At 42.3% G+C, this 83212-nt stretch carries 78 protein-coding genes and 6 pseudogenes; 25 read left to right on the top strand and 59 right to left on the bottom strand.

Annotated features, from left to right (window positions below; translation table 11 throughout):
- Window positions 1–101 precede the first annotated feature (101 nt).
- From J2S25_RS12785 to J2S25_RS12770, 4 genes and pseudogenes are all read right to left on the bottom strand, one after another.
- A pseudogene (locus J2S25_RS12785) lies at window positions 102–1391 on the bottom strand (asparagine synthase-related protein); the annotation flags it as partial.
- A 263-nt stretch (window positions 1392–1654) separates the two neighbouring features.
- Complete coding sequence (locus J2S25_RS12780; RefSeq protein WP_307192098.1) at window positions 1655–4036, bottom strand: immune inhibitor A domain-containing protein; 2382 nt, start codon at window positions 4034–4036, stop codon at window positions 1655–1657.
- Window positions 4037–4255: 219 nt separating this feature from the next.
- Entirely contained in the window at window positions 4256–5923 is a 1668-nt protein-coding gene (locus J2S25_RS12775) for an acyl-CoA dehydrogenase family protein (RefSeq protein WP_307192097.1), read from the bottom strand.
- Complete coding sequence (locus J2S25_RS12770) at window positions 5920–6291, bottom strand: MerR family transcriptional regulator (protein WP_307192096.1); 372 nt, start codon at window positions 6289–6291, stop codon at window positions 5920–5922. The genes J2S25_RS12775 and J2S25_RS12770 overlap by 4 nt, the downstream gene beginning before the upstream one ends.
- A gap of 640 nt (window positions 6292–6931) precedes the next feature.
- On the opposite strand from J2S25_RS12770, the gene J2S25_RS12765 reads away from it, so the two are divergent.
- On the top strand, window positions 6932–7162 hold the full coding sequence (locus J2S25_RS12765; RefSeq protein ID WP_307192095.1) for a hypothetical protein: 231 nt from the start codon (window positions 6932–6934) through the stop codon (window positions 7160–7162).
- A gap of 425 nt (window positions 7163–7587) precedes the next feature.
- Here the strand turns inward: J2S25_RS12765 and sdaAA are convergent, their stop codons facing one another.
- The 4 genes from sdaAA to J2S25_RS12745 all read right to left on the bottom strand — a co-directional run bounded on the left by sdaAA (window position 7588) and on the right by J2S25_RS12745 (window position 10677).
- Window positions 7588–8493, bottom strand: coding sequence for an L-serine ammonia-lyase, iron-sulfur-dependent, subunit alpha (gene sdaAA, locus J2S25_RS12760; protein WP_307192094.1), 906 nt, complete (start codon window positions 8491–8493; stop codon window positions 7588–7590).
- 27 nt (window positions 8494–8520) lie between these two features.
- The gene (gene sdaAB, locus J2S25_RS12755) at window positions 8521–9186 is read right to left on the bottom strand and encodes an L-serine ammonia-lyase, iron-sulfur-dependent subunit beta (protein ID WP_044392857.1); all 666 of its coding nucleotides are present in this window, start codon (window positions 9184–9186) and stop codon (window positions 8521–8523) included.
- Window positions 9187–9319: 133 nt separating this feature from the next.
- Window positions 9320–10354 carry a GGDEF domain-containing protein gene (locus J2S25_RS12750; protein WP_307192093.1) on the bottom strand — a complete coding sequence of 345 codons (1035 nt, stop codon included), beginning with the start codon at window positions 10352–10354 and terminating at the stop codon, window positions 9320–9322.
- Between the two features lie 194 nt (window positions 10355–10548).
- Entirely contained in the window at window positions 10549–10677 is a 129-nt protein-coding gene (locus J2S25_RS12745; RefSeq protein ID WP_084221770.1) for an anti sigma factor C-terminal domain-containing protein, read from the bottom strand.
- Between the two features lie 156 nt (window positions 10678–10833).
- Between J2S25_RS12745 and J2S25_RS12740 the strand changes: the two genes are divergently transcribed.
- Together J2S25_RS12740 and J2S25_RS12735 are read left to right on the top strand one after the other, a co-directional pair.
- Window positions 10834–11178: an ASCH domain-containing protein gene (locus J2S25_RS12740; RefSeq protein WP_044392858.1), complete on the top strand. Its 345-nt coding sequence runs from the start codon at window positions 10834–10836 to the stop codon at window positions 11176–11178.
- Between the two features lie 3 nt (window positions 11179–11181).
- On the top strand, window positions 11182–11622 hold the full coding sequence (locus J2S25_RS12735; RefSeq protein ID WP_307192092.1) for a hypothetical protein: 441 nt from the start codon (window positions 11182–11184) through the stop codon (window positions 11620–11622).
- On the opposite strand, the gene J2S25_RS12730 is transcribed toward J2S25_RS12735, so the two are convergent.
- The 17 genes and pseudogenes from J2S25_RS12730 to J2S25_RS12650 all read right to left on the bottom strand — a co-directional run bounded on the left by J2S25_RS12730 (window position 11562) and on the right by J2S25_RS12650 (window position 25793).
- Window positions 11562–11768, bottom strand: coding sequence for a hypothetical protein (locus J2S25_RS12730; RefSeq protein ID WP_307192091.1), 207 nt, complete (start codon window positions 11766–11768; stop codon window positions 11562–11564). The two genes, J2S25_RS12735 and J2S25_RS12730, sit on opposite strands and share 61 nt — an antisense overlap.
- A gap of 51 nt (window positions 11769–11819) precedes the next feature.
- The gene (gene arsC / locus J2S25_RS12725; protein WP_044392863.1) at window positions 11820–12239 is read right to left on the bottom strand and encodes an arsenate reductase (thioredoxin); all 420 of its coding nucleotides are present in this window, start codon (window positions 12237–12239) and stop codon (window positions 11820–11822) included.
- An 18-nt stretch (window positions 12240–12257) separates the two neighbouring features.
- The gene (locus J2S25_RS12720; protein ID WP_307192090.1) at window positions 12258–13553 is read right to left on the bottom strand and encodes an arsenic transporter; all 1296 of its coding nucleotides are present in this window, start codon (window positions 13551–13553) and stop codon (window positions 12258–12260) included.
- A 15-nt stretch (window positions 13554–13568) separates the two neighbouring features.
- The gene (locus J2S25_RS12715) at window positions 13569–13913 is read right to left on the bottom strand and encodes an ArsR/SmtB family transcription factor (RefSeq protein WP_307192089.1); all 345 of its coding nucleotides are present in this window, start codon (window positions 13911–13913) and stop codon (window positions 13569–13571) included.
- Between the two features lie 170 nt (window positions 13914–14083).
- Window positions 14084–14314 (bottom strand): thioredoxin family protein, encoded by a 231-nt coding sequence (locus J2S25_RS12710; protein WP_307192088.1) that lies wholly within the window; start codon window positions 14312–14314, stop codon window positions 14084–14086.
- 19 nt (window positions 14315–14333) lie between these two features.
- Window positions 14334–15335, bottom strand: a complete 1002-nt coding sequence (locus tag J2S25_RS12705; RefSeq protein ID WP_307192087.1) for a permease — start codon at window positions 15333–15335, stop codon at window positions 14334–14336.
- On the bottom strand, window positions 15328–15699 hold the full coding sequence (locus tag J2S25_RS12700) for an ArsR/SmtB family transcription factor (RefSeq protein ID WP_307192086.1): 372 nt from the start codon (window positions 15697–15699) through the stop codon (window positions 15328–15330). The genes J2S25_RS12705 and J2S25_RS12700 overlap by 8 nt, the downstream gene beginning before the upstream one ends.
- A gap of 381 nt (window positions 15700–16080) precedes the next feature.
- Complete coding sequence (locus J2S25_RS12695) at window positions 16081–16584, bottom strand: methylated-DNA--[protein]-cysteine S-methyltransferase (protein ID WP_307192085.1); 504 nt, start codon at window positions 16582–16584, stop codon at window positions 16081–16083.
- Window positions 16585–16781: 197 nt separating this feature from the next.
- Complete coding sequence (locus J2S25_RS12690) at window positions 16782–17309, bottom strand: chromate transporter (RefSeq protein ID WP_044392870.1); 528 nt, start codon at window positions 17307–17309, stop codon at window positions 16782–16784.
- Window positions 17309–17881: a chromate transporter gene (locus J2S25_RS12685; protein WP_307192084.1), complete on the bottom strand. Its 573-nt coding sequence runs from the start codon at window positions 17879–17881 to the stop codon at window positions 17309–17311. The genes J2S25_RS12690 and J2S25_RS12685 overlap by 1 nt, the downstream gene beginning before the upstream one ends.
- Window positions 17882–17905: 24 nt before the next feature.
- A pseudogene (locus J2S25_RS12680) lies at window positions 17906–19515 on the bottom strand (gamma-glutamyltransferase family protein).
- Between the two features lie 152 nt (window positions 19516–19667).
- Entirely contained in the window at window positions 19668–20657 is a 990-nt protein-coding gene (locus J2S25_RS12675) for an ABC transporter ATP-binding protein (protein ID WP_307192083.1), read from the bottom strand.
- Window positions 20614–21648, bottom strand: coding sequence for an ABC transporter ATP-binding protein (locus J2S25_RS12670; RefSeq protein ID WP_307192082.1), 1035 nt, complete (start codon window positions 21646–21648; stop codon window positions 20614–20616). The genes J2S25_RS12675 and J2S25_RS12670 overlap by 44 nt, the downstream gene beginning before the upstream one ends.
- Complete coding sequence (locus J2S25_RS12665; protein ID WP_307192081.1) at window positions 21645–22301, bottom strand: DUF1028 domain-containing protein; 657 nt, start codon at window positions 22299–22301, stop codon at window positions 21645–21647. The genes J2S25_RS12670 and J2S25_RS12665 overlap by 4 nt, the downstream gene beginning before the upstream one ends.
- A gap of 10 nt (window positions 22302–22311) precedes the next feature.
- The gene (locus tag J2S25_RS12660; protein ID WP_084221772.1) at window positions 22312–23199 is read right to left on the bottom strand and encodes an ABC transporter permease; all 888 of its coding nucleotides are present in this window, start codon (window positions 23197–23199) and stop codon (window positions 22312–22314) included.
- A 2-nt stretch (window positions 23200–23201) separates the two neighbouring features.
- The gene (nikB, locus tag J2S25_RS12655) at window positions 23202–24155 is read right to left on the bottom strand and encodes a nickel ABC transporter permease (RefSeq protein WP_198528180.1); all 954 of its coding nucleotides are present in this window, start codon (window positions 24153–24155) and stop codon (window positions 23202–23204) included.
- Window positions 24156–24233: 78 nt separating this feature from the next.
- Window positions 24234–25793 carry an ABC transporter substrate-binding protein gene (locus J2S25_RS12650; protein WP_052806993.1) on the bottom strand — a complete coding sequence of 520 codons (1560 nt, stop codon included), beginning with the start codon at window positions 25791–25793 and terminating at the stop codon, window positions 24234–24236.
- A 272-nt stretch (window positions 25794–26065) separates the two neighbouring features.
- On the opposite strand from J2S25_RS12650, the gene J2S25_RS12645 reads away from it, so the two are divergent.
- Window positions 26066–26515, top strand: coding sequence for an Lrp/AsnC family transcriptional regulator (locus tag J2S25_RS12645; protein ID WP_044392883.1), 450 nt, complete (start codon window positions 26066–26068; stop codon window positions 26513–26515).
- Window positions 26516–26587: 72 nt separating this feature from the next.
- On the opposite strand, the gene J2S25_RS12640 is transcribed toward J2S25_RS12645, so the two are convergent.
- From J2S25_RS12640 to J2S25_RS12595, 10 genes are all read right to left on the bottom strand, one after another.
- On the bottom strand, window positions 26588–28186 hold the full coding sequence (locus J2S25_RS12640) for an aspartate:alanine exchanger family transporter (protein WP_307192080.1): 1599 nt from the start codon (window positions 28184–28186) through the stop codon (window positions 26588–26590).
- Between the two features lie 264 nt (window positions 28187–28450).
- The gene (locus J2S25_RS12635) at window positions 28451–29143 is read right to left on the bottom strand and encodes a hypothetical protein (RefSeq protein ID WP_307192079.1); all 693 of its coding nucleotides are present in this window, start codon (window positions 29141–29143) and stop codon (window positions 28451–28453) included.
- Window positions 29140–29892: a hypothetical protein gene (locus J2S25_RS12630; protein WP_307192078.1), complete on the bottom strand. Its 753-nt coding sequence runs from the start codon at window positions 29890–29892 to the stop codon at window positions 29140–29142. Before J2S25_RS12630 ends, J2S25_RS12635 begins: the two co-directional genes overlap by 4 nt.
- Window positions 29867–30769 carry an ABC transporter ATP-binding protein gene (locus J2S25_RS12625; protein ID WP_307192077.1) on the bottom strand — a complete coding sequence of 301 codons (903 nt, stop codon included), beginning with the start codon at window positions 30767–30769 and terminating at the stop codon, window positions 29867–29869. Before J2S25_RS12625 ends, J2S25_RS12630 begins: the two co-directional genes overlap by 26 nt.
- Window positions 30769–31149 (bottom strand): GntR family transcriptional regulator, encoded by a 381-nt coding sequence (locus J2S25_RS12620; RefSeq protein WP_044392893.1) that lies wholly within the window; start codon window positions 31147–31149, stop codon window positions 30769–30771. The genes J2S25_RS12625 and J2S25_RS12620 overlap by 1 nt, the downstream gene beginning before the upstream one ends.
- A gap of 141 nt (window positions 31150–31290) precedes the next feature.
- Window positions 31291–31509: a hypothetical protein gene (locus J2S25_RS12615; protein WP_307192076.1), complete on the bottom strand. Its 219-nt coding sequence runs from the start codon at window positions 31507–31509 to the stop codon at window positions 31291–31293.
- A gap of 89 nt (window positions 31510–31598) precedes the next feature.
- The gene (locus tag J2S25_RS12610; RefSeq protein ID WP_307192075.1) at window positions 31599–32900 is read right to left on the bottom strand and encodes a HAMP domain-containing sensor histidine kinase; all 1302 of its coding nucleotides are present in this window, start codon (window positions 32898–32900) and stop codon (window positions 31599–31601) included.
- An 85-nt stretch (window positions 32901–32985) separates the two neighbouring features.
- Window positions 32986–33672, bottom strand: a complete 687-nt coding sequence (locus J2S25_RS12605) for a response regulator transcription factor (RefSeq protein WP_307192074.1) — start codon at window positions 33670–33672, stop codon at window positions 32986–32988.
- 161 nt (window positions 33673–33833) lie between these two features.
- A complete protein-coding gene (locus J2S25_RS12600; RefSeq protein WP_307192073.1) occupies window positions 33834–34877 on the bottom strand; it encodes a hypothetical protein in 1044 nt (347 codons plus the stop codon).
- Between the two features lie 228 nt (window positions 34878–35105).
- A complete protein-coding gene (locus tag J2S25_RS12595; RefSeq protein WP_307192072.1) occupies window positions 35106–35690 on the bottom strand; it encodes a vWA domain-containing protein in 585 nt (194 codons plus the stop codon).
- Window positions 35691–35789: 99 nt separating this feature from the next.
- Here J2S25_RS12595 and J2S25_RS12590 point away from each other — a divergent pair, with 99 nt between their 5' ends.
- On the top strand, window positions 35790–36287 hold the full coding sequence (locus J2S25_RS12590; protein ID WP_307192071.1) for a hypothetical protein: 498 nt from the start codon (window positions 35790–35792) through the stop codon (window positions 36285–36287).
- 33 nt (window positions 36288–36320) lie between these two features.
- Here the strand turns inward: J2S25_RS12590 and J2S25_RS12585 are convergent, their stop codons facing one another.
- The 12 genes and pseudogenes from J2S25_RS12585 to J2S25_RS12530 all read right to left on the bottom strand — a co-directional run bounded on the left by J2S25_RS12585 (window position 36321) and on the right by J2S25_RS12530 (window position 51527).
- Entirely contained in the window at window positions 36321–36503 is a 183-nt protein-coding gene (locus J2S25_RS12585) for a DUF3896 family protein (protein ID WP_307192070.1), read from the bottom strand.
- A 144-nt stretch (window positions 36504–36647) separates the two neighbouring features.
- Window positions 36648–37592, bottom strand: a complete 945-nt coding sequence (locus J2S25_RS12580) for a TRM11 family SAM-dependent methyltransferase (RefSeq protein WP_307192069.1) — start codon at window positions 37590–37592, stop codon at window positions 36648–36650.
- Between the two features lie 21 nt (window positions 37593–37613).
- Window positions 37614–38483 (bottom strand): cation diffusion facilitator family transporter, encoded by an 870-nt coding sequence (locus J2S25_RS12575; RefSeq protein WP_044392906.1) that lies wholly within the window; start codon window positions 38481–38483, stop codon window positions 37614–37616.
- A 281-nt stretch (window positions 38484–38764) separates the two neighbouring features.
- Window positions 38765–40429 (bottom strand): ribonuclease J1, encoded by a 1665-nt coding sequence (gene rnjA, locus J2S25_RS12570; RefSeq protein WP_044392908.1) that lies wholly within the window; start codon window positions 40427–40429, stop codon window positions 38765–38767.
- A gap of 186 nt (window positions 40430–40615) precedes the next feature.
- Window positions 40616–41359 carry a Fic family protein gene (locus J2S25_RS12565; protein ID WP_044392909.1) on the bottom strand — a complete coding sequence of 248 codons (744 nt, stop codon included), beginning with the start codon at window positions 41357–41359 and terminating at the stop codon, window positions 40616–40618.
- 206 nt (window positions 41360–41565) lie between these two features.
- The gene (locus J2S25_RS12560) at window positions 41566–41952 is read right to left on the bottom strand and encodes a hypothetical protein (RefSeq protein ID WP_307192068.1); all 387 of its coding nucleotides are present in this window, start codon (window positions 41950–41952) and stop codon (window positions 41566–41568) included.
- Between the two features lie 12 nt (window positions 41953–41964).
- Complete coding sequence (locus tag J2S25_RS12555) at window positions 41965–42744, bottom strand: hypothetical protein (protein WP_307192067.1); 780 nt, start codon at window positions 42742–42744, stop codon at window positions 41965–41967.
- Between the two features lie 294 nt (window positions 42745–43038).
- A pseudogene (locus J2S25_RS12550) lies at window positions 43039–44271 on the bottom strand (ISL3 family transposase).
- A gap of 219 nt (window positions 44272–44490) precedes the next feature.
- A complete protein-coding gene (locus J2S25_RS12545) occupies window positions 44491–44895 on the bottom strand; it encodes a DUF4279 domain-containing protein (RefSeq protein WP_044390388.1) in 405 nt (134 codons plus the stop codon).
- A 17-nt stretch (window positions 44896–44912) separates the two neighbouring features.
- Entirely contained in the window at window positions 44913–45290 is a 378-nt protein-coding gene (locus tag J2S25_RS12540) for a polymorphic toxin type 33 domain-containing protein (RefSeq protein WP_307192066.1), read from the bottom strand.
- Entirely contained in the window at window positions 45290–49717 is a 4428-nt protein-coding gene (locus J2S25_RS12535) for a DNRLRE domain-containing protein (protein ID WP_307192065.1), read from the bottom strand. Before J2S25_RS12535 ends, J2S25_RS12540 begins: the two co-directional genes overlap by 1 nt.
- A 688-nt stretch (window positions 49718–50405) precedes the next feature.
- Window positions 50406–51527 carry a tyrosine-type recombinase/integrase gene (locus tag J2S25_RS12530; RefSeq protein WP_307192064.1) on the bottom strand — a complete coding sequence of 374 codons (1122 nt, stop codon included), beginning with the start codon at window positions 51525–51527 and terminating at the stop codon, window positions 50406–50408.
- A gap of 424 nt (window positions 51528–51951) precedes the next feature.
- On the opposite strand from J2S25_RS12530, the gene J2S25_RS12525 reads away from it, so the two are divergent.
- The gene (locus J2S25_RS12525) at window positions 51952–53268 is read left to right on the top strand and encodes a transposase (RefSeq protein WP_044390392.1); all 1317 of its coding nucleotides are present in this window, start codon (window positions 51952–51954) and stop codon (window positions 53266–53268) included.
- 267 nt (window positions 53269–53535) lie between these two features.
- Here J2S25_RS12525 and J2S25_RS12520 read toward each other — a convergent pair whose 3' ends face one another.
- Window positions 53536–53772, bottom strand: coding sequence for a hypothetical protein (locus tag J2S25_RS12520; protein WP_023626466.1), 237 nt, complete (start codon window positions 53770–53772; stop codon window positions 53536–53538).
- 164 nt (window positions 53773–53936) lie between these two features.
- Window positions 53937–54572, bottom strand: a complete 636-nt coding sequence (locus tag J2S25_RS12515) for an RHS repeat-associated core domain-containing protein (RefSeq protein WP_052806898.1) — start codon at window positions 54570–54572, stop codon at window positions 53937–53939.
- A 144-nt stretch (window positions 54573–54716) separates the two neighbouring features.
- Here J2S25_RS12515 and istA point away from each other — a divergent pair, with 144 nt between their 5' ends.
- From istA to J2S25_RS12475, 9 genes and pseudogenes are all read left to right on the top strand, one after another.
- Window positions 54717–56264: an IS21 family transposase gene (gene istA / locus J2S25_RS12510; protein WP_044390393.1), complete on the top strand. Its 1548-nt coding sequence runs from the start codon at window positions 54717–54719 to the stop codon at window positions 56262–56264.
- Window positions 56264–57025: an IS21-like element helper ATPase IstB gene (gene istB / locus J2S25_RS12505; protein WP_044390394.1), complete on the top strand. Its 762-nt coding sequence runs from the start codon at window positions 56264–56266 to the stop codon at window positions 57023–57025. Before istA ends, istB begins: the two co-directional genes overlap by 1 nt.
- Window positions 57022–57321, top strand: coding sequence for a hypothetical protein (locus tag J2S25_RS12500; protein ID WP_307192063.1), 300 nt, complete (start codon window positions 57022–57024; stop codon window positions 57319–57321). The genes istB and J2S25_RS12500 overlap by 4 nt, the downstream gene beginning before the upstream one ends.
- Before the next feature lie 331 nt (window positions 57322–57652).
- Window positions 57653–57814, top strand: a complete 162-nt coding sequence (locus J2S25_RS12495; RefSeq protein WP_241768394.1) for a hypothetical protein — start codon at window positions 57653–57655, stop codon at window positions 57812–57814.
- A 156-nt stretch (window positions 57815–57970) separates the two neighbouring features.
- Window positions 57971–58534, top strand: coding sequence for a glycerol-3-phosphate responsive antiterminator (locus J2S25_RS12490; protein ID WP_044390396.1), 564 nt, complete (start codon window positions 57971–57973; stop codon window positions 58532–58534).
- A gap of 66 nt (window positions 58535–58600) precedes the next feature.
- Window positions 58601–58678, top strand: a pseudogene (locus tag J2S25_RS20050) (hypothetical protein); the annotation flags it as partial.
- Entirely contained in the window at window positions 58675–60330 is a 1656-nt protein-coding gene (locus J2S25_RS12485) for a glycerol-3-phosphate dehydrogenase/oxidase (protein WP_307192062.1), read from the top strand. The pseudogene J2S25_RS20050 and the gene J2S25_RS12485, both read left to right, overlap by 4 nt.
- A gap of 318 nt (window positions 60331–60648) precedes the next feature.
- The gene (locus tag J2S25_RS12480) at window positions 60649–61107 is read left to right on the top strand and encodes a hypothetical protein (protein ID WP_307192061.1); all 459 of its coding nucleotides are present in this window, start codon (window positions 60649–60651) and stop codon (window positions 61105–61107) included.
- A gap of 110 nt (window positions 61108–61217) precedes the next feature.
- Window positions 61218–61710: pseudogene (locus J2S25_RS12475) on the top strand (hypothetical protein).
- Between the two features lie 73 nt (window positions 61711–61783).
- Here the strand turns inward: J2S25_RS12475 and J2S25_RS12470 are convergent.
- From J2S25_RS12470 to J2S25_RS12460, 3 genes are all read right to left on the bottom strand, one after another.
- Entirely contained in the window at window positions 61784–63283 is a 1500-nt protein-coding gene (locus J2S25_RS12470; protein ID WP_044395705.1) for an amidase, read from the bottom strand.
- Between the two features lie 788 nt (window positions 63284–64071).
- Window positions 64072–64248, bottom strand: coding sequence for a P-loop NTPase family protein (locus J2S25_RS12465; RefSeq protein WP_157841637.1), 177 nt, complete (start codon window positions 64246–64248; stop codon window positions 64072–64074).
- Window positions 64249–64294: 46 nt separating this feature from the next.
- Complete coding sequence (locus J2S25_RS12460; protein ID WP_307192060.1) at window positions 64295–64786, bottom strand: P-loop NTPase family protein; 492 nt, start codon at window positions 64784–64786, stop codon at window positions 64295–64297.
- 26 nt (window positions 64787–64812) lie between these two features.
- Between J2S25_RS12460 and J2S25_RS12455 the strand changes: the two genes are divergently transcribed.
- A complete protein-coding gene (locus J2S25_RS12455; protein ID WP_307192059.1) occupies window positions 64813–65226 on the top strand; it encodes a glycerol-3-phosphate dehydrogenase C-terminal domain-containing protein in 414 nt (137 codons plus the stop codon).
- 51 nt (window positions 65227–65277) lie between these two features.
- Here the strand turns inward: J2S25_RS12455 and J2S25_RS12450 are convergent, their stop codons facing one another.
- Window positions 65278–65883, bottom strand: a complete 606-nt coding sequence (locus tag J2S25_RS12450) for a carboxymuconolactone decarboxylase family protein (protein ID WP_044395726.1) — start codon at window positions 65881–65883, stop codon at window positions 65278–65280.
- Between the two features lie 255 nt (window positions 65884–66138).
- Here J2S25_RS12450 and J2S25_RS12445 point away from each other — a divergent pair, with 255 nt between their 5' ends.
- Window positions 66139–67632, top strand: a complete 1494-nt coding sequence (locus J2S25_RS12445; RefSeq protein ID WP_044395724.1) for a peptide MFS transporter — start codon at window positions 66139–66141, stop codon at window positions 67630–67632.
- A 55-nt stretch (window positions 67633–67687) separates the two neighbouring features.
- Here the strand turns inward: J2S25_RS12445 and J2S25_RS12440 are convergent, their stop codons facing one another.
- A complete protein-coding gene (locus J2S25_RS12440; protein ID WP_052807081.1) occupies window positions 67688–68665 on the bottom strand; it encodes a bifunctional NUDIX hydrolase family protein/GNAT family N-acetyltransferase in 978 nt (325 codons plus the stop codon).
- 206 nt (window positions 68666–68871) lie between these two features.
- Here J2S25_RS12440 and J2S25_RS12435 point away from each other — a divergent pair, with 206 nt between their 5' ends.
- From J2S25_RS12435 to J2S25_RS12415, 5 genes are all read left to right on the top strand, one after another.
- Window positions 68872–69624 carry a sensor histidine kinase gene (locus J2S25_RS12435; protein WP_307192058.1) on the top strand — a complete coding sequence of 251 codons (753 nt, stop codon included), beginning with the start codon at window positions 68872–68874 and terminating at the stop codon, window positions 69622–69624.
- Window positions 69621–70319 carry a response regulator transcription factor gene (locus J2S25_RS12430; protein WP_044395720.1) on the top strand — a complete coding sequence of 233 codons (699 nt, stop codon included), beginning with the start codon at window positions 69621–69623 and terminating at the stop codon, window positions 70317–70319. The genes J2S25_RS12435 and J2S25_RS12430 overlap by 4 nt, the downstream gene beginning before the upstream one ends.
- Window positions 70319–71644, top strand: a complete 1326-nt coding sequence (locus J2S25_RS12425) for a hypothetical protein (protein WP_044395718.1) — start codon at window positions 70319–70321, stop codon at window positions 71642–71644. The genes J2S25_RS12430 and J2S25_RS12425 overlap by 1 nt, the downstream gene beginning before the upstream one ends.
- Window positions 71645–71748: 104 nt before the next feature.
- Window positions 71749–72666: an acetamidase/formamidase family protein gene (locus J2S25_RS12420; RefSeq protein WP_044395716.1), complete on the top strand. Its 918-nt coding sequence runs from the start codon at window positions 71749–71751 to the stop codon at window positions 72664–72666.
- Between the two features lie 3 nt (window positions 72667–72669).
- Complete coding sequence (locus tag J2S25_RS12415) at window positions 72670–74031, top strand: APC family permease (RefSeq protein ID WP_044395714.1); 1362 nt, start codon at window positions 72670–72672, stop codon at window positions 74029–74031.
- A gap of 88 nt (window positions 74032–74119) precedes the next feature.
- On the opposite strand, the gene J2S25_RS12410 is transcribed toward J2S25_RS12415, so the two are convergent.
- The 5 genes and pseudogenes from J2S25_RS12410 to J2S25_RS12385 form a co-directional block, all read right to left on the bottom strand.
- Window positions 74120–74758 (bottom strand): 2OG-Fe(II) oxygenase, encoded by a 639-nt coding sequence (locus J2S25_RS12410; protein WP_307192099.1) that lies wholly within the window; start codon window positions 74756–74758, stop codon window positions 74120–74122.
- 397 nt (window positions 74759–75155) lie between these two features.
- Window positions 75156–76177: pseudogene (locus J2S25_RS12405) on the bottom strand (ADP-ribosylglycohydrolase family protein).
- Between the two features lie 52 nt (window positions 76178–76229).
- Window positions 76230–76469 carry a hypothetical protein gene (locus J2S25_RS12395; protein WP_044395712.1) on the bottom strand — a complete coding sequence of 80 codons (240 nt, stop codon included), beginning with the start codon at window positions 76467–76469 and terminating at the stop codon, window positions 76230–76232.
- Window positions 76470–76540: 71 nt separating this feature from the next.
- Entirely contained in the window at window positions 76541–76744 is a 204-nt protein-coding gene (gene ymaG / locus J2S25_RS12390; protein ID WP_084221889.1) for an inner spore coat protein YmaG, read from the bottom strand.
- 142 nt (window positions 76745–76886) lie between these two features.
- Complete coding sequence (locus tag J2S25_RS12385) at window positions 76887–78614, bottom strand: methyl-accepting chemotaxis protein (protein WP_307192057.1); 1728 nt, start codon at window positions 78612–78614, stop codon at window positions 76887–76889.
- 280 nt (window positions 78615–78894) lie between these two features.
- Between J2S25_RS12385 and J2S25_RS12380 the strand changes: the two genes are divergently transcribed.
- From J2S25_RS12380 to gntK, 3 genes are all read left to right on the top strand, one after another.
- Window positions 78895–79590, top strand: coding sequence for a nuclease-related domain-containing protein (locus J2S25_RS12380; protein WP_307192056.1), 696 nt, complete (start codon window positions 78895–78897; stop codon window positions 79588–79590).
- 1061 nt (window positions 79591–80651) lie between these two features.
- Complete coding sequence (locus J2S25_RS12375; protein ID WP_307192055.1) at window positions 80652–81380, top strand: GntR family transcriptional regulator; 729 nt, start codon at window positions 80652–80654, stop codon at window positions 81378–81380.
- Window positions 81373–82908 (top strand): gluconokinase, encoded by a 1536-nt coding sequence (gene gntK / locus J2S25_RS12370; protein WP_307192054.1) that lies wholly within the window; start codon window positions 81373–81375, stop codon window positions 82906–82908. The genes J2S25_RS12375 and gntK overlap by 8 nt, the downstream gene beginning before the upstream one ends.
- The last annotated feature ends 304 nt before the right edge of the window (window positions 82909–83212 follow it).

The following is an 83212-nucleotide window of genomic DNA, read 5'->3' as shown; positions in this document are numbered from 1 at the left end:
ATGTCTAAAATTGTCGGCTTAAAAACCACATAGCTTTAACCTTATTTTAGTGCGGCCTTTTTTAGGTGATATTTCAAAAAATGCAAGACTCAAGTATATAAAAATAATTCATACTGTTTAACGCCAACTCTTTTGCTGTACTTTTTTAGCTCTCGTGCGTAACGAATTATTTGCAATCTACTTAATAGCGCTGCATAATGATCTAATGCAGAACCCCATGAAACAGTGAGATTCCCTCTGCCCCCATTCAGGAGAACTCCTACCTCTTCCTCGCGGGCTTTCTCAAATATTCCTTTTAACCAGATAGAGTTTTCAAAAAACTTATACGGCATTTCCATCGTATCCAACACAGCATCGATATCTGTGAACGGGCTTTTTCCTTTAAAATCCAAGTAATGATCCGTTATGTTTCCAACGTAGTTTACCGTAGATTGAATGAATGGCCGCTCATCAGCAATCCTGTTATCGGGCACAAAATCCATTACGAAATCATCGGTTGGGACATAACTAAAGGTGTGTAGCTGTTTCCCTTCTGCCTTTAAATGCTTTACGGCAAAACTAACTACTGATCCTGAGTCTAGTCCACCACTTAAATGGGAACCAACCTTTCGGTGCGTTCGCAGCCTCGAGGATACTGCTGATTGAAAAACATCACGGAAAGCCTCCAAATATTCTTCATTTGTTTTAAAATGGAGCTTTTTCTCAGGCTCTAAGTGGCAATATCTTGTCATGCTGATCTTATTTTTTTTAATGGATATACTGTGCGATGGCGGCAATTGATTTATTGCTTTATAAACAGTAATGGAGGTGTCTATTGCATCGACTGTTCCGTAAATCGCCAAAAACTCAGCCATCCACTGTTCATTCAATTCCTTCTTAACCCGAGGCAATGTAAACAGCGGCATGATCGTTGTACAAAACGCAAATCTCTCTTCGTCCCTGTAAAAATACAAAGTTCTGGACCCAGAGAAATCCCTTGCACCAAACAGTTTCTGGTTTCTCTCATCCCAGATCATATAAGCAAAGTCGCCAACTAGATGCTTAGGAGATTCTTCGCCCCATTTATAGTAAGCTAGCAAAAGGAGCTGGCTGTCGGGCATATGCTTTTGTTTTGATCGCTCGACCTGCAGTTTTGCAAACAGTTCCTCTCGGTTATCGATGATGGCATCGGCTGTGATCACGCATTGTCTCTCGGAATCATAAAATGGTTGCTGCTCTCCGACGGATTCTGGCGTGATCCATTGAGCGTGATTCCCAATGAAGGCATTGTGTTTGTGCCAAACTTGGATATCATCTGCCGGGAATTTTTCAAGGGCTTTCATAATGTTCCTTCCAAGTTCAAAGGGAACCATCTCTTTTCGTAACTGAATGATGCCTGCAATTGCGCTCATCTTTTCCTCCTGCTATCAAACATCTTAATAAAGAATCGTTTCGTTCTTTATACAGAACATATGATTAAAATACCATCTCTTTTTGCAAGTGTCAACATGTTCACAGAAATTTATTTTTAAAAAATTTTTATGGTCACGTCTTTGCACACAAAAGCTGTCCGAACGTTTATACTAGTTCGGACAGCTTTTTCTTTTTTTTCACACGAAAAGTTTTCAACCTGCGAATGGTTCAAACATCGAGCTAGAAGCGACAAAAAAGAGCTTTACTTATAAATAACGATCGCTCCAACTGACTTATCCTTGGCCTGGCCGTTAACCCGAACCTTTAAGCCATAGCTGTCAATAGCACGCCCAGCATCTGGCATGAATGGGTTAAGGAAGTTATTGCTGTCGTCAAACAATGTCACTCTCTCTTGAGTGTCAAGATTTAGTGACATATCTGGATAAATAAGATCTAATCCAGATGTTGGATTTAAGCCAAATGCTGCATCGGCAATATGATAACGAGTCGATGCTGCTGTTCCGGAGCTCCAATTCAACTGAGTTTGCGGATGTGCGTCCACTACACCAAGGAATCCTTCGCCTGGATGCACTCCTGTCCAGTTGTCGGTGTAGGTTGGGTCAACATACCAAACTACTAACCCGCCATCGTAGCTCATTAACGAGCTTCCGCGGCGAATATTGGCGAGGCCGGTGTCGACACCTTTATGGTTACGCCATTCTAGCAGATAATAATGGTCAGAATACTTATTTCCGTCGGACTTTACGAATCCATTTAAAGCAAATGCCGATGTAGTTTCTGCTCCATCTTCGATAATAGTTTGGCCATCGGCGACAACTTTGATATTGTCGGCGAAGAATCCAGTATTGGTAGTTCCCCAGTCTGTAGCATAGCGTAGACGCAGCTTAATAGTTTGACCTGTATATTCAGATAGGTCAAAGGATTGTGGTTGCCAGCCATTAGAATTTCCTGTGAATCCAGGCATCGACGTGAGAATCGTTGGATATCCTTCTGGAACTACGTCTGAACGAGTATTGCCATTCCCTAATGATTTCCAAGTGGATCCGCCATCCGTTGAAACTTGAACGAACGCAAAGTCCCATTGTTCTTCAATGTCGTACCAGGCATCAAATGTTAATGCAGCAGATGATTTTCCGGTTAAGTTAACGTCTGTTTCCATGTTTGTATCAATTTCGTCTTGCTGTCCACCCCAATATTCAAATTCCCCTGCTGCCGGTGTGTTTATCGGCATTGCTTTTTGAGGAAGATTTACTCTGGCAGCAATTGGATTCTTGCCGTTAGGTGAATTCCCCTGATCCAGTAATAATTGCGTTCCTTTTGTAGATACATCTTCCCAATCGATTTCTACCGTATCATTCGCCCAATTCCCACCTAAGTAAGATTGAAAAAATTCTTTGGCAAATGGGGAGAATCCTGTCGGCTCAGTCCCTGGGATCTTTCCCGCCCATGAACCGCTTGCCATAATCGACCAATAGGCAACAGCCTCACCAGTCCCGGAGTATATCGTGTCGTACTCATCTGGAAGTCCTAGATCATGACCATATTCATGCGCGAATACTCCGGTCGCTCCGTCTTCCGGCATCATTGTGTAATCATAGAAACCAGGTTTCCCATTTCCTAGTCCGTCTAGATCGACAAATTTTGCGGACCGGTGAGACCAGATTGCATTATCGCCTAATGAACCGCCGCCTGCTTCCTGCCCAACACCAGAGTGAATAATCATCATGTGATCGACCAATCCATCCGGTTCCTGTAAATTTCCGTCTCCATCTAAATCATGAGGATCTTCCAGATCATAATCCTCTAATGGAATACCTGCAGCAAGTGCAGCCTTGTAGGTGTCCACTACCAATTGCTTAGAGCCGCCTGGGTTAACATTATCATGGCCTCCATTTGCTCGGTCTGCACCATAAAAGGCTGCGGTACCCGGCACCTTCAGCCAGCCATAAGCCTTCCCTTCAATGGAATACGTTCCTCCAGATTGCTGTTCATAGAATTGCTTCATGGAAACTAATTGATCCCCATTCGGACCTTTCACACCATCAACACCAAAAATCATATCTTCGTAGTGTGATAGAGGGTAATCTTCATAGTAATTATCCGATTCGCCCGGTTTGATATTGTTATGCGGAAAATCAGAGTATTCTACAGAGAGAACAAGAACTTTATCTTCTCTTTTTTCTCCATTGTAGGCGATTTCGCTTACAGGATCAGGATTTCCCTTCAAATGCCCTTTCTTTTCGCCTTTGCCATTCAGCAACCCATTGTTGTAATTTTTGAAGTTCTTCTGTTTTTCCGCCTCAGCCGCTTTTACTTTTGCAGCAAGCGGGTCTGATTCTTTGCTATCTGTCACTTTCCCCTTTAAAGCTAGATAGTTTTTTAGGAACGTTTGCTTTTCTGCTTCGGTGGCATCCTTTGGCAAAAGTCCTCTTTTGATAAAGGACTCCATTAGTTTTTCATCATTGATGATTGCCAAATCGAGTGCGGTTTGCGAATTCTCTTGTTCGGCTTTTGCCTTATGTAAAAAATCCGCTTCCATTGGTGCATACGTACCAGGAAAACCCGCAAATAGGGTGCCCGCAAGTACAACTGATGATAGACTTGTCTTTAAAAGCTTTTTCAAATAATTCCCTCCCTTTTCTTTATTACGGCCGTAATTACATACTATTCCGAAAATTCGAGTGGTACAAGCAAATTCGTTTTGCATTTACTGACATGTACTATCAGCTTTTGGTGGATTTTGGAGCATTTGCTTCCCAACTACTCTAAAAAATTACTAAATTCCACATCGTTTTTGATGAATTAAGCGAAACATGTCGAAAAAAACATGGACGGGAATTCATTAAAAGCTTTTTGCCATCTCGGATAAATGGACAATCTCTTTAAAATAGTCGACGGATTTCATGGTTGATCGAAAAACATATTGGCTTTTCCATGCCTCATCTATATACACTTCCATCACTTTTTCCGCTCTTTTATCCTTACTAGCACCATATTCCAGCGCATTCACACTCTCAAAAATCTTTGCCATTAATTCTGCCACCCGTTTCGAGTGAAATGTCTTATGGTCAGGTGATGCGGTTTGTAGAGACCCCAGCAATTTTTCCAATTGCGCTATTCCATCGCGTACTTGTTCGGGATACGCTCCGTTCATTCCAGCAATCCGCTCGTTCATTTCCTGTAAAAACAATTCGCCGGCACCGAACTTCTCGATCAATCTCAGCACTTCAAGTCCGAGGATATTCGCCGTTCCTTCCCAAACGGTCAGGACTTGTGCATCTCTCAATAATCGAGGCGTAACGAAGTCCTCGATATATCCATTTCCGCCATGCATTTCGATGGCTTCGTGTGCGAAGTGGACGGCTTGTTCTGCAGTTTCTTTTTTTAAAAGGGCGATGTAGAGTCTGTTTAGAATCACTTCTTCCTCTGTAACTCCTGGTTCGTTTCGCATCACTTTCTCAAACAGCGGCAAATACTTGAATACTGTTCGGGTTTCAATTTCAAGTTTTACGGCCATTTTAACGAGTGAATCTTTTATCATAGGGAAGTCTGAAAGTTTTTTGCCGAAAGCGTCCCTTTTCGTCGCATACTCTCGAGCTTCGCGATAGGCGCGGCGCATGATCCCGAGTGAGGCAACGGTGTTGCAGACGCGAGAAAGGTTTAGAGCTTCCATCATGTAATAAAAACCTTTTGCTGGATCTCCTACGACATAGGCTTCTGCACCTTCGAACTCGACTTCGGCGGATGGAACTGCCTTGACACCCAGTTTGTCCTTTAGCCTTCGAATCTTGATCCCATTCAGTTTTCCGTCTTCCCGTTTCCACGGCACAGCAAATAATGTAAGCCCTTTCGTTCCGGATGAGGCTCCTTCTTTTCTTGCTAAAACCATTGCGACGCCGCACATTCCTGCGTTTGAGGCAAAGTATTTTTCTCCGTAAATCCTGTACCCATCTGCTGTTTGGATTGCCTGCACTACGTTTGCGCCGACGTCTGATCCTCCCTGCCGTTCTGTCAAGAAGGTAGCACCTTCATATAAAGTTGTTTCCCCAGTTGATAAAACATGAGGCAGGTACTTCGCTTTTATCTCTGCAGATCCATACTGATCCAATAAATAAGCAGTAGCCATTGTCAATGTAACCGGGCAGTAAAAGCCAGGCTCCGTTTGGGACAGGAGATACCCTTGTGCATAAGAATAAAGGTAGTTTCCGCGACGCCCCAATTCAGGAATTTCCTTATGAACATAGCCGACAATTCCTGTTTTATAGGAATCCTCCACCGTTTTTCGGTAGCCGTCATTTACCCATACTTCGGAAATATCATCGCCATAGGCATCGAATTTAATCAGCTTCGGCTGGCCTTCGCGGTCGGTGAACCTGGCGCGCTGATCGATTTCATTGGCACATTTTTCGCCAAAATCCAGCAGTTCTCTATCTGCATACTCGAAAAATTCTTCATCCAAAAGTTCCTTTAGCAATGCTCGAAACTGCGGTTCTTCTTCATAAAAATTCATTCACTTAGCCTCCCTTTGAATTCTGTTAACAGCCTTTCGATTTCTTCCCTGATCTCAACCAGTTCACAAATCCTTTCATTCACTTCTGCGAGTTTTTCTTGTCCATACTGTATCGTTACCTTCAGCTGTTTTTCACCAGTCTGATCCTCGTCGAACAGCAAGATCATTTCCTTTATTTCGTCTAGTGAAAACCCAAACCGCTTCCCGCGAATGATGAGCTTCAAGCGCGTGACGTCTCTCGCATTGTAAATCCTCCGGCCTCCTTCAGTCCGAGATGGCTTCAGCAAACCGAGCTCTTCGTAGTAACGGATTGTCCGAGTTGAAACCCCAAACTGCTCCGCCAAGCCAGAAATCGTATCCATCCGCAAACCCCTCTTTTAACAGAATAATCAGCAAACTTATTATACCATTGACGTTAACGTTAAGAGCAAGGATGATTGCTGGAAGTTGTCAAGAAAACCTTGTTTTTTTGACAACTTGGAGGGTGGAAGGCGCAAAGTTGCAAGAAAAACCGGGCAAACTTCGCCCGGTCTTTTTTTGGTTTGGCTGATCATCGATTTCCACTCCAGACACTCGCTTTCTGCGGGGCGTCAGGTGAGCCTCCTCGTCGCTTTGCTCAAACCTATTCCGATCGCAACCGAGCCTATCACCATCCAAATAAATAATTTCACCCCAAACCCTCACAGGATCGTTTTTTTGGTAAGGACTTAGAACCTGTCAAAATAACAGGGGTTTCTTGACAACTTTTCGCTCTATACCTCCAAACCTGTCAAAATAACGGGGGTTTCTTGACAACTTTTCACTCTACACCTCCAAACCTGTCAAAATAACGAGGCTTTCTTGACAACTTTTCGCTCTACACCCTCAAACCTGTCAAAATAAATTTGTCCAGCATTAGCACATAGCCCAACGCTTAGGCAAGCCGTTTGCCGCTGACTCCATCTCTTTTCCCGTTTCCTGGCTTTTTTGGGCACCAATACGGCTTATTGGGTTCAAAAGAAATTTTCCATGAAGAAAATGCTGGAAATTTATCAGACTGCCAGCAAATTGGCTGGGACTACTTACCTGTACAGCCATCAAAAAGCAGTGGAGGCAACCTCTTTGTCCAAACTTGTATCCTTCTTGTTAACTGTCGAACCAAATAAGACTTTAAAAATAATGGAAGGTATCGATGCAGAACCTAAATTGAAAAATCTTATAAAATTGGTAACAAATGAAGCTTTTGTTTTACACGGGTGAAGTGCAAGCATCTGATCGAGACTACCGAATCTTTTTCAAATATAGTCATAGTATTTAAGCATATTATAATAGAGGTGATGTTTTTTGGTCTAATGATCATTGGGGCAATTGCCGTGCTCGGTTTTTTGTTCAGTTTGTTATGGGGTTAGTGGAAAGGGCTGCCATTGGGATAAATAGGACCTAGGCTAGCCTCTTTTTTTGTCGTTTAGAATGATGGGTTCTAGAGCTAAAAATGGTTTGTGCTGCGGCTTCACAAAAAAGGGGCAACATATAAATTCTGATATTATAAGAAATCCTCTTTTTTTTGACAGGTTTGTGGGTGAAAGGCGGAAGGCCGTCAAGATACACCTGTTTTTTTGACATATCTGAGGGTGAAGTATTATGCCTTCTGTTAAAGAAAAGCCACCTAGGTGGCTTTTCTCGTTCTATTTCTGAATCAAGTAATCTACCAGTTTTTCCTTTGGTTTCCCAAAGATTTCTTGCTCCAACCGGCGGCCTGTTGGTGTTGCTGCGAGTCCGCCTTCTGCTGTTTCCCGGAGTGCGGATGGCATTGTCTGGCCGATGGCGTACATCGCGCCAATGACTTCATCGCATGGGATTCGGCTTGTGATTCCTGCTAACGCCATGTCGGCCGCCGTAATTGCGTTCGAAGCTCCCATCGCATTTCTTTTTACGCATGGAACTTCGACCAGTCCAGCAACAGGGTCACAGACTAATCCAAGCATATTTTTCAGCGTTATCGCAAAAGCCTCAGATGATTGCTGCGGTGTCCCGCCTGCCATTTCAACAATTGCAGCGGCAGCCATGCCAGCAGCGGATCCGACTTCTGCCTGACATCCGCCTGCCGCTCCGGAAATCGAGGCATTGTTGGCTACAACAAAACCAAATGCTGCAGTCGTGAACAAATACTCGATCATTTCCATGCGCGTCGGGTTCAATTTCTCTTTTACGGCAAAAAGTGTCCCCGGCACGACGCCTGCTGATCCTGCGGTCGGTGTCGCGCAGATCATGCCCATTGCTGCATTCACTTCGTTTGTTGCGACCGCTTTGCTGACGGCATCCAATAATAGATTGCCGGCAAGCGTCTTCCCTCTGGCAATATAGCTTTGCAACAATACCGCGTCTCCGCCGGTTAGTCCGGTCTGGGATTTAACGCCAGCCAAACCTCTTTCCACGGCGCGTTCCATGACCTGCAGATTATTGTCCATCTGGGCAATGATCTCCTTGCGGCTGCGGCCAGAAACTTCTATTTCCTGCCGAATCATGATTTCGGCGATCTTCACGTGATTTTTTTCCGCTAATTCAACAAGCTCCGCAACATTACGAAACATGGCTTGCCCTCCTGATGTTTCTCATATTTAATCAACAAGACGAATGACTTGGTCCACTCCATCTAGGGCAGCTAACTCTGCGTACACTTCGTCTTTAAGTTTGTGGTCCATTTCGATCACCATGACCGCGATATCTCCCTTATCCTTTCGGGAAACCTCCATATGGCCGATGTTCATCTGATGCTTTGACAAAACGGAAGTTACCGCTGATATCAGCCCGAATCGATCATGATGGACAACGAGGATCGTCGGGTTGGCACCGGACAGCTTGAGCTTGAACGAATTGATTTCTGTGATCTCAATTGTTCCGCCACCAATGGAAATGCCAACAATTTCAAGCTCCTTGCCCTGTCCATCGAATAAATTTATTTTTACCGTATTCGGATGCTCCGTTACGGCATCTTCCTTAATGAATTCCACTTCGAGTCCGGACTGCTCTGCAATTTTTAAAGCGTCAGGAATCCGTTCATCAAATGTATCAAAGTCCATGATTCCGGCAACGAGTGCGAGGTCCGTTCCATGCCCTTTATAAGTTTTAGCAAAAGAGCCGTACAAAGAGATGATGGCCTTTGTCGGCTGCTTTTCGAACAGTGTGCGCGCGACGCGGCCAATCCTTGCAGCACCGGCTGTATGCGAACTTGATGGCCCGATCATCACCGGACCAATAATATCAAATGCAGAACGATATTTCATGGTTCACTGCTCCTTTTATCGAAAGCGATTTCATAACTTATATTTTTTAAGATTCCTAGCCATTTTTATCTTACCACATTCTCTATATCGTTTACTCATTTTTTGAGAAAAATGTAAAAACCACCCCAGTCAATCAGGATGGTATCTTCACGCTGACTTTATTTCTGCCGCTATTTTTCGACGCATACAGTGCTTCATCGGCTCGGTTCAGCAAGGAGTCACTATTATCGCCAGACTGATAATAGGTGATGCCGAAGCTAGCGGTCAGGCTGCCTGCCTCTTTGAAGCAATGGTTTGCAACGATCTTGCGGATATGCTCCGCTTTTTCAAATGCTTGGCCACTATTGCCATTTAAGATCACGATGAATTCCTCTCCGCCCCAGCGCCCGAAAAGGTCCCCGTCTGTTAGATTTGCTGTAACAATCTCCGCCAGTTCCTTCAAAACGCAATCACCAATTTTATGTCCATATTTATCGTTTACTTTTTTAAAGTAGTCGATATCAAAAAAGATAATCGAAAATGGTTTCCGATTTTCTTCGGCTGTTTTGAGCTTTTCTTCAAACCAGAAATCGACCTGATGCCGGTTAGCAACGTGAGTCAGGGAATCGATAAAGGCGTGCTTTTTATAGAAGTCCCTCTCGCTAAAGGCCCGAAACATATTTTGTGCATAAAAGAGAACCAGGATATAGACAGCATTCGCTGCAAGAAACTGCGTTAGGGAATCGATTGACTCACCCGGAAGCTTCAGACTATAAATCAATCCAATCGCAAGCGTAATGAGGAAAATCAAAACAGAATAGTAAAAGCCCTTTTTGGTACCAAGAATTAAGAAGAAATACATGATAATCAACGGCATCCAAACGATAAAGTCTCCTAACGACCCGCCCCCTTTAGCAAGATCATTATGGACAACCTCGACTAAGGTGAGCACATGATAAAAACTAACCAGTATAACGGTTATATACTCTCCAAGGTGAACTCCCCGGTTCGTATAGGCTAAGAACCAGCTGATGGAAAACCAGATAATCAATGTCGTATTGATGGCAGTATCAAACCAGCTCTCATTATTTAGCAAACGATTGGCGATCAGTGCTACTAGAATGATCGGCAACAGCCACATATACATGCTTCGCTTCAGCTCATCGATCGTTTCAAAGTTCGCAAACATCTTCCTCATCTCCCCAGCTGTCATCCTTCTGCAGACGCTCGAACCATATTTCCTTCTTAGGACAAGACCGGACGAAACACATCCCTAAACAGCGTTGCCTTTCTGATTCTATTGTACTAGAAAATTCCTTTTTCGTATATTTCCGACTGCAAAAAAAGACGCAAAAGTCCTAGAAAGACTTCTGCTTTAGTTTATCATTCTGTCCAATTCCAGTACGTCATATCTCCAAGGTTCGCCCCTTGGATTTGCCTGTTTTCTTTTAGCTTTAGCAGCTCTTTTACAGGTCCGGTCACGACAGCGCCGTATACTTGGAAGCCTTCCATTACGTTACTAAAACGATGAACTATCTAAAATGTTACACTTTATTTCCGGTGTTTTGGAAAAAACTTAAAAAACATCATTTCCACATTGCTTGGCTTAGCTTTCCTTTTTAAAAATATGGTACATTAGAAAGGAACATACGGAAGGGAGATTTATCGATGACAGAAAAAAATAAGGCTTTGCCGCCAAAAACATGCGAAATCGAGCGTCTCGTTACGATCGAAGACGACGTCAATAAAGTTTTACAAGGAAAGAAAACGGCGACTCGCCGCAATGGCCGTTATGCTGATGTAGGCGAAATCATGGAGTTAAAAGGAAAGAAATACATCGTGGACAATGTCTACTCTCAATCACTTGGCGAATTGACAGATGCCGATGCTCAGCGCGAAGGTTTCGAAAATGTCGAGGAGTACAAGCAGTCGATCCTATCTTATCACCCGGGAATGCCATGGCTTCCGCAAATGCGTGTTTGGGTGCATGAATTCAGCCCTGTCGAAGAATAAGCAATGGATTTATTGTACCGAATCATCATTTTTCTTCACGTCACAAGCGTGATAGCCTCAATCGGGCCTTTCTTCATTTTGCTGCCGATAGTAAAAAAACTTCCTAATGCTGTAGAGATAGCATTGGAAGCCCATTTAGCCTTGCTCAAATCAGTCGTGCGGCTGGCAAAGCACGCCGGCCATGTGATGATTGGATCGGGTATCCTGCTCGTCATCCTTGGACCATGGACGTGGAGGACGCCTTGGATTTTCAGTACAGTGGCGCTGCTGTTTGCCTCCCTGTTTTTCTTAGCAAGAACATTCTCCCCAACACTTCGGAAATTTGCCGAAGAAGGCGCGAACAAGCAGGACCTAGCCGCAAAATTGAACCGCACCATCTGGACCTACCTCATTCTTTTGATGTCGACGCTCTGGTTCATGGTCGTGAAGCCGAATTTGTGGTGAATAGGTGGAAGTCCGGGCATCGTACCCGGGCTTTTTTTACTGACCTGGTCGATTCGTTTAAGGCAATTTTCAAGCAGTTCCGGAATCGCATCTGCCCCGCCAATAAAGATCCGGCCAGGGACAAGCGCTTGATAATTTTTGCTCATTCGTATTTCCTCCTTTTAAAAAAAGGCCAGAAGTTTCCCCCTGGCTTCCTGTTATTTTCCTGTTTCAGCAAAGGTTTTGATTCTATCGCTGATTTGATCACGGACGCGCTGGAACACGGCCCATTTTTCTTCTTCTGTTCCCTCTGCCTTAGCTGGGTCGTCGAAGCCCCAGTGTTCGCGTCTTACTTGCGGTGGTGTCACCGGGCAATGCTCATCAGCATGGCCGCAAAGTGTGACGACAAGCTCTGAATTGTGGAGGATTTCGGGATCAATCACATTTGATGTGTGGCCGGAAATGTCGATGCCCACCTCTGCCATTGCCTTGACCGCATTCGGATTAAGCCCGTGCGCCTCAATACCCGCGCTCTTCACTTCCCACTCGTCACCAAGATGTTTTTTTGCCCAGCCTTCTGCCATTTGGCTTCGGCAAGAGTTTCCTGTACATAAGAAATAGATTGTTTTTTTTGCCATAATAGATTCGCTCCCTTTTTAGATAATTAGCAACCAAATATATAAACCTACAAGCGTTAGGAACAAAGTAGGAATGGTTAAGATGATTCCTGTTTTAAAATAAGTGCCCCAAGAAATCCTCACGCCCTTCAATGAAAGGACATGCAGCCACAACAATGTTGCCAGTGAACCAATCGGGGTGATTTTCGGCCCTAAATCGGAGCCGATGACATTGGCATAGATCAACGCTTCACGGATGACGCCAGTTGTGTTAGTATCCGCAACTGCCAGCGCATCTATCATGACAGTTGGCATATTGTTCATAATAGAAGAAAGAATCGCAGCGATGAAGCCCATACCGATCGTAGCAGCGAATAAACCCTGGTCAGCCGCAGCCTGGATAACGTCAGCTAACAGATTGGTCAAGCCGGCATTACGCAAACCGTAAACGACAACGTACATTCCAATTGAAAAGAACACGATGGCCCACGGTGCTCCTTTTACTACGGTAGCCGTATGAACAGCCGGGCTCCTCCTTGCCATCATCAAAAAGAAAATCGCAACAATTCCAGCAATGAACGATACCGGGATATTTAGAAATTCACTTGCAAAATAGCCAATCAGCAGGACTCCCAACACAATCCAGGATAAGCGGAACATTTTCACATCCTTGATCGCTTCGACCGGCTTTTTCAGATTGGACATCTCGTAATGTTTCGGGATGCTCTTTTTGAAAAATAAATACAAAACCAAAATACTAGCACCTAATGAGAAGAAGTTCGGCACGATCATGCGGGATGCATACTCGACGAATCCAATCTCGAAGAAATCAGCAGATACAATATTCACCAGATTGCTGACAACCAGCGGCAATGACGTCGTATCGGCAATAAAACCGCTCGCCATGATAAAAGGAAATACCATTTTTTCCTCGAATTTCAGGTTGCGGACCATCGCCAACACGATGGGAGTTAAGATCAGGGCAGCTCCGTCGTTTGCGAACAATGCAGCCACCCCAGCACCAAGCAGGGTGACATAGACGAACATCTTAATACCGTTCCCCTTTGCTGCCCTCGCCATATGTAAGGCTGCCCATTCAAAAAATCCAATCTCATCTAAAATAAGCGAAATAATAATAATGGCAATAAAAGCAAGTGTAGCATTCCAGACAATCCCGGTAACATCGATTACGTCCTGAAAGTCAACAACACCGAAAAGCAATGCTAAGATTGCACCCCCTACAGCTGACCAGCCAATTCCCAACCCTTTAGGCTGCCAAATAACAAGCGTCAGCGTCACAAGGAAAATCAGTGAAGCTATGATCGGTAATGACAATTCCACACACCTCCATTAATCACAGGAAATTCGTTTTCCCTGCTTTTCAAGTTCTGTAAATTTTTCTTCCTGACTCGGAAGTGCCTCCATGAGCAATTGAACAAATTCGAAATGCTCATATTGCCGGTTCATCGAGTAAAAAACCCACTGCCCTCTCCTGGTCTCTTTTACCAAACCTGCGTCCTTCAGCTTGCGGATATGTTGGCTGATTGCCGGCTGACTCGCATCAAACATGGCGACAAATTCACAAACACAGCAATCGTGATCAGCAAGAATTCTCATCATCGTCAACCGCGTCCTGTCACCAAGTAGCTTAAAAACTGCAGCAGCTTGATCCATTTCCATCCTTTGCTTGATCAATTACTCTCCACCTCCACTCGATCTCAATTACTGCATTAGTATATAATGATTTGCTTATATATTCAAGAGTGATTCTATGTATAGATTATTAAGAATTTGTAAAGCTGTAGGATTTATTTTATCAAAAAGACGCCCGGAGAACTTATCCTTGGCGTCCTTGTTAATTGATATTAAGCCAACATGCCTTTCAGCTCTTTGACAGTTAATAGCTTACCTGTGGAAACCACCTTTTCGTCGATGACAAGTGCGGGGGTACTCATCACTTTGTACTTCATGATTTCCTTGATGTCTTCTACCTTTTCGATCACTGCGTCCACCTGTACTTCTTCGACCGCCATGCGTGTGTTTTTTTCAAACTCTTGGCATTTTTTGCAGCCTGTACCTAAAATTTTAATATTCATTTTCATTTCCTCCTCATCGTTATAGAATTGCGTTGAAACCATAGCCAATCAGGATGATCCCTGAAGTGACAACACCAACAAATACAGCAATCAGCTTTGGTTTGATTACTTTCCTGAGCAAAATCATTTCTGGAAGGGACAGGGCGGTGATTGCCATCATAAACGCAAGCGCTGTACCTGCTCCTACACCTTTGTTTAATAATGCTTCGACAATCGGCAGAGCACCGATGGCGTTTGAGTAAAGTGGTACGCCTATAATCGTCGCAATCGGAACCGCGAAGAAATTTCCTTCTCCTGCATATTTGACAAGCAAATCCTGTGGGGCATATTCATGTATGAACGCCCCAATCCCAATCCCGATCAAGAGATAAAGCCACATCTTCTGAATTGTCTCCACAACATTACGTGCAGCAAAAATTGTTCTTTCCTTAAGCTCTTCTCTACTGAAAACTGCTTTGATTTTTTCCGTTAAGGTTCGGTTGTCTCTTCCTTGCATATTGACTTCTTCATTCCCAGCCGCTATTTCATAAACATAGGACTCCACATGCTTTTCCATTTTCAGCTTGCCAATGATGGAACCCGCGACAATCGCCAGAGTGATTCCCGCCAACACATAAATCAGCGCTACTTTCCAGCCGAAAATAGAAAACAGCATGACCAGCGAGATTTCATTTACGATTGGTGATGAAATCAGGAACGTAAACGTGATACCCAAAGGGATTCCAGCCTCGACAAAGCCGATAAATAAAGGCACCGTCGAACACGAGCAGAATGGAGATAAGACGCCCAGGAAAGCTGCCATCACACTAGCAACCCCCTTCCTTCTGCCTTCGAGCCATTCCTTGACCTTTTCCGGTGGAAAAAAGCTCCTGATGAATGAAATCGCGAAAATCATCACCGCGAGCAAAAACAGGATTTTTGTTGTGTCGTAAATGAAAAAATGGAGTGCTCCGCCTAGTCTTGACGTTAACTCCATATTCAGGACATCAACGACAAGCCAGGTGGCCAGTTGATTAAACATTTAGATCTCCTTCTTTCAGGTACGAAATCAGAGGTGCTAGCTTTTCTTTATCCAGACTGTAGACAGTGAACTTACCTTCTCTCCTGGATTTAATGAGCTTTCCCTTTTCCATGATTTTCAAATGGTGGCTGATAGTTGAAGATGCTCCCGACAGGCCATCGACGATCTCACACATGCAAAGATCCTCGAACCATAACAATGTCATGATTTTTAGGCGTGTTTCATCTCCGAGCGCTTTGAAAAACGCCTCCTTGCTTTCAAGTTTTTCTGCAACATCCATAAGTGGAAACTCTTCCTTGGCTCCAGCAATGATCCTTTGCATGACGTTTGACGATTTAATTTCCCATCCAGTTCGACAACTCATTAATTACACCTCCCTCAAAAAGTATACAACCATTTTTCTAGTTTTATAGTTTTATTTATGTCTATTTGAGGAAAATATTCAAGTAGCCGCCCATGTTGCTGGCTTCTATTACAAAATAAGGAAAACGGCGTGATTATTATCCTTTTCCGAGAGATTGCCATGCTTTATTGAGAGATTATCGCCTTCTTGCGGGTAATTATGGTATAGTTCCGAGAGATTAACGCTTTTGATTAAGAGAATAATTTTTCCTACTAAAAAAAAGGTGGAGCCAGGCACATAAATCGCCTAATTCCACCTTTTTTTTATTCTTCAACCTCATATACTGGCATGATTTCCACTTTTTCGAGAGTTAGCCGGCAATATTTTAACAGCAATCCTCGTTTAACTATTGCAATTCACTTTCTCTAGCTCCAGCAAGTGCTCCTTCAGGGCAATCCCGCCGCGATAACCGGTGATTGCTCCATTTTTGCCGATAACCCGATGGCATGGCACAACGATCGCAACTGGGTTAGCACCGATTGCGGTTCCGACTGCTCTCACGGCCGCAGGCTTGCCAATTTTTTCTGCAATATCTGAATATGCACAAGTTTCGCCATAAGGAATTTCCTTCAAGGCTTCCCATACTGCTTCCTGGAATGCTGTTCCTTTTACATCAGCTGGCATGGAAAATTGTCTTCGCTTCCCTTCAAAATACTCAGCTAACTCATCCATGTAAGGTTTTAAAGCTTCTGGATTCTTTTCCAATACAGCAGTGGGAAAACGTTTAGCCATATCTCGCTCATCTTCTTTTGGTGAACCGATATAGCATACACCTTTGTCGGTCGCCGAAATAAAAATTTCATCTCCATTTAAATGATAGATGTCATAATAGATTTTTTGCTCCACAACTCCCACTCCTTAGCCTTTTCCTCATTATAACTAAAAAATGGAATCCTCCATAGGATCTTTTTTCCGAACTGTTAAGATAGAGAAGTTCAAGTTTATTGTTTTTAATGTAAAAAAACTCCATTATCATTACGATAATGGAGATATTACAAATATTTCCTTTCAACCTAATAAATTACCAATATTGCTCGGCATTTTTAGAGGAAAAAACCACCATACGCTAACGATGCAGTAATGACGTAGGCAGGGTGAACCTTCCATTTTTCAAGCAGCAAGTAGCTTACAACAATTAAAAATATTGTTTGCGTGATACCTGTATCAATATAGGCATTAAAGAAAAAGTTGAAAGTCATGACCCCAAGTAAGATCGCAATGATAGGTCTGATGTAATTCGTCATTCTTTTAACCTTTGGAGAATCTTTATAACGAAGCAATAAACCAAGGAGGAAAATCATTAGGATCAATGAAGGTGCAACTGTGGCGATAATACCTACAACAGCACCTAGAATTCCCCCCTGCTCATACCCAATGTAACCTGCCATTTTTGTCGCGATTGGTCCCGGCAAAGCATTGCCAATCGCCAGCACTTCGCTAAATTCCGGTACTGTCATCCAGCCATAGCGGTCGACCACTTCATTTTCCACCAGAGGAATCGATGCAGGACCTCCCCCGTAGCCAACAATTCCCGGAATGAAAAAGGCGAGGAAAATATGCCAGTAAATCATCAGCCTACACCTCTTTCAATCTTTTTCTCCACCTTAGGAGTGTTATCTTTTTTAGCGATAGCCAGAGTTAACAAAACGAGAATTAAGATGGCCGGATGGACATTCAATACCTCCATCAGGATCAGTCCACCAACCACCATTAAACCTGCGTTAACTTTTCCAAGCGTTTCATTCGATTTCTTGAAGAAGTCCCATGTCAATGTGGCCAACATGACACCAACTACCGGAACTACAGCCTTTGTCATGCCAGCAACCCACGGAAGATCTTTAAATGATGATAAGGATGTCAATAACACGATCATCAATAAAATCGTTGGAATGATTGTTGCTGCAGTAGCATTTACCATCCCTGTAAAACCCGCAACACGATATCCGATATATCCTGCCATCTTTGTGGCAATCGGTCCAGGAAGGGTATTACCCAAAGCTAGAACATCAGCAAACTCCTCGTCATTCATCCACTTATATTTTTCTACTACTTCTTTATGCACGAGCGGTATCGATGATGGTCCTCCACCATACCCCAGCATCCCAACTCGGAAGAATGCAAGGAATAAATCAAGTTGTTTCATTCTCATTCATCACCTTTTTTGAGATTACCAAACTGCAATTGCCCCATCAGTCCTGGACTCCGTTCCTCCGGATAGAACTCCTGTTACAGGATCTCTCCAGATGATCTGGCCTCTACCAAATCCGCCTCCATCTAATGTAAATTGGATATCGTGTCCTTTCCTTGATAGTGCCTGGGCAATATGAGCAGGGAAGGTATTCTCAACAACCACCTTATTGCCCTCCATCCACTGCCAGCGCGGCGAATCAAGTGCGGACTGAGGATTCAGATTGAAGTCGAGTGTGTTCATGATGACCTGAACATGACCTTGCGGCTGCATATATCCGCCCATCACTCCGAACGGACCGACTGCTTCATTATCTTTTGTTAAGAATCCTGGAATAATTGTGTGGTATGTCTTTTTGCCAGGATCAAGGCGATTATCATGGGACGGATCCAATGAAAAATCAGCTCCACGGTTTTGCAGGCCAATACCTGTTCCTGGAATGACAATTCCTGAGCCAAAGCCCATATAATTGCTCTGGATGAATGAGATCATATTTCCTTCTCCATCCGCCGCAGCCAGATAAACGGTTCCACCTTTTGGAGGTGTACCAGGCTCAGGCAGGCGTGCAGAATCACCAATCAAGCTTCTTCTTGCCTCCGCATATTCCTCCGATAAAAGCTGTTCAGATGACACCGTCATTTTCTCAGGATCGGTAACATATTTCTTCGCATCCGCGAACGCAAGCTTCATCGCTTCAATTTGTTTGTGGTATGTATCCACAGATTCTTTTTCTTTCAGTTCATAGCCCTTCAGCATGTTAAGTGCCATTAAAGCAACAATGCCCTGGCCATTCGGGGGAATCTCCCAGACATCATAGCCTCTGTAATTAACCTTGATCGGCTGGACCCACTCTGGCTTGTATGCGGCCAAATCCTCTTTAGAAAGGAAGCCTCCATACTGCTTAGAAAATTCATCAATTTTATCTGCAGTTCCCCGCGGTAAAAGCTTTCTGCATTTGTTTCGGCAATCTGGCGCAATGTACTGGCATGGCCCACAGATTTCCAGACTTCCCCTATTTGAGGTGCCTTTCCGTTTGGAGCGAATGTTTCAAACCAGCCTTTGTATTCCTCTCCGGTAAAAATTTCTTTAAACTTTTCATAGGCTATGTTCCAGTATTTGCCAATAGTTGGTGATAAAGGATATCCATTTTCCGCATAATCAATTGCAGGCTGAAGCGTCTCTTTTAAGGGAAGCTTCCCAAATCGTCTTGATAGCTCAGCCCATGCTGCAGGCACTCCAGGAACAGTTACAGGGATCAAGCCGAAGGTTGGCATTTTTTCATGCCCCTTTTCCTTAACGGCCTCAATCGAGATGCTTTGTGGAGCTGGACCGCTTGCGTTCAGGCCATGAAGTTCCCCTTTTACCCAAACTAACGCGAACGCATCACCACCAATCCCGTTTGAAGTTGGCTCAACAACTGTTAAACATGCAGCAGTTGCGATCGCTGCATCAATCGCATTTCCCCCCTTTTTTAAAATGTCGAGACCTGCTTGTGCTGCCAGCGGCTGAGAGGTGGCAACCATGCCATTCTTGGCAAAATTTACTGTTCTTTGTGATTGGTATGGATAATGTAAGTAATCTAAGTTCATGAATTGATCTCCCCCTTAAGGATAGTAACTTTCATTTGTAAGTCAATTTAACTTATTAGCTTTACAAACGAAATATACTCTTTTTATAAAACAGCATTCCTTTTTCATTTCGAACGAAACGTCCTTACCTTCAAGGTAAGGACCTCCCCAAGTTATGCATAATGGCAAGCGGCAAAGTGGTTCTCGCTTACCTCCCGGAATGCCGGCTCCTCTGCCCTGCATCGATCGGTAGCAAGCGGGCATCTTGTATGGAAACGGCAACCACTAGGAACATTGATCGGGCTTGGCACATCTCCTTTTAAGATGATCCGTTCCCGAATCTTCTCTTCCTTAGTCGAAGGAATAGCAGAAAGCAATGCCTTTGTATAAGGATGCAATGGATTTTCGTAAAGGTCCTTTTTATCAGCGAGTTCGACCATTTTCCCTAAATACATGACGGCAACACGGTCGCTTACATGCTTTACAACGCTAAGATCGTGGGAAATAAACAAATATGTCAGCTGGTGTTCCTTTTTTAATCGCTGCAACAGATTCAGGATCTGTGACTGGACGGATACATCCAAGGCCGAGACAGCTTCATCGCAAACAATCAGCTTAGGGTTCGTGCATAGTGCACGAGCGATACTGACCCTCTGGCGCTGGCCTCCGGAAAACTCATGCGGGAAGCGGTGATAATGCTGTTCTGACAGCCCAACTTCTACTAGCAAATTACAAACATAGTCATATAACTCTTTTCTAGGAACGATTTTATGGGTTTCAACGATTTCAGACAGCATTGCTCCCACAGTTATCCTTGGATTTAGAGAACCATAAGGATCCTGGAAAATAATCTGCATATCCTTGCGGTTATCACGCATCTGCCTTCTAGATATCTTGGTGATATCCTTTCCGTCATAAACAATCGTTCCAGAGCTTGGTTCATGAAGTCTGAGGATAGCACGACCCATTGTAGATTTTCCGCATCCAGACTCTCCTACGATTCCCAGCGTTTCCCCTTTTTTAAGAGTAAAGGTGATGCCATCCAATGCCTTAACCACTTGCTTTTCTCCAAAGAACCCTTGATCCCCGACAGGAAAGTATTTCTTCAAATCCTTTACATCAAGAAGATTTGCTGACGGCAACTTCGCTAATGGCTGGACCATTTGTCTCACCATCCTTCCATAAATCTGTGTATTTCCAGCAGCTGACTGTGTGTTGTGAATCGACTTGCTCGAGATCTGGTGATTTCGTCCTACAAATTTCTTGTGCATACGGGCAGCGATCGGCAAATCTGCAGCCAACTGGCATTGCATCAGGAGATGGTACAGAGCCTTTTATAACAAAAAGTTCCTCCACATCGTCTTCAGCATCTACATCGGGAATACACTTCATCAGCCCCTGTGTGTATGGATGCATTGGATGATTGAAAATGGATTTCCTGTCACCATATTCAACCGCTTTTCCTGCATACATGACAAGTACTTTATCAGCCATTTCAGATACCACCGCCAAGTCATGCGTAATCATGATAATTCCCATTTCCAGCTCTTTTTGCAAATTCTTCATTAGACCAAGGATTTGTGCCTGAATTGTTACATCCAGCGCGGTAGTCGGTTCGTCGGCAATCAACAGTTCCGGATTGCAGCTAAGGGCAATAGCAATCATGACCCGTTGTCTCATTCCGCCGCTCAACTCATGAGGATAGGCATCAATCCGTTTTTCTGGAGAAGGAATGCCGACCAATTGAAGCATCTCAATCGCTTTTTGGCGCGCTTCCTTTTTGGTTACATCCTGGTGGAGAATGATGGTCTCGGCAATCTGCTTTCCAACTGTCTGGACTGGGTTGAGCGAGGTCATAGGCTCCTGAAAAATCATTGAAATCTGATTGCCCCTGATCTTACTCATCTGCTTCATAGTTTTTCCTGTCAGATTTTCACCTTTTAATAAAATTTCGCCATCCACTTCCCCCGTTTTAGGAAGCAATCCCATGACCGAAAGGGAGGTTATACTTTTTCCACAGCCTGATTCCCCAACAATACAAAGGGTTTTTCCTTTTTCTACATTGAAGGATAATCCGGCTACTATATTTGTGGAATTTTTTTTACCTGCAAAGCTTACCTTCAGATTCTTCACTTCCAATAATGGCTGTGTCATTTGGTTGCCTCCTCCTTTCGTTTTACTAGTTTAGCAGTGTATGGAAATAGATCTTCCTGACACTTTTTATAGATTCTGATTAGCTCCTGGACAGGGTCATGATGTTCATCCGCACGAACATCAACAATGGGATACTCTTCTTGGTCTACAACATAAAGAGCGGCAGACTGCCTTCCCCGTTTGTCTCCTCCTGCTTCCTGTCCACTGATAAGCGCAGCTAAAAGTCTTTCTGGTAAACTTTCATTTTCCAATGCCTGATACGTTTCAAACATGGCATCGATCGTTTCCGGCCCTGTCAACATATTGCCAGCGGCTACGAACTGTGGCCCAATTTTATGTCCTTGCCATGGAACTGTATCTTTGCCTGTAAAACCCGCAGCATTCCCATTCTTGTCAACGATGGCGCATTGCCTTCTCTCCCGGTCCGGGTCTGAAGCCAGTAAATTCTCCAGTACTTCATCTGCTGATTTCCCTTCAGCTAAAAGCTTGATACCGTCTAAGCCAAAAAAAGGATTAACAGTTGCCTGGGTGGCGACCGCTCCTATCCCCGATTTCACATATGGAACAAGTGAACCAACTGCTGGTCTTGCAGTTGATACCGCTACGCCAAGCATTCCAGTTTTTTCACATCTAGCAGTAATCGAAAATGTCATTCTAATAACCTCACTTCATTTTGGGATCTAACGCATCACGAAGCCCATCACCAAATAGGTTGATTGATAGAACAGTCAAAAAGATAAACAGGCCGGGGAAGAGCGAAATCCAAGGCGCATCTCCAAGATAGCCCTGTCCCATCGATAACATTGCTCCCCAACTAGGCGTTGGAGGCTGAGTGCCCAATCCTAGGTAACTTAAGGAGGCTTCCGATATGATTGCTGCAGCAATAGAAAGTGTTGCTTGAACTAAAATTGGCGGCATACAGTTCGGTAGGATATGTCTGAATATGATTTTAAAGTCACTGATTCCTGAGGCCTTTGCAGCTGTAACATATTCCCGCTCTCTCTGACTCAATACTTCCCCCCTAACTAGACGAATAAAATTAGGTGTGAATATAATGCCTATTGCAATCATGGCATTCTGTAATCCAGCCCCAAGAACTGCAGCCAGTGAAAGTGCCAAAACTAACGGAGGGAATGATAGCAATGCATCCGTAAAACGCATAACCACATATTCATCAAGAACGCCACGGTAATATCCTGAAAATAGACCGATTGGAATTCCAATCAATAACGCAATCCCAACAGAAATTATCCCAGCCTCGATCGACACTCTAGCCCCATATATGATCCTAGTGAAAATATCGCGGCCAAGCTCATCCGTTCCTAGAAGATTTTCAGCATTCGGACTCTGAAGGAATTTAGCATAATCTTGTTCGCTAGGATTATAAGGAGCTACCACCGGCGCAAAAATAGCTATAATAATTAGTAGAAATGTAAATATACCTCCTGCTACAGCCATTTTATTTTGAAAAAAGCGCGATGCCATTTCTTTCATTCTACGTTTTTTAGGACTCTCTACGACTGCTATTTTCTGATTCAATTGTGCTTCCATGGTCACTGGCCCCCTGTTAGCTTAATTCTTGGATCAAGAATGGAATAAAGAATATCAATAAAGAAGTTCACCATTACAACCGCTATGGCCATGAACAGTACGGCACCCTGCACAACCGGGAAGTCCCTTGTCATGATGGCATCAATGACAAGTCTTCCGAGACCTGGAATTGCAAATATCGTTTCGGTGATCACTGCACCTCCAAGGAAAGTGGCTAATTGCAATCCACTCACGGTAACGACAGGAATAAGTGCGTTTTTTAAAGCATGTCCAATTACGACTCCTCGTTCTAAAACACCTTTTGCATAGGCAGTCCGGATATAATCGGCCTCAAGCACTTCAAGCATGCTTGACCGTAACATTCTGGTTATCTCTGCACTCAATCGGACTCCTACGGCAAGAGCAGGTAAAATCATTAAAAGCATGCTCTGTTTAAAATCTTTCCAGGGCTCCACATACCCTGATGGCGCTAACCATCCTAATGAAATGGAAAAGACGAAAATCAGCAATATCCCTAGGAAAAATGGGGGGACTGACACCCCTGACAACGCAAATGTTGTTCCAAAGTAATCCCAGAACGTCCCTTTTCTTGTTGCTGAAATGATACCCGCTGGAATGGCGATCAGCATCGCAATGATAAACGACATGATAGATAATTGAATCGTCACCGGCAGCTTCTGAAGGAGTACAGTAAGAACGGGGGTATTATCTTTCAATGAATTTCCAAGGTCTCCCTGAAGAACGTTTGTTACCCAGTTAAAATACTGAACATAAAGAGGATCATTCAGGCCCATCTGCTCCCTTAATGCCTGCAGCGATTCTTCAGTCGCCTCTTGTCCTAAGATCATCCTTGCAGGGTCGCCTGGCGTGAGATGAACGAGTGAAAAAACAATGATACTTACTAAGAATAAGATAACGATCATAAGTCCTAATCGACGAAGCAAAAACTTTACCACGGTGCACCCTCCCTTTTTTAAAGTTTAAAAATAGTTCGGCCTGGAAACTGGTCTCCAAGCCGAGTCATGTAAATGGGGCTATTTAAATGAAACGTCATGAAAGCGCATCATTTGGTCCGCGATGTGATTATACCCTTGCAGGTTATTCTTGTATGCTTTGTAATCCTTCTCATGATAAAGAAAGATGTATGGAACTTCTTCTTGACCTAGCTTTGTAGCTTCGGAATAAATTTTCTTTCGTTCTTTCTGATCTGTCTCAATGCGAGCTTTTTCTAGAAGCTCGTCCATTTTAGGATTGGAATACCCATAGTTGATAGAACCATCTGTATGGAACAAGGCGTAGATATTACCGTCTGGATCGGTTCTTCCGCTCCATCCCAAACGAACTGCATCAAATTTGAAGTTATCCATGTTATCAAGCATTGTTCCAAACTCAACCATTTCAAGATTCACCTTGATACCCGCTTCTTTAGCCATGGATTGGATCATTTGTGAAATTTGTTCCTCTACTGGCTTTGGAGATAGCTGTAGCGTGAATTCGAATCCATCCGGATAACCGGCGTCAGCCATGATTTTCTTCGCTTTTTCAATATCCTTCTTCTTCGGTTTAATACTTTCGTCATATGCCCATGTTCCAGGAGGGATCGCACCTGCTGAATCTACTGCTGTATCGCGAAGGGCTACTTTAATAATTGCGTCATGATCGATGACCAAATCCAACGCCTGGCGAAGTGCTTTATTGTTGAATGGTTCGCTCTTATGGTTCAAATACAGCCCCTGGAATCCAAGCGCTCCTGCTTCAGATAAGGTAAGGTTTGAATCATTTTTAAGCTTTTCGACATCTTTTGGCGGAACCTTGCTAATGATATCAACATCACCAGATGTCAGGTTTGTCAGTCTGACGTTCTCATCGGCATATGGACGATAAACGATTTTCTCAAACTTTGGCGCACCGTTCCAATAGTCTGCATTCTTTTCTACTTCAATTTTGTCTTGCTTAACACGGGATACAAATTTGAACGGACCAGTACCTACAGGAGAATTAGCAAAGTCTTTGCCCTTTTCTTTTACCGCTGTAGGGGAAACCATCATGCCAGCCCGGTCAGATAGTGCTGCAAGGAATGGACTGTACGGTTCTGACAGCACAACCTTCAATGTTGTTTCGTCGACCACTTCTAACTTTTCAATGGTAGATAGTTCAGATGCACGCGGTGAACCTGCATTAGGATCCATCATGCGTTCAAAGTTGAATTTAACCGCTTCAGCATTGAACGGGGTTCCATCATGGAACTTAACATTCTTTTGCAGTGTGAAGGTGTAAGTTTTGCCATCCTCTGAAATATCCCACTTTTCTGCAAGCATTGGAACAAAGTTAAGCTCTTTATCCACGTCAACCAGCTTATCATAGATACTGTGGAAGATTTGGCGATCAACCGCAGCTGTAGAGAAATGTGGATCCAACTGCGGCGGATCATCGTCCAGACCAACTACCAGTTCTGTTTTGTCCGTTTTTTCCGGAGTGTTAGTAGTTGCTGATTTTTCTGTTTTTGAACTAGAAGAATTACTATTGTTGCATCCAGTTAGAAGCAATAATAAACTCATCAATACTGCTGCAAATACTTTTACTTTCTTTCTCACTTTTTCTTTTCCCCCTCTTTGCGAAACATTTTCTTAACAAAAGTAGGCATATAGTTCCAAAATTCTACTTTACGAAAGCGTTTCACTAATTTAAATATCATTTTGAATTTCGTATTATTATAATACAGGGAATTAAAAAAATCTATATAATATTCAGAAAAAATTAAAGATTTTTCCTGGTATTTTTTATTATTTTTCCAGTTCATATTGATATTCCAATCAATTGTAAGATAATATAAATCTACTAATGTTAATGGAAAAGTGGTGTTTGAATGAAAATTGATGACACGGACCGCATGATTTTGCAACTTTTAGCTGAAAATGGACGAATGTCCTACGTCGACATCGGAAAAGAATTAAATCTATCTAGGGTAGCAATCCGGGAAAGAGTCAATCAATTAATAAAGGAAGGTATCATAGAAAAATTTTCTGCCGTAATCAATTCGGAGAAAGTAGGAAAGGCTGTATCTGCCTTTTTTGAAGTTGATTGTGAGCCTTCCTCTCTCGTAAACGTTGCAGAAGCCCTCGCGAACAATCCCAGTGTTGCAAGCTGTTATCAGATGACAGGGCCGAGTACCCTACATATGCATGTTTTAGTAGAGGATTTTATTAGGTTGGAGAATTTCATTAACGAAGAATTATACAGCCTAGAAGGAATTACAAGAGTGGAAAGCCATATTTTACTTCGGAGATTCAAAAGCCGTACAGGTTTGAAATTGTAGATTGAGCCAAAAAATAACGCCAAAATTGCAAAAGGACAAAAACATAATTGCACCTAAGTCCTTTTGCCACTATTATAAAAAGAAAATCAATACTTGAGATGCAACTGCGACTGAAATTAGTGCGAATGGGTAGGCGGCAGCATAGGCGATGGATGCGTCTTCTGAGTCCAATGGCTGGTTGGCTGCGCCAAGTCCGGGAGTGCTTGTCATTCCGCCGCATAGTGCTCCTAATGAGTGAATGATGCTGAGCTTGAAAAGCTTTCTAGCGATAAAAAATCCGGCAATTAGTGGCAGGATTGTGATAATCGCACCGCCAATGACAAGATTGAAGCCTTCCTGCTGAATGACTTCGACGATGCCTTTTCCGGCGGTCGTACCGGCACCTGCAAGGAACAAGACTAATCCGATATCACGGATGACCTGGTTTGACGGCTGATAATATCTGGCATGAATAGGGCCGAGTCTTCCAAAATGGCCAATGATTAAAGCAATGAATAACGGCCCGCCAGCGACACCGAATGAAATGGTGCCGAGATTCGGGAAGTGAATTGGTATCATCCCGGCAAAAACACCAAGCAGCAAAACTAGACTGAGCGATAAGATGTGGATATTGGTCACGGTCCATTTTTTTCTGCTGAATAGTTTTTCGACATCATCCAACCTGCCCTTGCTGCTGACTAGTGTCAGAATATCTCCGCGTTCAAGCCGCCACTTTGAATTTTGATTGAATTCAAAACCGCCTCGTTCTATTCTTGTAACTGTTACACCATAAGTGCGTCTCAATTCAAGATCCTTGATTGTCTTCCCAATTAATTCGAGTGCGTCCACCGTGACTTTACGGAGTTCTACATTGTCATGGTTGGCGGTGTTCGTCTCCACTTCACGGCCGATCCCCTTGGAAAGTTTTTTCAAATCGTTAGGCAATCCGACAGCGACTAATCTGTCTCCTACCAGAATAACGGTATCATTAAGTGCGATGATATTCCGATCTCCACGGATGACCCGGCTGATCACGACGGAATTATTTCGGTTGATTTTTAGCTCTTTTAGCGTTCGCTTATTAATAGCAGGAGTCATCACCTCTATCGTTATGACTTCAGGCGACTCATCATTGCGGATAGGGCCTGATTTCTTTTTCAGATCCTCCGAGAGATCGACCTTCAGCATTCGTGGCAACAGCTGTACGAACAGTACCACTGCGAGGACGCCGAATGGGTAAGCAATCCCGTAGCCGACAGAGGCAAGCGGATCGCCAGTGGCTTGAAGTGCAGCAGCTAAACCCGGGGTACTCGTAAGCGCACCCGTCATGATTCCAATGCTCAATGCTGGGGAAAGATGGAATAGTTTGGACACGATGATCGTCGTAATCGAAGCGATCAGAACGATCAGCAAGCTAATGATGCCGAACACAATCCCGCTCGTTTTCATCATTCGGAAAAAGCGCGGTCCTGCTGACAAGCCAACGGCAACGATAAATAAGCCAAGTCCCAGCTGCTGGATGACTGGTGACACTTGGTAGCCGAAATGTCCAAACACCATGGCGGCCAGCAAAACCCCAGACGTTCCAAGACTAAGTCCGCGTATTTTGATTTCCCCAAGTGCAGAGCCAAGAAATAAAATCACGAATAATAAAATTAATGGTTCCGCAAGCAAACCTTTTATGAAGTCCATAGATGATTCCTCCAATAGTACGTTTGTGAAATTCTACACAACATAGAATATCACGACAAAGGACCATTTCCTAATCAAGAATTGACGAATTTATTACAAAAACAACATCCCTCTGATGAAAACGTTTTTCTATGCGTTTTCCACTTCACTTTTACAACCATTTTCGTAAAATCAGTACTAACCTTTCTTTTTATAGCGAGTTTTTCCAATTGAAAAAGAGACTCGAAGCTGAGTCTCTTAAATCGGTTGATAAATATCCTCGGCTTACTCGTTGACCACATAACCTTCACCAGACACTTCCATCTTCCCAGGAACCTTGATATAGATGAAGTCTAGTCCCTGCATCATCCCATTTCTGCGGTTGAACTGCTCGCCATCTTCAGCAAATTGGGTAAACGGAAAGGCCTTCGTGTACTTTACAAGTTGAATGTTCACATGATCCTGAGGCAAGATTTTCAAAGTTGTCTCGATCAGCTCTACCTCCGGGGAAGTGAAACGATCAGTGATATCAATATTATCTACATACGAAAAGGTAGAGTAATGGGTAACTTCGATCTTGTCCTCGATGGATTTAACTTTTTCGATAAAAACCATGGCACTCGAACTCTTTGACTCGATGTTCAATTCTTCCCCTTCAATAGGAAATTCCCATGATTTCTTCTTCGACAGTCCGTTGGCTTCCTCGATTTTTCCTGATTCGACAATCGAATAAATATCGCTGTTCAAACGTTCATTTTGCAGCATTTCCTGTTCTGTCAAATAATCTCCCTGATAGGATTCTCCCTTCGGAACAACAAAAGAAAGGGATGCTGTGCAAAGTAAGACAATGATATACACAGTGAACATTTTTGTTGTGCTGCTCCCACTCAAGAATCTGGGGCTTGTAAATCTACCTGAAAAATTTGCCAAACCAATAAAGGCCAATAGGAGAATAAAGAGCAAAATAATCAGACTCATTTTCTCACCTCCAGGTTGTCTGAGAGAAATATTGCCGATCCGAAGGCAACAGTTGATGCAAACAGAACCTTTAAAAGGAACAACAGGAAGGAGGTTTCCTTCACAAAAATGCGTCCAACATCAATCAATAGGGAAGATTCACTTGCAAAGAACACACTAATAAACAAACTACCGAAAAGCAAGGCTGGAAGGAGGATGATGAAAATTTTATTTCTTTGGACTAGCATCCCGACCAGATAGCCCAGCGCCGTGAAAAGAAACAGATATAGGATGATTCCAACAAGGCCCTCTGCCATCTGTAACATTGATAATCGTTGGCTTACGATGTAATCTTGCTCCTGGAGGATCAAGACTGACAGCTTCAAAGACTGGCTCGCCAGCAGGAAAGTAACTCCTCCAATAATACTTGCCCAGCCAAGGAACAGGATATTTGCTAAGTTGCTGCTCATTCTGTTGGCGACAAATGCGTAATCATCAAATCGATACGCTTTGGTTGTTACAATAATTGCCGAAATGAACGCCCAGATCATCATAAAAGCAAGGATAAAAGACCCTGAATAATATTTCATTTCATAACTAAAAGAGTCTGAGCCGCCTCCCCCACCTCCTTCTCCTCCTAACGAAAACAGAATTCCAATGATTTGCAGCATCATCAGAGAAGTGAACATTCCCCGATAGGATTTCAATTTGAATCGGAATTGCTTTTTTACAATATCCCAGAGACTAGTTTTTGGTAAAGACATCATCAATCCCGCCTTTCTCCTGGCTCGTCAAGTACAGACAAAGATCTTCATTGGAAATCGTCGAGAACTTTAAGCCCTTGTTCATAGCTGAAGTTATCTGACCTTCTGACAAATTATTGCGAATCAACGCATAGCTTTTGCCAAAGTCAGTACTATTGCGATGGAATAGTTCATGTCCAGAAAGCCAGTCGTTCAGCATATCATCTCTTCCGCTGACTATGACTGCATACTCTCGCATGTCTTCAACCGTCATATGCAACAATTGCCTTCCATCCTTTAAGACCAAGATGTCTTCCAAGAGGTCCTCAACTTCGTTCAGATGATGGCTTGAAATGATGATTGTCCTTGGGTTGGCAAGATAGTCTTTTAGCAACGCCCGGTAAAAATCCTTCCTAACGCCAGCATCCATCCCGTTTGTCGGCTCATCAAAGATCGTCAACGGACAGCGGGAGGCCAGCCCCAAAATCGCATGAAAAGTATTCTTCATCCCTTTCGACAATCCTGTATGGTGCTGCTTCAGATCAAGACGGAAATAGCTCATTAGATTCCTGGCCAATTTCATGTCCCAGTTTGGGTAAAAACTTGCTGCCGAGTCCAATAGTTCATCCAGACTCAGCGATGCTGGCAGATTCATATCATTATCCACCATGACCATATTCGCTGACACCGACAGATTATTGAATGGACTTTCGCCAAATACCCTTACCTCACCTGAACTCTCCCGTATGAAACCAGCGGCGATTTGCAGCATTGTCGTCTTGCCGGCTCCATTCCTGCCAATCAGCCCTGTGATCTTATTCTCCCCGATGGAAAACGTCAACTCATCCAGTACTTTTTTCTTTCCATATATTTTCGTTACTTTATTGAATTCAAGCACACTCATCAATCCCCCTTCACTTCCCGTTTGGCTGCCTGGATCATCTCACTCAACTCCTCCTCCGTCACCTGAAGAAGATCTGCCTCTTGCACCAACTCTCGTACCATTGACTTCAATGTCTGGTTTCTCCGTTTCGCCGAGATAATCATTTTTGCATCCTCCGTTACAAACATACCAAGACCGCGCTTTTTATAAAGAACGCTTTCATCCGCTAACAGATTCAATCCTTTTGCCGCTGTCGCCGGATTGATATTCAGCATTTCCGCTAGCTGATATTGTGAATGAACCTTCTCATCCTTCTTGATGCTTTCGCTTAGAATCTCCGTTTCCAGCCACTCAGCAATCTGAACGTAAATTGGCTTCATGCTATCTGAATTAAGAATCAACCCCGCACCTCCTTCAACAAGTAACATAGTACATTACTGTTATAATGTACTATACACTATACTATATAGCCATTCAAGGGAAATTTAACCATTCCACCGATTGAAAAATAAAAACCCCCATCGTAGTACACGAGGGGGGGGTTATAATGCATTCGTCCGATCGAGTGGGCTTTCTAGCTTCGAAAGCTCCAGCTTCATCTTTTCTGTTTCAAGCAGGTAGTTTTCATGCTTGAGCCGTTCAAGCTCGATTTCATCCTTCAACATAGTATGTTTGATTTTTGCCACTTTTTGATAATGACTTGAGATGATGGCAACGAGCGGGATTGAAAACACCATGATGATCGTTATGGTTCCGGTCATGGAACTTCACTCCAAACTTTCCTGGTTTTATTTCCATCATAGCAAAACAGGAAAAATAAACCAACCTTTTTTCAAAAAAATAGATCAGCTTAGCTGACCCACACAAGGGAAAATGTCGTTCCCCGACGATTGCTCTCTTTTAAAAGTAGATCGGCCCCCATCGACCTGGCCAGCATCTTGCTGAAAGGCAGGCCGAGGCCAAGACCCCTGACTTTGAGTTTCTTTTTCTCTCCGCGAAAAAAACGTTCAAATACGAGTGCCTGTTCTTCCTCCGGAATTCCTTGTCCTGTATCTTTTACATCAATTCCTTCTTCAGAAAGTATGATGGAGATGGAACCCGAATCATCGATTGCCTGATGAGAGTTATTCAATAGATTGATCAGGATTTGCTGCAGACGGAGCGGATCGATTATTTTGTAAACGGTCGTTTCTGGGGTAACCACGTTGAGATTCACAGGTTCAGTTTGTGTTACCCTCCATTGCCGGCCAATGTCCTCAACAAGCTTGTTCAAATCACAATTTTCCGGCCGGATAGTGAAGGCACCCGCGGCCAGGGAGTTAAACTCAAGCAAATCGGAAATCATACTTTGTAATCTTTGGATTTCTTTTAGCGTGATATCGAGGAATTCTTGACGCTCCTCCCCAGTCACGATTCCATCCCGCACTGCTTGGACGAGGCCACTGATGGAGGTAACAGGCGTTTTCAAATCATGCGTTACCCCAGCGAGCAGTTCGGCCCGCATTTGCTCTAACTGTGTCAGGCGATTAGTCATATCTTTAAAGGAAGTGACAAGTTGGTGTATTTCAAGTTCTTTTGGATTCGAATCCAATTTGATCGCATAATTCCCTTCCCGAACTTGTGCTGCTGCTCTTGCGACATCCTGAATCGGTTTGAGAATTTTTTTGGTGAGCAGATAAATGACGATCCAACCAAGCAAACCAAGTCCCAGCAATAAAACAATCAACAGCCGGTATTCCTGATTGAAATCAGCTAATTTGTCGGCATTTTGCATCACTACTACCCATCCGGTTTGATGGTCATTCATTAAGATAGGGGATTTTACAATGTAGACTTGCTGGCCATTTTGATTTACCTGATTAATCGAATCTTCATTTTTAAATACAGAAGCAGGTATTTCTCCTTCGGCGTGGTGTGGAGCCCCTCCCCCCATCATCGGCCAGGAATTCAGAATCATCCCTTCCAAATCGGTAATGAATAGCTGAGGCTGATTTTCCATTTGAAGAATCCTGGCTCTTTCCTGCATTCTAAGGTCTAGACCGCCATAATCATTCTTCTCGGTGAATTGTCCTAGTCGATCCGCTGTTTCAACCGCCAGGTACTCCATTAAATTCAACCGGTTATCCAACGTGGTTTGCCTGATCCACCACATTGACCCGGCCCCTAGCAATAGGAGCCCGGCAACCAGTGTAAGGAGATACCTCGTCGTCCAGTATCTCAGTAGGGTTGTTGGTTTATTATTTATCGTAAACACTAAATTGATACCCCAATCCTCTTAATGTCCTGATTTCTCCCTGTTCAGCTGGCCAATCTGCAAGCGATTGCCGAATGCGTTTGATGGATAGATCCACAGCTCGGTCACTTCCGTCATAATCCATTCCCCAAACATTTTCGATCAAATCTTCTCTCGTAAAGGTCCGGTTTGGCCTTGCAACCAAGAAGATAAGTAGATTGAGATCCTTTGGCGTCAGCACCACTTTTTCCCCATTTACCGTGACGACATGTGAGTCCATATTAATTTTTAAGCTGCCAAATTGTTTCTCATTTTCTGTTTCAAGGACATTCGAGGAGCGGCGCAGCACGGCATTGACCCGGGCTACCACTTCTTCGCCGACGAACGGCTTGGAGATATAGTCGTCCGCGCCATGATTCAAGCCCTTCAAACGATAATCAATCTCTCCCAATGCTGTCAGCATAATAACAGGACAGGCGCTAATTTTGCGAATTTCTTTTAAAATTTCCCAACCATTCATTTCAGGGAGCATGACATCCAGCAGCACAAGATCCGGCTTACTCTGCGTAAATATTGACAGTCCTTCTCCGCCATCATACGCCTGCACTACCTCATAGCCTTCATGCTTCATATATACCGCTAGTACTCTTGAAATCGTTTGCTCGTCTTCCACTATTAAAATTGTTTTCATTGCCGTCCTCCCGTTTATCCTGCCTGTCCCTTTAGGCTGACACTTCTTGATGAAATGATCTATATTGTTATTTTACAAGAAAAATCCCCCGTTTTGTACCGGGGGACATAGATAAATAATATTGTTTAGGCTGTTTCCGTTATCTTAAGAAAAACCCTTTGTTATAAACCTTGGCCGCCATTATTGTAGCCCATGCCGCCGCCACGACCTCCTTTTCCACCGAAACCGTCATTTTGACCCATTCCACTGAAACCACCTTGTTGACCCATTTGACCTTGGCTGCCAAATCCGCCTTTTTGTCCCATTCCACCATGACCGCCGCCAAATCCGCTACCTTGTGCCATGCCGCCGAAACCTGTCATTCCAAAGCGGCCCATTCCATCTTCAAACAGCGTGTCAAGCTTGTCTGCATCTTTATCCCTAATCTCCTGGATCAGTTGCTGAGTATCCTTATCTGCTGTAGAAATTCCCATTTCGTTTGCAAGGTTTACGACCTTTTTATCCATAACTGCTCGGGCGATTTCCCGAATGTCTTTGCCGTCTACTGTAATTCCAAGTTCTTTAGCCTGTTGATTGACATAGGCAGTATGGACTTCCAGCTGAAGCGTAGCCAAGTCCTTGCCTTCTGTAGAGACCCCTAGCTCTTTCGCTTTTTCATTCAAGTTTGCTGTGCGGATTTCTTCCATTAGAGCCTGAGCATCCTTGTTGTCGGTAGATACTCCGAGTTCCTTCGCTTTTTCCTTCAGGTTTGCTAACTGAATTTCATTTCGAAGTGCGTCTGCATCCTTCCCATCGGCAGAAACGCCAAGATCCTTCGCTCTTTCCTTAAGGTTGGCCAGCTGAACTTCCTCGGCAAGCGCTGTAAGATCTTTGCCGTCCGTAGTGATTCCAAGTTCTTTCGCTTTGCTAGTGAGGGTTGCCTCACGAATTTCACCCATTAAGGTTCTAGGGTCTTTACCGGAAGTGCTGATGCCAAGATCCTTAGCCCTTTGGTTCAAGACTTCTGAATTGCCTCCCATATTTCCCATATTCCCCATATGCCCTGACCCGTTTCCGAAGAAGCTTTTAACAGCGGTTGCTGCTGTAGTGGCAGAGCTTTCAACAGTACCTGTAGTACTATCAGCATTCGCGATGGAAGTAGTAGCATAGCCTCCCAGCAATAATGCACCTGCAACGGTAAATCCAATAACTGATTTCTTTTTCATTTTAATATCCTCCTATAAATTTCATTTTTAGGTTCAGGTTGTGCATGAACCTTATACTTATAATTTACAGGTTGATTATGTCAGCAAAATGTCAGACTGAAAAAAATTGAAAAAACATTTGGCAATTGAAAACCGGGTACTGCTTGGACATTTCATTTTTGGGGGATTTTTTCATGTCCGGTAGATGTCAGCAACAAAATTTGGCTCCTAGTTTATGTCCCTACTGAATTATTTCATCCTTTTTTCTGTGATTGACTCGGACAGCCTCTCATACATTTTTTCGATTCCTTTTTCAGTGGCTTCATAGGAAAAAGAGTTGCCAAGAGTAATTCCGAGATTTTCAGCTTCATTGGCAACGTCAATATTAGCCCCCAAAAAAAGAAACTCCCAGTTGTATTTTTCCTGCTGATGCTGGATCAGTTCTTTCACTTTTTCATATGTGAACTCCTGGCTTGCGTTTTCCATTCCGTCAGTGGTGATGACGAAAAGGACTTTACCTGGCCTCCGGTTTTCCGATGATTTTGCCAGCCGGTATCCGACGTCCAGGATCGTTTTCCCTACCGCATCCAGCAGCGCAGTGGTACCGCGGACAAAATACTCATCCGCTGTAAGCTTCGCATTCCTGGTGTCTATTCCACTCCAAAGGACCTCGTATTCATCATCAAAAAGCACAGTTGTCACGATTGTTTCACCTGCAAGCTCTGATTGTTTTTTCACGAATGCATTGAAGCCGCCGATCGTATCGCTTTCCAGCCCGGCCATTGAACCGCTGCGGTCGAGCAAAAAAATGATTTCTGTTAAATTCTTATTCATGTCCGTCTTCCTCCTAATCTGATTCTGTTATAATCATAGCTAGATTCATCCATATATTGGTCGCCTGATAAGCGACATTTTTTTAGGGAGGCTCGCCACATGCTTGATCACCACGTTTTAGAAGAACTGCAAGAATATATTGAAGAGAAATTGATAGTTGTTGTTTATCATCACTCAATATCCCACAATGAGGATTATGTGCTCGAAAGCATTTCCCCGCTAGAAATGGAAGATTTTATCGAAAAAAAACGCAAGCCAACCTTGCAAAAAGTACTGTTTGGCTACATTGATAACAAAAACGCAACCGACGCTGCGATTTATAAAAAGGCGGGAATGGATCGGAGGCATTTTTCAAAAATCCGCTCGAACCCTGACTACCGGCCGAGCAAGAGTACCGTGATTGCCCTCGCACTTGCTCTGGAATTGAGCAAAAAGGAAGCCGACAAGCTATTAAGCTCTGCCGGCTATTCTTTATCGGACAGTGAGACATCCGACCTTGTCATTCAGTTTTGCCTTGAAAAAAATATTTATGACATCCACCAGGTTAACTACGCTCTTGATTATTTCAGTCAAAAGCCGTTAGGGAATGGCTTTTAGGCGCTGGTCATCTATGGCAAGCCCTTTCAATATTTAATGAATGACTGATCCTCGCTCAAAATGATTCATGCATGTCAATTCAATAATATAATCATAATTAGCGATTGTTCTTTGTAGTTCGTTTTTTTCATCAATAGATAGGTCTGGATGCTGCATTTTATTCGCCAGCTGCATCTGCCATTTTTCTAAATGAGATTTTACTTCAAGATAGTCCATATCCAACACCCTTCCTTATAATGAAATCGCTTTCTTTATATGTTTATTATACTCCGCACACCCTTTAGGGTATCAGTGAAATTATTGTGATTTTGTGAAATCTTGTTGAGAATGCTCGCACGATGCGGAAAAGCGCTAAACTATTTATGACGCCTTCCTGCATACGATGACTTCTCTAGTGAAGTTGCCTTTTTTTACAATGCCGCGGTCGATAATTTCAAAACCCGCTGACCGAATGATGGGATCGATTGGCTCTATCGTGACGATGACTGCTTTATCGGCAAAAGTTCTTGTGTTCTGGAGCATATCCAGCTGCTCTTGTGCAGTAATTACCGAACACAGATTATAAGGCATATCGATTATAGCTACATCATAATGCCCTGTAACTTCCATCAGGTCGAGAAGTTTTATTTCTGTTGAGTAGCCGAAGTGTGCGATGTTTTCACGGGTACCTTCGAGGATCAGCGGATTGTGATCACTGCCAACGATATCGATCCCCATTGACAGTGCCTCCACCACGACGGTACCTATGCCGCAGCATGGATCGATTGCTTTTGCCTTTGCTGGATCGGGAACGGCAATATTGGCTACCGCTCTGGCGACTCGTGTGCTCAACGCCGTTGAATAGCTGTGGGGTTTGTGCTGATGATGCAGCCAAAGCTGTTCACTGCTATGGAGCTGGCCAAAATACCACCAGCCATTGACCTCGAGAATGCCAAGAATAAGATCCGGTTTTTTCAGCTCAGGAATTCCTTTCATAGCCAGGCCAACTTCACGTTCAATCCTCCGTCTCGCTTCAAAAGTAAGTTTTTTGAGACCAGCCGCTTTTACATACTGCACTTTAAAAGTTGATTCACCAAGTTTCCATTTTTTTACCATAGCAATCAATTGTTGAAAATCCTTCGCCTTGAAAAATAGATCCATTCGTTCCCTTATAAATGGGCTTCTGCTTGGATCGATTTCGAAACTGCTTTCCAATATGCCTGCTTCCTCGTCCTTTCCGAAAAAGGATCTCATTTCCAGCATGCATAATGATTTTTCTTCTTCCGGAAATGCGTAATTGTATAAATAAGAGCCATGGGAGATCACGTACCATCATATCCTTTCAAATCAATCTGGCTCCACATGGACATGGACGTCATAGATGTCGAACTCCTCCATCAGCTTCTGTTCGACCATCGTGGAAATATCATGTGCTGTGCTGATATCAAGTGATGGGTTCACAGTGATAACACAATCAACGACGATATTATTGCCGTAGTTCCTTGCCTTTAGATCATTTATTCCCTTTACACCAGAAATAGTAAAGATGGTTTGTTTATATTTTTTAATTAGGTCTACATCAAAACCATCTGTAAGCTGGTGGGATGCATCACGGAAAATATCCCAGCCTGTTTTTAAGATCAGCAAGCCTACGATCACGGCGGTAACTGGGTCAAGCCAAGGCAAACCAAATTGGGATCCAAGGATGCCGACTGCAGCACCGATACTTACCCATGAATCCGATAGATTATCTTTTGCCGCGGCCATGACCGAATGGCTATTTATTTTGCGTGCAAGGTTTCGATTATAACGATAAACGGCATACATTACGAATGCCGAAAACAAGCCTGTCCAGGCGGCAATCATATCAGGCGCTTCCTTGGTGCCTTCAGAAATCATCCTTATAGTACTGTATAAAACCTCGATACCAACAATGACCATAATGAAGGACGCGACCATAGACGCAACCATCTCAGACTTCCAATGCCCATATAAATGGTCCTCATCTGCCGGTTTTTGCGACAGCCTTAGCCCAATTAGAACCGAAATCGATGCTAATATATCCGTCGTATTATTTAATCCATCCGCCTTCAATGCCTCTGAACCGCTGATGTAGCCAACAAATAATTTTAAAGTGGACAGCAATATGTATGCAGCGATACTGATCATAGCACCGCGTTCACCTTGTTTTAAATTTGAATACCGTTGTTCATTCAATGGAACAGCCTCCAATCACCTGCTAAAACATTTTAACAATGAAAAAGCGAATAAGTCTATAGAAACCTCTTTTTTCCCTTTTTGGCTAAAAAATTTCCTTCATGCAAACGAATTCTGTTTCCAAACCGACACGTGTCCGCTGTTTCGGGAGGCGATTCTCTCAACTTTCTCGAAAACACAAAAAGGAAGAACATTGTCTTATTATGGCATAAAACCTACGTTGATTATAAATGTTTCTTCCGTTGAACAAAAAACGATCCAATTAAGGATCGCTTTTCTAATTATACTTCCATGATAATTGGCAAGATCATTGGTCTTCTGCCTGTTTTGCTGTACAGGAAGGGATGGACGACATCAATGACCGCCTTTTTGATACTCGACCAGTCTCTTGTGCCGCCTGCCAATTCCGTTACCATTTTATCGGTAATCAGTTCTTCGACATTTTTCATAAGATCGCCTGATTCTCTGACGTAGACGAACCCTCTTGTAACAACGGATGGTTTGTTGATAAGCTGCTTTTTCTCACGGTCGATCGTCATCGTGACAATAACAAGCCCATCCTGTGACAGCACCCTTCTGTCTTTGAGCACGATCTGTCCGATGTCGCCAATCCCGTTTCCATCAACATAAACAGGCTGTGCTGGCACTTTTCCTGTAACCTCGCCGCCTTCGCTAGACAACTCAAGAACATCGCCATTATCTAAAATAAAGCTATTCTCCCGCGGAATTCCGCACTGCATTGCCAGCCTCACGTGCTGATCAAGCATGCGATATTCCCCGTGAATTGGAATGAAAAATTTTGGATTCAGCAGCTTAATCATAAGCTTCTGTTCTTCTTGCTTGCCATGTCCAGAAGTATGGACTTCGCTGATTTTATGATGAATGACATCTGCGCCGATTCGGTGCAGTTTATCAATCACTCGGTTAACGCTAACCGTATTTCCAGGAATTGGAGATGAAGAAAAGACAATCGTGTCCCCAGGAATGACGGCAATTTGTCTGTGTGTGCCGTTTGCAATTCTCGCAAGCGCAGCCATCGGTTCACCCTGGCTTCCCGTACAGATAATCGTCAGCTGGCTGCTCGGAATATGATTGATTTCATTGACACTGACGAACGCTTCGTCCGGAGCAGTAATATAGCCTAATCTGCGGCCAATCTCGAAGGTTTTTTCCATGCTGCGGCCAACAATCGCAATTTTGCGCTTGTATCTTAGCGAAGATTGTACCACTTGCTGAACCCTGTCAATATTCGAGGCAAACGTTGCAAAGATCACGCGGCCGTCCACTGTTTGGAAAATATCCTCGATTGCTTCCCCGACACGTTGCTCAGAAACAGAAAAGCCCGGCTTCTCACTGTTCGTACTGTCAGATAACAGGCATAGCACTCCTTCACCGCTGATTTCAGCAATCTTCTGGAAATCAGTACCTTTGCCAACCGGAGTTAAATCAAATTTGAAATCACCTGTGTGGACGATATTTCCTTCCGGAGTCGTCACCGCAACCCCAAAAGAATCGGCGATACTGTGCGTTGTCCGGAAAAAGCGAACCTTGATATTCTGAAATTCGACAACCGTATCATTGTTAATTTGATGGAACTGGACACCCTTAATTTTGTGTTCCAAAAGTTTGGACTTGATTAACTCGATTGCAAAATCACCGCCATAAATCGGTGCTTTCACATCCTGGAGCAAAAACGGCAGTCCGCCAATATGGTCTTCATGGCCATGGGTGACAAAAATCCCGACTAGCTTGTCCTGGTTTTGTTTCAAATAAGTATAATCCGCGAGCACATAATCAATTCCAAACAATTCATTATCCGGAAACTTGATACCGCAATCCACAAGGACCATTTCATTTTTGTATTCGATTACATACGTATTTTTTCCGATCTCACCAAGACCGCCTAAAGCGAAAATTTTGAGATCTTTTTTTACTTTCTTTTCCATAGTTCAGCTCCTGTTTCTTTGTGCAAATGTATTTATCAAAGATGATAAAAAAGAATAGTGAAGAAATTGGCTGGAGAAAATAGGGGATTGAATGATTAAAATATATCACAATTTATTCTTTTTAACAAATAGGGTATTTTTGTATAACCCAACCTCCAGAAAATTTAATATAGAAAAGGGTGGCTATCATTTAGGTCTAGCCACCCTCAGATACATCCTTAAACTATCTTCTACATTATCTACAACAAATTGAACAAAATCTTCAATATTATTATCTACACTAGCTTTTTCTAAAGCTTTATAATATTTTACCCGTTGTTCTGAATCGGATTTTAAAATTGCTGGAGGATAGCCGCCTTTCATTAATATTAAATTCATTAACAGTCTAGCTGTCCGACCATTTCCATCGATAAAAGGATGGATATATACAAATTTAAAATGAAATTTTGCTGCTAATTCAACTGGATGGATTGAACCCTTGTTTTGTGAATACCACAGAAATAAATCTTGCATTTGAGGCTCAACTAAAAAAGGTTGCGGCGGGATATGTTGACTTCCTTGAATATAAACATCAATGTTACGATATTTCCCTGCATTTGATACGTCAATGTTTCTTAGAATCAATCTATGAATATCCTTGAGTACACTTTCAGATAGTTCGATATCTCTATTTACAATATCCTCTATGTAGTCTATGGCCTCAGCATGATTTATAATTTCAAAATGTTCTCGAAGGGTAGTTCCTCCTATAGTAATCCCTTCTTCAAGAACAATTTTTGTCTCTACTAAGGAAAGAGTATTTCCCTCAATGGCATTTGAATGGTAAGTCCATAGTACTCGGATGGTTTCCCTTAAATTCTTTACTACATTTTGATTTAATGGTCTACGGTCGTCTAGTTCTTTTTTTAATTTGGTTATAACTTCATACATATGAACACCATCCTTTAATTAAAGTGTTACATCATTTTTCCTTTTCTATATTATACCAAATATTCACTAAACGAGTCATTACTAATAAAGTTAATATCGTACGAAATCGCTGTTCCATCTAAATAAACAAGGCAAATGGCACCGCAGCATGTGTTTACACATATGACGTCAACGGTAACATTACCGGTGTCCAGGTGCCTGAAAACCTATACAACCTCATCAGGATAATAAAGTGATTTACGTAATGTTACATCCCTATGCTTTAATGTTTCACCTTTAAAACGCAACCATATCTCATCATCAGACATGACACCATGTGTTTTACGAACTATCGCCCAGCGATTGTAGCTTTTTAAACCGAGTGCAGCAAGTAATTCATCAGCATTGACTCTTGTTTCGGGAAACACACGCCATTTTAGCCATTTTTCCAATTCATCTTTTGTAATGTAACCCTCTGGATTAGGTGAGAATTGTTTATTAAAACCTTTTATATAATTGATGACGTAGGGCTTATCGCTCCCACTTGGTTTTAATTTTACGGTTGCTATGACATCATCAAAAAGCATTACATCAAATTCCATATAGTCAATCATTTTGACACCTTCCTAATCAATGATTAGTCTTTGTAGTTGTGAATCGTCTAATTGTGAGAGTACAACGTCTTTTGCCCTTCCTAAATCGTATGGGGCTTCATCTAATTTTGCAAGTAGTAACTCACGGATAATGAAGGGCTCTCCTTTATATAAGGTCAACTGTTTCGCAAATGAAGAACTGAAAGGTTTGGCTTTTACTTTTCTTTTTAAAATATTGATTGGTATTCCACTAGGATAATCCGATAACAAGCTTAAACCGTGGTCAAAAATTGGAGCGAGCTGCCAGGCTTCCATTTTAGGATCAAAAAGTAAAAAAATGTTATTTGTATGACGATCTTCATTCAGAATGAACGTATCGAATGCTAGCATTTGCGCAATTTGATGAGAAACATCTAACCCTGTGAACTGGTGTACCTTCTCCGTTATCAAGTGAAATCTATCTTCTACGGAGTAGCGTGTATTATTTAAAATGTCATCAGTAGTCTCGAAGTTTGCTTCAAATAACCGTTCAAGTGTTACTTCTTGCAGATGGCCACGAAAATCTACAGAATAACAGCCTTCTTTAACCGTACCATCCTGCTTCTCAATTAAACAGGGTATATAAGGAATGAAGGAATTTTTCGGTAAGGTTGAGCTATCCAAAACAAGAGAATCAACATATTCCGCCATGTTTTCGTAGCCAAGGGTATTCTCCTTAATCCACTTATTTTCTACTAACCATTTCGATTGATCACCCTTGCTTGATGTACTGACAATCGTTTCAACGTCTTGTGGGATTTGAACTCTTTCCATTCATGCACCTCTGTTCAAAAGATTATAAATATTGTTTATAACGATCGTTAGTTTAATAATTAATTCCTGATAATAATGAAAGTAGAATAAATTGGCTCTTCGCTATTTAATGTTGAAAAAACAATTTAATAGGCCAGTAGTATCTGCCATTCCTGCTCGCCGTCGGTATTGGACACCTAACTAAAAACAAAAGAAAAATTCAAAACCGGACAAGGAATGTGTTCAGTTGCGAGCGATACATGGCTCCATACTGTAACGCGTTCTTTTTTGTTTATCGAGACAAACCAATGCTAGTTACGATTCCATTATCAAGTCCATCTTATTAACCGTTGCGTATATCATTGCTATAAAATTTTCAGGGGAGCGATATCCACGTGCTTTTCTTTTGGCAGCTTGAACCAGACTATTTATTCCTTCAAGCAGACCATTTGTTAATTTGGTTTTAAACCATCGCAAAATCCCGACTTTATGCTTTTTGAGCGATTGTGCTAATTTAATCATTGGCTCCAGTTGAGATCGAATTGCCCAATTACACCACTCATCAAAGTAGAATTCAGAGAAGCCCACTGATTTAGTAAACATATTCTGCAGGGACAATTTCATTCGGTATGCTCGGCCTGTCGCTAAATCCATATCCTTTCATTTAGCGTATTGAACTTTTTGTTTTTCGGTCAGATTTTCTTGGTTCTTAAGCCATACAAAGCGTGAATGTTTTAGTTCGGGTTGAGTAGCCTGTTCTTGTCTTCGCACCTTGTCTAGTGCTTCATTAACCATTTTCATCACATGAAACTTATCGAATGTAATCGATGCTTCTGGGAAATTTTCTTCTATTCCTGAAATAAAGGAAGGAGACATATCGGAACAGAATTCTTTTATTTGGGAACATTCCACTCCTTTCTTATCAAGGAATTGGCAGAATTTCTTCCATACCTCTGCCCCTTTCCCTGTTGTGACAAAAATGACTCGTTTGGTGTCCATATCAACAAATAACGTCACGTACTTATGACCTCTTGTACGGGAGGTTTCATCCATAGCTATACTTTTCACATTCGATACATCGATGTTTTCAATTGCTTTATCAACGTAGTATTTAAAGACTCGCCAAAGACGGGTATCATGTTCACCAACTTTACGTGCAACTGCTGCAACCGGCATTTCCACCATCAATGACAGGACATGATATTCGAAAAGCAAGGAAAAGCCAGATCCTGGGCGTGCCCAATCAATAACAACGGTACGAATTTTTCCGCACGACTCACACTTCACTCTAGGCATTCTTGCGTGAAGTATTGTTTGAAATTGCCAAAAGTCGAGGTGCCTCCAAGTACGGTCTTGATCCTGAATATCATGAACCTTACATCCTGGTGAGTCACAGTTGGGACAGGAAAATTTGGCACCTTTTCTGTATTCAAGATAAATATGAAGTGTTTCTTCCTCTTTGGCTAACTCATGATGAAAAACATACCATGGCTCAGGTATTTCTAACGCTGATTCAAATACATTATATTTTTCTTGGTTCTCTTTCATAAAGCGGTCCACTCCCTGGAATTTTACTTTTTTCTCCAGTATGGACAGCGCTATGAGATTTTAAACTAAATACTAAAAAGCGAGGAAGCAACTTCTTTTATTATAATTGTTCTGAAATCTTATTGTTTAAATAATGCAAAAAGCCGAAATCCATTAAGGATGGATATTCGACTTTCTGCATATTGTAACAATTAAAGAATTTAAAATAAAAGGATATTTCTAAGAGAATAAATATAAATCTATATCTATTTCTGCTGAAATATTATTAATGAAACCTAATACATTTGATTCGAAATACATTGCAGGTACATTTTCTTCTTGGACATTTATTATGATGGTTAATAAATAATCAAGGTTTAATTCTTTCTTTAAAAAATTTAATTCTTCACTTTTATTTTGAAGACTATATAAAATTTTTTTTATCTGTTCATTTATGTCTAAGGACTCTTCAAACCCCGAACTAATTGTCCAACACGTTTCTTTTCGTACTAAGGTACGATTTTTTATCGCGTCACCTTTACGATAAAATTCAGAAGGAATCAGTTCTAAAATATTTGAAATCTCCTCTTCCTGAAAATAATCTCCGATTATATTAAATTCCACACAAATCTCTGTTCCAGCCATTTTATCAGAACCTCCCACTAAATATACGTACCCGTTGGAATTCCAGTTCCTTTACCACCTTTCTTATATATATATAACTGACCTGTTGTCTTATCTTTATAAATATCGTAATGAGAAATCTTTGCTTTTCTACCGATAAATTCTTTTTTTAGATCGTGAGCATTTATTCCTTTACGTTTTAAATAACTGTCTTTTACTTTTTCAATATTAAGCTTTGTTTTATTTTTAACCTTTTTAGATGGTAATTTACCCTTATAGTTTCTTTTTATTTTTCCTTTATATTTTTTTGCATAATATTTTACAGCCTTCTTGGCAACGTACTTAACTACATACCGACCGCCGATATAGACTAGTATAACTACGTATGGATTTTCACCATTTGGATCGTCCAACATCACTGGATTATTTTGTACATATACATATGAATGTTGGCTAATAGGATTGTCCGTTTCTCCCGGTTGGGATCAATAAAGAGAAACAGCCCCTCGTTTGGTTCATAATATCGTGCCAGCAGGTAATATAGACCACTTTCATTATCATGACGATACGAAGCATAACGATAAGGGTTCTTATCTGCCATGCTACCGCTTTTTGCAAGGATATTACCCCAGGCATCGTATGCGTATAAAGCGACAGTGTTTCCTAATGCATCCGTTAAAGCTATAACATCTTTATGTTCATTTAGAATATAATAATACGTCTCTCCTTCTTTCGTCATCGTCAATGGACGACCGAAATCATCATAACTGTACTCAGCAGTAATTGTCCCAGATTCATCTGTTTCAAACAATACCTGTTCTTCATCATAGTGATAATAGGTAGTTTGTCCATTAACCGTCTTACTGGTCCGTCGACTGTCTTCGTTGTATGCGTATGTGGCGATAGTTTGACCATTGAGTGTCTGAATTTCCACTAGTTCGCCTAGTTTATTATAAATATATTTGTACTGGCTATCTTGAGTACGATTACCATTTGGATCATAGCTGTAGCTTTGTCCATCAAATTGAGTCAACTGATTGTTGTCATTATACGAATAGGAATTAATAGTTGTCTGTTCGTTTTCTACTAAATTCTTTTTCGTCTGGTTTCCGACTTTATCATATTCATATGAGATAGTAGCTCCATCAACCGTAGTTTCACTAATCAACTGGTTATTTTCATCATAATCGTAAGTGGCAATACCAGCATTAGAGGTTACCGAGATGATGTTGCCGCGTGTATCATAAGTATACGTGAAAGTATCCAAAGCAGTCGTTCCCTTTTTAACCGTCAAAGTATTCAGTTGCCCCGCTACATCATAGTCATACGTTGAGGAGATCCCATTTACATATGAAATGAAGGCAAGGGAATCTTTTTTAGTATAGGTTAGAGACACTTGACTTGCCCCGTTACGCTTTATATGTGTCAGCCGTTCATTGGCATCGATGGTGTAACTCTGAGTAAACGATTGCGTACCAGATTTTCCGACGACAGAGGTTGCAACTCCCGTTCCGTCATATCCATACTCTACCGATTGGCTATCCGAAGAAGATTTAGTGACTTTGTTATTTTTATTATATGTTAAAACTTTTTTGGCCCCAGTAACTACATTTAAAACAGATTCAACATTGCCATTGGCATCATAAGAATACGTCCATTTTCTTGAATCGTTTATTACTTTATGCAGTAACTGATTATTTTGATTGTAAAAATTGTGCAGCTTATCTCCTGACGGTAACCCTGTTTCTATTGTATTACCATTTGCATCATAAACAAATGATGTTGTTTGTCCAAGTGGTTCTTTTCTCGTAGTTAGCTGATTTTGAGCATTGTATGTGAAAAGGGTCTTTTTCAACGCTGCATTTGTCGCCGTATTCAAGTTTCCATTTGCATCATATTCATAGGAAGTGATATTCCCTTTTGCATCTTTTACCTGTGTCAACAAATTCTGAAGGTTATACGTGTAGTAAATTGTGTTTAACTCCGAGTCTGTGACACTTGTTGTGTTACCATATTTATCTTGCAGAGTGGTTGTAGTCCGCCCCAGAGAGTCTGTTACAGATTTCTGATAGTTTTTATTTGTATCATATGCATAAGTTTCTTTCGTGCCGTCCGCAAATGTTGTACTAACTAAATTTCCATAGCTATCATATTCATTTATTGTTTTTTCCCCTATAGGACTAATTACCTCGATTTGGTCCCCTACGCTATTGTAAATGTTTGTTGTTTTTCCTTTTGAATCGGTTATTGTAAGTGGTTGACTAAATTCATTATACGTATAATCTACCGTGTTCCCCAAAGGATTTTTTGTTGTCAACAGATTCCCTTTACTGTCATAAGAATTAACGGTTTGATTTCCTATAGCATCTGTTTGAATAGTCGGATTGTAATTCGCATCGTATTCGGTACTTGTAATATTACCTAGTGGATCGATGGTTTCTAGAATGACATAGTTGTTATCTAATAAGTATTCTGTCTTATTGCCCTTTGCATCAGTTTCTGTAGCTGTATAGTTTGTAATATCATAAGAATAGGTTGTTTTTGATAGATTGGTATCTGCAATAGTTGGCTGATGTACATTTGTTAAAAAGCCGTTCAAATAGGTATAATGGGTCGGTTGATTGTTTGCATCCAGGAGTGTTGATACTTTTCCATCTGAATTATAGGTAAATTGCGTTACCGCCCCTTCCGAACCTTCTTTATACATAGTCAAAGTTTTAAGCTTCCCATTTTCATACGTATAAGCCGTTTTTGGGGTTCCCTCAAAAGAGGTTGATACTATTCGTCCATTTTCATAAGTAAATGTCAACTTTCGTCCAGAAGCATCCGTAATACTAGATAGAGTGCCATCTGTTTGACGTTGATATGTTACTCTATTTAGGTTACGGTCTTCTTCATATTCAATTAAAAACTTGCGGGCATTCACTTCCGGGTCATTAATCAAATCTCGGAAGATCATTCGATTTCCGTTAAAATCTTTTATTTCAAAGGCATTAGACGCTGCTCGTTTAATAGAAAGATATAAACCCACAGGTGTTATATAAGAAGATGTCGTAGAATTATACGTGAATGTATGAGCTGTTCCATCTGCATCGGTATATAAAAGATCTCTATTCGGCAACTCCGTGACCGTTTCACTCCCTGAGAACGACCACCCAAATCCTACGGCTGAATCTTCGTTTGATTTTGAGTTATATGTCCGATTGAATACAAATCCTGAATTCCCGCGTCCACTAACTTCAAAGTCCGTGAACTGAAGCATCAAATTCCCTGTTCCAAGGTTTGTATAGCCTTGTCCATCTGATAAGGTATGTTCTGCATACGACCAGTGATCTTCCATTCCTAATCGAGCATTTGTGCGATATGTTACAGCCAATAATGGATGGTATTTTGAATCAAATGTATGCTCACTTGAAACGAATTTTTTGTATATATTCGTTGATTCGCTATCACTTTTCAAAAGGAATCCATAATTCGGATCCGTAGAATCTTTCCAATTTTGAATGATATGAATAGGCACTTCCCACTTCTTCATATCTAAATCCAGGCTAGTAGGAGAGGTAAACCCATTGACAGTAGCCAATTTATTGCTGACTACATAATCGCCACCCTTATTTGTCCACAAAACGGAAGGTGAAGTCATCGCATAATTCCAGGATGCCTGGTTTTCTTCCCAGTCTCTTGAAACTTTGAAAAGACTGATATCAACAGGCGAACTTCCATTGGTAGAGGAGAACCATAAATTTAGGCTGGAAGACAAAATATGAGTTGCCCCTGGAATAGATGACAAATCGAACTTGATTAGTGATCTTAGGACGTTACCGTTGGATGCCCCACCTCCTAATTCCAAGTCATTCCCACCAGTCTGCGTTGGAAATGTACTTCTAAGGTTTGTATCTTTAACATAATTAGAAGATTGGAGTTTTACAATGGTTGGATCAATTGTAATAGGATAAATCCTCTCAGAATCCTCCAACCAGGCTTTGCTAGGAATCAGATATAAATATAACTGACCATCAATTACTTCGTGTTCGAGTGTCACATCATAGGAAATGGCCTCTTCCGGGATCGATGTGATTTCTTTTGCTGTTTGAAAGCCTTCCGGCTTATAAGAATCGTACATGTAAGGAGTTTCAAAATAGTAGATAGGCTGATTAGTATCTTGGTCATAAAGATATAGAACCCCTTCTACTTCCTTGGCATTCAGGCCAACTAAATCCAATTTGTAAGTGAATTTATCAGGGAATCCGCTTGATGTCCTTTCATTAAAGATAATATCCTCTTTAATCCGGTCTGCCCCTATTGTGTATGTTAAAGAAATATTTTGATAGATTTCTGGATATTGAATGGAGTTATCTTCAACAACCCCCGTTACCTCAGCAGGTTCTTTTCCAGTATTCTCTACCGGAGCAAGTTCCATCTTAATGGATCTATCTTGATCCTCAACTTGCAGTAACGGAGTATCCTTATCTACCTTCTTATCTAGTTTTGCCTTAAAAGAGTTTGCTTTGTTTTGGTAATTTTCTTCAGTAGTATTTTCAATTAGGTTGCTTTCGATTTCGCTCCAAGTGTTTCGGCTGTTTTTATAATGAATAGGTATTTGAGAAATTTCAGCCGTGTAAGTACCATCTGTATTTAAAAATGTCTTGGAGTTTGCTGTTCTTTTACTTACTATTTCCTCTCTTACTTTAGATTTAGAAATACTTTCAGCTGAATCTACATCAGCATTTGCTTCGACAATACCTTCGGTAAAGTTGCCAAGTGGTAAATATGCGATTAACAGAGTTAAACACATTAGATTAATTACACTCTTCTTCCAAAGAGTTGTTTTCTTCATTTTCATTTTCTTGTTCCCTTTCCATGCGATGTGTTTTCATGTACATCTTGCCTAATTACCTTTGCTGCAAATTAACCTCCCGTTTTTTTACTTTTTTTCTATAAAAATATAACAAATTCATTGTATTAACTCTCTATGTAAAATATGGCATAATTGTTTGAAACTTCTATCTATTATTTGCTGATATAGGGAAAGGCTTACTAGATAGAGCAAATTTGTGGGTTTATCCTATCCTTAATTTAAGAACTCTAATGCAAAAAAAGAGTGTTAAAGTCTCGTTATATATTCATTCTTTGTCATACTTTAATATACAGCCATTGGATTTCTTGTAATATCTCTAAATTGCTTCTCTTAAACTAGCTAACAAATACTTTCTTGTCCTTAATGCGGAAAACTAATTTTATATTATCAATACACCAAACCAAAACATCATAGAGATAAAAAGGCATATAGAATGAAACTTCTGAATGCCTTTAATGGGAATGTGATACCGAGAACCAAATTGTATATAGATTCAAAAAATAACCTATACAAAATTCTTGGCTGATGAATACTGCCATTGCCAAATCGGAAAGACATTAAATCACTAAAATACGTCAAAAAATAAGCAACAAATTGACCCGATGGCTTTGGACACTCAAGTGCACACGATCTTAATCTATTAAAATCAATGGCTGCATAACGTTTGGTGGCATTAGGGTCCTGATGACCCAGTATCTTCTGCACTTATATGGTAAGGAACATCATTATTGACAAGGTGTGTAGCCAGACTCGCACGTATTGCATGTGGACCACGTTTTCTTGAAGCAATATTAATACCGCTATTCATTAGATGTGTACAAACGATTGACCAGATAGAGCTACGTGAAAGCTTTCTGTAGGGAACTGAACTACGAATAAAAATATATTCACAATCAGAATCAGAATCAGGCCTTCCATTCTGAATATAATCCTGCAGTGCCTCCGACACTTTTTCAAGCAATTTCACCTGATACTTAACGGATGTTTTTGACTGCAAGAATACCACTTGTCCATCACTGATTTCTGAAAACTTCAAAGATGAGATATCATTTGCACGAAGACCGTAGGAAACAGACAGTGCCATGATAGCATAATTACGTTTCCCAATCCCAGAAATTCTTTCGATACTGTTCAGCAACTGGATAAGCTCTTCTTCCGTATATATGGAAGGTAATTTTTCCATAGATGAATACCGAGGGACTGCTTTTGAAAAATCCATTTCAGTCACGCTTTTCTGATATAGGTATTTAAGAAAAGAAGGCAGTTTTTCACAGAACCCTTGCTTAGACTTAATATTTGAAAATGAAGTACCTATGTGTATAAAACTCATTAATTTTAAATCAGTGACTGATTGTTTCTCTAACGAATCGAGAAATTGCTTGGCATATATACATCTGGTTTCAACAGTGGAAGGGCTGTATCCCTTTTCTTGCATATATGCCGTATATGAATCAATAACAGGAATAAATATATCTGGACAAATTGTAGTTTGTTTAGTGTGAAATATTACAAATGGTTTGTTTTGTATGTAATCATTCAAACGTCTGATAGCTGTTTTTATATAGTTATACCAACGTTTCGATAATCCTGTTTTCGTCAGTTGTTTTTCAAGAAAAAGCTTACCAACTGCATGGGAATAATAAGGAACTTTATGATCCTTCATAAAAGTGGAAATTTTCCTTAAAGCACATTGATACACCGATATAGTTGAACATCGGTAGCCGAGAGTAGTCAGCTCACTCATCATTTCTTCAATGACTGAACTTAACTGTTCTGCGGGTATTGAATTATTCAAGATAACCATCTCCTTTTATATTATGTCAGCCCAGTAATCGGCTGTACTTAAATTATAAAACAAGATGATTATTGATTATCCGAGAAAAAATCATTAAAAGTTAATAACAACAGAGCTTTTCGTAGAACTTCTCGGATAATTATCTTCCTTGGATAATTCAGATTCCTCGTCGCCACGGACACCCTTGCCTTCGGCTAATGGTTCGCATATCCCAATGTCCATAGCGGACTTTCACCGCTAAGTTGATGAACATGCCTGGCACACAAAATAAGCAGTCACCCATGAAAGGTAACTGCTAAATTACTTAAAGAGCCTGTTCAAAAAGCCCTGATTTTTTTAAAAAAACAAAAACGCACCTTTGCGAAAAATGGTAAAATGGGAGTGTCCAAACAACCAAAAATACCATTATGCGAGGTGCGTTTTCATGGATTTACAGTTAGAACTGCTTCCTTACCACTATTATAACACGCTCGGTTTTGATGTAGAACTCATAGATTATATCAATCACGTGGACGATTCCATTGTTGAGGAAAAGATCGCTCCTCTCTATAAACATGGCGGGCGTCCTCCAGTAGACCCAAGAGTCTATTTTCGCATGCATTATCTGTACTTTACTCGTCCTGAAATTTGTTCTTTCAGGGAACTTGAAAGACAATTGAAAGATCCTAAAAATCAGGCGTGGCGCAATTTCATTGGCACACCTGACATCCGGCAGGTTCCTGTTCACGGGAGTCTTAGTCATTTTCGGACCAAGGTTGGTGTTGAATTATTCTACGAAATCTTATTTAACTTGATCGCCCAAGCTCTTCAACTTGAAGGATTCTTAAACCCTAGGCTGTCCGGGATTGACTCTAGACCGATATGGGCAAACGTGAATGGCTACAAGAAAAAACGATGTTCTTGCCTCGATCAAAGTAAGTGTTCGTGGGAAAAAACCTATTCGGATCCGGACGCAACCTGTGGGGTCCAACGCACGAAAGCCAATCAGAACAAGTTTTTTATCGGGTATCGTAAACATTCCATCGTATGCCCAAGCCCGAAGGGACCCGTTGTGTTGTTTTCGATCATTTTGCCTACTGACACAGCGGATGTCAAAGTAATGTTGCCGCTAATCGACATGATTCAGAAGGTAGATGGATTAAAGGTTGAATACTTGGCAGCTGATTTAGGCTATTTTGATGCGAATGATCAGCGTGAGTCACTGATGACACATGATGTGGCGGTGGTAACTGAAATCAAAAAGAACACGGTTATTCCTGAACACTGTGATCCTAACGGAAAGCCGGAATGCGAAGAAGGGCATCCCCTCGTGTTTGATGGATTTGACAAAGATACCTACACGGCATGGTTCCGTGGAGACGATAACAAATGCTCAGCCTGCCCCATGCAAGGCAGCTGTGAAAAACAGTTTGCGTACTCGTATGAAGAAAATCCCTTTTTTTCTGGCCCTGTGCCGCAAGGAAGTGAGTTACAAAAGCATATGCTCAAGTTTCGGAAGCAAGTGGAACTTGCTTTTGCCCAGGAATCGAATCAGCTTACGTCCATCATGAAACATAAAAAGGTTCCCGTTCGTCAAACGGAGCGAGTCAAGAAGTTTTTCATCATGCGGGATCTGTTTCGGTTGATAGAGCGCATGATCAAACATGTAAGATTGACCGTTTTACCTACGAACCATGTGGAGAAAATCAGTCAGCTGCAACACGACCAAGTGGAACAATTCTCCCTACATTTGGTAAGTTAACTACCCTTAAAAGTCGACATTTTTAAAAAGGACCGATTGGACAACGGGATACGTCTGTCTAAATTTTGGCGCCGATAGTGGAGGCATGATCCATTTTATTTGTCTGTACGCGCATATTCCTTTCATTTACAATTATGGGAATTCGGAAGCTTGTATTTCTCTAAGTGTACTCAGTTAAAGGATACTTTTTGAACACCCTCTTAAAGATTGCTTGAAATTTATTCATTTATTCAATGGAAAGGAAACTTCCAAAATCCAACAAGAGTTTCAAAGAAATGGCTTACTAATTCCATATAAACCTACAGAAATACACAAAAGACCACCAACAATAAACAAGATTTTAATAATCCAATAATTAATAGAACCAGGTAATGGCGTTATATACTTGACTTGCGAATATGTTTTACTGTAATAGAATCTTTCCTTTGTTGCATGGAAAAACATATACAAAGAAAATATACCAACAGCGAAAATGAGTATACCCGCATAAAAATCTTTTCCCACCGTTTATCCCCCCTTTAATTAAAGGATTCATCTTTTATATTTTTTATATATTTTTTGGACATAAGGCTTTGCTGCCGATCATAAAAATCCTACTTTGTCACCAAACAATAAAAGGACTTGGTTTTCGGAGAAAGACCCTCGGCTAAAGTTTCCAAAGTTTGATACTAAGTAGCTGCAGGAGCCATGTGTCCTGCTAAAAACTTTTCTCCTACTTTTGAAAGGTTTCCTGCTTTAGCTAGCTTGGAAACAATACCTCCACCTATGACTCCGGCAGCTGCTCCCTTTAAAAGTTCTCCTCCGAAAGCCCAGACACTAAAATGTTTAAATGCATTTTTATTTCCATATTTAACCAATAGATCTGCTACATAACCGACAGCATTAATCAACGCACCAACCAATGCAGATGCTACAGGTGTTGGCAGATGTCCGCTATGATCAATGTATTTAACGGGATTATTTTTGGAGTAGACATATTGATTAAGACTTCCAGGATCGTCTTCAACTCCGTGTATAGAATCCTTAGTTAAGAAACGTCCAACACTTGAATCATAGTAACGAGCTATCAAGTAATATGAGCCAATTTCCTGATCAAACCGATACCCAGCATATCGGTATGGGTTAGCATCTTTCATGGTCCCAGATGAAGAAAGAATATTCCCCCAAGCATCATTTTGATACTCTGCTACTACATTCCCGCTTACACTTTTTCCCCCTTTCTCTACAGTTACCAGTTCATCGTTCCCGGCTTGTTGTGCAAAGAAAATGTTATTCTCGTTTGCCGTGTTTTTGATTACGGCCACCCAAATGTACCACCTCTGCCATTGTTTTTACCAAGGAGTGACAAGAAATTTACCACTAATCGACAACTTATTTACCACTCAAAACCTTTTGTATAATTAGTGAGCATATCTAACGATATGACGCTTTATATGGGAGGTTTTTTTATGATCCATTATCGCAAGATATTGGAATTAAATGACGAGGGGGTTAGTTTAAGAGGCATTGCCGCCAGTACTGGCAACTCTCGGCAAAAAGTTAGCGAAGTCATTGAATTGGCTCGAAAGAAGGGTGTGGAATGCCCGCTAGAAGAGGAGATGAACGATAGATGGATTGAGGAATTTCTTTATCCAGAAAAGACAATGGAAGGCTCCGGCAGGCAGCCTCTTGATTTTGAATATATCCACAAAGAGTTGGCAAAACCCAATGTCACTCTATCTCTTTTGCATCATGAATACGAGGCGGGTAGCCGTGCGAATAATGCGATTCCCTACTCCTATCAGAGTTTCGTACGGTATTACGGCAATTATGCTCAAAAACACAAGGCAACGATGCGTATTCGGAGAAAACCTGGTGAAATAATGGAGGTCGATTGGGCTGGTTCCACACTTTTTTTCATTGACAGGGATACCGGGGAAAAAGTGAAGGCGTATGTGTTTGTCGCTACATTGCCGTGCAGTCAATTTTCCTACGCGGAAGCAACCCTTTCAATGGACCAGCATTCCTGGATTAACGCCCATATTCATGCGTATGAATATTTTGGCGGAGTAACTCAGATTGTGGTTTCAGATAATCTGAAAACCGGTGTAACGAAGCACACTTCAAGGGAGTTAGTATTGAATCCTACGTATAAGGAAATGGCCAACCATTACAGTACAATCGTTATGCCGGCTCGCGTACGCAGCCCTAAGGATAAAGCTAGTGTCGAAGGCTCTGTAGGTACGATTTCAACGTGGATTATAGCAGCTTTGAGAAGTACACATTGCTTTAGCATTGAAGAATTGAATGTGGAATTACGGAAGAAACTTGAGGAATTTAACCAGCGTCCTTTTACCCGAAAAGAAGGATGCCGTTTTTCAGCATTTGAGGAAGAGGAGAAATTTGCGCTTTCCCCTCTTCCAGGCACGCCTTACAAGATATCTGAATGGAGAACGGCAAAAGTAAGGCCTGATTACCACATTTCCGTAGACAGCATGTTTTACTCCGTACCCTACGAGTATATCAATCAGGAAGTGGACGTAAAGCTTTCCGATGATATGGTTGTTGTCTATTTTAAGCATATGTGGCTAACTTCACACAAACGATTATATGGGAGATTCGGTCAGCCATCAACCCTTCCGGAACATATGCCAGATAATCATAAGTTATATATAGAGCACACGCCAGAAGTGGCGATTGAGTGGGCCAGCAGCATTGGCTCTTCCACTTCCATTGTGGTGAAATACCTTTTAGATTCCTATCAATCTGAAAGACAAGCATTGCAATCTATCTTTTCTTTAAAGAAACTCGAGCATCGTTATACCAAATATGAGATAGAAATCGCTTGTAAAATGGTGCTTTCCATGACAGGAAGACCGACGGTAAAAAGCATTCAGACCATATTGAAAAGCAACAAGAAAAAAGACGCTGAACAAGAATTAAAACAAAATACAGAAGTAAACGAGACTAATTTCGGCTTCACCCGTGGAGCTTCATATTATGGAGGAAAAGAATAATGTTAAACGAGCATGTGTTATCCAAGCTGCAGGAGATGAATTTAGGAGGGATGGCTGAAGCATTCAAAGAACAATCCTTAAACAGAGAATACCAGTCCATGAGATTTGAAGATCGGTTTTCCTTGCTTGTCGACCTGGAATATTCACGTCGGAAAAGCAATCATTTAAATCGATTAATTAAAAATGCCACATTTTCAGACTCCAAAGCCAGCATTGAGGATATTGAGTATCATGAGGATCGAAGACTTAAGAAGGAACTCATTTTAAAATTGGGCAGCGGCCTTTATATCCAAGATCATCATAACATCATTTTAAAAGGCCCTACTGGCTCAGGCAAAACCTTTATGGCGTGTGCGCTTGGTGTTTCCGCTTGCCGTCAGCAGTATAAAGTGAAATATGTCCGCCTTCCGGAATTACTGGATGAACTGTCACTGGCTAAATTGGCTGCCGACGGCAGCTATCGAAAGATAATCAAAAAATACACAAAAACAGATCTACTCATTCTTGACGAGTGGCTCCTTACGGATCTTTCGAAGGAAGAAGCAAATATCCTGTTGGAGATTACAGAAGCCCGGCACAAAACTGTTTCCACCATTTATTGTTCCCAAATTGATCCGAGCGGTTGGCATATCAAATTGGGGAACGGTACGATGGCAGAAGCCATTTTAGACCGCATTGTCCATGACTCCTACCAGTTATTATTAGATGGGGACATTTCCATGAGGGAACGTCATGGATTGGGCAGAGAGGTTGAGGAATGAGGGATTTATTAACGATTCAGGAAGCTGCCGCACTCTTACAATCTTATGGAATAGAATGTCATTGGCATGATGTTAAGAAATGGGCAGTAGAGGGGAAAATAAAAGCTAAACACGAAAATAGAGTTTACAAAATGGATCAAGATGATGTTTATGAATTCCTCGATTTACTTTGGAAAGGCACATCATATGAAATTGGAATAAGTGATGAAACAAAAATAAGTAGGCTCATTCAGGAAAACAAACAGTTAGAGAAGGAAAACAAAAAACTAAGTCAAAAGTTATCCTCGATGAAGTAAAGCACCATTAGGTTAAAGAATACCCCTGCCATTGGTCGAATAGGCAGGGGTATTCTAATTAAATTTAAGTTGGTAAACAACTTGGCACTTGCCGGTAAATTCTCTGTCATTGAGTGGTAAAAAAGATGGCAGAGGTGGTAAGATCCTATGGCCGTAATCAGTTTTCAAACTTACCGGCCTTTTTCGTGCTGGCCTTAAGTCTATTATCAATTTTCTTCCACTTTTTATCCGTCTGGTCCTGATAAAATTGTTGGTCCATGAAAATTTCTTCGGTGAAGCTTCCATCTGCATTGAGGAAACGTGTGAATTCTATCGAAAGAGCGTCAAAGGATTGAATTTAACCTCAGCCAAATGGCACAAGACTGACTTATTTCCATCTGTCTATCAGGAATGGAAACAACAGAAGATAACTGATGTAGAAGCTATGAAACTTGTAGGGATGAAACGGAATACGTTTTATAGAAGGGTGAAAGAATACGAAACCAATCTTTAATGGTATTACATCAGGTAACTATTTGAATCAACCCTTGTATAAAGTAAGGGTTGATTTTTTATAATAAACCTTTTCGGTCGGATATGCAAAAATACCCAAATAATGCTCTTTTTTGGCATAGTGTCTCGTGTTAAGATGTCGTAAGGAGGGATTTCTTTGAAGCAAAAAGTCTTGCCCGCATCTTCTAATATGAAAGAGTTTGAACAGTTCCTTGAAAGTCCTTTTGAAATAGGGGTCATGCTGGAAGTGCATATCGCCCAATTGAAAAATATCAATGAAATGGCAAAGCAGCATGGCAAAAAAATGATCTACCATGTTGATATGATTCAAGGACTGAAGAGTGATGACTATTCAACGGAATATCTTTGCCAGGAGTACAAACCATATGGCCTTATTTCCACAAAGTCGAGTGTCATTTTAAAAGCGAAGGCAAAAGGGGTGCTCGCTGTCCAAAGAATATTCCTGATTGATTCCCATGCCCTTGAGAAAAGCTATAAATTGATTGAAAAAACGAGGCCCGATTTTATTGAAGTTTTACCCGGGGCCATGCCCTGGATGATCCGGGAGGTCAAGGAACGTGTCAATATTCCCATTTTTGCAGGCGGATTGATCAGAACTAGCGAAGAGGTAAAAAGCGCACTCGATGCCGGAGCCACCGCGATCACTACCTCCAAAAGGGAGTTATGGGCGGGAATTCCATTTCAAAAATTGTACACGTGAAAATCTCAGCTATCTGTGCTACAATGATTACAAGTTAATAAATCGGGTAGGAGAACAGGAGAGACCACGATAACATTATCGTTTTTGGCGATAATGTTGATTGTGGTCTCTCTTTTTTTCTATTCAAGGAGGCGTTTCGAATGAGATTTTCCAATCTTGACCGTACTCATATCGTGGCAAAGCTGAAAAAGGAAGCATTTGATGTAATGGTAATTGGCGGCGGGATCACCGGTGCCGGAATCGCGCTTGACGCAGCAACTAGAGGAATGAATATCGCTCTTTTGGAAATGCAGGATTTCGCGGCAGGCACGTCTAGCCGTTCCACTAAGTTGGTACATGGCGGCCTTCGCTACTTAAAGCAATTTGAAGTGAAAATGGTCGCTGAAGTCGGGAAGGAACGGGCAATTGTTTATGAAAATGGCCCGCACGTTACGACTCCAATGTGGATGCTACTTCCCTTCCATAAGGGCGGGACATTTGGCAGCTTCACTACGTCCATCGGTCTTAGGGTGTATGACTTTTTAGCAGGTGTGAAAAAAGCAGAGCGCCGGAAAATGTTTAGCGCGACAGAAACATTAACAAGGGAACCACTTGTGAAAAAAGACGGTCTGAAAGGCGGCGGCTATTACGTTGAATACCTCACCGATGACGCCCGCCTGACGATAGAGGTCATGAAGCAGGCAGTTTCAAAAGGTGCTTCCGCATTGAACTATTCCAAAGTTAAAAACCTTATTTATAAAAATGGCGTTGTTGCTGGAGTATTGGTTGAGGATCTTTTAACAGGCGAGGAGTATGAAGTCTATGCCAAAAAGGTCGTCAATGCAACCGGCCCATGGGTAGATGGAATCCGTGAAATGGATGATTCGAAAAAAGGCAAAACACTGAAACTTTCAAAAGGAGTCCATATCGTTATTGACCAGTCGCGATTCCCACTGAAGCAGGCGATCTATTTTGACACACAAGACGGCAGGATGGTCTTCGCAATACCGCGCGATGGCAAAACCTATGTCGGCACGACCGATACTTTTTACAATGACGATCCAATTAACCCGGGCATGACCGAAGAGGACAGGAGCTATCTGCTAAAAGCCATTCACTACATGTTCCCGGAAGTGAATGTGACGGAGAAGGATATTGAATCCAGTTGGGCTGGCGTAAGGCCGCTAATACATGAGGACGGCAAGGCTCCTTCTGAAATCTCCAGGAAGGATGAAATCTGGGAATCCGATTCCAAACTTATCACGATTGCCGGTGGAAAATTGACCGGTTACCGTAAAATGGCCGAGACGATTGTTGACCTGCTTGCTGAAAAATTAACAACGGAAGACGGTCGCAGCTTCCCTGGCTGTCAGACAAAGAATTTGCCGATTTCTGGTGGAGATGTGGGCGGTTCCGCTAATCTTGATTCCTTTGTGGAAAGTCTGCTTGAAAGCGGGATTCAGGCAGGGTTCACGAAAGAAGAAGCACGGCGTCTAGCTTGCCAATATGGCTCCAACACTCCAACTGTATTCCAGCTAGCTTCAGCACACAATGACGAAGCGAACAAATATGGATTGCCACTGGAGTTATTCGCAAAACTGATCTATGGAATCCAATACGAGGCCGTGGCAACACCGATCGACTTTTTCAACAGGCGAACTGGTGCGATTTTATTCGATATCGATTCCGTGAGACAATACAAGGAAAATGTACTGACCTACATGAGCAGCCAGTTTAGCTGGGAGGAAAAACAAACCGAAGCCTATGCTTTGCAATTGGATGCAGCCCTGGCCGAAGCAGTCACTCCGGTAAAATAATCTGTCGAGCCCTGATCCACGATAGAGATCAGGGTTCTTTTTAACTGGGAAAAATGAGTGATTTTTTCCAGTTCGCCAATAAAAATTGATTTTCGCCAATAAAATTGTGAACTTCGCCAATAAAATCAGATTTTCGCCAATAAAATTGTGAACTCCGCCAATATATTTGTATTTTCGCCAAAAAGTTTTGTCTATACAGTGAAAATGCACGCCGACAAAGCATCATCTAGTTGTTCAACACCTGAAAATTGCGCAATTTGTTTCTTCTCGATTAAAATCCTCGCCAAAATCATCGACAGCACCAGCAAAACTCCTGCTATGGCGACTCCAAACATTCACGACATTAGCCGCAGGTATTTCCTCCGAAATGATCTGCAGCTGGATTCCGTCCATCTGCCTCGTCTGATACTTGCGATATTAATGACCCACACCAGTACTCCTGCGAGAATCAGACCTGTCGCCGGCAAGACACCGATCTTGCTGACCATTTCGGATAAGCCTGGCATTCTGAAACCGGCAGACGAGACTGCGAGCCATATCCTGATAAACGTAGCTCTGGCTGATATCGCCTTTGTTTTCAATGCGAGCAGAAATGCAATTCCCGTAACTAGGACATACGGCACTGTCCATGAAAGGAACAGTCTTGCAATCTATATTTCCGGGTTTATTGTTAGGGCTTTACCTCTACCAGCAGAACCCCCTGCTCCCCTCTCCTCACACGATACAGTTCTGCCTCCTAACGGAAATCAATGTTGTCAAAATCGAGCTCATAATTGAAAGGCATGTTACCATTCCTTTTTAATGGCTGTTTACCCTTTTATACAGCACAGTAACAAGCACTGTTTTGGGCTTGCAGAATAGACTATAGGCATGAGTGCGATGAGTGGATTGGTAAATACCAGCCTTTCAGCGGAACAGTCAGTATGCTCAATGATTTTTCGATTACGCCATCCGGCGAAAACGCAGGATGTTATCGATTGATGTCTGTCATCGATGGAACAGGGAGGCAAGTGAAGTTTGTGATCGAACCAAGGACTTACTTCGTCGATCAGGCGATGGTCGGTATCAGTGACCAGGTGACAGGGTATTATGACGCCGATGTGCCAGTACCAATGATTTATCCGCCATAATACCGGGCACTTGTCATGGGAAAAGAAACCACCGGGCAGAATGTGAAAGTTGATTTTTTCAACAGGCAGCTGATCAGCAGCGATGGCATGCTCAAGCTTAATTTGGCCCCCGGGACACCGATTTTATTGGAAAATGGCCAGAGGTTTATAAAGAGTTCCGCAAACAGCAACCTGATCGTGGTTTACGGCCCCCTCCACTTTCAGCATTCCGGCGCAAACCACACCAGATAGGATCATTGTTTTATGTTAAAAGAGGCAGCCGTGTGGTTGCCTCCTTTTTTCAGTATTATCAATGGTTTCAGCCTATTTAATCAAACGTTTGATTAACAATCCCATAATGCATTTTTTCTGACATCCTGCCACATTTCTGATTGCTCCAGCTCCCCTGCAAGCTGGAAAAGCAAATCCTCTCTTCCCCTCGCTGCCATCACCTGCACTCCGACTGGCAGGCAGTCTTTTGTCAGGTGCAATGGAAGTGACATCGCTGGCTGTCCGGTAAGATTGGCGAGCTGGGTGAATGGCGTTCGTGCCAGATTCTTTTGGACAATTTGATCGACGATTCCCGCCTTTTTCAAAACACCGCCGAGTCCTAGCTTGCCCACCGTACTGATCAGGAACTTTTCAGATGATGACGGCTCGAGCTCTCCGATTTTTGCTGGCGGATGTGCAGTAGTCGGTGTAATGTAAAAGTCATAGGTTTCATGGAAGGTTTCCATCGACAGAGCTGCCCTGTCCCATTCTCTTAAACTTAAAACGAATTCCTCTGCAGAAGTTGCCTTTCCAAGCAGGCCAAGCAGCCAGGTCGTTGGCTCGACATCTGCTGCTGTCGCTTTTCGCTCAAGTACTTCTCCTAATGATTTTAAAAGAGCAGCCGTCTCCCCGAAGTACATGGTCAAATAGCTTGTCGCGATTTTATGGCCGTCAACCGGCGATTCCACCTCTTCTATCTGGTGACCCATTGATTCGAGCAGCAACACCGTTTTGAGGACAGCCTCCCGACAATCAGCGTCAACCTCCGTCCCAATTGGCGATTTTACTGAAAAAGCAACCCTGCGCTTTTTTCCGAGAGGAGTGCCTGCCGCCGAAAGATAGCTTCCCTCAAAAGGAGGAGCAGAAAATGCACCGGCTTTTTCATGTCCATGAAGTGCATCAAGCATGGCCGCACTGTCCCTGACTGAACGGGTGAGTACATGTTCCACCGAAGCCCCCTGCCATGCCCGTCCGTAATTCGGCCCAACAGGGGTCCGGCCGCGGGTCGGCTTCAGTCCGAATAATCCGCAATAAGCAGCCGGGATTCGAATCGATCCTCCGCCATCATTGGCGCCTGCAATCGGAACCAATCCGGAAGCAACCGCTGCTGCTGAACCTCCACTTGACCCTCCAGGAGTGTGATCAAGATTCCACGGATTTCGAGTCGGGCCATAATGGGCAGGTTCCGTCACCGCGACCAATGCGAATTCAGGTACATTCGTCTGGCCGAGAAAAACCACACCAGCCTGGCGCAGGCGTCTAGCATACTCGGAATCTTCCTTTGCCCGGTATTTTAAAAATGCCCCGGAACCTGCTGTGATTGGTTCTCCTGCTATCTCCTGCGAGATATCCTTGAGAAACATCGGTACACCTGCAAAAGCGCCTGTCAGTTTCTGCCCCGCAGAATTCCGCGCCTGCTCGTACATCTTATTGATCACGGCATTCATTTTCGGGTTCAATGAATCCGTTAACCGGATTGCTTCCTCAACCAGTTCAAGAGGCTGAACTTCCTTCTTTTTTACCAAATCCGCTAAACCAAGCCCATCATAGTCCTTGTACTTGAAACCCTCCATCGCCCTCACCACCGTCTATTTTTTTATCTACTTTCTCTAAAAATATTAAAATCCCTCTTTTGTTATGCGTGATTTATTGGTAACCTGTTTTCTCGTAATCTAGAGTTTTCTGTTAGCAATACGCTTTATTGGTGACCCATTTATCCAGATACTGGATTTTATGTGCTCCAATACGCTCTATTGGTGACCTTATTATCCAGTTTCTGGATTTCCGTGATACCAATATGCTCTATTGGTGACACACTTTCCCTGTTTCTGGATTTTTCGGGCACCAATACGTCTCATTGGTGACCCATTTATCCAGATATTGGATTTTATGTGCTCCAATACGCTCTATTGGTGACACACTTTCCCTGTTTCTGGATTTTTCAGGCACCAATACGTCTCATTGGTGACCTATTTATCCAGATACTGGATTTTCTGTGCTCCAATACGCTCTATTGGTGACACAATTTCCCTGTTTCTGGATTTTTCGGGCACCAATACGTCTCATTGGTGACCAATTTATCCAGATACTGGATTTTATGTGTTCCAATACGCTCTATTGGTGACCTTATTATCCAGTTTCTGGATTTTTATGATACCAATATGCTCTAATGGTGACACAATTTCCCTGTTTCTGGATTTTTCGAGCACCGATAGGCCCTATTGGTTACCTGTTTTTCCGTATTTTGGATTTCCCGGGCATCAATTCGCTCTATTGAGGACCCTGTTATCCATTTTCTAGGTTTATGTAACTCCAATACGGTCGCCAAAGAGCCTGATCCAATAGTTAGATCAGGCTCCTGTTAGATTTGGTCAACCTCAAGTACTTCTTTCAAGTTATCCCGATGCTTATCAAGATCGAATTCGGAATTATTCAGGATGTACATTGGCATGTGCAGGTTTTCAAGAATCCTATTCTCAAATTCCTGTCTTGCTTTAAGGGCATCTATCGTGCCTTCCAGCCCACTCAAACCATTCACGAGCCCGAATCCTTGTGATGTATAGTAATGAACAAATCCATTAAACTCAGACCTTCCGCTTACTGCCTTGCGAAAAGAGCTCTCTAACTAGCAGAGGATTCAGGGAATCAACTGCCTGAGCGAGTTTTTTGACACAATCAATGGTTACTTCATCGGAAGCTCCATACTTGACCATGCCCATGGTCACAGGGTTTTGGATAAAACAGCATTCAAAAATATAGACTTTTTCTTCCGCAGATGCTTGTTTTGCAAACTCTTCCCAGCTTTCCGAAATGACTGCGATATTTTCTTCCATTGGAAGTTCATATACATCTTTCTTGGAAATAGCCGCGAACAGTGCATCTGGAAAACCGTCACCTAATTCATTTTTGATTTTCATATATGGCAGCAGGAGGCGCCCCCTCTTTATGGTTACCTCATCGCGAAAAACCTTGCTGAGAATGCTACTCTCTTTAAGAAGTTCTTCAAATTCTTCTTCTGTAAAATAAGCAACCCCCTCATAATGCAGGATGATCGAGCTTCCCTGGCTGTCAGACAAAGAATTTGCCGATTTCTGGTGGAGATGTGGGCGGTTCCGCTAATCTTGATTCCTTTGTGGAAAGTCTGCTTGAAAGCGGGATTCAGGCAGGGTTCACGAAAGAAGAAGCACGGCGTCTAGTTTACCAATATGGCTCCAACACTCCAACTGTATTCCAGCTAGCTTCAGCACACAATGACGAAGCGAACAAATATGGATTGCCACTGGAGTTATTCGCAAAACTGATCTATGGTATCCAATACGAGGCCGTGGCAACACCGATCGACTTTTTCAACAGGCGAACTGGTGCGATTTTATTCGATATCGACTCCGTGAGACAATACAAGGAAAATGTACTGACCTACATGAGCAACCAGTTTAGCTGGGAGGAAAACCAAACCGAAGCCTATGCTTTGCAATTGGATGCAGCCCTGGCCGAAGCAGTCACTTCGGTAAAATAATCTGTCGAGCCCTGATCCACGTTAAGGATCAGGGCTCTTTTTAAAAACTTCTTATCCATTGTACGAGAATTCAATTACCGGCTTCTGGCCTATTTTCCCTACCACTCCATGTAACAACGCGGCTGGAAAAAGAAAAGGAAAGCTGAGGATCATCGAAAGTTCATAAACTAGAGTGGTTTTTCCGCTTGGCTTCCCTTTCAGTCGCGTCCTTAGGCCACTCAAAGGAATTCCAAAAACATTTCCAATCATAATCATTCGGATAGCAGCTAATATGCCCATTGCCTTCTCTTGTCCATAAATGTCTACAATCCTCCCCCAGGATGCTTCCGTTGGATTTCCTCTTGTATCAGCATAGTGCTGCGCAAATAGGATTGCCGGCATTTCCGCCTCTGGAATGTTCTCCGCTGTTCCAGATAACATCAACTTTATTTCTTCCCTGCTCATTCCTTGTTCCAAGGCAATTTTTGTATGCGCATAGGAACATACCTGGCACCCATTCACCTCTGTCACTGAAAGCATGATTCGTTCAATAAAATGATTGGACAGAAGCCCGTTTCTTTTTGCCTTAGACAAATATTTCGCCGTTCGCAATCCTTTATGAAGGGAATGATACCCTTCTTTTACACTATATATTTTTTTATACAATTCCTGTTCCATACGCCCACCCCTATTTTACAAGCTTTTTACCATTATACCGGTTTGCCTTTCTTATAAAAAGGGAAAAGTAACTGTCAGTATTCTGATTATTGTTTTTTTAATAATATTCGAATAATTTTAAATCTATTTTCTTCTATTAAAAAATGACACGAAACCCTTATATATCAATACTTTATCCGATTCTATCCTAAATTTGTTTTTGACAATATCCAATACAGAAAGTATTCTAGTATAGATAAACAGGGAGGGGTAACCATGTCAAATCATAATAGGCAGAAAATTGTGGATAGTGTCCCGCAAACTGGATTCTTCGGACATCCAAAAGGACTGTTCACACTTTTCTTCACAGAATTTTGGGAGCGTTTTTCTTACTATGGAATGAGAGCGATCCTTGTATTCTACATGTACTATGAAGTTTCAAGGGGCGGCCTCGGTATTGATGAGACTTTAGCACTTTCCATCATGTCCATTTATGGCTCACTCGTTTATATGTCAGGGGTCATCGGTGGCTGGCTGGCAGACCGCATCTTCGGTACAGCCAGAGCCGTCTTCTACGGTGGAATCCTAATCATGTTAGGACATATCGCGCTTGCCATTCCAGGAACTATCGCGATGTTCTTCCTATCGATGATCCTAATCGTCATCGGTACCGGTCTTTTGAAGCCAAATGTATCAACGGTTGTTGGTGAAATGTACAGCGAATCAGACGCTCGTCGTGACGCTGGTTTCACGATTTTCTACATGGGAATCAACGCTGGTGCATTCCTTGCGCCACTGATCGTTGGAGCAGTCTCTGACGCTTATAACTTCCATTTCGGCTTTGCAATTGCCGCGATCGGAATGTTTGTCGGACTAGTTGTTTTTGTTTTGACAAAGAAAAAGAATCTTGGTCTTGCTGGTACTGCTGTGCCAAACCCGCTTTCACCGTCTGAAAAAAAGAAAACATTCACGGTTTTTGGGATCGCAATCGTGGCCATCGGTATTTTAAGTGCTATTTTGGTTCCTGCTGGACTTTTAACATTCGAAAGCTTTATTAATCTGGTAACGATTCTTGGTATCTTAATTCCGACTGCTTACTTTGTCGTTATGTACCGCAGTCCAAAAACAACGGAAGTGGAACGCTCACGTGTTCTTGCTTACATTCCGTTGTTCCTGGCGGCTGTTATGTTCTGGGCAATTCAGGAGCAAGGTTCAACCATCCTTGCGAATTACGCGGACAAGCGTACCCAACTAGAATTTGCTGGAATGACCATCTCTCCAGCCTGGTTCCAGTCGCTGAACCCATTATTCATTATTATCTTTGCACCGATTTTCGCTGGATTCTGGGTGAAGCTTGGGGATCGCCAGCCATCCATTCCAAAGAAATTCTCGTTCTCATTGATTTTTGCCGGGCTTTCATTCCTGGTCATCCTGATACCTGGATACTTCACAGGCACAGATGCACTTGTTAGCCCATTATGGCTCGTGCTTAGCTACCTGATTGTTGTTTTCGGTGAATTGCTGATTTCCCCAGTTGGTCTGTCAGCAACAACCAAACTGGCGCCGGCTGCATTCTCCGCACAAACAATGAGCCTTTGGTTCCTTGCAAGTGCCGCAGCACAAGCAATCAATGCACAAATCGTTAAATTTTACTCACCAGACACAGAAATGACCTATTTCGGTACAATCGGTGGAGCATCCATCCTACTAGGTATCATCCTATTCATCACATCGCCTAAAATTCAGGGATACATGAAGGGAATTAAGTAAGAACAAAAGACGGCTTACTCCACATAAGGAGAGCCGTCTTTTTTTGATGCCAAATTTACATACTTATGATTTTATGCAAGTTCGATTCTTTCCGGTAACGGATGATGCTCATATTCTCGTTGATTTCCTTGAATTCTCCGGTTTGCCTGTACCCTATTTTTTCATATAAATAACAGTTCCGTTCTTCCGTGAGGATGGTATCCAGCTCCCAAGCATCCGCTTCCGGGTGCATAAGCTCAAGGCGTTTCATCACCTGTTGAGCAATGCCCCTGTTCTGATAGCTTTCTAAAATATTCATGATACGAAGCCTCATTAACCCAGAGGACTTTTCGTGAACATGGACGCTTCCGGCTAGAGTGCCTTCAAAGCATATTTTATAGTAAACCCCTTGTTCAAATCTTTCTGTGAATCTCTCCATTGTTTGCGTGACAGGACTTGTCTCATGGTCCTTGTATTTTTTATAAAGAGGCATGAAAACTTCCATTTGCATGGTTAAAAGCTCCTCCGCATCCTTAACGGTAGCTGGTTTTAGGGAGATGTTTGAATGGACCATTTCGAATAACAGGTCGAAATAGGTAAACGGGATAAACTCACCGTTTTTCACCATTTCCTTTATCTCCTCTTCACTTGCCCATCTTGCATCCACCACTTCCTCTTCCTGAAGATGCAGCTCCTCCATGGTGATATTTTGCCTGACAAGCCAAATATCATCGAAACCTTCTGGAAACTTGACGGTAAATAATCGTTCCGCTCTTTCCATGTCCAGCTCGATTCCGATTTCTTCCTTTGCCTCGCGAATGGCGGCCTGCTCACTATCATCGCCCATGATTGCCGACCCCGCAGCAGAACAGTCCCACATATTTGGAAAGCCAATTTTCCATGGCTGTCTCCTTTGTATCAAATATTGGCCATCATCATTCACGATCCACACATGGACAACCAGATGATAATCCCCCGGCATCATCTCCTTCCCTCTTTCATGGATGCGATCCGTCATATGCCTGAATTGATCGTATATATTCCATAGTTCCATGGATGCCACCTCACTTTACTGATTTTCCCATTATACAACTTTCTTACGATCTTTTAATAGAACATTTAGTAAATCTGTTCCTTATTACAAAGGATCTTCAGATTGCGTTTTTTATATCGTCCCGTATCTTTCAAAGGGTGTACCACGTTACCAAAAAAGAGTAAGATAGATAGAAAAATAGTCAACACTTAAAGGACTGATCAATTATGATAAGTGCTTCTGCTCTTTTCTCAATCATAATCTTCCTGAGTCTTTTGATCCCAATCATCGCATTGGTCATTCTCAGTATTCTCAAGTTGCTTGAGAAAGAGTTTGATTATCTGCAAATGGAAAATATGCAGATCCAGCTGGAAACGCAGCTTCATCAAATGGAATATTTGCAGCTCAGCCAACAAATACGGCCGCATTTCCTATTTAACAGTTTGAATGCGATGATGTCCCTGGCCAGGCTGAACAAAAATGAGGATCTCATTCAATCAATGGAGAAGTTCTCGCTGTTTCTAAGGTATCAAAATAAAGACAAGGAATCGCTGGTTCCTTTTGAAAAGGAACTGGAGCATACCAAAAACTATTTGGCCATTCAACAGCTGCGATTTGGAAAAAAACTTGAAATTGACATCGCCATTGATGGACACGCAGCCCAAACACTTCTTCCTCCCTATACCCTACAGACATTCGTCGAAAATGCCTTTAAACACGGCCTTGAAAATAAACGCGGAGAAAAGAAACTCCAGATCGACCTCCAACGGAAAGGAAACTGGGTCGTCTTGAAGGTAATGGACAATGGGGAGACTGAGGCCAATAAATATCTGACGGAAGGGGACGGTACAGGAATGGAGAATATCCGAAAACGAATGGAATTGCTATTCGAATTGCATACTGAGGTTTCGATGAAACGAAAACCAGAATGGACTGAAGTCAAAGCTATTTGGCCATATACACCGGGGGAGTCACAATGAATCTATTAATAGTCGATGATGAACCATTGGAACTTGAACAGCTCTCTTATTTGGTGAAAAAACACTATCCAAACTGGAACATATACACTGCCGAGGATGCTGTTGAAGCCAAACAATTAGTAAAAACCCACTCGTTCCCACTCGCTTTTGTCGATATCCAGTTGCCCGGAGATACCGGGCTCGCCTTTTGTGAATACTTGAGGACAAATGATATCGATACGGAAGTTGTCCTTATCACAGCTTATCAGGACTTTAGCTATGCCAAGCAGGCGATCCGCCTCAATGTGCTGGATTATCTTGTTAAACCGGTCATTGAAAAAGAGCTTTTCAATATGATTGAGGATTTCTTGCAAAAAAATGCGTTCACGCAAACTAAATCCGTCCTCATTAACAATGTCCTGGAGATTGTCCATGAAGAGTACAACCAAAAGTTGCAGCTGTCCGACCTATCACGGAAAGTATATGTTACACCTACTTACTTAAGTAAAAAGTTCACCGAAGTAGTCGGCATAAAATTTACTGACTATATCAATCATTTTAGGATTCAGAAAGCCAAACAGCTGATGATTGAAAACCCTGATTGGTCCCTGTTCCAAATTGCTGAGCAAATTGGCTTTTCGAGTCAGCATCATTTCAGCAACTTGTTCAAGAAAATTGAAGGAATTACTCCCAGTCAATTCAAGGAGAATCACTGATGGTCGATTGGTACATACTCTTATTTATTGCCTTTACCCTTGTCATTCTTTTCATAGATAAAATCGGGAGCCATCGCAGTGTATATGAATATACGAATAAAAAGGAAGTTGGGTTGAGCGGCGGGACATTTTCCCTGGTTATTCCATATATGACTGGACCAACCTTCCTCCTCCCATTTTTCTTTACCTTAAAAGGAGGGGCATCCAGCTTCTTCATTTTCATAGTAACTCCATTAATCATGTACTCTATTTTGAGAAATATGATTAACAGCCAGGAACGAATCGCTAACATCCTCCCAGATCAAATTACTGGAGGTAAAGAAAATGTCATTACTTTTTTGATCTTCGGTATTTCCAGTATCGGGAGCATCCTGATCCAGACTGCATTAATGGCCATGTTATTCAAGGCCTTTTTTCATCAACCTGCCATACTGGGCGTATTTTTGTTGCTCACTTTTAGTTATGTTTTGTTTGGTCTAGGTGGAAGAGAAGGCGTAAATAGAGTTGGAAGCCTGCTTCTGATGGGAATATTATTCGTCAGCTCTTTCACTGTCCTGACCCTTTATTTACAGACTGGGACCGGGGGTGTTTATCAGCAGATCGTTAAAACGTACGATGGTATATTCAACGGAAGCCTCGGTGCGAACATCCTTTACTTCCTGACGTTTATTCTCGTAATGTCTGGCCAAATCTTCACCAGCTATTACTTTTGGGAATCAGTTCAAGCCATAAGACCGAATCACCGCATATCAGCTTTAAAATATTCATCATTTTCATGGGCAGCCTTATTGCTATCCTTTACGGGGTTTTCAATCTACTTGATTGCGCATACTGATACATTCTCAGCTTTACAATTGATGGAGGCGGTCACCCAATCGAACAGCATCATGTCACATATTTTCATCTATGCTAGCATCTCCATGCTCGCAGTAGGTATAGGGCATTCCCTATATTCCATGCTCGCCCTATATCTGCGCATCCTTGCTGCGATGCAAACTCAGCGATCATCCCATCACACCCTGAAACAGACCTATTTATTTGGCTTGATTTTGATGTTTTTCATTGGAATGGCTGGCATCAATCTTTCGGCATCCTTTACAGAATGGCTTCCTTACTTTGTCTCGTTCTTCTCTTCAGCAGCTGTCCCATTTTTTTATGTACTGGTGCAAAAACGTTTCTCTCGAAGGCACTTTGCTTTGACGGTCGGAATGATGAGTATGGCTGGATTCCCAATCAGTAGTATGATCAATGAGATATGGCTGGTTGCTCCCGCTGCTGCTGTCCTTACTTTTGTTGTGCACATGATTGGATCCAAATTTAATTAAAATCTTGCAAAAACAGATTGAATTTTTGCAAACAATCCCTCTTTAAAAGGTTTAGAATTTTAAGTATTCAGAAAAATTAAAAATAAAATTCAGGAGGTATTACCATGACAATCCAGTTAACGACCGAATCTTACATTTATGCCATGGACAAGAACAATAAGCCTGCACTCACCGTGAAGTCTGGTTCTCGGGTCGAAATTGATACATTCGACTGCTTTCAGGATCAAATTCAATCAGAAATAGCTACTTTCAATGCAATTGACTGGAACCAAATCAATCCTGCGACAGGACCAGTTTATGTCGAGGAAGCACAGCCTGGAGATATTTTAAAAGTGACCATTGACGATATCCAGCTTGGAGATCAGGGCGTGATGGTCGTGGGACCAGAACTAGGTGTCATGGGCCACCGTATAGAGAAATTCGAAGTGAAAATCATCCCTGTTAAGGAGGACAAAGCAATTTTTAATAAAAAAATCGCACTGCCGCTGAACCCAATGATTGGAGTAATCGGAGTTGCTCCAGAAGGAGAAGCGGTCAACAACGGAACACCTGGAGCCCACGGCGGGAATATGGATACAAAACTGATTACTACAGGAGCAACCCTTTACTTCCCTGTATTCCAGAAAGGTGCACTTTTTGCGCTGGGTGATCTCCATGCAGCAATGGGTGATGGAGAAATCAGCGTCTCTGGCATCGAAATCCCCGCAAAAGTTAAGGTCACACTTGAAGTCATAAAAGGGCACAGCATCCATTATCCTATTTTGGAAAATGATGATGGGATAGCTACTCTTGTGTCAAAAGAGCTTTTAGACGAAGCGGCCAATGTGGCTGTTGAAGAAATGATCGATTTGCTCCAGCCGCAGACAGATCTGTCACTGGCTGAGTTCACCATGCTGATGAGTGCAGCTGGCCAAGCCCAGATCAGCCAGATAGTAGACCCGTTAAAAACAGCCAGGTTCTTTGTACCAAGGTCCATCCTTGAAGCCTACGATATTAAATTATTCCAGAAAGAGGTGAAATAATCGATGGCTGAATTGCAAACATCTCAAAAACAGACAAATATGGGATATAAACAGGAGTTAAAAAGATCTCTGACGTTCTGGGACTTATTGATTTATGGCTTGGTGTTCATGGTACCGATAGCTCCGTTCGGGATATATGGAGCAGTAGCCCAAGGATCAAATGGTATGGTCGCCCTGGCCTATCTCATCGGAATGGTCGGAATGATTTTTACTGCGCTAAGCTATGCGAGAATGTCTGAAGCCTTTCCGATAGCAGGGTCGGTATATGCCTATGCTCAGCGCGGCATTAATGATTCAGTAGGATTTATTGCTGGCTGGCTGATCTTGCTTGATTACATCTTTGTCCCTGCACTTCTTTATTTAGTAAGTGCAGCAGCCTTGCACGATATCGTCCCAAGTATTCCATTGATTGTCTGGCTGGTAATTTTCATAACGATCAACACCGTCGTCAACGTGCTTGGAATTGAGTTTACTGCGAAGGCAAATAAGATCATCGTTGTCGCGGAAATGATTGTATTAGTAATTTTCGTGGCTGTCGGAATTTTTGCGGTCATCAAGGGTGTCAACGGTGCTGAATTCACTTGGAAACCTTTATATGACTCTGATAATTTCAGCATGGGAATGATCATGGGAGCTGTTTCAATTGCAGTACTTAGCTTCCTCGGCTTCGATGCCATTTCTACTTTGGCTGAAGAATCGAAAGGCGGCAGCAAAGCAATCGGAAACGCCATTATCTTCTCTTTGCTTATAGTTGGTGTCTTGTTCATCATCCAAACCTGGGTGGCCGCATTAATTTGGCCTGACTATACGTCATTTGAAAATGCGGATGTAGCATTCTACCAAATTGCCGAGATTGCAGGAGGCCCATGGCTAAAATGGATGACCATCATCGCCACTGCAGTAGCCTGGGGTATTGCCGACGCACTTGTTGCCCAGGCCGCCATTTCACGGATCCTGTACAGCATGGCGCGTGACCGCAAGCTTCCAAAGATTCTGGCAAAGGTACACCCTAAGTTCAAAACTCCATACGTAAGTACCCTGCTTGTTGCGGTTATTTCGTTGATTGTGACTAGTTTCTTCGCTTCCCAGATTGGAGCATTGGCATCAGTCGTCAACTTCGGTGCATTATCAGCTTTCTTGTTCCTTCATGCATCGGTTATAATTTATTTTATCAAGAAGCAAAAGAGCAAACAGTATTTCAAACATCTCGTGCTGCCATTAATCGGTTTCCTTATCATCGGTTATGTTTGGATATCACTTGATCCTCTTTCCAAACAGCTAGGCTTTATCTGGCTCGGAATTGGCATTGTGTATCTGATTTTGCTGAAAGTATTTAAAAAGGATACCTCGCTCGATTTGGATTAATAGTGAGGAAGCCTGCAGAATAGGTCTGCAGGCTTTTTTTAATGTCCCTACCTATTAAAAAGAAGCAGGTCTGCATCATGCTCCTACTCTATTTCATAATTTTCCTTCTCATCCACTGTGTTGCTGCCCATTTGTCGCCGAAGACAACTGGGGCTCCGCTGTGAAGGGTCAAGTTGTTCAAGTCTTGATTGTCATAAAAATATTCGAAATAAACGGCCATGCCTTTTTGCGGGGATACCGCGAAGTTGAGTTTCGGGAAGTAGGTTTCTCCGCCTTGTTCAACATCATTCAAATACATGACGAGTGTGCTGATTCTTGGGTTACTTACCTTTGACGAAAAAAAGTCAAAATGTGCTTTGTATTCCTGACCGATTTTATAATTCAAGATTTGCAGTCCTTCTCCATGTTCATTGGGAATGCCCATCAGCTGAGAAACCCTTTTTTCTACTTTGGCGACTACTTCAGTTTCAGCTCCAATAAATGTACTGCTGCTCGTCCTGAGTTCATCGACCTCACGGATGTTGCCGATTTTCGAGCGCTGTAGCTTATCCTTTGACAGCTTGATCAGCTCATCACATTCTTCGTCACTCAGGACATTTCCCAAAATGACGATTAACGGTTCTTCCATTCTAGCAATTATGTTGATTTCCCGATCATCGGTTTTGATTTTGTTTCCGATATGGGGAAATATCGTAGTTTCTTTTACCGTTACATCAACATCATCCATTATCAACTTTCATCAACCTCTTAATCATAGAATTTTCCAAAAATTAGATTGATATATAAACGAAAGCATCATTCATTCTTTATGTCCTTTGTTTCTACCTGTAATTCAAAATGGATGACAAAATCTATTTAATTTTTCAATTTATTTTACAACGCAGGAACTATCTTTTTTTTCAGAAATAAGGACCTGATTCGAATCAAAAAAACGGCGCATGATTTCGGCGGCGCGTTTACACAATGATCACCCATACGCCTGTGATGTGAATGGAGCGATTACCATAGTTAAAGATGCAAATAGCGCGCTCACCCTTCAGCTGATAATATGTTTTCCTACTCCATATAGCTCCCCTGTCTTTCCAGGTTAAAAAACAAAGAGAACCCCAGTATTCTACCTTAACCTATACCGTTTCATATATATCATATAATTTGCCAGCCATATCGACAATCAATTTTTTTAGCTCGACTTGATTCACCCAATCTCCAGGTAATGCATCGAGACCTTGGAAGGCACCGATGATGTTCCCGCAGATCGAACCGGTCGAGTCACTGTCCCCATCATGATTCACTGACAGGATCAATGCCTTCCGAAAATCATTTTCTTTCAAAGTGCAGTACAATGCAATCGCAAGTGCTTCCTCGGCAACCCAGCCTTCGCCAAGATGAGAAATCGCCTTTGCAGGATTTATGTCACTCCGCGAAAGTTCAACTGCAGCCTCTATCGACTTCAATGTCTCTTCATGGTGTTTGTAGCTTTTCAAAATGGCAATGGCATCCTCGGTGCTTTCGGATAAGCTTTTGCCATTGAGCAGTTCTGCAATGATCACAGCCAGTGATCCAGCTGACGGATACCCTGACGGATGGCCATGGGTGATCGCGGCGATTTCCGCAGCAACTCTGAAAGCTTGCTCAGGGTCTTTATGTAAAATAAGCCAACCGGCGCCAACCGCATGACTCCGCCACAGCCCTTGCTATTGTTGATCGGCTTTTCGATCGTTCCCTTTTTATTGCTTTCAAGCGCCGACAGGCATGTGTTTCCTGGGGCTCTTGCTGAGTACAATTCTTTATATTGTAAAATGCTGCTGCCAACCTCATGGGGCTGGGGATCAAGTAGGCTCTTTGTCTGGGTATAAAGCCAGCGAAGATAAGATTGATAGGTTCCGCTTCCCGCAAAGCTCCCAATCCCGCGTTCTCTCATGCGGTCATATGCCCAGATCAGGCCATCAGCCGTGAACAGCGTCATCGGGTATCATCGGAAAACAAAGCCTTCCCAGTGTAACGATCCGGCTCTAAATCGGTGATCCCTTCCTCGCCAAATCTTGCTTTAAATTTCTTCAAGCTTCATAAACTCTACCGTGTAACCTAGAGCATCTCCAATCGCACCGCCAACCAAGGACGCTATGAACAAATCTTTTTTAGACATAGGGACTCCTTTGGAATTGAAATTTATTAATAGTATTATTCACCATATCGGCCTAATCCTTTATTTTTAACAAACCGGGACACCATCCATCGTCATCCACTCCTTCCGCAGCGATAACTCCGAAGTTTATGCCAAAGATGAACGGACTACGATTGGCAGCTCTTACGCTTGTAAATTTACCACTGTCGACTGTCAGTAAAACGATACCGCCATCAGCTTTCGCAGGGATCGCTAATGTTACTTTTCCAGCTGTCGCAGTATATGTCTCACCTGAATAGTGGTCAGTTACCACTGAACAATCCTTGAATTTTACCTATATGAAAAGGGGGCTGGCCAGGCGGCTTGCTCCCTTTCGGTTATTTTTTAGTAATAAAATCCAGGCCGGCAGCATGGGTACATTGGATATGGCGGGTATGGCGGGTATCCATAACCACCAAAACCACCATAAAATGGCCGTGGGTAGAACAAGGCTCCGCCCAATAATCCACCAGCCAAGCCACCTAAAAATGGTAATCCAAAGCCCCACCTCTGGTCCTGCATTCGATAAGGATGTCTGTATGCGTGCATACGGCTTACCTCCCTTTTCTATTTTGTATCCACTACCTTTATATGCATTTATCACGGTTTTGGCTTGGGCGAATACACATGCCAGGGAGGCAGATTCCAACAAACAGGAGCATGGAATCCCATGCTCCTGTTCAAAACATATTTAAACCCTAAACTTTGCAACCATTTCTCTTAGGCTATCAGCCAGCTTTGAAAGGGAAGCGGAGGATGAGGAAACTTCTTCCATGGAAGCCAGCTGCTCTTCGGTGGCTGAGGCGATTTCTGCCGTGCTTGCGACGGAGCTGCGAGCGATTCTTGTTACCTCTTCAATGGAACTATTCACCTGCATGACGTTTGCTGACATTTCTTCGGAAATGGCCGAGACCTCTTGAATTTCCGAGCTGACATTCTCAATCGACTTTAAAATCTCATCAAATGTCTTGCCTGTCCCCTCTACCAATGATGTACCCTCGGAAATTTCGGTTGCCCCTTTGTTCATCATTTCGACGACCTGGTGTGTTTCTTTTTGGATGACTTCAATTAGGCTGGAAATTTGGCTGGCAGACTGTCTTGAAAGCTCAGCCAACTTTCGAACTTCATCTGCCACCACCGCGAACCCTTTACCGTGCTCGCCTGCCCTTGCTGCTTCAATGGCGGCATTAAGCGCAAGCAAATTGGTTTGATCGGCAATTCCGGTGATGACATCGATGATATTGCCGATTTCAGCGGATTTGCGGTCCAAATCTTTGATGACCGTATTGGTTTCTCTTGTTGTTTGGTTGATCGTTTTCATTTTTTCAATGACTTTTTCTAACGAATTATGACCAAGCATTGCCTGTTTTGTCGTATCTACCGCAGACTCTGCAACCGTGGATGTCGTTACTGCCACACGCTGAATCGCACTGGACATCTCTCCGACTGCCTTCGCGCTTTCCTCCGTATTCTTGCTTTGAAGTTCAGCACCGCCAGCGACTTCCTGAATGGCTGTAGCCACTTGATTCGTGGCAGAATTTGTCTGATCAGCACTAGCCATCATTTCTTCTGCTGAAGCGGCAATCTGCTCCGATGTAGTGCTGACCTGAAAAATGATCGCTCTTAAACTCGATGCCATTTCATTAAAATCAGTTGCCAACTGCCCAATTTCATCATTATTCTTCACATTGATTTTTTCAATGGCCAGATTACCGGCAGCTAGTTGCTTTGCTGCTTGAGAAACAAGCTGAACAGGCTTTGAGACTATTCTACTAATATAGGAAGCAATTCCAATTCCGATAATAAAGGCTGCGGCACTTATCGCAATGATCAGCAAACCAATCTTGCGTACATTATCGGAGAGCATCGCACTTGTTGTATCCATTTCATCTTGCTGATACTTAATCGCATCTTCGACAGCGGAATTCAAAGCAAAAATCAGTTGATTCCCTTGTTGCTGCATTATAAGCCGTGCCTCATCCAGTTGGTCATCTCGAATTAACGTAAAAACTTCTGAAGCAACTTTATAATATTGCGCCTCAACCTCGATCAGATTCTCACCCACTTTCTTCCCTTCAGTCGAGTCAGTCGTGCTCAAATATTTCTGTGATCCGTTAGCAAAATCTTCTACTGCTCCTTCAAATTCAATGAGACTCTCCCCATCACGGTTTGCCATGTATTTTTGGAGCGAGAGCTGCTCCCACATGACTGCATCCTTCATTTCGACAATCAAATTCAGCTTTTCCATTCGATCATCAATAGACGATGAGTACTGGCTATCCATCTTATTAAATTCAAAATTCGTAATAATTGCTACTACTACCAGCAAAGCCAATACTGAGAAAAAACCTGCCAATAATTTGGCACGAACGCTGAACTTTTTCTGTGTTTTTTTCATGAATTTCTTTCTAAATCCCATTTTTCCGCTCTCCTGTCCAATAACCATTTCTTTTCCTACTGATTATTTCGGTTTGATTGACGAAAACTTTAGAATCTCAGCGATTAAATAAAAGAAAGGTCCTTCTGCTACCAAATGGAAGCAAAGTATCTTTCCCTTGTGACCTCGCCAACGATCGTCAAGTCGATATCTATGGATAATACCTTCTATCTATGAAATTAGCAGTTTCATAAATGTCTCAGAATGTTCACTGATTTTCACTTCGAATTCTTTTAAAATGAAGGAAGAAAGGAAGTGGAAAATGATACTAAAAGAACGCACCAAACCAGAAGAGTTAGAAATTTTGCTGGCGTTAAAGCCCCGAATGGAGCTGGGAGAGACAGCAACAATTAACTTGTACACCCTGGAGAAGGGCTATGAAGGCGAAGTGCAATTCGACCATTGGTTCACGAATTATACTCCGGAAAGCCTCATCATTAACGACCTGTTGCTTGAATTGAATGGCACCCATTTTCAAATCGACTCGCTGGTGATCACCCAGGACCGCCTGCACCTTTTCGAAGTGAAAAACCTGGAAGGAGACTACTATTTGGATGGAGACAAATTTAAAACCGCCGCTGGTGCTGAAATCAAAAATCCCCTCCACCAGCTAAGCCGTGCAGAATCCCTGCTGAAACAACTGCTGAAGAATCCAGGATTATACGTCTCTCTAGAACCAAACCTCGTGTTCATCAACCCAGAATTCACCCTTCTGCAAGCACCAGTAAAATCACCCATTGTTTTGCCAACCCAATTGAACCGATTTATGGATAAGATGAACAGAACCTCTTCTAAACTAACAGACAAACAGACCAAACTGGCAGAGGCCCTATTGTCATTGCATATTAAGAAATCACCGTTTACCAGAGTGCCAGGGTATGAATTGGATAGTTTGAGGAAAGGGGTTATTTGTGAAGGGTGTGGGGTTTTTTGGAGGGTTTTGATCGATATAACTTAAAATGTAGTCATTGCGGTGCAAAGGAGTCCATTGATGCCGCCGTCTTGCGTACCATAAAAAACTATCGCTTACTCTTTCCGGGTCAAAAAGTAACCACATCTGTTATTTTTGAGTGGGAAGATGGTGTTCTTCCGATAAAAACTATTAGAAGAGTCTTAAAGCAAAACTTTTTAGTCCAAGGAGAGTGTAGATCTACATTTTACGAATAAGGAAAGAGGTCTCCTCTTTCCTTGTTTTTCTCTTAAAGGAGCTTTCCATAGCGCGAATACTATTTTGATGGATACCCGTCTCCCTTTTATGTACCCGTAATCCTCGCATCCGCTCTTTCACGGGCAGATGTTTCCCTTTTATGTACCCGTCATCCTCGCATCCACTCTTTCACGGGAACATGTCTCCCTTTTATGTGCCCGTCATCCTCGCATCCGCTCTTTCACGGGCAGATGTTTCCCTTTTATGTTCCCGTCATCCTCGCATCCGCTCTTTCACGGGCAGATGTTTCCCTTTTATGTACCCGTCATCCTCGCATCCGCTCTTTCACGGGAACATGTTTCCCTTTTATGTACCCGTCATCCTCGCATCCGCTCTTTCACGGGCAGATGTTCCCCTTTTATGCACCCGTCGTCCTCGCATCCGCTCTTTCACGGGCACATGTCTCCCTTTTATGTGCCCGTCATCCTCGCATCCGCTCTTTCACGGGCACATGTTTTCCTTTTATGTGCCCGTCATCTTCGCATCCGCTCTTTCACGGGCAGATGTTTTCCTTTTATGTGCCCGTCATCTTCGCATCCGCTCTTTCACGGGCAGATGTCTCCCTTTTATGTGCCCGTCATCCTCGCATCCGCTCTTTCACGGGCAGATGTTTCCCTTTTATGTGACCGTAAACCCTCCATTTCTTGATCAAATGGCTCATGTGATGCACTTTCGTCAACCTTGTTCTCTCAACCAAAATGAAACCAGAACAATTTGGCAAAATAATCATAATAGAAAACGCTTGCATTTTTTCGGATTCATATTATAATACTTGTATACAAGTATACTTGATTAACCAGGAAGGTGAGGAAATGAACGAAAACAATGAATTTCTTTATCCTCAAAAATGGCTTTCGAAGGCGTCAACCGGCGATCGTGTTGCAAGTGAGCTGCGAATGCAGATTATTTCAGGGAAGATTGAAAGCGGTGCCACTCTTTCGGAAAACAAGTTGGCTGCGGACTTTGGGGTCAGCCGTTCACCCATTCGTGAAGCGCTGAAAATTCTTGCCGCAGAAAACCTGATTCGTCTGGAGAGAATGGGCGCGGTCGTCATCGGTTTAACCGAAAAGGATGTGGAAGAGATTTATGACGTCCGCTTATTGATTGAATCATTTGTTTTTGAACGGCTGATAAAAATAGATACAAAAAATCTCGTCACTGAGCTGAGCAAAATTCTCGAAATGATGAAAATTGCCATTAAGTACATGGATGCAGATGAATTCAGTCTTCAGGACGTGCTCTTCCACGAAACCATTATCCGCACCATTGACCATTCCTATATCAAAATGATTTGGGATAACACGAAACCGGTAATGGAAGCGTTCATTCTTTTATCCATGCGCACAAGGATTAACGAAAAATACGAGGATTTCGAACGCATTCTCGAGAATCACGAACTTTATATTGAAGCTATCAAAACAAAGAATCGCGAGCTTATGATTAAATCCTTACACCAAAATTTTGATGATGTTCAAGGTAAAGTAGATGACCTTTGGATATCGCAGCAAACGCTTTCCAAGGGAGTTGAAAAAAATGAGTGAATATATGTTGGGAGTCGATATCGGCACGACAAGCACCAAGGCCGTCCTTTTCAGTGAAAAAGGCGAGGTCATTCAGCAGGAGAATGTCGGCTATCCGCTTCACACGCCGGATATTTCCACAGCCGAACAGGACCCAGTAGAGATTTACATGGCAGTCCTGACTGTGATCACAAAAATTATGAAACCCCATCAGCAAAAAAAGCTAGCGTTCATTTCCTTCAGCAGCGCGATGCACGGTGTAATTGCGATCGATGAAAACGACGAGCCACTAACACCATGCATCACATGGGCGGATAACCGCAGTGAAGCACGGGCGCACAAAATCAAAGCGGAGCTGAATGGGCATGAAATCTACAAGCGGACGGGAACTCCGATCCATCCAATGTCGCCGTTAAGCAAGATCACCTGGCTTGTGAACGAGCGTCCTGAAATCGCCGCAAAAGCGAAAAAATACATTGGCATCAAGGAATTCATTTTTAAAAAGTTCTTTGATGAATACGTCGTTGACCATTCGCTTGCATCTGCAATGGGGATGATGAATTTTCAAAAGCTTGATTGGGATGAAGAGGCGCTTCAAATTGCGGGAATCAATAAAAATCAATTATCGGAGCTTGTCTCAACAACAAAGATCTTTACAGGTATAAATCCAGAGATCGCCAAGCAACTCGGGATCAACCCGCAAACTCCTTTCGTGATCGGCGCGAGTGACGGTGTTCTTTCTAACCTCGGCGTAAATGCGATTGGCAAGGGAGAAATCGCAGTGACAATCGGAACAAGCGGTGCGATCCGCACGATTATCGATCAGCCGCAAACCGATGAAAAAGGGAGGATTTTCTGTTACGCATTAACGGAAAATCACTGGGTGATCGGAGGACCGGTCAATAATGGCGGGATGGTTCTTCGCTGGATTAGAGATGAATTTGCTGCATCCGAAGTGGAGACGGCAAAACGCTTAGGAATCGACCCTTACAATGTGTTAACGAAAATCGCAGAACGTGTAAGACCTGGTTCAGAAGGGTTGCTGTTCCATCCATACCTCGCAGGTGAGCGAGCTCCTCTATGGAATCCGGATGTCCGCGGATCATTCTTTGGACTAACGATGTCCCATAAAAAAGAGCATATGATCCGTGCAGCATTAGAGGGGGTTATTTTTAACCTTTACACAGTCTTCTTGGCACTTACTGAAGCAATGGAGACTCCAGTAACAAGAATCCAGGCTACCGGCGGCTTCGCACGATCGGATCTATGGCGCCAGATGATGTCCGACATATTCGATCTTGAGGTGGTCGTGCCTGAAAGCTATGAGAGCTCCTGCCTTGGCGCCTGCATCCTCGGGCTTTATGCCACTGGAAAAATCGATTCCTTTGAAGTTGCTTCTGAAATGATTGGCAGCACTCACAAGCATACACCAGATGAAGATGCCGCAAAGGAATACAGGCAGCTTGTACCGATTTTTATCAGCTTATCGCGAGCTTTGGAGGATGATTATTCAAAAATTGCTAATTATCAACGAAGCTTGATTAAATAAGGGGGATCTGATCCCCGCACAAAATTGTTAACGCTTCATTCATAAAAAAAACAATTAGACATCTTAGGGGGAATTACAATGCCATTGGTAATTGTAGCAATTGGTATCTTAGCATTACTATTATTAATCATGGGAGTGAACTACTCCCACCACTTACCACCCTTACAGGTCGCTTGAAGTGGGGGCTTCTCGACTTATCGTTGCTTTTCCTAGCCAACGAAAACTGACCGAGCTAACCCTCTTGTTCCAAGAGTTTTTGTTTCTATGATAACGCTAATAATCTTAATCCTTCCTTTTTGATGTT

It is taken from the genome of Mesobacillus stamsii (assembly GCF_030814065.1).
GTDB lineage: Bacteria > Bacillota > Bacilli > Bacillales > Cytobacillaceae > Mesobacillus > Mesobacillus stamsii.
The sequence above is the reverse complement of the archived record's forward strand: the minus strand, read 5'-3'. Positions and strand labels throughout refer to the sequence as shown.

Bases quoted from the DNA above. Each gene is read 5' to 3' on its own strand.
- J2S25_RS12660 (WP_084221772.1), bottom strand. From the start codon at position 23,199: ATGGAAGCACAATTGAATCAGAAAATAGCAGTCGTAGAGAGTCCTAAA.
- J2S25_RS12610 (WP_307192075.1), bottom strand. From the start codon at position 32,900: ATGTGGTGGATCAGGCAAACCACGTTGGATAACCGGTTGAATTTAATG.
- J2S25_RS12440 (WP_052807081.1), bottom strand. From the start codon at position 68,665: ATGGAACTATGGAATATATACGATCAATTCAGGCATATGACGGATCGC.
- istA (WP_044390393.1), top strand. From the start codon at position 54,717: ATGATCCATTATCGCAAGATATTGGAATTAAATGACGAGGGGGTTAGT.
- J2S25_RS12480 (WP_307192061.1), top strand. From the start codon at position 60,649: ATGGCGACTCCAAACATTCACGACATTAGCCGCAGGTATTTCCTCCGA.
- J2S25_RS12540 (WP_307192066.1), bottom strand. From the start codon at position 45,290: ATGTTGGACGATCCAAATGGTGAAAATCCATACGTAGTTATACTAGTC.
- gntK (WP_307192054.1), top strand. From the start codon at position 81,373: ATGAGTGAATATATGTTGGGAGTCGATATCGGCACGACAAGCACCAAG.
- J2S25_RS12640 (WP_307192080.1), bottom strand. From the start codon at position 28,186: ATGGACTTCATAAAAGGTTTGCTTGCGGAACCATTAATTTTATTATTC.
- istB (WP_044390394.1), top strand. From the start codon at position 56,264: ATGTTAAACGAGCATGTGTTATCCAAGCTGCAGGAGATGAATTTAGGA.
- J2S25_RS12470 (WP_044395705.1), bottom strand. From the start codon at position 63,283: ATGGAGGGTTTCAAGTACAAGGACTATGATGGGCTTGGTTTAGCGGAT.
- J2S25_RS12775 (WP_307192097.1), bottom strand. From the start codon at position 5,923: ATGAATTTTTATGAAGAAGAACCGCAGTTTCGAGCATTGCTAAAGGAA.
- J2S25_RS12635 (WP_307192079.1), bottom strand. From the start codon at position 29,143: ATGAGTCTGATTATTTTGCTCTTTATTCTCCTATTGGCCTTTATTGGT.
- J2S25_RS12600 (WP_307192073.1), bottom strand. From the start codon at position 34,877: ATGAAAAAGAAATCAGTTATTGGATTTACCGTTGCAGGTGCATTATTG.
- J2S25_RS12740 (WP_044392858.1), top strand. From the start codon at position 10,834: ATGACAGAAAAAAATAAGGCTTTGCCGCCAAAAACATGCGAAATCGAG.
- J2S25_RS12700 (WP_307192086.1), bottom strand. From the start codon at position 15,699: ATGAGTTGTCGAACTGGATGGGAAATTAAATCGTCAAACGTCATGCAA.
- J2S25_RS12445 (WP_044395724.1), top strand. From the start codon at position 66,139: ATGTCAAATCATAATAGGCAGAAAATTGTGGATAGTGTCCCGCAAACT.
- J2S25_RS12385 (WP_307192057.1), bottom strand. From the start codon at position 78,614: ATGGGATTTAGAAAGAAATTCATGAAAAAAACACAGAAAAAGTTCAGC.
- J2S25_RS12420 (WP_044395716.1), top strand. From the start codon at position 71,749: ATGACAATCCAGTTAACGACCGAATCTTACATTTATGCCATGGACAAG.
- J2S25_RS12560 (WP_307192068.1), bottom strand. From the start codon at position 41,952: ATGATTGACTATATGGAATTTGATGTAATGCTTTTTGATGATGTCATA.
- J2S25_RS12765 (WP_307192095.1), top strand. From the start codon at position 6,932: ATGAAGAAAATGCTGGAAATTTATCAGACTGCCAGCAAATTGGCTGGG.
- J2S25_RS12450 (WP_044395726.1), bottom strand. From the start codon at position 65,883: ATGGAACAGGAATTGTATAAAAAAATATATAGTGTAAAAGAAGGGTAT.
- J2S25_RS12625 (WP_307192077.1), bottom strand. From the start codon at position 30,769: ATGAGTGTGCTTGAATTCAATAAAGTAACGAAAATATATGGAAAGAAA.
- J2S25_RS12710 (WP_307192088.1), bottom strand. From the start codon at position 14,314: ATGAATATTAAAATTTTAGGTACAGGCTGCAAAAAATGCCAAGAGTTT.
- J2S25_RS12410 (WP_307192099.1), bottom strand. From the start codon at position 74,758: ATGGATGATGTTGATGTAACGGTAAAAGAAACTACGATATTTCCCCAT.
- J2S25_RS12430 (WP_044395720.1), top strand. From the start codon at position 69,621: ATGAATCTATTAATAGTCGATGATGAACCATTGGAACTTGAACAGCTC.
- J2S25_RS12735 (WP_307192092.1), top strand. From the start codon at position 11,182: ATGGATTTATTGTACCGAATCATCATTTTTCTTCACGTCACAAGCGTG.
- J2S25_RS12615 (WP_307192076.1), bottom strand. From the start codon at position 31,509: ATGACCGGAACCATAACGATCATCATGGTGTTTTCAATCCCGCTCGTT.
- J2S25_RS12730 (WP_307192091.1), bottom strand. From the start codon at position 11,768: ATGAGCAAAAATTATCAAGCGCTTGTCCCTGGCCGGATCTTTATTGGC.
- J2S25_RS12375 (WP_307192055.1), top strand. From the start codon at position 80,652: ATGAACGAAAACAATGAATTTCTTTATCCTCAAAAATGGCTTTCGAAG.
- J2S25_RS12685 (WP_307192084.1), bottom strand. From the start codon at position 17,881: ATGAAACAACTTGATTTATTCCTTGCATTCTTCCGAGTTGGGATGCTG.
- J2S25_RS12435 (WP_307192058.1), top strand. From the start codon at position 68,872: ATGATAAGTGCTTCTGCTCTTTTCTCAATCATAATCTTCCTGAGTCTT.
- rnjA (WP_044392908.1), bottom strand. From the start codon at position 40,429: ATGGAAAAGAAAGTAAAAAAAGATCTCAAAATTTTCGCTTTAGGCGGT.
- J2S25_RS12670 (WP_307192082.1), bottom strand. From the start codon at position 21,648: ATGACACAGCCATTATTGGAAGTGAAGAATCTGAAGGTAAGCTTTGCA.
- J2S25_RS12425 (WP_044395718.1), top strand. From the start codon at position 70,319: ATGGTCGATTGGTACATACTCTTATTTATTGCCTTTACCCTTGTCATT.
- J2S25_RS12555 (WP_307192067.1), bottom strand. From the start codon at position 42,744: ATGGAAAGAGTTCAAATCCCACAAGACGTTGAAACGATTGTCAGTACA.
- J2S25_RS12645 (WP_044392883.1), top strand. From the start codon at position 26,066: ATGAAAATTGATGACACGGACCGCATGATTTTGCAACTTTTAGCTGAA.
- J2S25_RS12535 (WP_307192065.1), bottom strand. From the start codon at position 49,717: ATGAAAATGAAGAAAACAACTCTTTGGAAGAAGAGTGTAATTAATCTA.
- J2S25_RS12705 (WP_307192087.1), bottom strand. From the start codon at position 15,335: ATGTTTAATCAACTGGCCACCTGGCTTGTCGTTGATGTCCTGAATATG.
- J2S25_RS12745 (WP_084221770.1), bottom strand. From the start codon at position 10,677: ATGGAAGGCTTCCAAGTATACGGCGCTGTCGTGACCGGACCTGTAAAA.
- arsC (WP_044392863.1), bottom strand. From the start codon at position 12,239: ATGGCAAAAAAAACAATCTATTTCTTATGTACAGGAAACTCTTGCCGA.
- ymaG (WP_084221889.1), bottom strand. From the start codon at position 76,744: ATGCACGCATACAGACATCCTTATCGAATGCAGGACCAGAGGTGGGGC.
- J2S25_RS12525 (WP_044390392.1), top strand. From the start codon at position 51,952: ATGGATTTACAGTTAGAACTGCTTCCTTACCACTATTATAACACGCTC.
- J2S25_RS12675 (WP_307192083.1), bottom strand. From the start codon at position 20,657: ATGGTCCAGCCATTAGCGAAGTTGCCGTCAGCAAATCTTCTTGATGTA.
- J2S25_RS12665 (WP_307192081.1), bottom strand. From the start codon at position 22,301: ATGACATTTTCGATTACTGCTAGATGTGAAAAAACTGGAATGCTTGGC.
- J2S25_RS12590 (WP_307192071.1), top strand. From the start codon at position 35,790: ATGCTTGATCACCACGTTTTAGAAGAACTGCAAGAATATATTGAAGAG.
- J2S25_RS12750 (WP_307192093.1), bottom strand. From the start codon at position 10,354: ATGTTTGCGAACTTTGAAACGATCGATGAGCTGAAGCGAAGCATGTAT.
- sdaAB (WP_044392857.1), bottom strand. From the start codon at position 9,186: ATGAAATATCGTTCTGCATTTGATATTATTGGTCCGGTGATGATCGGG.
- J2S25_RS12545 (WP_044390388.1), bottom strand. From the start codon at position 44,895: ATGGCTGGAACAGAGATTTGTGTGGAATTTAATATAATCGGAGATTAT.
- sdaAA (WP_307192094.1), bottom strand. From the start codon at position 8,493: ATGTTTCGTAATGTTGCGGAGCTTGTTGAATTAGCGGAAAAAAATCAC.
- J2S25_RS12415 (WP_044395714.1), top strand. From the start codon at position 72,670: ATGGCTGAATTGCAAACATCTCAAAAACAGACAAATATGGGATATAAA.
- J2S25_RS12380 (WP_307192056.1), top strand. From the start codon at position 78,895: ATGATACTAAAAGAACGCACCAAACCAGAAGAGTTAGAAATTTTGCTG.
- J2S25_RS12500 (WP_307192063.1), top strand. From the start codon at position 57,022: ATGAGGGATTTATTAACGATTCAGGAAGCTGCCGCACTCTTACAATCT.
- J2S25_RS12595 (WP_307192072.1), bottom strand. From the start codon at position 35,690: ATGAATAAGAATTTAACAGAAATCATTTTTTTGCTCGACCGCAGCGGT.
- J2S25_RS12585 (WP_307192070.1), bottom strand. From the start codon at position 36,503: ATGGACTATCTTGAAGTAAAATCTCATTTAGAAAAATGGCAGATGCAG.
- J2S25_RS12565 (WP_044392909.1), bottom strand. From the start codon at position 41,359: ATGTATGAAGTTATAACCAAATTAAAAAAAGAACTAGACGACCGTAGA.
- J2S25_RS12690 (WP_044392870.1), bottom strand. From the start codon at position 17,309: ATGATTTACTGGCATATTTTCCTCGCCTTTTTCATTCCGGGAATTGTT.
- J2S25_RS12485 (WP_307192062.1), top strand. From the start codon at position 58,675: ATGAGATTTTCCAATCTTGACCGTACTCATATCGTGGCAAAGCTGAAA.
- J2S25_RS12605 (WP_307192074.1), bottom strand. From the start codon at position 33,672: ATGAAAACAATTTTAATAGTGGAAGACGAGCAAACGATTTCAAGAGTA.